Genomic DNA, 115,343 nt, shown 5'->3' with positions numbered 1-115,343 from the left:
TGTAGTATAGAATTCAGTCCCATTCAAGTATAAAGTAACGGTATCTCCTTGCTTAGTAATAGCAAAATGATTCCATGTGCTTAAGGAAACGGAGTTTGCTGGAGCCGTTCCTGTAAAGCTTTTACCGTTTTTACTGGTTAAGTTTACAGCTAACGTACTTTGCCCTCCAGGAATATATGCCCAAATACCATGTGCTGATGCATTTCCGGATACAATGCTCGAAACAATGGTTTGAGAACCAAAGCCGGTATTGTTTGTTGATGGGTTAAACCATGTTTCAATAGTATAGTTTTGTTCATTATAAAGAGCATTTTGATCAACCAAAACAGTAGATTGACTATTTGAAGTGCCTGCAAACTTAAGAGCATTTCCTATCTTCCCTGCAACAATATTTGAGGAAGAAGGTATAGGCGAAATGCTTGCATCAACACCACTAGCAGAATCAACTGCAATATTGTTGGCATCCGATTCCATTGCATACCAACGTATAAGCGCCGGGGAAATAGTTACGGATGAATCACTAGGTGCATTCGTATGAGCTAAGTTTTTTATGCCTGTAACGATAAGTGAATAAGACTCTGTCAGATCAAGCATGTTCACCGTTAGTAATACCGTGCGATTGTCTGACTGCAGACTTGCAGCTATTGTCGTAAGCCCGCTAATCACATAATTGGATGTTAACTCAGCTGAAGTTCTGTCTACTGGCTTATCGAATATTATTTCTACTGAGTTGGCATTGACAGAATGTGCACTGGTTACAATTGGAGAAATAAGATCATCAGATGTTGTTACTGTAATTGGCGCACTCAGATCACTTTCTGTATTGCCTGCATTAACAGCAGATACTGCATAGTTATATGATGTAGTTGGATTTGTATTCGTATCTACATAGGTTGTTGATTTTGTTGACGCAATAAGGACATTATCGCGGTAAATATTATATTGCTTCACAAAGCTATCATCATCGGTTGATTCCGTCCAATTCAACGTCACACTGAAATCAGAATGTTCAGTCCCCTCTAAGTTTGTTGGAACCGTTGGAGGCGTTAGATCATCAGATGTATAAACCATAATATCATCAATTGAACTTCCACCTGTTATTTTAATGACAGCATCCTTATTACTATCTGTCGTAAAACTGTGTGAAGTCGTCCCTGCAGAAAATGGCATTGTTGAAATTATTGTGTTCGGTGTTTTCGCAGAATACACCGTTATCGTACCAGCAGACAATGCACTCAATTCTAAGCTGTAAGTTGTATTTGGTAAAAGCCTTGTAGAAGTAGGCTGAGTCCATACTTGTCGATTCGCTAACTTAAGTGAAAATCTTCCGTTGACTACATCTGTTGTGTATGGATCATGTCTTTCAGAATAATATTGACCATTGTTATGGAAGATAACCCCACTTTGATCGGTTGTACTCTCAAAATCCTCATACAAGACATAACCAACTGGCAAATCCGGCACATCTGTCTGAACTAGTCGGACAGCATAGAAGGTAACACTACCACCTGAGCTTGCATCCGCAGAAAGTTCAATCGTGGCAGTCGAGTCATCAGCATAAAAATCAACATACATCAAATCAGCCACTAAACCAGGAATAATTGTAACCCCACTATTAGTAGTTGTTGCATAGTCACTATAATTACTTATAGAAGCACCTGATGGCTGAGTCACTGTAATACGACCGATTTTCCCACCTTGAGGATCAACCATAACTGACGCACGGTATTTTTCCCCGGGAACAAGTCCTACCATAGTCTGTGTAACTTTTCCATCACTAGTGCCTGAAAACACTAATTTGGCAGAGTTATTATTTGTATTCTGAATTGTAATATTTGATGTATCACCAGAAGTTGAGCTAGGATTCCAGTAATTAAAACTTCGTGAGAAGAAATTATTATCCAATACCGGACTTCCTGTTCCCCATTCCGTTATCTTTGTCATAGGTGGGTTTGCTGTCCCTGGGTATATTACATAAGGAGTATTAGCGGCTACGTCACTCGTACCTATTGTGATCTTTCCATTAGTAACAGCGATATCCTTAATAAATACTTTACCAGTATCCGTGTTCTTATAAATTTTAACAGTTGCTAGATTGCCCATATTTTGAGGAAGTGTCCATGTTCTAGTTGAACCACTTGTGTTCCAGTAGTATATCTTAGCAGCTTCATTCGGATTTTTTGTTGTACTGGAATCTGAAAACCAAGGAATAAATATATCTTGACCAATCATAATCGGATTATTATCAAGATAATAAGTTCTTGTACCCGTATTAGTAGCCTTTACACCTTCCGTCAAATCTGCTTGAGTCGCACTCATACTACGAATATCAAAATGCTCAATATATTTTTTCGGAAGTATTTGTTGATAGAACCATTTTGTAAATTCAGAAATATTATTTTTACCTTGCCAAATCATGAAGGCATCATTGGTATGAACGTTTTCGCCAACAAATATACTACTCTCTCTATATACTTCTTTCTGATTATTGTAAAGAAATCTATGCATACCCTGACCATTTATTGTTGGCCAATGTACCCAAGCAGCATATTTATCTAACGCATTTCCATTCTCAGTACCCACAATAACATTATGAGTTTCAGACAATGTTTGACCAATCTGAGTGGCATCCAGTCGTCTACCAGGGAATGTATCAAGATAAACAAATCCTACGCCATTGTTTAAGCCGTTATTTATTCCAGTATGGTCATCGGTTAATGTAAAAAAGTCATTGAGACGATTTTTCATTCCTGCAGCATCCATATCTCGACGTATTTGATGAGACTGCGTCCCTATATCCCATTGCCAACCTTTATAATCTGCTACATTACCAATATGTGATGTATCTCCATTAACTGGTGAGTTATCATATGAGTCTGCTTGTGGATATATTTCTGTCCAGTTAATGTGTACACCTACAATTGAATTAAATGATTGAGCTATGTCGATAAGTTTGTTGAAATCTGGAGCCCCACCATTTCTAGTTCCTATATCAGCGTAATCAGCATGTTTTGAATCATGACCTTGACTCTGGTAGCCTTTAACTTGCACGATTTGAGGAAAACCGTCTGACAAGTTTTCAAATCGCTTCATATTGTCACCAATGTATAAGAATGGCAATATACCCGGTGAGGCAATGTGGATAGCGCTGTTTGCAACTACATCGGCCCCGTTTATTTGTCCCGCGATCAAAGGTTTTAATGCGTTTAGACCATCTTGCCAATTGACTTTGGCATCACCGTTTGTATCTTCTGTAATCACAACTTTACTATAGAAATCTTGACCCGGCATTATTTGGTCACCACGGAAGTCTTTATAAGCAAATGCATTACTCCAAGCTCCTGTGCTTATATGTCCATCTTCTGTCTCAAAGCTTTTATATATAAATTCGTTTAAGTTATTCATTACATTGTTAGTCATAGTAGCTGAAAGGTTCTCATTCGACACGACAGCAATCGTTGCATCCGCTGGATAAGTCTGCTTATCACCTCTAGTAAGATTCATATGGACTTCATTAATATCACTATTTAATCCATATGTAGAAAGCGCACGCGTAGCGGCATCAAATTGTCCGTTATTACTATTTTGAGCCGAAATAAGTGGCTGTTCCGTAAAGCCAATAGTTTTGACCGTATAATTTTCATCATAAATATTATTAATTTTCATATCAAGTATATTACCATTATCATCTGAAGTAACAGAAAACTCAGTGTCAAAGGTTACTTGAGTGCTCGCTTCTGGTATAGGTACCGTTACGTTATATTTTACAGAAGAAGCATTACTTTCACTAATTACTGCTGTAGCAGCATAATCTGTACCATTGATCGATACATATTTTTTGGGAACAACATTACCATCTAGTGAATTTCCATTAAGTGTATATGAAACAACTTGTGGAAAATCAGGAGCTACCTCAACACTAAAACTACCACTTGTTAATGTCTTGTTATCGCCTTCAATAGCATTAGTTGGTATTGTCGGTTGCACATTTCTATATGTGACTTTTTTAAGTACAACATTTGTCGCTGATACGGCGTTAAAGCCTATTTTTCCAGCAAGTGAAGCTGCTGAACCAGAAGTACCAGTGAACACATATTGTCCATCGATCCACAGTGTAAATGTGTTTCCAATGTATCTAACTTTAAATGTAAAGTCTTTATCACGTATTGCGATTAGTTGTCCATCCATATCTAACTGATTACTAACACCAGCACTATTTTTAAAATAATAGGAAGGTAAGTGATAAGCACTATAACCTGGTTCTCCTAAACTAATAGATTGCCACGCCGATCCACTTGCCCTAAAAATGGCTCCAAAGTGACCCATATCTTTTAGTTGAGTAAATGTATATTCAACTTCACCGTCAGTAAAATCAGGTGCATTGGAATCAACATAAACCCCTTGACCTTTAATATGAAGTCCGCCTTGTTCTATAATAGCTGTTCCATTACCACTACCACTATTTTTCACCCAATTATTAGGTACAGATGATAGCGCACTAAAGTCCTGTTCATAATAAGTCTGAACATTCGGAAACGTTTGATGTATGTTCAACCTTCCACTAAATGATTTTTGAAAATTAATCGTTAATGTTATAGAGTCATCACTTGAATGTGCTGCAAGATAAGAAGCTTTTATTGTTATCTTACTCTTGCTTGAATCAACTACGTAGTCAGTATTGGCAGTAAGTGATGTACTACCAGCCATTATGGATTCAATGGAATCTCCAGTATCCAAAGTAACTGGAATATCAACATCCGTTGTTCCCCAATTAGTACTAACAATAGTTTTATCCGTCACATTGATCTTGGAATTTGCTATTGGAGCTACCTTAATGTTCGAGATAGTCACTTCTTTGTTAGGAGCATTGTCACCCCACATTAAAAAGCCACCAGATCTGTTTGGGGAAAAGCTTGTTGCAGTACGGTTTGTACTTGCAAGTAATGTATCCGTGCTGCCATTAGTGTTGTATAGGCTAATTGTTGTGTCTGTCGTAACTACTTTAAAATGATACACTGTTCCGTCAGATTTTAATGACATATTTGTTAAATTTGTTAAAGCAGGAGCAGATGCTGCGCCATTAATCATTGTATAGTATTGAATTTGATCACTACCACCGAAGCCAATACTTTCAAAGTTATTACCATCTTTAAAATTCACCATAAAAAACATTCTAGCTTGACCAGAAAATTCTCCAGTCTGTGAAAAATCAAAAGTTGTAACGTTATTTTTATATGAAATTGCATCTGTGTTGTAAATTAACGAGTACGTCGTTGCAGTCTTGGCAATTGAATGGTTATATACAAAACCATCCGCCGCTTTTGACACAAATGGATCTGTCGTAAAATTTACATCTGTAGTCGCATTTCTATTTTGCACTTTCCAATTACTTGTATTCCAATCGGCATTTGGAATTGTTAATGCCTCAACTTTAAAACCAAGATTTGAAAACAAAGTAAAGATTAACAAAAATGATAAAAAAACACGCAAATTCTTAAATCTCCTCATCTAATATTACCCTCCAATATATCGATTTTTGTTAACGCTTACATTTATATTTTAATAGATTACCTTAGTGTACTTACATGTATTATTTTTTGAGGTGTATGTAATATTTTTCGAGGTGTATGTAATATTTTTCGAGGTGTATGTAATATTTTTCGAGGTGTTTTTTTGTGATGCTCTTCGCGAATGTGTTGCTCTCGCTTCAAGAGGACATTTTTAATGAATTGTGCTTCTTTTTAAACAATTCACCGCCCACCAGAAGAGGAGGGCGGTGACCGTATTGATGCGAAGAATCACTCTATTTTAGGTTCTTATGCAGCATGCTAATATATTCGTTCTTAAAAGCACTCGGTGTAATTCCATAATATTTCTTAAAGGTCTTGTTAAAATAGAATTGGTTTTCGAAACCAAGCACATTCGATACATCTTTAATGAGCATAGATGATTTTTTGAGAAGCTCTTTTGCCTGCTGCATTTTCATAGTATTAATATAATTCATCAGCGTAATACCAGTTTCGGTTTTGAACAAATGACTTACATAGGTTTCACTCATATTTATTCGTTTCGCAATTATAGGTAATGTGAGCTTCGAAGTAATGTTTACGTTAATGTATTCCATAATTTCACGTATTTCTTGTCGGTAAGTGTTGGATTGAAGCGGTATAACATACTTGAGTAGCTCTTCAATGATTTCAAAGTATTTCGTCTTATAGCTGATTAAGGTTGAGCATGAAGATAGCGCATGAAAGGATTTCAAAAATTGTGAATTATCATTGAGCGGATAGTTGAAAGAATGGAGTAACGTTCTAGCAAAGTCAATTAGATCATTCTTGATTTGATCTGGGCACGGCTTGAAATCTTCAATATGATTAAATAACGTTTCAAACAGATCTCGAGTTAATCCATAATTATAATCTAGTATGCTAAAGCGTATTTGCTTTTGCACACTCTCTATAAATTGTCGATCGAACGGTAAAATAAATAATTCATCGTTTGCATTTGTAATCTTATAAGTTGAGTTATAAAAGTATATTTGGGCTGTATTTACGCATGATTTGAACTGCTCATAAAGACTATCACTATTCTCAAAATGTTTACTTATATTCGCATAGAGCGAGAGATTGGTATAACGTTCTACATTGGTGATCAATTGATTACATTTCTCCATCACTGTTGCTTGATCCATTCCGTGATCGAAAAGAACGAGCAAATAGGATTCTTGTTTTAATTGAATCGAATAGACCTGATCCATTGAGCAAAAGATTTCGCGCGCCATCATCGATAATGAATTATGTAAGAAGGTGAAACTGGGAATCTTTTCTCTGTCAGAGAGAATAAGCACTGAATCAAGCTGAATGTATATTAACTGATTCATTTTACCATTCTGGTTATACTTCTGAAATAGAGCATCATGCTTGGTTTGATTACAGCAGATGTCAAAGATAAGGTCAGTTACTTGCTCAGCAGAGCTATTATAGTCAGGCTCCCTCCTCATATTATTATTTTTTTTAGGTATAGCAAGTGCTGCATTATTCATCATCTCAAGTAATTTGTCAGGAGTAATAGTGACCTTTAATAAAATATCAAAAGCCCCAAGATTCATAGCTTGATGTACGGTCTCGAAATCCCCATGGTTGCTTAGTACAATTATTCGTATATGAGGATGGTGGTCTTTCAATTGCATAATGAAATCGAGACCGTGCATGACAGGCATTTGTAAATCAGTAATGACGATATCAACGTGATTCAACTCTATTTGCTTAAGAGCTTCTACCCCATCCTTGGCAGGAGAAAGGAGATGGTATCCATGTGCTTTCCAATCAATCATAGTACTCAATCCTACTCTTACGATCTGTTCATCATCTACAATGAGTACATTATACATGGTTAATTTCAGCCCCTTCATGGATGATTGGCATAGTTAAGGTGACCTCTGTTCCAACATTAATGTTAGAATTTGTGGTAAGACAATATTTATCTCCAAAGAATAATTGCAGACGTTCATTTACATTGCTTACCCCTATTCCTGAGAATGACCCTGTCTTTTGTTGCAAGTTATCTTTCGGCTCGTATCCTTTACCATTATCACTTATTTTGATAATTAGTGTGCTTCCTTCTATATAAGTACTAACGATAATAGTTAGTTTTCCTCTGTCCGAATCTATTCCGTGCAGGATGCTATTTTCAACAATAGGCTGCAAGAGCAGTTTAAGAACTTTTAATTCAAGAAATTCTTCTTCTACTTTATTAATGATTTCGAAGGTGTCCCCATAGCGAATTTGTTGGATGACCCCGTAATGCTGCAGATTTTCTAGCTCTGATTTTAGATCTACTAGTTCATTTTTGTTGAGAATGCTACTATGCAGCAATGCGCCTAAGCTACCGAGACCTTCACTCAAATGCGGAACATTACTCATCATCGCGACAAATCGCAAAGAATTAAGTGTATTGAACAGAAAGTGTGGGTTAATTTGAGCCTGAAGCATCTTAAGTTGGTATTTATGCTTTTGCTGCTGCTCCTTATTGTTCACATCTATTAGTTGCTGAATTTGATGTAAAGACTTGTTAAAGGTATTCGATAGATAACCAATCTCATCTCTTGAAGAATCAATAATCGTATGTTCATTAGTGATCGTCTTTTGTATACGTGATAAATGTCCCACAAGTTTATTCAGAGGTACTGCGATACTTTTGTAAATCAATAATGAAAAAATGAGCGATAGTAATATTAACAAAATTACAATAAGGAAAATATTTTTGCCTAAAGTGAATAATTCGGAATCAATAACAGCATTTGGCGTCTGGGAGATGAGATAAATTCCTTGTATTAGTGATAAGCGAACGGTAAATAAACTGCCGTTTTTTCCCGATGTTTTATAACTGAATGATTTCTTATCTTTTGGATAGTCCGCCATCTCCATATGCTGAGCAAATGGATGCTCTGCAGAACTAGATGAAAGAATACTTCCGTCCGAGTTAGCAATTATAATATCTGAGCCATTCTGCACAATTGTAGTGTTGTACAGATCCATTAAGAATTGCGCATCTACAGCAACTACAATGAAACCAATAGTTTTTTCTGAAGTTGTGGAGTTAAGATTTCTACCTATCAGTATATAGTCTCGCGACATGGTTTTATAAGGTAAAAATACGGTACTGGTATTGTTCGCAAGTCTGTTATGGATCTTCGTTATGTATGAATCCTTAATCGTTACAAATCCACTACTGTAAACTGAATTCCCACTCTCCGTATAGATTTGAATATCCTTTGTATAGAATAGCCGATAGTATCTGGATGTAAGGAACTTAGACATGTTCTCATGGATCAAGCGCTTTTCGGTTGTTTGATCAGGTTGAGCATTTGCTGCGTCGCTAAGTATAACCTGCTCTATTTGATCAGAGTATACAATTTGATCAATGAGGTTATCATACGTTTGTATTTGGCTGTACAACGCAAGCTCCAATGTTGAGAGATTTTGAGAGGTTGTGACAACCATCGTATTCTTTAATGATTGTGACGAAATTTGATAGCTTAGTCCTCCCACACTCAAGCTACATAAGATACATATGCACATTAAGCTTATGGCGAGACGTTTCTTGATACTAATCATCCTGAGGTAAGTGATAATCTTGGATTGTACTCTTTGGTAATATTTCATAGAGTTTGGTTCTCCATTAGATGTTATAAGATCAATTTCATTATAGCATGGGGATTATTTCGTGATTTAAAGAGATTCGCACAAGAAAGTATATAGATTCGTAAAAATAATACATATCATGACCTGACCGATAGACCGAAGCAAATTGTAAGCAAACAGCCCCAGATGCAAGATGAGATCATTTGTTGCAAATTTGCCGGAGGGAAGGCGTTTCAGGTCCAACTCTGACTTGATTTCACTGTGAAATTGCTCGCTTGCGGCATGATCTTTGTAGAGAGCGATGACCTGTTCTTCCTAACAGTCCAGTGTAGTCCAATAGAGCGAGAGTTCCACGCCTGGAACAAGCAGCAGTTGTCCGTTTGGTTCTGTCGTTCGCTCCGTCACTTGGTACACCATGCGAACAGGCTTAATGGATCGCTCTGGATGAACGAGAATATGACCGATATAAATTTCTTTGCCTTCATTCGATGGGGAAAACGATTGATTTTATGCTGTCTGAAAATCGAGGTATACCGGCAGCTAAGCGTTTATTTATAAAAGCTTTGGCCTCGTCTCATAATCAAATACCACGAGTGATCACTTTGGATAAAAACCCGGCATATCCACCAGCCATACAAGAATTAATAAATGAAAAAGCCCTGCCAAAAGAAACTTGGTTAGACAGACAAAATACCTAAACAACATAGTAGAACAAGACCATCGATTCATAAAGAAAATCACAAAACCGATGCTTGGTTTCAAAATGCTATTTACTATCCATTTGTATTCTTGTACCACGGTCGTTACCCGTCGTATTACGAGGTTAGCCAATTTTTACTGGTTGACATACTTTTATTAAGTAGGTCTAATAAACGGTAGCCGGGGTTAAACGTTCGTTACCCTGGGGAAATATCCCTCCGCTAAAACTGTTCGCCCCCAAATGATATTGAAATACAAACGACATGAACATGTCCTTAAAATCAGAAAAAATCTTGGTTTCCCAAGAGTTTTGGCGTTATTAATATGGTGAAACCTAGGGGGATTTGACTCTCTCTTGCTCGTCTACTCATCATGAGATGAATGAATGAATCCTCATTATAGGCTGACGAAGCTTACTCGATGGGGACTTTTAGCGGTAGATTCAGACGCCGTGCTCCTCCACTTGATGCTTTCCCTCCGAAGCCAATTCACCCATTACGCGGACTGGAACCCCTGACCTCATCGCTGCCAGCGATAAGGTCAAATTAAATATAAGGGCACGAGTCTTTATTACCGCTTCGCCTTATAAAACTCATGATACAGCTTCATCAACGCCCGCTTCTCAATCCTGGACACATAGCTCCGACTAATTCCAAGCTCCTTCGCAATTTCCCTCTGCGTCCTTTCATCCCCGCCATGCTCCAAACCGAATCGGCCGATCACAACTTCCTTTTCTCTATCATCCAATATGTCGAGATTTTTATATATTTTCGATTTTTCAATCTTTAGCTGCACCCGGTCTACAATATCATCGGCCTCTGTGCCGAGGATATCGATCAACGTAATCTCATTGCCTTCCTTATCCGTGCCAATCGGATCATGAAGCGATACGTCTTTGCGTGTCTTCTTCAGAGACCGAAGGTGCATAAGTATTTCGTTCTCAATACAACGTGCTGCGAACGTCGCGAGCTTCGTCCCTTTTCCCGTTTGAAAGCTCTCGATTGCCTTAATCAATCCAATCGTCCCAATCGAGATCAGATCCTCGAGATCCTCACCTGTGTTGTCGAATTTTTTGAAGAAGTAAACTATATGTTCAATGCCATAAGATTGATTTTTACAGAGAAGTCATAGCCAAGTCCCATAAGGAAACCTATGCCTTCCACATTATTTTCCTCTATAAGAGTTTCGACACGAGTTTTGCCTTGTGCAAGGTGATATTCAAAAGCTTTTGCAGCAAGATATTTGCCCAACCCCTTGTTCTGCTTGCCTGGCACTACGAATAGCCGTTCGACAGCCCCCGTTTGCCAAGTCATCACACTGCCCACCAGCTTATCGCCTGCAAATGCCGAAATCGTATAAAGCTAGGGACCGCCCATCATCCACTCAAGCATATGAATACTTCTATATAACACCTCTTGATAGAATTGATTCTCTGCCTGTGTGTACTGAATTCGTTCTTTTATCGTTTCCATAGGCCAATGTCTAACTTCTATTCCTTCAGGCAGCTCGACATGGGGTATTGGATCTTCAAGTGACCGCTGAGCAACATAATAAGATTGATACGAAACAAAACCATGACCCCTGTAAAACTCTCCGTCACCGTCAAAATCATCCCAAGCAACCAGCTTAGTTGGCTTCAACGGGTCCCTAAGCTCTTGGGCCATTGCTAGTAAGGATGGATATAGCGCCTTCCTGATTTCTGAAACAGGCACTGCTACTTTATCGGCTACCACTAGCATCACTTCTAAGGTGTCGTGATCATCACCTATACCGCGCCGCAAATATCCGACAGCGAGCAATTCCCCTTCTTCACTGAACACACAGTTCATCTTTTGATGGTGAAAATCCTTGTTGTATTTATAGGACAACCAGACTTTGTAGCTTACCTGCTTTAAACGGTGCAAATCATCCGAATTAAACTGATGGACGGAGATCGTCATCTTTTTATACACCTCTCTCTATTTATTGCATTCCTTCTCCTCCTCATAGGAAGAGTGCGAAATGATATTCTGCGGCAACCCGACTGCTTCATATTCTTGTCATACGACACTACTATCCTTTACACACATTGTCGGATGATGACTTGGACATCTATCTTTAAAAGACAAGAACATGTCAAGCCTAGTTGCGGATATTGCCGAAATTGGGTAGTCGAACAATAAAAAAATGGACATACCATCATTCAGAGACGGATGTCCACATGTGCTGATAGAGTTATATTTCACTCTATATTGTAGCTTATATACTTCTCAGGTACCTTTAAAGGTATAATCAATTGATTCTCTATACTTCCATCTTTGGCGCTATGAACGAATAGGATCAACATCATGTTCGGCTGTGATGCCTTTTCATAGCTTACATCAAATTTGAAATGTCCCCATTCAGGTGCACCAACTTCGGCCATCTCATGTCCTTCCGCTAATATATTATGTCCATCCTCCAACTGCCAGCTAAATGCTGCTTCGAATACGCGAGCCTCTCCTTCAACTGTAAAGTTAGGATTGGCTTCCGTCCCCGGCGATGGAGAAAATAAGCGGAAAGCATCGTTCTCAGCAACTGGAACTTGAACAATATGTCCGGTACGTGCATCCACATGAACGATGATCGGTTGATCCATAGATTCGTGATAGACAAGTTCTACGTTCCAAATATCCTCCTCCTCATCCAGCAAGACGGATTTAATAGCTTTAACGGAGGATGACTCGGTAAGTGTTTGCAAAGCAGCTTGAATGGCTGCTGCTTGCCCTATTTTGTTATCAGTCACCTCTTCAGACTCATTGAACATGATCAACTTAGCGGCTTTTGTTTGTCCCGGATATGACTCCAGAATAGATCCTGAACTCCAAGCTTCCATTTCTGTTCCGATTGCTACGTCCTCGGGCGATATTGTCTGCCCATCGTTATTTTGAAGTGTCGTTTGCTCGTTAATTGTGAACCAGAATGCATCGATATAGGAGTCTTCATTTTTTTCAACAAATGTCGTAATTAACCAACGATTCCCATCTTTGCTGATGACTTTACCTTTATCTACTAATTTGAAAGCTGTCTCCAGATCTTGACCGGACTCCTGATTCTCGGGTGAATCACCAGAGTCTGAGTTGTCTCCAAAGCCGCATGATGCTAACAGCGTCATTGTGCACAGCAAAGCGAGAATAAGAACTCCCTTCTGTATACGCATGCTCCTCATCTCCTTTGACTATTAGACGGAGCTTTGGTTTCAAATGTTACAAGGACAGCTTTAAGATCTGTTTCGGATGGTGGTAATTGCCGATGTCACCGATCTCCAGCCCCTGCTCCCACAGAAAGCGGACATCATTAAATTATTGAAATAACAAATCCCCCGATCTGCTCCAATCGGGGGATTTGTTTAAATATTTTGATAACCATTAGAATCCGTTAAGGTTTCCCGTTAAACCAAACCACTCAGCGAATGCATCCTGCAATCCGCTAGTGCCTAATTGATCTCGAATATCGGCTGATGTTCCTTCAAGTTCGATATGACCTCCCCTAAGCAAGGCAATTCGGTCTGCAAGCGCCTCTGCAATATGTAGCTGATGGGTGGAGAATATGACGGTTTGCCCGTTTGCTGCAGTTTCTTTCACAATCCGTACAAACGTTTCTATCCAGTATGGATCGAGGCCATTTGTCGGTTCATCCATTAAAATAATCGGTGGTCTAGCTAATAATGCTTGCGCAAACAATACGCGCTGCCGCATTCCTTTGGAGAAGGAGGTTACTGATTTCTTCCCTGTGTCCTCAAGGCCGACTTCCCTCAGCACTTCCTTTGCTCTAAGCTTCGGTATCCCCCGAAGGGCTGCCCAGAAAGCGAGCGTTTCATAAGCGGTTAATCCTTGAGTGAAACGAAAATCGTCGGGCATGTAGCCTATAAGCTCGGCATAACGCTTACGATCATCCTTCCAGCGCACCCCCCCAACGGTTATGCTGCCGCTTTCAGGATGAGAAATACCTGCAATCATTCTCAGAATCGTACTCTTTCCTGCTCCGTTTCCCCCGCACAAAGCCAAAATTTGACCTTGATCAACCTGCAGATCAAGTGAATTAATGACTACCTGCTTCTTCATTGACTTTTTTACGCCTTCAAGCTTCACAATAGGATCAGGCACGTGAACGCCTCCTTTCCCAAATTAGCTGTGCAGTTGCAATGACGCTTGCTATCCATACTATAGCCGTGCCAAGGTATACAAAGCTGCCTGCTGGCTTTCTGATCCATTTTATCCATTCATAATATTCCGGACCTAGAATAGCTCCTCCGCCCAGCTTAACTACAGTAAAAAGCCTTGAGAGCTCTGCCGGATTAAGAAACGTAAGCATAGTAACCGCTGGCTTGATAATTGGATGCGGCATGAAGCCTAATGCTGCAATAAGCAATGGCGGCCAGCCGATAATTGCAAAAAACCATATCGCAACAGCGATCGTTAACGCTTGCCACCGATTTTTGGCCAGTGTGCCTACCAGCAGAGCAATCGCCAGAAAAAATAAGGCAACGCTGAAGGAAAAGGCTAGTAGCTGCAAGTAGGTCTGAAGTCCAAATCCATATCCTGCAACTAAACCTAGCATGCCAGCAACTCCAAAACCTACGGAAACAATAACAAGCAGTACAATAACCAGCCCTATATATTTTCCTATGATGAAGGACCATGTGCTGATGGGATAAACGGACAATAGCTCCCAGCTCCCGTCCTCCTTCTCTGCAGTCAATGAAAACGATCCGAGTAGCAAAGACATCAAGGGCAATAAATACAAGATCAAATTGAGAGTTGTTCCGGTAATGCCTGAGTAGCCTTGAACATAGCCTTGCGCATTAATTAATAACAAGCAAAGCATGAATAATGCAAAAAGTCCCATGAAAGAATAGGCCCACGGATTACGAAACCCTATTCTCACTTCCCTTATTGCAATATGCATCGTCTGAATCACGAGTTTTTACCTTCTGTTCCATGACCCATGTCCATCTCTTCTTTACTATCGTCTGAATGCTTGTTTTCATTGTGCTTTTCCATGTTTTCCATGTCCATCATATCACGGTTAACTTCCCATTTATGTTCAGCAAGCTCTTCAGAACTAAGTAATTTTCCCTTTCCTTGCTCATCGATGTAGACCTGTGCGGAAGCTTTATCCTCGAAGGCGATAACGCCATAAGCCATTGGTGTAATGTATGCAGAATCGTATGCGTAGAATGCCTTCTCATATTTAATCCAATCGCCGCTATTATGATCTCTGACAAACTCAGCTCCTACCGCTTCGGAACCATTTTGGACTTTCCACTTATTCATGCAGCCAATATCGTCAAACTTCAAGGATTGGCCATCTGTCGTAATAATTTGAGTAGCGTAAGGATCATCCTTCACCGCCATGTTGCAAATGACACACTTATCGGTTTCTTCATTAATTGCTTGCGGCTTGTATTCCTTAGCCCCGCATGCGCTTGCCAGCAGTAAAATAACGACCATAAATACCCCTGCACCAAATCGTTTCGTTTTCATCTTCTTCTTACCCCCAAATAAATTAGATAATAGGCCAGACTTAGTAGTCCGGCGCCAACTAAAGCAGAATGCAATAACGTTTGCGTTGGTAAAATAAAACTCATTTCCCCTGTCGGTTTCATCAGAGGCGATGCATCCGTCGACCATGATTGTCTCTCCGACTGATAGAGATCTTCTAGAAAAACCATACCCGGTGACTGGAAAAATAATTGAAAGCCCGGTCTTGCTTTAACTAGACTTTGAAAAAAAGGATTGATCGCATACGCAGTTTCACTTTTTCCATCTCCATCCGTATCAATCCCTTGAAAGGAATCCCAATAGTTTCCGTCCAGTATATTACCGACACTATTTCTTGCTTCAGCATTCGCAACATTGCCAATAAACTGATTATCAGTCATGATGTTTTTTTCGGCATCAAGAAGCTGGATTCCGATAAAATTACCAATAACCGCATTGCCTTCTATGTTGTTTTGCGTAGATTGCTCCACGTAGAGTCCTACACGATTTCCCTCCACGTGGTTGTTGCGAATGTTTGATTGATGCGCATCAAACAATAAAATGCCTTGTGAGTTAACACTTTCACTTTGCTTAGTGAATTGGTTTCCTGAAACCTCAACATCGCGAACTGCCATAATCATTGCACCGGTAATGTTCAGATTTCCGAAGTTATTGCGTATAATCGTCCCCTTTGTATACATGCAATGAACACCGTAACGCAGCAGTTCAAAATGATTATCCTCAATCAAATTGTTGTCGCTGTTCTCCATATAAATCCCATCATGCATAGAAGAAATGGTATTTCCGTTGAAACGATTTCCGCTCGATTCATACAAATCGATTCCGTTTCCTTTGTCGGATAGCTTAACTGGACGATTCTTGATTACACCTGCCCATTCAATACTTGAGCTTCGGACCTCACCATTGTTAGCTTTCCTCATCTTAATTCCAAATGAGCCGGTACGAATTTGCAAATGATCCAACATTACACCATCCGCCAGGACAAGAACGGCAGGTTGCTTCTTGATCGTCTCGTCTAAGATAGTCAATCCAAATAAAGTAACGTCATTAGCCTTAATTTGTACAGCAGGTTTTTGGGTTATATTTTTAACTATAACCACCGCATTCGGACTCGCCTCCAATCGTAGCGTCTTATCAATGATGATCGGACCATCATAATTCCCTGCTGGAATCAGCAGTGTGTCACCTGCCTTCGCCTCATTTATAAGTTTCTGCAAGGGGCTCGTCAACTCATCAGCAATTACGAGACCTGCGCCACTTATCATGAGTATTACTGCCAGCAACAACGCTATCATGAATTTCTGCGATGCCTTCATTGCACCTCCACCTGTTTCTTTTTCGTTAGATGGAAATCGTCAGTATTCAGATGCAAGTACACTTCATATGTACCTGATTTCGGAAATGTGTACGTTCCGTTAAATGCATTTTGTCCCTCTTTAACAGCATCCAACAATTCCGGCTCCCCATTTACTCGAATCTCAAACACCATATCTGTAGATTTGGAAAGCTCGCCTCCAGTAAAATCCGCCTTCAGCTTAATTGGCGAACCTGCTTTTGGAATCTCAGGCACCGTCGTTAAAGTCGCATCGATAGCCGCGGGGTCGATTGTTTCCTGTGGAGAGGTCGAGCAAGCTACTAGACAACCGAGTAACACCCATATCGCAGCTATCTTTATCGCCTTTTCTAGCAATTTTTCACCTACTTTCAAAATTTTATATTTCTATTCTAACAAATACTTACTTTTATCCTAATGACTCGAAAGAGCTATAAACTAAACTTAAAAGTGACAAATTTAAAAATATCCATTTTGAGACATTAATGTCCTTTAGTACTTTCTCTTTTGCTTTAACACATATGTAAAAAAACAGACCTGCAAAGGCAAGCCTGTCATGTTGGGATTTAATAATAAAATATTTAGTTTCAATTAATTCCTACAGCCTTTCTTTATCAAGTTAATACTCTTCCCTCAGATGAGAAGAGAAGTACACCTGACTAGAATACAAATTGGAGTTATAGGCTATTTCATGGAAGGAAAAAAGACGGCGGTGGCAGAAGTCATTGAGATTTTAGGGTTACATTCTAATGCGGAATCAACAATCGATCTAGATTTATAAAATAATAACTTTAGCACAGTTTTGATACTTCACCACTTTAACGCACTACATCTTAAAATCTGTATTTTGTACATATGTATATAAACAGGCGTGACGCCTTGTTAGACCATCCTCCGAAATCTGTCTAAGGACACAAATTCACCTACATTAATGACACAAAATTACCATCATTGTCTCCCACGTTCGCAACATTCTTATTATTAGCAGAACCTATCATTGCCGAGCAATTCCGTTATATATCCAATTAAGAAGATCAAGCTCTCATTCGATTCACAATGTTCAACACTACATCCATTACGAAGCAACTTTCTGTAAGTGAGCTGGCCGTTTTTGCAAGCTTAAACCGATTGACTGGATTCCCATTATGCCGTTAGCAAATTACAAATCGTTGCAGCAGCTATCGATGAACATTTGCCTTAATCGAAAATATTGCGAATCCTCCGTTCAACTACAGATGATCGTCAGCAAACTAAAACATGCAGTATCTCACTTTAAAGTATATAAAGAAAATCAAGGCTTATCGTAAGCCTTGACTTTCTTCACTTTTCACTTAACAGCACAGCTATTATCAATCTACATCGAGTTCATGGAAATCACCAAAATACGGGTAAACATACGGACTAATAGGTACATCCATTTGTGATATTTTTCGAGCTTCCAATTCAATAATTTCGTTGCCATTGAATTCGGTTAGTCCAATAATTCCAGTTATTGTGACCCAAGTATCGTTCTCGAAACTACTGCCACTAGCTGATTTTACAAGAAAGCCATAAGGCAAAGCATCGGCTGAACAACACTGCATCGCCATTCGGGAGACGACAAATTGATTAGTATCCATCCCATCTTCCCGATAGACAAATCCGCTAATGACAATTTCTTTTCCAATAAAGTTATTCCTATACATATCTAGAGCCGTAAGCATTTCTAGAAATCCCTCTTCTTTGATCTGGATTTCTTCTATCTTATATATTCGTTTCCCAAGCTCCGCTATTTCCATGTTGTATTCGTCCGTAGGAAACAATTCGTCCAACAGAGAATCCTCAACGGCTCCATCGGAGCCATTGGTTTCGTTCTTTTCAGTAGGTTCAACACTTGGTGTGGAGGGAATCGGTTCGAAGGTTGGTTTTGGATAAGACAGTTGTTGTACTTGCTGAACATTAGAACCATTTAGATTCATCCCCTTTACAGCCACGACATCGCTACCCATTAATTTGTGTGGAAGCGCGAAACCAACTAATAAGGGGACAGCAAACAAACCATACATCAAGATACTCTTGAAAATCGATTTTGGCGGCTCCTGTCTACAATCACAGTCTTCATCTGTAGGTGTATTCTCATCAGCCTGTTGTATCGCTTTATAAGCAAAATAAGCGGCCAGAATGAATAGTGCTACAGCTGTATATTTGACATAAGGGATCATACGTGGCACAATATAATATTGGATCTTATCAATTTTAACCAAATAAACAATGTAGAAGGAAAAGCCGGCTAAGATACCTGCACGAATGAAGGAATGTAGAGCCAAGCCTCGATGGTCATGCATGAATGCACCTCCTCTTACCATAAAAAAATAGGTCCAATAACAAAAGAGCCAAACAACACAGTGATAGATATGGAAATGGCAAGAAATAGGACGAATTTCACTCTGAAAATAGACAATAGCATTAACGTACCTTTAAAATCAAGCATAGGCCCGAAGACCAAAAATGTCAGTAGCGAGCTCGCTGAAAACATACTTATAAACGATGAGGCAACAAAAGCATCAGAAGTCGAACAAAGTGATAAAATATAAGCAAAACTCAACATAAAAAAGTGTGATGCGAATTCTCCTTGACCAATATTTACAAGTTCCGTACGTGGAACAAACGTTTGAATACAAGCTGTAATAATCGAACCAAGAATGAGATACTTCCCCATATCGAAAAACTCACCGCCAGCGTGCCTGATCACCCCCTCAAACTTATTAACGTGTTGGACAGAATGAGACTTACCCGAATAGGCTACTCCAGTTAACGTCTCCTTCGTGTGTTTCATCGGATTCTTCTTAACAAAAAAGTAAACGATAAGCCCAATAACGGCACTTACTGCAATAGCCATTCCTAAACGTGTATAGACCATCTCCGGTCTATTTCGAAATGCGACATACGTTGCAGAATAAACAACTGGGTTGACAATCGGTCCAGCCAGAATAAATGTGACTCCGGCATACAATGGCATACCTTTGGCAACTAGCCTGCGCACCACTGGGATTAAACCACACTCGCATACTGGAAAAATGATACCAAGCAAGCTAGCTATGACTACACCAAGGAAAGGATTACTAGGAATAATTCGTCGAATCCAGGATTCGGGTATAAAAACCTGCATCACGGAAGAAACAATAATACCTAGAAGAAGAAACGGCATGGCTTCTAATACGATACTTATTAACATCGATTTAAAGACATTCATTTCTTTTACTTGAAGAAACACATTTACATCTAGAAGTCCTGGAGTGAAAGCAATGATCAAAATAGCAGCTGTTAAAGCAATAAAAATCATATTTATCTTCCAAGTAGTTAGAGATGATGTTGGTTTCAAGGATCTATCACGCACCTAACTGTAAATATTACAATGACCATCACGATAAAAGGATTTCCACTTCATCAATCTAACCAAGCAGGGCTGCTCTCCGAAGAGAACAGCCAAATAGTTGTTTATCGTGCTTCTCTATGAATGGTGTACCTCTTAAGACGCGGACTATATTTTCTAAATTCTAGTCTTGCCGGTTGTGTGCGTTTGTTCTTTGTTGTCGTATAATTTCGATCTCCGCATTCCGAACAAGCGAATGTAATGGTGACTCTCATTGTGTCAGCCTCCTTTCTTACTTAAACGAATTCTTCGTCATTGTAATTGCTCCTCTAACTGTATATCAGATTGATTAGGGAATTCATCTTTCAATTCGCACCACTCCATTCCCATTTCTTCATCTGTTAGCAAACAACCGTCAAGTTCATCCGATAATGATTGTCGATCCATGGACAGCCCAATAAATACAATTTTGTTGATCCTGTCGCCATATCTTTCGTCCCAGTAATCCGCAATCTTCGGATCTTCACGCATAGCCGCTGCTCGCTCCTCTTCGGGAAGTGCTGATACCCACAGTCCTGCTGGACCGAATTGAATGGAGGGACCTGCCTGGCTAAAACTTTGCGCCATTTCATTACGTGTTGCGAGCCATACCATCCCTTTGGCACGAACGACTTCAGCCGGCCACTCGCTCATCCATTTCATTAACCTCTCTGGATGAAAAGGACGTATCCTATCATAGACGAAAGATGATATTCCATACTCTTCCGTCTCCGGAATATGATGCTCCTTGGTCATTTCCTGCAACCAGCCAGCCGACTTACTTGCCTCGTCAAAGTCGAACAAACCAGTGTTCAGAATTTCTGAAGTATCGATTTGTCCGTAAACAGAACGAATAATTTTGGCACGCGGCTGAAGACTCGCAAGCACCGTGACTAACTCCTGCAATTCTGTTTCCTCGACTCTATCGCATTTATTAAGTATGAGCACATCGCAAAATTCGATTTGATCGATTAGCAGATCGACCACTTCTCGGGTGTCTGTTTCCCCCACTTCTTGTTTGCGATCCATCAGGGTCTCGCCTGAAGAGAAGTCTTTCCAAAAACGATAAGCGTCAACAACGGTTACCATACAATCCAGCCGGCAAAATTGAGTTAAGTCAATGCCCTGCTCTTCGTCAATATAAGTAAACGTCTGAGCGACTGGAACAGGTTCTCCTACTCCTGTCGATTCAATCAGTATATAATCGAATCGCTGTTCCTTCGCCAACCTCTCTACTTCTCTCAGTAAATCTTCCCTGAGCGTACAGCAAATGCAACCGTTGGACATTTCAACGAGTTTTTCATCCGTTCGGGAAAGTCCGCCGCCCTCATGGATCAAATCCGCATCAATGTTCACTTCACTCAAGTCGTTCACAATAACCGCAACTCTCATCCCTACACGATTATTCAATACATGATTTAAGATTGTTGTTTTACCGGCTCCCAAATATCCGCTCAAAACGGTAACGGGAATTTTCTTATTATCATTCATTTTTTCACTCCTAACGTTTCTCTTCGAAATAATTTGTAAAATTTACGATCCATAATCATAATTCACTAATTAATTGATAACAGCAAGGAGTCGATTAATCGTAAACATTACTATATATAATTGTAATGTTTACGATTAACGACGTCAATGGTAGTCATAAAATGAGAGCGTCTCACTTAATATTTCTGCCTTTGGAACTCCATGTTATACCATTTATTGGACTGACATAAGCTTTTCATACTCTCGATTTATTAGGAATAATTACATGTAATATATAAAATTGTCATAATCCGCCCTGTTCCATCTTCGCAAATAATTTTCGTCGATCAAAGGAAAAAATGATCATCGACACACCTAAGATAGAACAAATCATATACATAAATGAATATGAGGAAAAATCAGCTATCGGCCCCATAATTATGCCACCTAAGGAAACACCTAAATCAGCCATAGCAATAAATAAACCAATTAACACATTGCGATTCAACTGTGGCAAGACAAAGGACAAATACGTGGTTAACGTTGGATAGAGAAGAGCCTGAGCTATCCCCATTAAAAATGCACCTACATAGAAAAAGACAGCGCCCCCTTTAAAAGAAAAGCTTACACATTGCGCCGCTACTGCTAAAAGGAGCATAGTCCCCATGATAAAAGATGAATGCCATTTACCGTCTGAAGGAATTTTTTTTCTTAAAGCAAAACGAGCAAAGACAACGGTACCCGCCTGAAGCATTAGATAAATTCCTGCATTGCCGCTTTTTATTTGCGCAGCGTACAGTGGTAAAAAGGTTGTAATAGCTCCAAATACAATTGAAGCAACTAACATCAATACACTGCATTTAAACAGAAACGGATTTTTTATTAACTGACTAAATGATTGAAACATACTTAATCCCTGCTCAGTCTGATTTGTAGAAGGCTGCTCCTTTCCATTTTCCATTTTAGCACTATAGCCAAACACCCCTGTGAAAATAGCAATTGTTATCATAACAACCGTAAAGGAATCCATACCCCCTGTTTGCCAAATGCCTAACGCCAATATGGGGCCAAAAATGCCTGGTATATATGTAAACAATGAATAAAATGAAATGCCTTGAGAGCGCTCCTTCTCTGGCAGTGCATCAATAATGCCTATCTGTAATGCCATTGAAAAGAAAGCTGTCGACACCCCTTGTAAAATACGGGCAACTAAAAAGCCCCCTAATCCAGTAATCGTATATAGAATTAAAGCAAAACCATTGATAATAAGAATAATGCGTAACACTTTTATCGGCCTATGCTGTTGAATGATATGACCTGCCCATGGTCGAAAGAACATGGTTGTAAACATATACGCCCCCATGATCAAACCAATGGTAGTACTGTTGGCTCCTAATGTTTCCCCCCGTAAAGGGATAATAACATTCAGTATCGAATTGGCACAAAAATAAAGAAGAGCCAACATATACAATCGCAGAAAAGGCCAAGACATAGCTCCACTCACAATCTTTACTCCTCCTAATTGTATAAAAACATCTGTAACTTTGAGTATTTAAAACGTTATTAAAAATTCCAAAAAATTTTTCGCATATTCTGACTGAACGTCCTTTAGTTGTTCCGTTTGGACAATTTCTTCGATTTGACCATCCCTAAAAATAATGACTCTGTCACAAATATAGGCAGCAGCCTGAATATCATGAGTTATAAATACATAACCCATATTGTAGATTTTTTTTAATTCTTTTAATAATTCAAGGACCTGTATTTGAACAGATACATCTAAAGAACTGATTGCTTCATCCAAAATAATGCATTTTGGTTCTGTTGAAATGGCTCTTGCAATACACACCCTCTGAGCCTCTCCTCCTGATAACTCATGAGGATATTTTTTTCTATAGGACGGATCTAATCCAACTTGATTTAATAGATGATCAATCTTGCTTTGATTTTCTTTTTGAAACTTTTTTTTAATTTTTAATGGCTCCAATATTGCTTCTTCAACAGTAAAAAATGGATTTATTGAGGAAGTATAGTCTTGAAATACAACACTGATGTTACCCAATCTCACTATTCTATCCTCTACATTTTTTCCCTCAAATAAAATTGTTCCGCGATCAGGCTTTTCAATTCCTAATATCAAACGCCCTAATGTTGATTTTCCACTTCCACTTTCTCCGATAATACCGAGACACTCGCCATTCCTACATTCAAAGCTAACGTTTTTCAAAATTTTCTGTCTTTCTTTCGAGAACAATCCACCATTTTTATACGATTTCTCAACATTATTAACTTTCAGCAATTATAACTCCTCCCCCATTATTCTCTTGAAATTATTACTCAGTGCTAGTCTAGTGGATACTAAATATTGTGTATATTCATGTTGCGCTTCTGAAAAAATGGTTTGGATATTCCCTCTTTCGATAATTTCTCCATCCTTCATTACCAAAACGTCATCAGCAACTTTTTTGACAACACCTAAATCGTGAGAAATAAAGATCATCGAACAGCCCATTCTCTCTCGTAATTTAATAAATTGTTCAACGACCTCATATTGTGAAATTGTATCTAGCGACGTTGTCGGTTCATCAGCGATAATAATGTCGGGCTCTAATACTAATGCCAATGCAATCATAATTCGCTGCAACATTCCCCCCGATAGCTGGTATGGATACCTATTCATAATCTCTATCGGATTTTTCAGCATTACACTTTTCATAGCATTCTTCATTTTTTCTTCCATTTCACTAGTACTCCAGCCGAAATGTTCAACAAGTGTCTCTTTTAAATAAACACCGATCACACAAGAAGGATCAAATGCACGCATACCATTTTGCAGAATCATGCAAAGATTTCTTCCTCTTTTCTTTCTCATCTCTTTTTCAGTAAGATTGTTTAAGTTTTCTCCTTTAAATAGAATGTCCCCTGATTGGCGAATCCAGGCTTTATTCAATCTCATAATTGACCTGCAAGTGACAGACTTACCGCTTCCACTTTCTCCTACAATCGCCAGACAGCTTCCTTGCTTTAAATTGAATGAACTATTATGGATAATTACTTTATTCGTGTTTATATCCCATATCTTCAAATTTTCAACTTCTAATATATTCATAAGTTGTTTTTTTTACCTCTTTTTCTTGAAGCTTATTTTTAGAGGATATTAATTTAGGATCTAAAGCTACTTGAAGTGCATCAGACAAAAAATTAAATGCTGATACTACAATAATAATGGCTAAACCAGGTGCTAACATTAGCTCAGGTCTTGAAAACATAACTTCCCTCGCCTCATTTAACATCATTCCCCATTCAGCTTTGGGGGCTTGAATTCCTAAACCCAGAAATGATAGCCCTGATATTTGCAAAATCATCGAACAAATAGAACCACTTGAAATAACTGCTATATCAGAAAATGTAACAGGAACAATGTGTTTATATATAATTTTTATATTACTAATACCAGATGCTATCGAAAATTTCACATAGTCCATTTCAGAATACTGCATAACAGACGTTCGGATGACTCTAGCAAACCATGCCCATTTCATCACAATAAACGCAATCAATATATTTTCAAGACCCGCACCTAAAATACCAACAACCGCCAATGTCATAACGTATCCCGGGAAAGAAAGCATAATATCACAAATTCTCATAATAAAGGCATCTGCTTTTCCTTTGAAGTAGCCTGCTATAAAACCTATAATAGCCCCAATAAAAACAGATATTGCTAACGCAACTAAAACCCATAAAAAGCTAGGACGAATTCCATAAATTAATCTGGATAAAATACATCTCCCCAAGTGATCATTGCCTAATAGATATTCCCCCGATGTTGTTGCATACCGAAGCTTCATGTTTACTTCCTCGGGATCATGTGGTGCAAATAAAGGGGCAAATATACCAGCAACAATCGTTATAACAATGACTATTAAAGATGTAATAGCTAACTTATCTTTACTTAAGTTTTTCAATATTCTCATTAGATATCCTTTCTTAATTTAGGATTCAACGCAGCATTTATAATGTCGGATAACGTATTAAACACTACAAAGGCGACTGCTAATATAAGAACATATGCTTGGATAATTGGGAAATCTCTGCTTAGAATTGATTTAACACTTAGTCTTCCTAATCCTGGCCATGCAAAAACATTTTCGATAACTACTGTGCTCCCCAATATAATCGGTATAGCCATACAAAATATCGATATAGCAACTTGCAATGAATTCCTTAAAATATGCATGGTAACCTTTTTCTCTGCTAAGCCACAGGCTCTTCCATACAGAACATAGTCTTCATTTAAATTGCTTAACATCGAACTTCTAACGGTTCTAAAATAAATGCCTGCATAACTTACTGTGATGACAATAACCGGTAGTATATAACTTTTATACGAATCCATCCCGCTTGTCGGCAATAAATCTAATTTAACAGAAAAATACCAAATCATAATAGACGCAAGCCAGTATGAAGGCACAGCTGTTAGGAAAAATAAAATACCTCTTACTGATTTATCAATTATTTTCCCTTCTCTCATCGCACAAGTAACGCCTAATAGTATGGACAAAACAATAATGAAAACAGATGAGAATAAAGTAAGCTTTAATGTATTTAGAAAAGCGGGAGCTATTGATGACCAAACTGTTTCTCCTGTGATGTATGAATCTCCAAAGTCCAACTGGACGCAGGCAATAGCCCAATGCAAATATCGAATGATAAACGGTTTGTCTAACCCCAGCTCTTCTCTCGTTTGAGCAATTAATTTATCTGTTATTTCAGGAATATCTTGCGCTTGTAATACCACTTCCGCTGGATCTAAGGGAGAAAGATTAATTAAAACAAACGTTAAAAACGAAATGATTAAAAGCAGTGGGATTACTATCAATATCCTTTTTAAAATATAACTTCCCATATAGAACTCCTTTTCAACATATAAATCCATTAAAATTCCCATCCATCAGCAAAGGTTCTATTTTATCGAAATATTTACTCAAAATAAAAGGGGGTTATCCCCCTTTATTTGTATTATTATTTAAAATTCATTAGCTCAAATGGCAACTCGTATTGTGTTTGCTTAAATGAAATGCCATTTAAGTTTTTTGGAGCAACTATAGTGACACGGCCATTTGAAATTGGAATAAAAACTGCTTCATCATGAACAATTTTCAAGATACCAGCGTATAATGATTTTCGTGTTTCCTCATCAGTGGATACCATAACCTCATCAATTTTATTGTAAAGCTCATCAGCTTTCGCAATTCCACTTGTAGTATGGAAATAGGCAGACTTAGAAGTAAAAGCAGAGATTGTACTTTGTGGATCATATGCAAGTCCCCATGTTTGATTGAATAATAGATCATAGTCACCGGTTGATCTTCGATTTGAGATTGAGGTTGACTCCTCACTGATAATGTCCAGCTGAATACCTATCCCTTTTAAAGAGCTCTGAATAAATTCAGCCTGTATTTTTTGGGAAGAAGAATTACTGTCATAATACAATTTAATTGCTAATTGCTTACCGTCTTTCGTTCTAACTGAGGCACCATTTGCCAATACCCAGCCTGCTTTTCCCAGAATACCTTCCGCTGTTTCTAAATCATAGTCTCGTTTTTTCAAATCGACATCTGCATAATTGACGTTAGTTGAAAATAGCGTATTGGCTGCTTCTTCAGTCCCATTAAAAATATCCTTACTAATGGTTTCTCTATCGATAGAGTGCCAAATGGCTTCCCGAACAGCTGTTTCACTGACTGGATTATCAAATTTACTACTATTAGCTATGATCATTTTTGTATTCATCGGTTCGCTTCTCACTAGCTGATAATCGCCTGAATCAGCTAAATGATTCATTGCTTCGACATCAATACTGTCTGCGCCTCGATCATCAGTGAAAACAAGATTAATTTCTCCTTTTTGTAAGGCTAAAAATGTCGTTTCCCCTACTGGAAGGACTTTAGAAATAATCCTCTTAATTTTAGGCGAGCCACCCCAATAGTTTTCATTCGCTACAAAAGTTGCATTCTCATCGATTTTATGTGCAGTGAGAATATATGGTCCTGTCCCATTGTAGCCATTTACACCATCTTTTGTCCCCCCGCTAATAAAATCCTTGGGTGATAGGAATACGTAAGGCCTAGTCATGGACAACTCAACCAATGTTGGATAATAGGCCTCAGATAGCACTAATTCGAATGTATACTCATCTACTACATTAGAACTTACTATTTTTGTTGATAGTTTAATCCAAGAATGCTTTTCTGCATTATTTTGAACAGCATCAATATTTTGCTTTACCGCTTCTGCGTTAAATGGTTCCCCATCATGGAACTTCACATCTCTTCTTAAATGAAAGGTATATGTTTTTCCATCTTTTGAAACGCCCCATGATTCAGCAAGTAAGGGCTTGATTCCTTCTTCAGTATTTTCAACTAATGATTCATACACCATACCTTGAGCTGGCATTGAGCCTGTGTAAAAATGGGGATTCATATCATTAATATCTTTAGCAGATGCATAAACTAATTCTGTTTTCTCTTCGTTATTCGTTGAATCAGATTTAGCAACATTTTCTTCGCTGCAGCCTGCCAGTAGTACAATTGAAAACGTAAGCATGAATAAAATAACAAAAACGCTTCTTTTTCTCACAATATTTCCTCCTAAAGAATATAAGATATGCTGAATCGTCTCAGCTCCAACCACTTAATTTAATAGTAATAATTACGATTATGAGCCAAATAATAAAAGTAATTATCATTTTCTTCCAAAACCATCTTCTGTTTGGGGATTTATTCGGTCACCCTTTACATGCTGGAAAGATCCATCGTTTCTAATGCGTTATGTTTGGCTTCCGCATTATGAATTGCAGTCTGGTATTAGGAAAAGTTCAACTGCACCGGAAAATGATCGTAATTGATCTCCCACGTCGTCGGATTGACTTCTTTTGCGCCTTTTTTCTATTCGCATCGTCACTCATTGTTTCGTACCTTGTCTGATTGCTGTCCTTGCTTGCCTGATTCGGTCCACTGCTTGTTGTTCCCTAATTACTGCTGCATAATGTTACTGTAATAATTACGCATATTAAACACACAATAAAAGTTTATTTATAAAAACCACCCCAATGAATTGCAGATTATTTTTTTATCCGTATCAAAACTCAGAATAATTCGAATCCGATCCCTTAAAACGTGATATTTCAAAAAGTAAATTCTTCTTGCGCCTGCATGGTTCTTCATTTGATTTACTTTTACATCACTGTCTCAAAATCGTAAACGTTACTATTACCAACACTAATAGTAATGATTACTATTAGTGTTGTCAACAAGAATAAACAAATAACCGCTTAGCAAATCAATGAGAACGGCGAAACATGCGATTAGGGAACCACTGTCGAGCTCTGGCGGCTTGACTACTCCGGCGAGACGGCCGTCATAATCAAGCTTCCGGCTTAGCACAAGCTTAAAAGTCCCGAAAGTCTGAAATGCAGATAACGCTGCGTTTCAGGCTTTCGGGACTTTCAGTTGCATACAGAGTGTTATTTATCATCTTGAGTGTACTAATAGTTTCGATACACGTAAGGATCCTTGGGTTCGGGAATCGATTCCCACGACGTTACCCGAAGTACGGGAATCTCCTGTTTAAATGGCTGGTACAATTGCGAGCTCAGCTTTCCCGTTACATGAACCCAATCATCATTGTTCAGCTTCGTGTTTTTCGGAAATTCGACCAGCATTCCAAATATACCGGAATCGGCAGCGCAATGAAGGAACCCAAAGCGGAAGATAAAATATTGATCGTCGCCGATTTGTTCGCCCCGGTAAGCAAAACCAGTAAAGGAAATCGCCCTGCTCATAAAATCCCCCGGAAAATTATAAATGACCTCCATGCCCTTCATATAGTTGCTGTCATCCAGCTTGACTTCATCCTGACCTAAAAAATCTACTAATTCTTTGTTTTTTAATGATTCGTAACCTTCTCTTCCATAAAAAACGCTAGAGTCGGGTTTCAGGAATTGATGCTCTCCAGGGCTTTCATCTGTCATTTCTTGTGAGGTAGGAAAGGAAAATCCTTTTGCTTTTACAAAACTGGAGTCCAATGTATGAACAGGCAAAGAAATTCCGGTGACGATAGGGAAAAGCAAGATTAAATATCCGACCCTCCGTTTCCAATTTGAAGTCGGCTCATGCGAATGGCCTAAGACGTCATCCTCATGATCGTGATGATGAGCGTGAACGTGTTGATGATCATGCTCATTCTTGCTGCAGCAATCTTGGCCTAACGCCTCTTGCCGCTGCTTCGCTTTATCACTAAGGTTCACGCGAATCAGCTCAACGACGCACATGATCAGTAACAGAAAGATCGCACTGATAGAAAGGTAGGCATATTTGGTATTAATATATTTGTTCAGTTCGCCTTGCTGGTGAATTAGCCCAAACATTAGCGCAAAGCCAAGCAAAATAACAAACCTAGTCAATTAAATATCCTCCCTACGATTAAGGATCCGGCAAATGTGCTTACACTTACGAGAGCAATCAGTACAATGACAAATTTGGTTCGGAAGGAGCCCAGCAGCATAAGTGTGTTTTTAATGTCGATCATAGGCCCAAAGACAAGAAATGCGGAGATGGAACCGATCGAAAACATGCCTCTGAAGGAAGAAGCGATAAATGCGTCCGCTTCTGAACAAAGAGACATCGTGAAAGCAAGAGCCATCATGGTAAGCGTGGCCGTTACGGGATTGCTGCCGATGTGCAAAAGTGACGAAGTTGGTATAAAGGTTTGCATGCATGCGGCGATAAACGCTCCGAGAATCAAATATTTGCCGACCGAAAAAAACTCGTCGACCGCATGGAGCAGTACTGACCATACACGGCGGTGCAAGGGATGACGTAGTTTTGCCTGAGCGGGTACGTCCTCCGCAGTTGTCGCAATCTGCATTGCAGCTTCTCTAAGCGGGAGTACCGGGAACAGGTATGCAACGGTTAACGACACAAAAAGCGCAACCGCGAAGGCCATTCCCGCGCGAATAGCGACTATTCTCCAGTCGTTTCCAAATGCAATAAATGTGGAAAACAGTACGATCGGATTGACGATCGGCCCGGTAAGCATAAACGCTATTCCGGCGTTTAACGGAACCCCTTTGTTTAGCAAACGGCGTGTTATGGGAACTATGCCGCATTCGCAGGAAGGGAATAAAATGCCCACGCTGCATCCAAATAAGGAGGCAAGGAACCGATTTTGAGGCATAATCCGTGCGATCCAGCGCTCCGTAATAGACGATTGAATCAGACCAGAGATGATAACTCCTAGCAGTACAAAGGGTATTGCCTCCATAATCATACTAAGGAAGATTGTATTTAATTGAAGAATCGACTTCACCATTTCACCGCCACAGCTCTAGTATCTTGTCTTGCAATTTGACTATCATAACACAAGTACGAACGTTTGTGTTCAAACAGAATCATCTGGAATTTTTATCAAGTTATGGGATGGTGCAAGAGGCGCATGAAGAAGGATCATAACGGTAAAGTCAACGTTCTCCAAGGTAAGATAGTTCCCTCATCACTTCAATAATTTTATTAATGACATGTTCTTCTTCGCAAATTACTTGTTCTGATGTCAGTAAAATTAGATCTGGATGATCTCCGACACGGATAGAACGTTTGGCATGCTTGAACATTGGCACATCGTTTGAATCATTGCCAAATGCAACAAATTCACCTGGTTGTATACCCATGGATTGCAGCCCCGTCCATTTATCAACACCTTTCGGACTGATATCGATAATTTCTTCGGATCCGTGTAAATACGTGATAATCGGTAACTTTTGCAATTCCTTTAACATCTGTGCCGTGTTGAGGCTGCGCAAAATAACCACTTTCACAATCTCATTAAGTTCCTCCAGACGAATGTTTCTCGCTCGCTGCTCCGGATCTAAATTTCGCCGAATCGGATGCTCCTGGCTTCCAATATAAGCATAATCCCATGCACTATCAATTAAATAATCAGCTTCAAATGTCTTTATTAATCTAATAATGCCTTCTGCTATTGATGGTTCGAAATGTACAGTTGATATCTTGAGATCAGCTGTTGCAACAAATGCGCCATTCCCTCCAACCATTGAATAATGATGCATATGCGGCGGTAACACTGGTAGCAGATCGCGGATAGGTCTTGCTGAAGCAAAGATAATTTCATGTCCATTTTTTACTAATAGATCTAATGCATATACCATCTTTTCACTTAAGGGCTTGCCTTTAAAACATATGGTACCATCCAAATCAAAAACAAATTTCATCTTATGTTCCTCCTTCTTTTTTAAATCATATCAACTTCTTGTATAATAGAAAGGACAAATGTCCAATAAAAGGAGTACCCATGAAAGTTATTTTAGATGAAAATAGCATACAGCACTACATCTCAGAGTGTAATCTCTATCAAATATTCACTGAAATTGAATCCCTCCCAATTCAACTTCATGTGTATGAACAGGGTGAGTTGGTACTTCAGGAAGGAAATGATCTAACGGGCCTTTATTTCCTAGTAGAAGGCCTTACAAAGGTTTCCACCAGTGTAGGAACCGGCAAATCACTGCTCTTAAGATTTTGCCATCCTTTGTCGATTTTCGGAGATATTGAAATATTACAGAAAGTGGTTATACAATCTCAGGTCGAAGCCATTCAATCCTCGAGTTTTCTATATATCAATAAACGTACTGTTGAAACAAAACTGATGCAAGACTACAAATTTTTAAATGAACTTTTAAAGCATCTTTCTTATAAGCTGCAAACATGTACGACTGCATCAAGAATTAACTTATTAGCGTCTGTTGAAGAACGTCTCGCAAGCTATTTATTAACCACACGTCGCCAAAATGAGTTTGGGAAAGAAATACAAACCGATTATATTTCTGAGATTGCATGTTTGATAGGAACTACCCCGCGTCACCTGAATCGGGTGATCCAGAAACTTTCAGACGTGAAAATACTCAGCAAAGAAAATAAAAGCATCTTTGTTTTAGATTGGGACAGTTTGGATGACTTATCTAATGGATTACGGTATGAATAAACTAAGCTATTAACAAATTGGATTTTACTTTGTGTTTATTCCGCGCCTAAAACTCTTAAGTAATGTACGTAAGGATCTGCTGTTCCTTGAAGTTAACATTTTAGATCTTTTAGGATCTGGATATCTTAGACAAAAAAAGAACCGCGGAAATTTACGTTCCACGGTTCCTTCATACTTTCAAAAAATCACCAGTTGATGCTGTAAGAAACCCTTGTTAAGACACACGCTATAGAGGTATAGTGCTTTATTCAATCGACCTTGCTTTGATATGCTTCTCCTGCACTTTCAAAGGAATAGCAAGCGTATGCTGCTCAGTTCCGTCTTTTGCGCTTCTGACTGAAAGAACTAGCACCATATTGGTCTGTACGGCATAATCAAATTTGACGTTTATCAAAAATTTTCCCCACTCAGGCGCACCTGCTTCAGCAAGAGCTTCGCCCTCTGCTAATATAAAATGGCCGTCCTCTAGACTCCAGCGGAACGCTCCCTCGAATACACGTGCCTCTCCTTCTACGACAAACTCATTTCCAAGCTCCTCGTCAGGTCCTGGAGTATATACACGAAACGCATCATTTTCCATTTTAGGAACTGGTGTGATCTCACCTGATTTCGCATTAATTCGTACACTGACAGGCTGCTCGATATGCTCAAAATGAACAAGCTCTACATACCAATATTCATTTGAAGCATCCTTCTCTGCCTTCTTTACTGCCCATGGAGATAGTTCGGTCTGCGCCTCAAGCGCAAATCGTACCGCTTCTGTTCTGTCGATGCTCATTTGCTCTTGGTCATTCGATAAGAGGATAAACTTCGCTGCATGAGCTCCCATTGGAAAAGATTCCTGTAAAGGACCACTGTACCACGCTTCTACTTGAGCGCCTACGACAAGCTCCGTGCTTGATAAAGCCGAACCTTCACGATCAAGCAGCTCCGTTTTTTCGGTCATACTCAACGAATACGCCTCGACATAAGAGTCATCGCCTTTATCAATATATGCAGTTACTAATACGTTATCGCCGTCAATGGAAACAATTTCTCCCTTCTCTAAGGCCATTATATGCTGTAATTCTTCCTGCTTCGGCGGTTCATCAACTCCAGGCTCAATCCCGCTGTTTACTTCCGTTTCGCGTCCGCATGCAGCCACGAGGAGCAATGTACATAGCATGAGAAGATAAAGTGTCATTTTTCTAATCGTCATGTCTCTCAACTCCTTTAAACAAATTGACGTTGAGAATACATGATTTGTTTCAAGAAGCTGCCGATATTGTCGACAACCCAACCATACTCTCTAACTGAAACTTCCAAAAAAAAGAACCTTCAATCTATAGATAGATCAAAGATTCTATGTTAAAAATTAACTATAGACTAGCTCTTTTTCACTTAGTCCAAGTGTCTCTGCTGTTGAAGTATGAATCTCGCGCAGAAGCTCTGGATTTTCCAGTAGTGACTTGCCATAAGAAGGAATCATTTCTCTAATTTTCGGTTCCCACTCTTTCATATGTTGCGGGAAGCATTTTTTAATTACCTCTATCATAACATGAACAGCAGTAGAAGCACCTGGAGAAGCACCTAGTAATGCTGCAATGGAGCCATCAGCGGCATTAATAACTTCCGTACCAAATTGAAGTGTACCTTTACCTCCAGCTTCAGTATCTTTGATAACTTGTACACGTTGGCCAGCAACTTCCAAATCCCAATCCTCGCTTTTGGCGTTAGGGATGAACTCTCGTAACTCTTCCATTCGTTTTTCTTTGGATAACATAACTTGCTCGATAAGGTATTTTGTCAAAGACATGTTTTTTGCACCTGCGGACAACATCGTTACGAGATTATCCGGTTTTACGGAAGTTACCAAATCAAACATTGAACCGGTTTTTAAAAACTTTGGTGAGAAGCCGGCAAACGGACCAAATAGCAACGATTTTTTATTGTCGATAAATCTTGTGTCAAGATGCGGAACAGACATTGGAGGAGCTCCAACCTTAGCTTTTCCGTACACTTTTGCATGATGCTGAGCTACAACAGCTGGATTATTACACACCATAAATATTCCGCTTACCGGGAATCCTCCAATATGTTTTCCTTCAGGAATTCCGGATTTTTGCAATAAATGCAGACTTCCTCCTCCGCCTCCGATAAAGACGAATTTTGCAGTATGGCGTTCAACATTACCGTTGTTGTTACGTACTTTCAATTCCCACGAGCCGTCGCTAGTACGCTTAATATTATCAACGCTATGTTTGTATTTGGTATTGACGTTTTTACTCTTTAAGTGGTCAAACAAAATGCGCGTTAAAGCACCAAAATTGACATCAGTTCCAGAGTCGATTTTGGTTGCTGCTATAGGTTCATTCGATGGACGATCTTGTATAATAAGCGGAATCCATTCCATCAGTTTTCCAGGGTCATCGGAAAATTCCATCCCTTGAAACAGAGGATTTTTGGACATCGCTTCAAATCGTTTCTTTAAAAACGTTACATTTTGTTCCCCTTGTACCATACTCATATGTGGCAATGGCATAATAAAGTCCTGCGGATTACTTATCAGCTTGCTGTTTACAAGATAAGACCAAAACTGCATGGATAGCTGAAATTGTTCATTAATTTTGATAGCTTTGCTAATATCTATAGATCCGTCTGATTTTTCGTCAGTGTAGTTAAGCTCGCACAGTGCCGCATGCCCTGTTCCTGCATTATTCCATTCGTTAGAGCTTTCCTCTCCTGCACTTTCGAGCTTCTCAAACACTGTAATTTCCCATTCAGGTACTAATTCTTTCAGAAGTGTACCTAAAGTCGCACTCATGATTCCGGCACCAATTAAGATAACGTCTGTTTTAGTTTCACTGTTGCTCATTTTTACCATCCTTATACCCTAAAATTTGCAAAAAGGATGTAGGCGCTCCTGCTTAGGCGTCATACCAAGCCAAGGCGCGACCTTTTCGCACACCTTTTCTATTTCACTTATAACCATATCATAGTGTAACAATTATTTGTAGATTTATATATCTACTAATTATAAGCTATTTATAAGCTGTTGAAAAGTTAGAAGTCAGTCTACAAGGTACTAGGAACATAAAAAACCAAAGCCTTAACCCAGCTTCTTGCAAGGATTAAGACTTTGGTTTGCCGTTACCAGTGAACCGCCACCATCTAATTTTCGCCATTACTTGTGATACGGTTGTCCGCACTGTCTGTAACGGCAAGTTTTAGAGAAAGGACCATCCAGTATTATGTGGATGGCCCTTTCTCTTACCAATTGAATCAAATCTATTTGGAAACCCCGTTATTTTTGATTATTACTTTAGTGGTAACATTTACCTTGGCTTCAGATAGAGCTTTTCCCCAGTCATCCTGGACTTTCTTCCAGTTTTTATAGTCATATGCCCGCACATAAAGCCCAAAACCAAATGGGGCGACTTGATGCTTTTGAGCTTTCTTGATTAAAGCTTCACATTCTTTTTTTAGTTCTTGTGCAATGGCTTGTTCCAACTGCTTGCTCTTCTCTAAGTCTAAAGAAAACATGCGTTCCGACAAGGTGATTTGAACCTTCATTTTCAAATCAATTATAAATTGGTTTTCTACGAATTTTGTCTTGAGGTTATACTTTACCTTGTTGATGTCGAAACTCACATAAGACATTTCTTCATCAGTCTGAAACATTTCAGGAGGTAGATGAAATGTTAAAGGAATCGAATATCTCGTATTGCGCTGCAGCAATAGCAATAAGGCACTTTCTTTATTATTCAATGAAGTAGCAAAGGTGCCATCTTTATGTAACAGAACTGTTCCTGAAATGACGAGATCATTTTTCTCAGCTTTCATTTCCGTTAGATAAGGGGTCGCTCCTTTGTCCATCATTTGCTTATGAAATTGCTGCAGTGTGGTTTGCACTGCAGCACTTCTCTTAAATGAACTTTCTGCCAAATCTTTAACCACGACACCGATTCGGCCTTTATCGCTCATGTTTGTATACATTACCTTTTTCACGGCTCCATTAACCACAATCACGTTCGCGTTAATCTCATTTCGGGGATCGCGAAAGAGAACATCCAAGTAGGGAAACGCATTTCTTTGCAGCAGCAGTTTTTTTCCGATCAGAACATTTTGTATTTTTCCGAAAGCTGGAGTGCCACTCGACTTCGTATTGATTTTTCCACTCGCATCGCGAATTGAAATTGCCTTCGTGGATGTGATTTTATATTTTTTTTTGGCATCTTTGCTGAAGACAGGAGACGCCGTATACATGACCAGCTTATTGTGATCATCAAGATCTATACCTTCTATAAGAACAAAATGTTGATTCTCTATATACACTGACTTGCCGCACCCTACTACAAACAATAAGGCTGCCCATGTTAGAAACAGGAGATGAATTTTTATCATTGTTTCTGTTCCTTTCTAAAGAAATGGAAAAGCCATGCGTAGATCCAAAGAAAAATAGGGAATACATAAGATAAATATAAACCTGTCTCCCCCTGCCATTTGGCCATTTGAGTTATTTGGGAAGAAGAAGGAATAAAAAAGAATGACAATAGGATCCAAAGGAACAACAGTATCCGTAAAGAATTTCGATGATCCTGTTTGCCGAATAATTTACTTGTTCCCAATACAGCCGCGTAGAGGTTAGGAATGATCGTCATAAAAATCATAAACAAATAAAAGCAGAGAAAAATGATCTCCAGCCGTTCCAAAAACGGCAATCGAATGAGTTTCAATAAGTTGAGAGTGGGATAAACGTAATCTGTTACCTCTTCCGGAGCGTACCTAACGTAACTGATGACAGTAATTATTAAAAATATCATCATGGATAAAGAATTTGCAATAACAATTCCCTTGGATGCGGATTTCTTGTCCTTTAGAAACGGATAAAGAATGAAAGCCAGTTCAAATCCGAGGAAAGAAAAGATAGTTGATTTTATGGTAGACAGAAAAGGAAGTAAACCTTCTTCTCCGATGGGGAGAAGGTAAAGCCATTGGATATCCTTCATTGTATATAACAATAAGAAGGGCATCCACAAAGTGACTAGAAAAACAAACTCGGCAAAGCGTCCAATCACCCTCATTCCATGCTTGGTAATCATATAAATGGGAATGACAAACAGGATCATCAAGACGAAGCTCGGCATATCCGGCAAGATCCATATCTTTATGATATGGATCGTTGAAAACATGATAACACCTGCTGCAAATGCCGTGTACAGTATCCATATAATAGATATACTTTTACCCACCACTTTGCCAAAATATTTGGACAAAAGATCGAATAAAGTCGATCCGGGATTTTTTTTCATGATTTTTATGATAATTAAGCTTAGTAGGATAGCCAAAATCCAACCCAAAAAAATGGATATCCATCCATCAGTACCGGCAGTTTTAGCTAAATCGCTGGGAAGGGAGAGGACACCGATTCCCACTTGGGTTTCAAATAAAATAAAGATGTATTGGATCAAGGAGATTTGATTATACGAATATTTCATGGTTGCTCCTCGCCCTTTCTATTAGTCCCCTGTTTTTTTAGTTGAGTCGGTTGTGTTGAGAGCGGGCGGTTTTTCATTTTCCACATGGGCACCCGAATCCACACGTCTTTCCAGTCAGGAAGTCGGATGGGAACAATCGGGCTTCCGTAGGGTATACCAAATGATTCCATGGAGAAAAGGTGAGCCGCAAGAATCATCAGTCCAATTACAATTCCCACCATTCCGAACAAAGAAGCAAGAATCATCATTGGAAAGCGTATTAGACGTAAGGAAGATGACATATCGTAATCAGGTATAATAAAAGAGGAAATGGCCGTAATTGCAACAACAATTACCATAATATTGCTTACGATTCCCGCTTGTACTGCAGCCTGGCCAATAACGATCCCTCCCACAACACCTATTGTTTGTCCTATGGGACCCGGAAGGCGTAAGCCTGCTTCTCTTAACATCTCTAAGGCTAGTTCCATGAGAAGTGCTTCTAGAATAGGTGGGAAAGGTACTCTTGCTCTGGATTCCCCAATGGATATCAACAAACCCAAAGGCAATAATTCATAATGAAACGAAACAATGGAAATATAGATAGCCGATAAAGAGATCGTGGTAATAAAGGCTAGATAGCGCAATAAACGTAGAAAAGAAGCAATGATCCAGCGATTGCTATAATCATCGATGCTTTGAAAGAACGCAGAAAAGTTTACTGGAGCAATGAGCACACTGGGTGAATGATCGACAACAAGCGCTATTCTCCCTTGTAAAATATGGGATGCTGCGGTATCTGGACGTTCCGTTAATGCAAGCTGGGGAAATAGACTCATTGGATGGTCTTCGATAAATTCCGCTAATTCTCCAGTATTTAATACGGCATCCACGTCAATTTGCTGTAGTCGATCCTCCATCTCACTCACGAAATCAGGTTGAACGACATCTTCTAGATACAACATCGATATTCTCGTTTTTGCCCGGGATCCTACTGTAGATTCCTTGATTTTTAGTTCGCGATTAGGAATGTAGCGGCGTATCAGGGCAATGTTCTGTCCGCACGATTCAACAAATCCTTGATGTGACCCCTTCAACGTCGATTCGATTTGAGGTTCTTTAATTGCTCTTTGAGGCCAGCCTTGAGTACATAATGCGAGTGAATGGGATTGTTCATTAATAAACAGGATGCTATTACCATCGAAAATCGATTGTTCAATATCAAGCCATAAGGTTATCGTTTCTATTTTCCCAATCGTAATCGATGACTCTATATTATTAATGGAATTTAATTCATGGATCAATGGGTATAATATATGATTTTCTACAGCTACTTTATCAATCAGTCCATCCAAATAAACAAGTAATGCAGTGTTCCCTGTTTTCAATTGAATATGACGGATAACAAGATCTGGGGTATGACTGAATAATTGCTTTATGATATCTAAATTAATTGCGAGATTTTCTGAGATTGGTTGGTTAAGATTAGGGGCAAATAACTTATTTTTTGAAATATTTTTTTTTCCACGAAACCGTCGTTTGATAAAATTCATGACCTCAACCCATCTTTTCGTATTTTACTATACGTTTCCCACGAATAAGGTAAATTATTCTGGATGGTTGCATTGTGCTCAAACGTAGTTTTCGTGAATGCTATTTACATATTTACTCCTTAAAGTCTTTATGATTTATAAAAAAAGACATCCTTCTTAAGAAAGATGTCTCGGACCTGAATTATGGGATAACTAACGTAAAATAGTAGTTGGATTTACTTACTTTGTGTTGTACTGTATCATCATCACTCGATGAAAACATCAGGAATAATCTATGATTATATCTTATTTTCTTGTTAATTTCTCCTATACTTGGTCTTGTCTTCTTCCGTAATTTCACGGAGTACTCTACAAGGATTACCGACAGCAATTACGTCCGATGGTATACTTTTTGTCACAACGCTCCCTGCACCGATGATCGTATTGTCGCCGATAGTCACACCAGCAATAACGGTCACGCCACCGCCAATCCAAACGTTATTTCCAACAGTAATTGGACCTACAATTTCCAAGCCCTCATTACGTTGTTCCACATCAATCGGATGACCAGCTGTGTAAAACCCGCAATTTGGCGCAACAAATACATTATCACCAAAAACTATTTTGGCCCCATCTAACATGACAACATTATGATTGCTATAAAAGTTTTCACCGATTTCAATATTATACCCATAGTCACACACGAAAGGCTGTTCAATCAAGAAACGATTACTTGTTTTCCCAAACAGCGTTTTTATTATAGCTTCTCTTTCGTTTACGCTCCTCGGATGGAGCTGATTATACTCGTAGCAAAGGCCCTTTGCGAATAAACGTTCCTCAATTAACTCTTTATCATAATTTGCATTATAAAGCAGTCCTAGTTGAGATTTTTCTTTTTCTGTCATATATTCTCATCCCTCCAAATTTTCTACTTTTAACGTATAGGTAATATCAATAAAATCATTGCGAAATATATTGCTGGAGATTAAAGTTCATTGGACTAATCATTTTAGCGGTATTTCCCTCAACAATCAATGAGAGAAAAAAAGAGGAGATTCAGATCTCCTCATCCGGACTGCGATATGCGCTGTTTATCTTATAAACCAAAAAAGCTGAAAGGTGGCAGCACCCATAGGAGCGGAATCAAGCCTTATATTTTTCATCATTTTATATATTAGTAAGAACTTATATAATGCTTTACTTATATAATCAGCTGTGTATAATAAACATTGAAAGTGTGAACCTATATGAAACTGATCAATTAACACAATACGTTAGTTAAAAGGAGTGACTGCATGTTCCATTCGATTGAAAATCTTGCCGAGATATTGAAGCTATTGTCTGACAAGACTCGTCTTACAATTCTTGCACTGCTCAAAGAACGGGAAATGTGCGTATGTGATATCGTAACGATTCTTGAAACAACACAACCTAATATAAGCCAGCATTTAAGAAAACTAAAAGTTGGCGGTTTGGTTAATGAGACAAGGCGCGCACAATGGATCTATTACTCTTTAAATACTGATGATAAACCTTATCTACAAGGCATCTTAAATGTGCTCCCATCCATGAAAGAAGAATTAAAGAAGCTAAGCCCCGATTGCTGCAATTAAGGGCTGTGCTTCTAGAGTAGAGTTATTATGAACAAAGATTTTAGGAGGAAACATGTTAGTTATCGCATCAGTTATTTTTCTTATTACATTGATTTTCGTCATTTGGCAACCTAAAGGTTTAAATATCGGCTATTCGGCTGTTGGCGGAGCTATACTCGCCCTACTATTTGGTGTTGTAGATTTTAATGATGTGTGGGATGTAACCGGTATTGTCTGGAACGCTACTCTAGCTTTTGTCGCTGTCATCCTGATCTCACTCATACTAGATGAAATCGGATTCTTCGAATGGTCGGCACTCCATATGGCACGTTTTGCAAAAGGCAACGGTTATCTCATGTTCACCTTCGTCGTATTACTCGGTGCTGCGGTCGCTGCATTTTTCGCAAATGATGGTGCTGCACTTATTCTTACACCGATTGTTCTTGCCATGGTCCGAGCATTAAAATTCGATGATCGTATGATCCTGCCATTTATAATGGCAAGCGGATTTATTTCCGATACAGCTTCCTTACCTCTTGTGGTCAGTAACTTGGTTAATATCGTTTCTTCAGATTTCTTTGGAATTGGATTTGCCGAGTATGCGAGCCGGATGATTATCCCAAACTTTTTCGCAGTTGGAGCAAGTTTACTTGTATTATTCCTGTTTTTCAGGAGAAGCATTCCAAAGAGCTATGATCTTAACCAGTTAAAACAGCCTCGTGATGCGATAAAAGATATGCGCATGTTTAAGCTATCCTGGATTGTTTTATCCGTATTATTAATTGCTTACTTAGTTAGCGAGTTTGTCCATGTTCCAGTATCGATCGTTGCTGGCTTAGCTTCTGCCGTCTTTATATTTGCGGCTCGCAGGAGCCCTGCTATCCAAACTGGCGCGGTCATTAAAGGAGCACCATGGTCGGTTGTCGTCTTTTCCATCGGCATGTATGTCGTTGTTTACGGACTGCGAAATGTTGGTCTCACGGATCAGCTTGGCAAAGTGTTTCAATGGACAGCGGAACAAGGATTATTTATGGCAACAATCGGTACAGGATTCATTGCTGCCATCCTCTCATCCATTATGAACAATATGCCCACGGTAATGATTGATGCCTTGGCTATCCAGGGAACAAACACTAATGGTGTATTACGAGAGGCTCTTATTTATGCAAATGTTATTGGTTCTGATCTGGGTCCTAAAATTACGCCGATTGGATCGTTAGCTACCTTATTGTGGCTGCATGTACTTTCCAAGAAAGGCGTGAAGATTACATGGGGTTATTACTTTAAAATTGGAATTGTATTAACACTTCCGGTGTTGTTTATTACGCTATTTGGCCTTTACATCTGGCTAAGCATCATCCACTAAATGAATGTCAAAGGAGAAATGAAAAATGGAAAAGAAACTGGTTTATTTCTTGTGCACGGGTAACTCATGTCGGAGTCAAATGGCAGATGGCTTTCTGAATGCAATTGGCAGTGAACATTACGAAGTGAAAAGTGCAGGCCTCGAAGCTCACGGTTTGAACCCAAGAGCAGTTCAAGTTATGAGAGAAGCCGGTGTTGATATTCGCCAAAACTCTTCAAATGTAATCGATCCAGAAATTTTGAATCGCGCACATTTTGTAATCACGCTTTGTGGCCACGCTGATGAGCACTGCCCTGTCATCTCAAATCCAAATGTAGTCAAATGGCATTGGGGCTTCGAAGATCCTGCAAAAGCAACAGGCACAGAACAAGAAATCATGGATCAATTTAGAAATGTTCGCGATGCAATCAAGGTTCGAATCGAGAAGTTTGTGAAAGAAGGACAATAAGATGTCCACCCGATCCACTATGGGTGTTCATATAGAAAAACCGCCAATTGGCGGTTTTTTTGATTAGAAGTCCAACAATTCCACTTAAGCTGCTTCCGACACCTGTTTTTCCTTCTCCTTGTTGCCTGAAAGGATCCAACCGGTTACGGCGATGAGCAGAAGTACCACGTAGAATGTTACTTTCCAGCCTGTCGATTCAGCGAAGTCATGCGGGATTACGTGCAGTGATGGATGTGCAAGTGTATGAACCGCTAGCTTAACGCCAACCCAGCCGACGATACAGAAAGCAGCGACTTCCAGAGCTGGTCTGCTCTCCAACAGCTTAACGAACATATTCGCTGCAAAGCGCATGATAATAAGGCCGATAAAACCACCCAGGAAAATAACGATAAATTGACCGCCGTCCATGCCCCCGATTTTCGGCAAACTCGTTGGTGGCAATGCTACGGCCAGTGCAACAGCTGCCAATATCGAGTCAATTGCAAAAGCGATATCCGCTACTTCAACTTTTAATACGGTCATCCAGAACCCACTTTTCTTTCGTTCTTTCCCCGAACTCTTGGCTGCGGAATCTTCGCCTTTCTTTACGATTACCTTACGTATTATGTGGTTGAGTGCAATAAATAGAAGATAGAGCGCTCCGATGGCTTGTACCTGCCAGACATCCACCAAAAATGAAATTGCGAACAACGATCCAAATCGGAAAACAAATGCGCCTGCCAAGCCATAAAACAACGCCTTCTTACGCTCTGCTTCAGGCAAATGCTTGACCATAATCGCCAGTACAAGCGCGTTGTCGGCTGCCAGCAGCCCCTCAAGCGCAATTAATACTAACAGAACCCAGCCATATTCCATTAACAATCCTAATTCCATTCTATTTCCTCCTAAACTAATGACGACTTTAAAATGCTAGCTAATCCCTTTATCATTTTGGAATCACTATTTAAATGCTATAAAGCGTCTAATAGAATGTGATACGGTAGGCGGGACATCTTGGTTTCATGATAAAGAAAAATTTTTTCAGAAATTGCAACACGATCTGACAGAAATCGAGTTTTATTTTGCTTAAGGATTTATTTTCAACAAGGAATGTAATACATATTTCCCAAATGATATCTATATTCCATTAGAGTTCAATAAACTTTGTTGCAACATTATTGCAAAATTCCCTGTCATGCTCCACAAAAAGAATGGTTGGTGAGTATTCAAGCAGCAGTTCTTCAATTTGCATGCGAGAAATAATATCAATAAAATTAAGCGGTTCATCCCAAATATGCAAATGAACGTTTTCACTTAGACTTTTTGCAAGGAGTACTTTCTTCTTTTGCCCACCGCTAAAGTCTGAAATATCCTTTTCAAATTGAATTCTGGAGAAATCAAGTTTTCTTAAAATGGATTTAAAAAGGCTTTCATCTATTCCATTATTTAAAGCATAGTCAGATAAATTGCCCTGAAGATGGGATGTGTCCTGCGATACATAGGATATTTTAAGTTGACTATCCTTCATGAAGGTACCTGTATAGCTTATATCTTCATCGCAAATCAGTTTGATGATACTTGATTTCCCGGATCCATTTTTACCCGTAAGAGCGATACGATCACCTTGCTTTATTGTAAAGCTGATGTCTGCACAAACGATCTTCTCCTCATAAAAAATGGCAACCTGATCAAGTTCTACAAGTTGATTTTTATCAAATGCAAGCTGCTTTATTTCTAAGCTTTCCGAGCTTTCGATATTTTTAAGAAGTTTAGACTTATTTTCAATGGCTGACTGCTGTCTTTGTTCAATTGATTTAGAGCGTTTCATCATTTTAGCAGCTTTATGTCCAATATAACCTTTATCTACCTTAGATCCTGAATTTCTTGTTCCGTTTTTTGTTTTTTCCACTTCGTTTGACCAGTTGCTTGTCCGTCTGGAAGACTCCGATAAGCGCTTAATGTCTCTTTTAAGCTTTTCGTTTTCTGCGAGTTCAAAGTTATCTTGTCTCTTTTTATTTTCCCACCAACCTGAAAAATTACATTTTTGAATTTCGATACTGGTCTTATTGATTGAAAGGATATGGTCTACGCAATTATCCAGAAATGATCTGTCGTGAGATACCAAAATAAACCCTTTCTTACTATTGAGATACTCACTAACAAGTTTTCTTGCATTCCTATCCAGATGGTTGGTTGGTTCATCAATCAAAAGAAAACTATTTTCCTTAATAAACAAAGTAGCCAGCAATACTTTCGTTTGCTCTCCGTTTGACAAGGTATCAAAGGGTCTATTCAAAACATCTTCCGAAACCTTCAACAGAGAAAGCTCACGCATTAATTTCCAATGAACATAATCTGGAAAAATATCGTTGATTATATCGAGAGTATTGCTTTCCTTGTTATCAACATGGAATGGAAAATAATCAAAGCTGACGATTGCTGAAATATTTCCGCTGTACTCATATTTTCCAAGCAGCAAGTTCAGAAATGTCGTTTTGCCTCTACCGTTTCTTCCTGTAAATCCCAACTTCCAATCCGTATCCATTTGAAAATTTACGTTTTCAAATATGTTATCGTAGCTGCCATCATAGGCAAACGTTAGATTTGAAACATTTATTAATGACATAAAATAACCTCCTGTATCTAAAAAAAATAAAAGCTACAAGAAAAGTTACTTTTCTTGTAGCTCAAATAAATACAGTTAACTAACCCCAAATAGGAGTTAGAAAAGGATATTTTGATTGAGTGAAAAGATAAAGTAACTTTCTTGCATATAAAGAATAAAACATGCGAAATAAACCGATCGCTTTTTCTGTTTTATTGTTTTATAAGGTTTGCAAGAAATATTACATTATCCGCTCCAACTCCAATCAATGAATTTACGAAGTATCATAGCATGACTATTTTAAAATTTCAATAATTATTAGTCACATGTGATGAATAAGTCTCATGATATATTATCCGTTGCCTAAGTGTGTTATACGTTATCGCTCATCCATTGGAAATGGAAGCTGCCTTCTTTATCAAGACGCTGGAAAGTATGTGCTCCAAAATAATCTCGTTGCGCTTGCAGCAAATTAGCTGGCAATCTTGCCGTACGATAGCTATCATAATAAGCTAATGCGGAAGAGAACGCAGGAACCGGAATTCCTCTTGTCACTGCAATGGATATCACTTTTCTCCATGCATCCTGATAGTTCTCAACGATCCCGCTGAAATAGTCATCTAAGAACAAATTATTTAGCGCTGGATTGCGATCATATGCTTCCTTAATATTTTGCAAAAATCTAGCACGGATAATACATCCTCCGCGGAAAATCATCGCGATACTGCCATATTGCAGATCCCAATTGTAGGCGTCAGAAGCTGCTCTCATTTGCGCAAAGCCTTGTGCATAGGATGCAATTTTGCTCGTATACAAAGCTTTACGAACGGCTTCGATGAATTCTTTTGCATCGCCGTTATAGCTGGACGCTGCAGGACCGTTCAATTGTTTGCTCGCAGCGACGCGTTCTTCTTTCATCGCCGAGATAAAGCGTGCGAATACAGATTCCGTAATGATAGATAAAGGAACGCCTAAATCCAACGCGCTTTGGCTAGTCCACTTGCCAGTACCTTTTTGCCCTGCTGAATCAAGAATGACCTCTACCATTGGTTTGCCTGTGTCCGGATCGATTTTCTTGAAAATATCAGCCGTGATCTCGATCAAATAGCTATCCAGCTCACCATTGTTCCATTCTGTGAAAATATCATGCAGCTGGCTTGCGTTTAGGTTGAGTACATCTTTCAGCAGGTGATAAGCTTCGCCGATAAGCTGCATATCACCGTACTCAATACCGTTGTGTACCATTTTGACATAGTGACCAGCACCGTCAGCTCCGATATAGGTGCAGCAAGGATCTCCTTCAACTATGGCAGAGATGGCTGTCAAGATTGGCTCTACGAGCTCGTAGGCGTCTCTTTGACCACCTGGCATAATTGCAGGACCTTTGAGTGCGCCCTCTTCACCGCCTGAAACACCAGCGCCGATGAAGCGGAAGCCTTGCGCTTGAAGATCTTTATTTCTTCGCTGTGTATCAGGGAAATACGCGTTGCCACCGTCAATCAGAATATCTCCTTGATCTAAGTATGGGACAAGCTGATTAATCGTATCGTCAGTAGGTTGCCCCGCTTTGACCATGATGAGGATTCTGCGCGGCTTTTCCAGCGATTGGACGAATTCTTCAACACTGTATGTGCCTACGAAATTTTTCTCTTTCGCTTCCGCCAATAGTTCATTTGTTTTCTCAGCTGAACGGTTATACACTGCAACCGAGAATCCTTTGCTTTCAATATTTAAGGCCAGGTTTTTACCCATGACGGCCAAACCGACCACGCCAATTTGTTGTTTTTTCATTAGAATACCTCTCCTTTAAAAACGGGTATGGTAAAGCGCAACTTAAAGCTGCGCTGTTTTTTTCCAATCGGCAGCGAATTTCTCCATGCCTTGATCAGTTAATGGATGTTTTGAAATTTGTTCAATAACGGAGAAAGGAATGGTTGCGATATGCGCGCCAGCCATCGCTACTCGTGTCACGTGGTCCGGGTGGCGAACAGATGCCGCAATGATTTGCGCATCCAGGTTATGCGTACGGAACAATTCAGCGATTTTTGTGACCAGCAGAACGCCGTCTTCCGAAATATCATCCAAGCGTCCGAGGAACGGAGAGACATAAGTCGCGCCCGCGCGAGCAGCCAAGAGTGCTTGGTTCACAGTGAAGATTAACGTTACATTTGTTTTTACGCCTTTTTTCGTTAGATAACGGCAAGCCTCAAGTCCAGCTAGCGTCATCGGAAGCTTGATTGTGATGTTTTTGTCGTTGTTGTTGATTTTAATCAATTCGTTTGCTTGCGCGATCATTTCTTCAGCTGTTTCTGCATCAGGCGTTACTTCGGCAGAAACGGATTCAACCTCAGGCACTTCACGCAGTATCTCGGCTATGCGGTCTTCGAATTTCACGCCTTCTTTGGCAACTAATGATGGATTCGTCGTAACACCGGACAGTACGCCGATTTTATAAGCCTTTTTGATATCAACTAGATTCGCAGTGTCAATAAAGAATTTCATAGTTATTCCCTCCGATTTTTTATCATTATTTTTAAATGATTTGTATAAACCTACTTAATCTCGAAAGAAAATTTCGCCTAATCTGCTATTCTTGTTTTAACTTCATACATGCACCTATAGTAATGTTACCTATAGTAATTCTTTCGCCAAGCGAACCACATTATCCACGGAGAAACCGAAGTATTCCAATACCTCATTGCCTGGACCAGAAGCGCCGAACGTATCAATGGACAATACATTGCCGCTTGGTCCTGTGTAACTCTCCCAACCAAGTGAAATGCCGGCTTCAATAGCTAAGCGCTTTGTAACGGATGCTGGCAATACAAATTGCTTGTATTCTGCGGATTGACGGTTGAACAATTCTCGGCTCGGCATAGCAACGACGCGTACGGAAATATTTTCCTTCTCGAGTTCAGCTTTGGCATCCACTGCCAGGGAAACTTCGGAACCAGTCCCGATCAGAATAACATCCGGTTGGCCACCCGTTTCCGTCAGGACATAAGCCCCTTTTGCTACCCCTTCAACATTGCCTTTAGTGGCTTCATATATAGGCAGGTTCTGTCTGCTCAGTACGAGGGCAACTGGACCTTCATTTTGCTGCAAAGCATAAGCCCAAGCGTTAGCTGTTTCATTGGCATCAGTAGGACGAATGACCGTAAGGCCCGGAATCGTACGCAGTGCAGTCAAATGCTCAATTGGTTCATGCGTTGGTCCATCTTCGCCTACAGCTATGGAATCATGGGTGAATACGTAAATAACAGGCAGTTTCTGTAGTGCAGCAAGACGAATCGACGGGCGCAAATAGTCGCTGAACACGAAGAACGTACTCACGAAAGGTTTTAAGCCGCCGTGCAGCGCCATACCGTTGCCAGCTGCGCCCATTGCATGCTCGCGGACGCCGAAGTAAATATTGCGTCCTGCATAAGATTCAATGGCAAATACTTGTTCGCCGCTAATATCGGTCATCGTCGAATGTGACAAGTCCGCACTTCCGCCGAAAATCGAAGGAACCGTTTTAACGAAATGATTGATCGCTTGACCGCTAGCAACGCGAGTAGAAACTGTCTTGGATGTGTCGAAAGTTAGGAGGTCTGCGGCATCAATCACGACGGAACCGTCAATCACTTGCTCGAGTTCCGCGCCAAGCTCAGGATGCTTTACTTTATATGAAGCGATTAATTGGTTCCACGCTTCTTCTTTCGCCACACCATTTTGTTTAAGCTGGTCAAAGTGGGCTTTGACTTCTGCCGGGACCGTGAATTCCTCCTCATGGTTCCAGCCGTAAACGGCTTTAGTTGCCTTTGCCTCTTCTTTGCCAAGTGGATTGCCGTGCGCTTTATTCGTACCGGCTACTTTGCTTCCGTAACCGATAATCGTTCGGATTTCGATAATTGTCGGCTGCAATTCATTTTGCTTGGCTGCTTCGATCGCTTTTGTGATTTGCTCGATGTCGTTGCCGTCTTCAACCCGCAAATAGTGCCAGTTTGCGGATTCCGCTCTCTTCTGCATGTTTTCCCCGAAGGAAAGATTGAGCTCTCCATCCAAGGAGATGTCGTTGGAATCGTACAGTACAATTAGTTTGTCAAGCTTCATATGTCCGGCCATGGACATCGCCTCGTAAGAAATCCCTTCCATCAAGCAGCCGTCTCCGACAAGTACATAGGTGTAATGATCGACAACCGGGAACCCGCTTTGATTGAATTTCGAAGCCAAATGCGCTTCAGCCATCGCCATTCCTACAGCCATCGCAAGCCCTTGCCCGAGAGGACCGGTTGTTGCATCTACGCCATCCGTGTGGCCAAATTCAGGATGTCCAGGCGTTCTGCTGTTCAGCTTGCGGAACTGCTTCAAGTCTTCGATCGATACGTTATAGCCGGACAAATGCAGAAGGCTGTAAAGCAAAGCCGAGCCATGGCCAGCGGATAAGACGAACCGATCGCGGTTGAACCATTTTGCATGACCCGGATTGTGATTAAGCTGTTTGCCCCAAAGTGCATACGCCATAGGTGCAGCTCCCATCGGAAGCCCCGGGTGTCCAGAATTAGCAGCATTGATGGCATCGATAGATAGCGTACGGATCGTATCGATAGATAGTTGATCAATTGTTTGTGTGTTAAGCATATTGTTCTCCTTTTACGGTTTCGAATTTTTGTTCCGACTCGTCATCGAACCACCAATGAAAGCCGTCTTGCTCGAGAAGCCTATCAGATTCTGCAGGTCCGTATGTGCCAGCTGCATAGCGGTGAAGCGGAACCAGGTTCTCTTCGTATGCATCCAAAATAGGTTGAACCCATTTCCATGACAATTCGACTTCGTCCCAATGTGCGAAAAATGTTGAATCTCCGTGCAAAGCGTCATGAATCAAATTCTCGTAAGCCTCGGGCACATTGTCTCGACTTTCATGAAAGTCGATATTCAGAGGCTTGAAATCCCCTTTGTGCTGAGGGTCTCTCGTATTTAATTGCAGCCTGATGCATTCGTCAGGACTGATCTCAAATACCAGCAGATTAGGCAATTTATTATCGTCGTTAGCTGCGGACTGCTTTATCGGTTCCTTGAACTCGATCACGATTCGTGTCGATTTGTCCTTCATTCTTTTTCCTGTGCGAATATAAAAAGGAACGCCCCGCCAGAAATAATCGTCGATCTCAAGCTTTGCTGCAATAAAGGTGTCATTCTGGGAGGTTGGGGCAATATTTGGTTCGGATGTATAACCGACCACCGTTTTCCCTTGGATCATTCCTTCACCATACTGCCCGCGGACAACATGGGAGCTTACATCCTCTTTTTGCAGCAGCTCTAGCGAATCCATGACCAGTTTCTTTTTGAAACGAACATTCTCTGAAGTACTGTTGTTCGGGAGATGAATTGTCAGCATCATGAGCAATTGAAGCATATGGTTTTGGAACATGTCTCTTATCGCGCCAACATGATCGTAATAGCCAGCTCGTTCTTCAACACCGACGATTTCATTTGCCGTAATTTGAACGTTGGCAATGTAGCGGTTGTCCCATAATGCTTGAAGAACCGGATTACTTTGCTGTAGAACTTCGAGCTTCTGAACCATCGGCTTGCCCAGATAATGATCGATTCGGAAAACTTCATCTTCCGTAAAAGCTTTGCTCAGATTCTTATTCAACTCCCGAGCAGATTGCAAATCATGACCGAAAGGCTTCTCGATCACAAGACGCTTCCAGCCATTCGCGGAACCAAGCCCGCTTTCATGAATGTTAGCTGCGATCGTTTCGAAAAATTCAGGTCCTACGGATAAGTAAAACATGCGATTGGGTGCTAAACGCAGCTCTTCTTCTCGTTGTTCGATCAACTGAAGCAGCTTCAGGTAATCTTCTTTGCGACCCACATCCAGAACACTATAGCGAAATGCACGCAAGAATTTTTGAATCAATACAGGATCGTTCGCTTCGCGCCTGGAAAATGTACGAAGAGATTGCTCGACATTTGCCTGAAAGGCTTCATCGGATAGTTCTCTTCTTCCAAGGCCGACCACGGAGAAAAACTCAGGCAGCTTCTGATCGACAAACAAATTATATAGGGCAGGATAAATTTTTCTTTTCGCCAAATCCCCTGTTGCTCCAAACAAGATAAAAGTGGTAGCCTCCATGTTGCTTCTCCTTCCAGCAGAGCTTCTTAGTTAGCACTGGTTTCTATTTCTTAAATCCACTATAATACGAATATCACCTATACAAGTAATACATATATTTCACAGGAGCTATAGACCACATCTATGATCAATTATGAATTATACAAAGTTTTCTACTGGACCGCGAAGAAGGGAAGCTTGTCCCAGGCCGCCAAATCGTTGTATATCACTCAGCCTAGCGTGAGCCATGCCATCAAGCAGCTGGAAGACAACTTCGGTATCACTTTGTTTTATCGGAATTCCAAGGGCGTCGCTTTGACGCAAGAAGGCGCCATCCTTTTTTCCTATATTGAGAAGTCTCAGATTCTTATCTCGCTGGCAGAAGAAAAGATGACGGCGCTTAAAAATTTGGACAGCGGGGAGCTGCGGATCGGCGGTAGTGATTCGTTATTCAAGCATTATATGCTGCCGTTTCTGGAAAGCTATCACGAGAAGCATCCCGGCATTAAGCTGCATCTGAATCATGGAACAACACCGGAAACTATTGCATTTCTGAAAGAAGGTAAAATCGATTTGGGCGTCGTGCGTATGCCCATCGTAGATTCACAGCTTGAAGTGATGAAGGGTATTCAACTGCAGGATTGTTTTGTGGCAGGGGCTCGTTATGCCGAGCTTAAAGGCAAGGTACTATCACTGGATCTGCTGCTACAGTACCCTATCATCCTGTTCTCGCGAAATAGCCGTGTACGGATGGCCATCACCGAGCTATTCCAAAGCTACGGCTATCAGATCAAGCCAGAGATTGAGGTGGGAAGCGTCGATCTTCTCATCGAGTTTGCAAGGAAAGGCCTCGGAATCTCTTATGTAACCAAAGAATTCATTTCCAAGGAGCTGGAAGAGGGCTCTCTCTTCGAGATTCAATTAGATATCAAGATGCCTCCTTCCCAAGTAGGCTTCATGATGATGCGCAATATGCCGCTCTCCAATGCGGCAAGTAAGTTTATCGAACTCTTAAAGTGATACGATTAATTAGTTAGAATTAATGAGGAATACCTTCAAAGTTGAAACTGTCACCCCCTATCGCCTCCTCACTTCTGACAGGCGAAAAAAAATCCTCCTCGGTTTCAATTCCGAGGAGGATAATTTCATAGATTTGATCTAACGTTTCTTATGAAATCCCTTTTTGTAATATACAATAATGAGTATGCCGTACCAAATGGGACCGACGATCAAGGAAATTCGCGTCGCCGGGAAGTAGGCCATCAGTCCGATTACACCCATCAGGAAAGCCAACGTAAAGTACGAGCTATAAGGAGCCCATGGCATTTTGTAAGAAAGCTGGCCTATCTCTTCAGCGGGCATGACTTTGCGGAATCTCAATTGAGAAATAAGAATGATCGCCCAAGTCCAAATTGCGCCGAACGTCGCTATGCTTGTCAGCCATGTAAATACTTTTTCCGGCACCAAATAATTGAGTACAACTCCAACCAGCAAAACGGCACCCGATGCTAATGTTGCTATACCAGGCACGCCTCTTTTCGTGACCTTGGTAAAGCGGGTAGGAGCTTCTCCCTGCTGACCGAGATTGAACAGCATACGAGCCGTGCTGAATATCCCACTGTTGCAGGAAGAGAGTGCGGCCGTAATGACGACGAAATTAATGATGGCCCCCGCGTAAGGAATCCCTATTTTTTCAAATGTCATGACAAAAGGGCTTCCCGTTTGGCCAATTTCGTTCCATGGATAAATTGACATTATCACGAACAGTGCGCCAATATAGAAAATTAGAATGCGCCAGAATACGGAATCGATTGCTCTGGAAATCGACTTCTTCGGGTTTTTTACTTCCCCAGCAGTTACACCGATCATTTCAATTCCAAGGTAAGCAAACATAACCATTTGCAATGACATTAACACGCCGCTGAAACCATTAGGTAAAAATCCTCCATGGCTCCACAGATTGCTAATTCCAACCGCCACGCCTTCGTTTCCGAAACCGAACAGGATCATAGCAAGTCCGAGTCCAATCATCAGAATGATCGTTACAATCTTGATAAGCGCAAACCAGAATTCAAGCTCTCCGTATGCCTTGACGGCAATCAGGTTCACCAATGTCATGATCACAAGAGCGGCCAAAGACCAAATCCAGCGGGGAACATCGGGCTCCCAGAATTCCATATAAATCCCGACCGCTGTAATTTCCGCCATACAAGTGATAATCCAGAGAAACCAGTAATTCCACCCTGTTAAATAGCCGAAAATCGGACCAATGTACTCTCTGGCATAACGACTGAACGAACCTGCTACAGGATTATGAATAGCCATCTCACCAAGCGCTCTCATAATGACGTATATGGCTAGTCCACCAAGCGCATATGCGAACAAAATAGCCGGACCTGCAAGTTTGATCGCGGAAGCGGAACCGAGGAATAAACCCACACCTATTGCTGCTCCCAGCGACATTAATGAGATGTGTCTTTGCTCAAGCCCTCGATGCAGCTCTGTTGTTTCTTGTTTCTTCATATTAACTCCTCCTGCTTTAAAATAGATTACCTTGTAAGCGTTAACAAAATACCAGTTAAATTTTTCCTTCTAACTGAGGAGAAATTAGGTATAAATTTACGGTCCGAAGTGAAGTTTAAGAAAACCGTGAAACTTATGAAGTCATCTTATCACAGTTCTCAACTCTTGCTTTTGTGCTCAATCCCAAAAAAGAAGCGCTTTCATTATGAAAAATGACAAACGGGCCCCTATTCGGCCTTCAAGTAGGTGTGCGCCAAATTGAATGAAACCAAAGACGACCCATTTGATCAAAATTTCAAAAGCTTGGAGGCGTTCGTCGATACAATAAGCGAAGTCCTTCATTGTCCCGTCACCATTGAAGATGACAATCATCGTCTCATCGCGTATAGCTCTCACGAATCGGAGTCCGATGTGGCGCGGGTTGCAACCATTATTGGTCGCCGTGTACCCGAGAAGGTAATTCGAGAATTATGGCAGCTCGGATATATGCAGCAAATCGTTGAAAGTGAAGAGCCGATCTCTATTCCTGCAATTTCATCGATCGGATTAGGCAAACGGATGGTCATCGCTATTCGCAAGCAGCGCACGATTATTGGTTATATTTGGGTTTTAGAAACAGAAGGACGACTTGGTGAAGAAGCATCCCGCATGCTGAAGAAATCAGCGCATGCGGCTACAACAAAGCTGCTGCAGCAACAGATTAAAAAACGCAAGGAAGAAAAAGGGCATGAGGATTTTTTCTGGCAGCTGCTTACCGGACACTTGACGACTGATGAGGGAATTCGGGAGAAAGCTACAATGCTAGGAGTTGAACTACCGGCTCTGTACCGAGTCATTGTCCTGGAATTTCAGTCGGAAATTCAAGACAAGCAGCAGCAAATAGAATATATGCTCACGACAACACAGAGAATTCGGATCTCACTCTATACGTTAAAGAATAATCAGCTTATTTTATTATCCGGATTAAAGCCAGGTCAAAGCAAGGAAGACGATTACGATGAGTTTAGTTATATGTTTGAGCAAATGCAGCAGCGATTCGGTTTCTCGCCAACCGAAGGAGGAAGCGGATCTGTCTACGGCGATTACAAACAGGTGGAGCTATGTTATCGGGAGGCACTGACGGTATTGCATATCAAGCAGCGCTTCCCTCATGAGCTTCGGAATGTTTACCTATATTCGGATCTCGGCTATTACCGCCTGCTTCCCTCCATACTAGAAGTAAGCCGCATCCATTGTATCGACAATCCGTGTCTGAAGAAATTGCGACAGTACGATCAGGACCACAAAAGTGATCTGTTGCATACGCTTGAAGTGTTTTTATGTTCTGACAGCAATGTGAAAGTTGCGTCGGAGTTGCTGCATGTTCATATCAATACGCTTAGCTACCGTTTGAAACGAATCGAAGAAATTGGCGGCATCGATCTAGATAGCATAGATCAGAAAGTAACTGTTTTTCTTGATTTGAAAATACAGAAGCTAAATGGGCAGTCGTCACTTCCGCTTTTGTGAATCCGCACAATCATTTTCGTTATTTTTGTTGTTTCCTCATAAAGTAAAAAAACGTTATCCCCCTTATACTTGGCACTGAAGCACAAGCAACAGTACATTCAAAGGGGGAGCAACAAATGATCATAGGTGTTCCGAAAGAAGTTAAAAACAATGAAAACCGGGTAGCGCTTACACCCGCAGGAGTTCTCTCTTTCATCAAAGCTGGCCACACTGTGCATATTGAGCGTCACGCCGGCATCGGCAGCGGATTTACGAATGAGGATTATGTAGCTGCAGGAGCGGTTCTGCTCGACGATGCTGCAGCGGTATGGTACAATTCCGACATGATTATGAAAGTAAAGGAGCCGGTTCAATCGGAATACGGCTATTTCCGCAAAAATCTTATTTTATTCACCTACTTGCATTTGGCGGCAGAGCCTAGTCTTGCCCGCGCACTTACCGAAGCAGGAGTTACTGCTATCGCTTACGAAACCGTCGAAGTGAATCGCACGCTTCCGCTTCTCACTCCAATGAGTGAGGTTGCGGGACGGATGTCCACCCAAATCGGAGCACAGTTCTTAGAGAAAAATCATGGTGGTAAAGGTATTCTGCTCGGCGGTGTGCCAGGCGTAAAACGTGGTAAAGTGACCGTTATCGGCGGCGGTGTGGTAGGCACGAATGCAGCGAAAATCGCCATCGGGCTTGGTGCTGAGGTGACTATCATCGATTTGAGCGCAGACCGGCTGCGTCAGTTGGAAGATATTTTCGGATCGCAGATTAGTACACTTGTCTCGAATCCGCTTAATATCGCCGAAGCGGTTGCAGAATCAGACCTTGTTATTGGCGCCGTGTTGATTCCGGGAGCCAAAGCTCCGAAGCTTGTCACAGAAGCGATGATCAAATCGATGACACCGGGGGGCGTCGTCATTGACGTGGCCGTTGATCAGGGAGGTATTATGGAAACCGTAGATCGCATTACAACGCATGACAATCCGACATACATCAAGCATGGAGTCGTTCACTACGCCGTTGCGAATATGCCTGGCGCCGTGCCGAGAACATCTACCATCGCGCTTACAAACGCGACCGTCCCATATGCTCTGCAATTAGCAAACAAAGGCGTATTGAAAGCTATTCAAGATAATCCTTCTCTGAAGCTAGGCGTGAATACAGCAGCGGGTTCAATAACCTATGAAGCGGTAGCCAAAGATCTAGGCTACGCTTACGTACCCGTTGAGCAAGCGCTCGCTCACGCACTTCCTGCGAATTAACCGTGGCGGAGTCTATGTTTGAATCGAGCTATCGGGATACTTGGGCAGAAATTTCGCTGGATGCTATCTCTCATAATGCCGCACTATTTAAATCCCATATCCGTGAAGGTTGTAGACTTATGGCCGTCGTGAAGGCCGATGGGTACGGTCATGGTGCGTTTGAGGCAGCCAAAGCTGCAATCGGAGCGGGTGCGGATTATTTGAGTGTTGCTTTCTTGGATGAAGCAGCTCGTTTGCGGGAAGCGGGTATACAAGCGCCGATTCTCATTCTTGGGTATACTCCGCCCCGTTCGGTCGAAGCGGCAATTACTCGTGATGTTACGATAACCGTCTATACCCGTGATGTGCTGGAAGCAATCATATCATGCTCGGAGCGTCTGAACCGTCAAGCGCGAATACACATCAAAGTCGATACGGGCATGTCGCGCATCGGTACTCAATCGATCAAGGAAGCGTTGTCGCTTGCCCAATTGGCGCTCGACTCCCATCATGTTGCAATCGAAGGTCTATTCACTCATATGGCTGACGCAGACGGCGATGACGAGGCTTATACACGGAAACAGTTTCAAACCTTTATGGCTTACATTAATGCTTTTGAAAAGCAAAACATCGAAATTCCAATCAAGCACTGCTGCAACAGCGCGGCTGCCATGCGGTATCCGGAAATGCATCTGGATATGGTGCGAATCGGGGTCGCTTTGTACGGGCTGCATCCTCTGAAGCGTCTGCAGCGGGAGGAGTTTCCCATTCAGCAGGCAATGAGCCTGAAAACCCGAGTGTCTTCAGTAAGGCATGTTGCTCTTAATCAATCCGTCAGCTACGGCTGCACATTCATATCGGAACGGGAAAGCTTCATTGCGACAATTCAGATCGGTTACGCGGACGGCTTGTCACGGCAGTTATCGAACAAAGGCAGTGCGCTCTTAAGAGGCCAGCGTGTGCCGATCGTGGGCCGTGTCTGCATGGATCAGACGATGCTTGACGTAACTACGATCACTGATGTAAAGGTTGGGGATGAAGTAACATTGTTCGGCTGGTCGGATGGCATGCTGCTCGCCATCGATGAGGTCGCGGATTGGATGAACACCATTAATTATGAAGTCGTTTGTTTAATTGGAAAAAGGGTGCCGAGAATTTATATTAGCGAGAATTCTGTATCCAATGTATAAAGCTGGAGTTTTACGAGCCTCTTTCGCCAATCGGCGGAAGAGGCTTTTCATTATATAGAACTCCTTTAAAGTCTCATCATCCAGGAGGACGCTCTATTATGAAGATTAATTCGCAAGTGGGACTATCCTTAGAATTGGCTCAAGCTATATCGCCCAATTTCCGTCTCGGAAGATTGGCTCAAGCTTACCATCCTGCGTCACACCATCAATATTCATATGTTCTGAACCAATCATGAAATCCTCATGACTAAGACTTCTGTTTACTCCATGAGATAGTAGCTCTTCAGGAGACATTTGAGTACCTCCATTAATATTAACCGGATACGCCTGACCTAATGCTAAGTGACATGAGGCGTTCTCATCAAACAGAGTATTAAAGAAGATCACATTGGAATTTGAGATCGGAGAATCGTGAGGGACTAGAGCGATTTCACCCAAATGTCTTGATCCATCATCCATGTTCAACAATTTACTTAGCGTTTCGTAGCCATGCTCAGCGGAATAGTCGATTACTTTACCCTCTTTGAAGGTCAAGGAGAATCCGCTAATAACTTGACCATTATAATTTAACGGCTTAGTACTCCTAACAACACCATTCACACCATCCCTATGAGGCATTGTGAACACCTCTTCGGTTGGCATGTTTGGATTGAAGTAGATTCCTCTGCCATTCGCTTTAGAACCACCTAACCAGATATGTCCCTCTGGTAGATCTACGGTTAAGCTTGTACCTGGTGCTTCATATTGAATTTGTTTATAACGTTTACCATTAAGTACATTAACCATTTCCAATAGTTTCGCGTTATGTTCTCTCCACGCTTGAACGGGATCTTCCAGCCCAATGCGAGTTGCATCAATAATTCGCTCCCACAGTTTCTGAACTGCCTCATCAGGCGTCGTATCAGGGAATACTTTGCTTGCCCATTCAGGTGTTGCATAAGAAATTAGAGTCCATGCATTGGTATGATTCATTAGGGCACCGCGGTAATTACTTAGCGCTGTAGATGCAGTCTTAGAAGCTGTAGCTACACGGGATGGATCAACGTCGTTAAGAAGATCTGGATTGGGAGAGTAAATTTGGATAAACGCAGCCCCATCTTCAACAAAATCTTCCCATGCCTTGGCACGCCACATTGGATATTCTGAGAAAGCTTCCTCAGGCGCTTGCTTAAACTTTATACGGGATAATTCCTCGTCGTTATATTCCACATGTACGTTTTTTGCACCGACTTCATAAGCCTTCGATGTTATAAGGCGTACCAGTGGAGCGGCAGTAATTGGTGCCATAACGACAACCGTCTGTCCTCTTTGAACATTAACGCCAACTTTAACAGCCAATGCTGCGTAATTTTCTAATTGCTGTTGTGTAGGAAACATATCGATAATTCCTCCTCTATTATGTAAAAGTAAGTGTTGAATCAGAACAAAGCAATTACGGTCATTCATCATCTCAGTTCCACGACACGTAGCAATTCTTCTTCCTGAACGTTATAGCAAAAAAAGTGAAAAAGGACCGGAAAATTTAACCTTCCTGCACATCCGCCTCTAATTCACCTGCAACCTCAATCATCATGGGGATCACGGCTTCATTGGTGCCGGATACGTATATATCTCCCTGATAATGCCGGAATGGAATCTCCGTTTCACCGTGACTCCACATGAAAAAATCTCCCTCAATGGACATGGTGGTAGAACCTTTCACCGTAAACACAGATGTATAGGAAAAATCAGGTTTGGTCGCAAAATACTGTTTGCACTCTTCTAAAGATATAGCTTGCACGGAATTGCCATTTTCCTTCAATGTTCTAGTAATTCGATAGCGCTGACTCATTAATATGCCTCCAAAATCTATCAGTATTTATTAGTCCAACAAAAGCAACCGACATAGATCGGCTGCTCTATATGTAAATGATTTTACATTAATGACTTAAATAAATCATCATTTAGCTGTAAATAAAAAAGGGCCAAAAAGTATGCCCTTTTCTGCAATATTTTTTTTTGATGGTCCGGACTTTTAATATCAAGTACCGCAATAGGTTTGGTAAGGATACGTTGATTGCGCTGGCAGTGCACAGTAATAAGCCTGTTCTGGGGAGTGTTCGTAAGGACTCGAAAGAACATCAAGAAGCTTCTCCATCACGCTGTTGTCTCCTTCTTTCACCGCGGCTTCTAGTGCTTCTTCTACCCGATGGTTGCGAGGGATTAGCGCGGGATTGCTGCTCCGCATGAACTGATGCGAATCAGCTTCTGTCTCCTGCTGCCTGCCTAGTCTTGTCTGCCACTGCTCATGCCACTTAGTAAATTCTGAGGTGCCAAACAGAACCGTATCCTCAGGCTTATCAAAAGTTAAAGCGCGAAAGGTATTCGTGTAGTCCGCACGATTTTTCTGCATCATACTGAGTAGATCTTTAATAAGGGTTTCATCCTGTTGCTCCTCGTTAAAGATTCCGAGTTTTGCCCTCATACCCTTGAGCCAGTTATGATGATACAACTCGATAAAATCAGAAATCGCATCCTCGGCTAGTTTGACAGCCTGCTCCTCGTTTTCATGCAAAAGCGGCAAAAGGGTTTCAGCAAATCTCGCGAGATTCCACGCGGCAATATTCGGCTGATTGCCATAGGCATAGCGTCCATTAATGTCAATGGAACTGAACACCGTTGCTGGGTCATAGACATCCATGAAGGCGCAAGGACCATAATCAATGGTTTCACCGCTAATAGCCATGTTGTCGGTGTTCATCACCCCGTGAATAAAGCCAACGAGCTGCCACTTGGCTATCAGCATTGCTTGTCTCTTGATAACTTCCTTCAGGAGTAAAAGATAGCGATTCTCACTACCTTCAACTTCTGGATAATGTCTTTGTAAAGTATAATCTGCCAGGGCGCGGAGATCTTCTTCAGTACCCCATTTTGAAACGTATTGAAAGGTGCCGACGCGCAGATGACTGGCAGCCACACGAGTCAAAATTGCACCAGGCTGTTTGGTTTCACGGATTACTGACTCACCGGTAGTTACTACCGCTAAGCTGCGGGTGGTGGCAATGCCAAGCGCATGCATCGCTTCGCTGATGATGTATTCACGCAGCATCGGCCCAAGTGCCGCTCGACCATCGCCTCGCCTTGAATATGGCGTTTGACCTGAACCCTTAAACTGAATATCGACCCGATCACCAAGTGGAGTGATCTGTTCGCCAAGCAGCAAAGCACGACCGTCCCCTAACATGGCAAAGTGTCCAAATTGATGGCCTGCATAAGCTTGAGCAAGAGGCAAAGCTCCTTCGGGAATCTGGTTCCCAGCAAGCACTGCAACGCCATCATTGCTTTGCAGTGTTTGGACGTTCAACCCCAGGGTTGTTGCCAACGAATCATTCAGTATGATCAATTTCGGCGAGTGTACAGGGGGGGGACTCATTCTCGTAAAAAATAAATCCGGCAGTCGAGCATAACTATTATCAAAGTTCCATCCTGTTTCATTGTTTTTCTCAGTCATCGTATCACCTATTTCCTTTTTGTATCATTTTTTAGTTATCTATTCTGATATCAGCAAAAGGATGCCTCTGTTAATGTTTACCTCTTCCAATTTATTATACCTTATATTAGTCTGGTTTACCTTTATCCTGTGGGTTGTTTCGCTCAACATGATATCGCCACAAAGAAACCACACTTCAGTGAAGTGTGGTTAAACAAAATCGGATTAACTTATCCCTTGTTTCTTGCTTGTTTCTCTTTCATAAATTTCCTTGCACCTTTCATACCGCCTACGCCTGCAAACATAGTATTGAATTTCTCGGTTTCAATCTGCTTAGAGCTTAAGCCAGCATACTTTGCTTCTTTCTTCAACTTCTTATAGCTTGCAAGTCTCTCTGCTGATATTTTGCCGTCCTTCATCGCCTGATGCACAGCGCATTTCGGCTCATTATCGTGTGAGCAGTCCGTAAATTTACATTGGGAAGCCAGACTATCAATATCGGAAAAGGATTTCACAAGATCTGCTCTTTCAATTCCAAGCTCACGCATTCCCGGTGTATCAATAATAATCCCGCCATCAGGTAATACGATAAGCTCTCTTCTCGTTGTAGTATGCTTGCCTCTATCATCATTTCTTGTTTCATTGTTGCTCATCGTCTCCGCACCAAGAAGTCGGTTAATCAAAGTTGATTTCCCTACACCAGACGAGCCGATAAAAACAAATGATTTTCCATTCTCCATGAATCTTTTGATAGCTGAAAAACCATCCTCGGACATGCCCGTGGTAACAACCACTTCTACACCAATCGCAACAGTAGATACTTCATCAAGTCTTGCCTGTAGATCCTCACACAAATCTGATTTTGTCAGAACAACGACTGGTATAGCTCCACTTTCCCATGCAATGGACAAATAACGCTCAAGTCTACGCAAGTTATAATCATTATTCAGTGCCATGCAAATAAAAACGGTATCCATATTGGAAGCTACGATTTGCACGTCATTTGAAGTGCCAGCCGCTTTACGTTCAAAAGCACTTTTTCTTGTCAGCACGTGATGAATAATCGCATTACCATTTGAATTATCTGTCCGATCTAGCATAACAAAATCACCAACTGTGGGGTAATCGGATAACGATCTGACCTCAAAGCGGAATTTACCGGAAATCTCCGCGGCGAGCTCTCCATTTTCAGTTATTACTTTAAACAGATCTTTATATTGAGATGAAATTCGTCCTGTTTTTAAATTCATATATAACATGGACTCCTGTATAAACCTTTCAGTGAGTCCTACATTTTTCATATTTATTTTATTCACTGTTATCCTCCTAAAGTTTTAATTGTAACCTTGGGAGGTTTTGTGCTTATTTATTATTTCGCACAACCCTCCCCATTTGCTACAATCTGAGCTACAATCGAAGTTGTATTCTTGTTATTCATATTACAACCGCTCCTTTCAAATTTAAGTTATTAAACAATATAGCTTAGATAGTTAAATTTTGCAATTTAAATTCTGGGGTATATGAATAGACTGAGTTTTGCAATCAGCATTCATTAGATGAAGAAGGATTTATCAGTTCCCTATAAGCTTCTATGAAGAGCTGTGGATTAGCAGAAGTCGTATAGGAAAATACGCCCTGCCTAGTATGTAAATAAAGCAATCCGCCCTCTCCCCCTATCTGTTTGTATGATAAATCGAATACATCTAGGATCGGAAATTCCCGGTGACGGGTCACTATTCTCTCCTTGTATAAATACATCAGCCGATCTTCCACAACTGTTAATTGTTCGATGCCAGTTATTTTTCTTTCCACTTTAAAATAAGGCTGAACAGCAATCCAATTCATAAGTTACCTCCATTATTCAATACGCTAACTATACCAAATTCAAACTCCTCCTGACAAAGAGGATACGAACCGTGTTTTTTAGCAAACAAAAAGAGTGTGTAATATTTACACACTCTCACAAATCGGGCTTTATGCTACAAACCCAGCTTTTGACCTTTCTCTAAACGCACAATCTGCTGTTCTCCGTTATCTGCAAGTTCTCTGAACTGATTAATGGTTTCACGCATTTTAGGGAGTGCCTCCTGCTTGTAAGTGCTAATAGAGTCTAAAGCAGCCAGCACATCAGTGAAAGACTGCTTTAAAGTGTCTACTGAAATACTGGCCTCAAGGGATTGCTTATGAATCGCCGCACCCTGATCTTTCAGCATCTTTGAGGTGCCGCTAATTAGACTATCTGTGGTCTGATTGAGAAGTTCAATCTTTTGCAGCACAATTCTTTGGTTATAGAGTGCGCTGGCTACCGTAACCGAGATTTTCAAAGCTGAAATGGTCACATTTCTGGCTCTATCCACCCCTCTGATCAGCTCTTTGTTATTTCTCATCACAACCTCAATTGCCATAATTCCTTGTTGATTAACGACCATCATTTGTTGCAAATCCATCACTCGCTGACGAAGTGGAAAAAGCACTTCTTCTGTAATGAATCGAACTTTATCTTCAGACTCAATGCGCAATTTGGCTGCTTCAATCTGAGACTCGATCTCAGCATCCATCAACATGCCAAGCTGGATTTCCTTCTGAAGCCTTTTGGTAAGCTCCCTTAACGCTTGTTGTTCAAATTCCAGCGTAGTATTGTCATTTCTCAGCATAGACTTGCCCTTATCCAATGAGGTTATAATATCCGAAATAACAGCATCCGCCCTTTGATACTTAGCAAAGTAAGTCCGCAGCGGGTTAAAGAACTTGCCCAGGAAACCGCTCTTTGCAAAATCTACAGCACTCGGATCCAGATCCTTAAGCTGGAGATGTAGCTCAGTCAAGCCTTTCGCTACTTGGCCGCCTTCATCACCTGTTTTCGATAAATTCCCTACTGATACCTGCAAGAGGGAGTTTTTCTCCGAGGATGATCGCATCGTGCTTATACCGAAGCTATCAATGGATTGTAAAATCTCTTTCCTCTTCTCCAACGACTCTACATCCAGCGCTAAAATCGTCGAGACATTATTTAGCGCCAGCTCTTTAAGCTTCGATACTTCTTCAGGCTCAGGTTTAACCTGCTCTTCAATAACCGACCTAAGCTTCTCCGGGCTTACCACTTCCATAGTAAATGACATTGAAACCCCTCCTAATTTACATTTGAACGTTGAGCAAGTTACCGATCTTATACACGACATCGTCTGTATCTGCGTTGATATTAGCTGCCTCATTAATACTCGAAATGCTTTGGAGTGCCTCAATATTTGCGTTATATCCAATGGTGTAAACCGGAATCTTGAAAGTCTCAATTAATTCCCTGATATCCTTGAGTGAATGCCCTTCATTCGTTTCCCCATCACTTAACACGAAGATCAAAGGTTTAACATCAGGGTTAAGAGCCATCTCATCTTGAAGCATTTTCATTGCCACAACAATACCGTCAAATGTGGCTGTACCTCCGCTAGCCTGAAGGCTGTTTACAGCTCCAACAAACATGGACTGTTGATTCGTGTCGTACTTCCCAATCGGAAGATTGACTGAAACATTGCTGGAGTAGGAAACAAATCCAATGCTATTGTCCCTGCCCAAGTACTTTTGCCCTGTCAGCAACGACTGTTTCAATCGGTTTAGAGGCTCACCGTCCATACTCCCCGATACATCGGCGACAAACACCGCTGCAACCGGTTTATTCCCGTTTTTCTTTTCCTTCCATAACTTCTGTGCAGGGGACAACAAGCTGCCGTCAACTGTATCAAGCTCTGACTTGTAGTCATTCAGCCCATTAAACCCCTTCTCCACAGCCAAGCTCTGATATTTCTCTTGTTCAACAAACTGTGCAAATTCCCTGATGATATCCAGCTTCTCTCGGGGCAAATCACCCAAAGCGTATAGCGGGCTATCATGTCTTACACCAAAGGGAGTAAACACGTAGCCTCCTTTTAGATCCGACACATTGACATAGGTTTGGTACTCTAAGACAAAAGCATCAAGCATCCCTGACTTTGCTGCATCGCGCATTTGAATAGTTGTAGACGCTATAAAAGGGACATTAGCTTGAAATTTCTCAAATCCTTGAACCGCTTTTTCACCAAGTAAATCAGAACTGTCAAAAGTCGCAAGGGAAGTCACCAGAAAGTTTAATCCCGTAGAACTTGCGAAAGGATCCGTGTAGCCCATTGCGAGCTCGTTATCCGCTATAGCGTCCGTAACTGTCTTAATGTTAAGAGAACCGTACTTCTCTACCAGCTCATCATATTTTGTTTTAGTGGATACGATGCCAGTTACATTGCCGACAAGACGCTTGGATACAAGCTGGATGTTGATGCCCTGCGCTTTGACCATTTCTCCCCACAGCTCATTTGAAGGAGTGAAAGCATCAGGCATATATTTGCCAGACCTTATATAATCTGTGGCTGTGCCCGAGGCAATATTGCGAATCTTGACAGAAACAGGTTCTCCATTTACCGAAATATTGGACTTATTAAAGTCTGCTGCTACTTCATTCAACCAGCCATCAATGCCTGTTCCTGATTTCTCCGTTGATGAAAATATTTCAACGAAGCTGTTAGTTGTGTTTTCTACCGAAATAGGGAATTTCGAGATGTCGGGCAATGAGTCGCCAACAGTTACAGGATCAAGATCGATCTGCCCCTTTACTTGTTCCGCTGTTGTGACAGAAATGTTTTTGTATAGTTTTTCAAGTCGTTTAGAAGCATCTTCCGCAGTTATCTCTGTATCTGTTTTGCCTAAATTTGAGGTTACGCTGATTCCATAATAGACAAGACCAAAAACGATCGCTGCAATAGCGATTAGAGCTACAAACGCTTTGCCTTTACTAGCCACATACATCTCCCCTTAATTACTTATAAAATTTGGTCTGCTTGATCAACGCGTCTATTTCCTTCATACAAGGCATTTCTTCGACATCTCGATAATCTGTGCTTCCTAATAATGATATCTCCAGAAGAAGCTTATCCAGCTTCAGAAGAATTTCTTCATTTGCACCTAGATACCCCGTCACGTAGGTTAAGTATTCATTGAAAAGTTTTGTTTTTTCTTGGATCAATTTATTTGAAAATTGCGCAGATTTTTGCTGATTTGCGTAAACGGAGAGTTCTGAAGCATTGAAGACGCTAAGCTTATTCAGGATATCTCTGATATTCAGATAAAAAAGTTTTTCGACCTCGTTTATGACAGATATAAATTTCCTATAGCTTAATTCCGATTGTTCAAATCTCTGATTAAGGACATCCAACAACGTATCCTTCTTCTTTACTATTCGATTCAACTGGTCCTGAGCAAGCAGAATATCCTTCTTTAACACCTTTTCATTTCTGTAGTGATTAAGCGCAACTATGTAATCCTCATGCGTTTTTATGTCTTTGAGTGGCGTCACTCTGGGAGCTTTAAAAAGCAAAGAATAACTCCCGTAAAGCAGTACAAGGAAACTCATTATTAATAACGTTACACCTGAAGCTGTCTCAAGAGCACTTCCACCTCCAATTTCCACCCCTAACAACCCTGGTGACAAAACAAATATATTCAGGAACACGACTCCAGCAATCAGTCCCAGGAGCAACATAGATTTCGAGCTATTCAAAATACGCACCTCCTCCACTACTAAGGTCTATTACTCCAATCATTAATTCCTCATACCTATATATATGGCTTAGCTCTGCTATGAATTCTTTTAGATTTATGCTACCAATAACAAAAAGGAAGATCTTCATCAATGAAGATCTTCCTTTATTAATTCCTATTTCGTGAACTTGTTTACTTTGCCTGAATATATCCTTCAGCTTTAAGCAATTCGGCAATTAGAACAGCACCGCCTGCTGCACCGCGCAATGTATTATGCGACAGTCCTACAAATTTATAATCGTAGATTGAATCCTCGCGCAATCTGCCCGTCGAAACTCCCATACCGCGCTCGATGTCACGATCCAGCTTCGTCTGTGGTCTGTTCTCTTCTTCAAAATACGTAATGAACTGCTTTGGAGCGCTTGGCAGTCCAAGCTCCTGCGGACGACCTTTGAATTGCAGCCAGCGTTCGAGAATTTCATCTTTAGAAGGCTTCTTTTCGAAGGATGCAAATACTGTAGCCAAATGTCCATCCGTTACTGGAACACGAATACATTGCGTTGTAATTAATGGTGAACTTGCTTTTACAATTTCATTATTTACAATGCTGCCCCAAATACGAAGCGGCTCCTGCTCGCTTTTTTCTTCCTCGCCGCCAATATATGGGATGACATTATCCAGCATATCCGGCCAGTCGGTAAAGTTTTTGCCGGCTCCGGAAATCGCTTGATACGTAGATGCAACAACAATTGTCGGCTTGTAATCCAACAGCGCATGAAGTGCAGGCACATAGCTCTGAATGGAGCAGTTGGGCTTAACCGCAATAAATCCGGTAGTGGTTCCCAGTCTTTTTCTTTGTGCGGCAATCACTTCAATATGTCCTGGATTAATTTCCGGAATGACCATCGGGATATCTGGTGTCCAGCGATGAGCCGAGTTATTAGAAATAACGGGAGTGCCCGTTTTTGCATATGCCTCTTCTAAAGCTTGAATTTCATTCTTTTTCATATCAACAGCACAAAAAATAAAATCGACATGTGAGGCAACTTCCTCTACTTTCGCTGCATCCTGTACGACAATATTTTTTACATCATCAGGAATTGTACTGGAAAGCTTCCATCTGCCATTGACCGCTTCTTCATAAGTTTTACCTGCAGAACCGGCACTGGCTGCAATGGCCGTTACCTGAAACCAAGGATGTTGATCTAGTAACTGAACAAAACGCTGGCCTACCATGCCAGTTCCTCCGACAATACCAACTTTAAGTTTTTCTGACATTTGCTTTCAAATCCTTTCAACATACTATGAATAATGGCTCTTTATCATTGTACTGAATTATAAAGGATATGCGTTAGTACATCAATAAGAGAAAGTAAATATTATCCGTGATGATTCCATTTTATGGCTGCACCCACAGCCGGAACACCTTTTTTTTTCAAGTGTTCAAACTATGGGTACTTGAGACAGCGTTACAAGCTCTTCGCTTTTCCTATCCGATTGGCCATTTCCTTCAGATCCAATCCCTTCAATGCTCCTTCAATCAATTCAGGCAGTCGATCGGGGGAACACCCAAAGCAAGGGATGCCAAACGACGCCAGCTTCTTAGCTACAGAATCATCGTAATCCGGTATACCTTGATCTGAAAGAGCAAGCAGACATACCGCCTTCACTCCAGCTTGCTGCATCTCTGCCATTCTGCGGAGCAGCTCAGAACGATTGCCTCCCTCGTATAAGTCCGATACGAGTATAAAAAGTGTTTTCTTCGGTTCAGATATAAATTGTTCACAGTAAGCTACGGATTTGTTAATGTCCGTTCCGCCTCCAAGCTGAACACCGAACAGCATGTCAACAGGGTCCTCTGCGCACTGCTCGCTCAGATCAACGACTTCAGTGTCAAATACGATAACTTTAGTGTCTAGTGAAGGCATACTCGCAAAAATCGAACCTACAATCGATGCATAGATGACTGAGTTAGCCATGGAGCCGCTTTGGTCAATATCCAAAATAACGGTCCACTCCTTACTTCTGCGCGCTCGGTCGAAAAAGTAAACTTTTTCCGGGATGAGCAGCTGCCTATCTTTATCATAATGCTTCAAGTTTTTACGAATCGTTGTATTCCAATCGAGTCCGGATGCAGACGGCAGCGGCGAATGCTGCCTCCGATTTATTGCACCAGTTACAGCTCTTCGTATATCATCGGTGAGTCGTTTAGATATTTCCTCTACGACCGCTTTTACGAGTTGCCGCGCTGTATCTTTTGTTTTTTCGGGAATATGTCCTTTTAATGACATCAGTGTCGCCACCATCTGGATATCAGGCTTTACTTGAGATAACAGTTCAGGTTCAAAAAGTAACTGTTTTAGTCCCTTTCGTTCAATGGCATCTGCCTGAATAATAGACACAACATCTGGCGGGAAAAATGTACGGATATCACCGAGCCATTTGGCGAGCTTGGGAGAAGACGTCCCTAAACCTGCTGATTTCCGGCCCCCTGCGGTGGCTGAAAGGCTAACATCTATACCGCTGTGACCGGATGTTCCATCATAAATAGCTGCCAGCGCTTCATCCATCAGTCTCGATTCCTCATCGAGCAGAAAGCCTGCTGCTGTACCATACGACTGCAGCTTCTGCTCGGCATCCGCACCTAGAATTAGCCTCCATCTTTTTATCTGCTCATCATGATTTAGCGTCATTGCTTACAAATCTCCAAAATCAAATTCATTGAGTTCATCGATTTTCTCCTTTTCTTCCTCACTTAGTGGCTGCTGAAGTACTTCTCCCGTCTCCATCGCTCCAATTCCCCATAGGTCACCCATAAGTTCAGCAATAGATGCTTTTTCCCGAGGCTCAAATGTGCTAAATGCCCTGCGCAAAAACACCAAGGAACGTTGAAATTGCTCGTTCTCCAGTGAATGTATGTATTCATCGAGCTGCTTCCACAGAAATATACGAGAAAGTAACGCATAACGATTTCTCAAGGAAAGTCCTTCAAACCAGCCTGCCCCAAGGTCAGCAGGAATGCCAGGAGATAGACGTCTAGATACCTCAGCGGCACATTGATTTTCGGACACTTCATTTCGTTCGAGTAAAATGCTAAAGGCATAACCCGACATCATCGCGTTCCTATCATCACGTGATGAAAGCTCTTCTAGCTTTTGTCGCCACAGAATGTCGTCAACTCTATCAAAATGCTCTTGGGCAATCGTATGTAACGCATTCATTGCACTGATGTTATTCTTCGCTGCTTCTTCACTGCACAGCGCAGTGTCGACTAGCAGCAGAGCTCCGCGCAAAAACAATTGCTGAAGAAGCGGGATCAATGACTCCGTCTCAATCAAGCGGATCGACCCGTATTTAATGAACACGGATAGCTCATAGGCAGACATAGCTATTTCTACAAAGTTGCCAGCATCGACGGCAAGTCGTTGCAGCGTCCTTCTGGCTTCTTCCATAAGAGTCGGAAGTCCGCAGTCGCATGCGACACGGATAATTTGCGAGGCTTCCACGATACTCGTGCATTCCAACAGCCTTTCATTAAGCACAAAGGCAGCCGCTAACTGGACGGTCTCCCCTTTTAATGTAGATTCCACCGTTTGAATCTCAGCCTCTGGTGACCACTGGAGCACCCAATGCTCTGCCCATGTGGCGGAATCTTGCCGACTACTCTGCTTCTTGGCAAAGCTGATCCCAATAAGCTCAAGCCGATGCAGCAGCACAGAGCGGTTTAAGTCGAGAAAGGCTGCCGATTCTGTCTTTACGCGACGATTTTCACGCAGATCAAGTTCAAGATCGGTGGCAACCAAAGATTTGTACTTCTCTAGCTTGAGCCGTTTCAACTCACGCTTTAAGTCGTCTTGCACAGGTGTTTGACTAACACCTTCCGGAAGGCTGCCGATTGCTATGCCAATATCGGTCCGAACCAAAGCCTCAGCGACTACGGACAGTTCGCCGTTACCGAGACTTATTACCACTGCATCCCGCAGATCCTTCCATGTTGGATATTGGCCGTTGTGCAGCGAAGCAAGCGCCTCAGCTAGCCTGACACCCTCGATTACCGAAGCCGTTGAACGGAATGTGCCATGCTCGCGCATATGCGTAACTACATGCGTAAGATATAGCGAGGCTAATTTGTTAAGCTCCTTACGCTGCAGGCATCTCCAGAACAATTCAAAGTAGGCGGGCGCATGATTTCCCGCACCATAGCCCGATTGCGTTGACAGCTTGTAGTAGGAGTATGGCATGAGTGTAATCTTAGTAGTACTCCGTGGAAGTTTCGCCAGCTGATCGTCGCTCATGAAAGGTAAATCCGTCCGCAAAGCCGATGCATGATGAGCGCCTGTCACAACAACGACTTTATCAGGATCATGACCAGAATCAACGATTTCTTTTATTCTGCGCCGCATATAGGACTCACGGATTTCGTTATAGGCTGCCTCTTCTGGTGCAAGCACCCATTCCTGCTGTTCCGTCATCGCTCTCATTTGAGCAGAATAATTGTGTATACCTTCTCGATAAGTCACCCCTCTCACTTCATGTTCGAAATATCTCTCCCAATAAGACTCGTAATCCGACTCTCCCGAGAGGGTAGCAATTCGCTCATACAGGTCATTTTGGATGCTAATATGGCTTCGACGGTTACTATTAACCTCATTGTTAGAATCATCGATTGTTCGCTCTCTTCGTAATTCATACAAAGATAGCGAAATATTTGAGGGTAAATCGATAAACTCCGCATGAACACCATTTTGTTCTGACCAAAGGAAAGCCTGATACTCAGGGGAATAGATTGCAAAAGGATACAAAAGCGTTCTTATTGGCAATTGATCCGTATAGGCCAAAAGGGCAACTGGAGGTACCACATTACGAGCAACCAGCTGTGAAATATATTCACTCGCATCTCCAGGACCTTCCACAAGAACTGCTGTAGGCTTTTTCTCTTCCAGAAAAGCGCGTAAATGATACGCACCCGATGGAGATAAATGCCGGATTCCGAAAACATGGTAAGGCTGACTTTCGTTCATCCGTTCATCTCCGAACAAGCGTTGTACAGACTGCGCCATGATGATCCTCGCTTCTTCATCACATTATCCAAATATTCTTTCCATACAAGGCGATCTTTCTCTTCATCTTTTACAATGGCTCCCTGCAGTCCTGCTGCAATATCTTCCTCTTGAATCGCCCCGCTGCCGAAGCTTGCAGCCAGCGCCATACTCCCGGTCAATAGTGAAATTGCTTCTGCTGTTGAAATGACACTGCTGGTCGGCTTCACCTTTTCCTTGCCGTCCACTGTCATACCGCTGCGAAGCTCACGGAAAATAGTGACAACCTTGCGAACTACATCATCTTCTGGCGGAGACGCGGTTAACGCATAGTTTGTCGATATTTCAGCCACACGTTTGCGAACAATATCAACTTCCGTTTCAATATCCGCTGGCGCTGGCAGTACGATAATATTAAAACGCCGTTTGAGAGCGGCAGACATTTCATTCACTCCACGATCGCGCGTGTTCGCCGTGGCTATGATCGAAAATCCTCGTGCTGCCGGCATCTCAAGGCCAAGCTCGGGGATAGATACTGTTTTTTCAGATAATATGGAAATTAAAGCATCCTGCACTTCTGAGGCACACCGGGATATTTCTTCAAACCGGGCTATCCCTCCCAATTCCATAGCTCGAAAAATAGGGCTCTTAATTAAAGCCTGATCCGACGGTCCCTGCGCCAGCAACATAGCGTAATTCCAGGAATAGCGAATCTGTTCTTCTGTTGTGCCTGCCGTGCCTTGGATGACCTTGGAAGAATCGCCATGAATGGCAGCTGTTAAGTTCTCAGATAGCCATGATTTGGCAGTCCCCGGCTCACCAATAAGCAATAGAGCTCTATCGGTCAGCAGGGTGGCTATCGCTATCTCTACTAGTCTCTTATTTCCTATATATTTTGGTGTAATTACCGTATCTCCCGCTATGCCCCCGGTTATATATGTAAGAACAGCCTTCGGTGAAAGCTGCCAGCCAGCAGGTCTTGCGTCTTTATCGATATTTTTTAACGCTTCAAGCTCAGTACAGTACAATTTTTCCGAAGGCAGTCTTAACACATTTTGTTCAACATTATTAGTCATTGTCAGGTTTCCTTTTCTGTTCAATTAGGATTGTTTGGCAGCCACACGATCAGCGATATCCATCATTTGTTGTTTGACGCTCTCGTACTTCAATGATTCTGCAAACTGTCGGAGTCTATCCGCGTAGACGGGTGGAAGTAAGGAAAGAAGCATGTCTTGTGATGGAGTTAAATAATAGAAATGACTCTTATTATCTCGCTCCAAAATATCCATCACCATTTCGGGTGCATAATCAACTTTAAGGTGATATAGCGCCAGCAGCATATCGACAGTAACATAATCAAACTTCGGATGAGCAGTACACTGCTTCGTAAGATATGAGACAACTGCAGAATCGGAATGAAATACAAACTTTGTGACAAGCTCTTTCTCATCCAGTTTTATTAACAAATGAACCCATCTTGGGTCCCAGTTTTTTTGTACAGAATGGCCACTTACCAGATCCGAGATATTCTCCGAAATCATATCCATCGTACGTAATAACTCCTTGGCCGCCGAAGTTCGTTTATTGTTCAGCTCAGGAGCATATCGCTCATATACCTCTTCCGGTGACAGACTGTGAACCGCTGCCTGGAAACTGTAGGCAATGAACCTGCGATTATACGCCTGCTGCAGACCAACAGTAAATGCATATGCCTCAGGCTTATCTAGATACAGGAGCATTTGCACGGCTAGCTCTTGTAATCGATCCAGCTTGGCTGTTTTAGCAGCAGGAACGGATAGTATTTTTTGCAGCAGTAAAAAGAGTTCATTCGAAGTCGCGCCTTCCATACTTGATAAATATGAAATGAGATGCTGTTCCTGCTCTTCGTTCTTCTTTCCAGCAACCACTTCAGCAAGCACGTCTTCCGTTTGTCGAATGACGCGATGGATTAATTCTTCCGATCCGCACAGACGGACTGGCTCAATTGCCAGTTCAAAGTCTTTGGATGTCAAAGCTTGAAATAGACGATCCTGTGCTTTAGCTGAACCAAGCTTTGATAAAGCTGACAGGGCTGCTCTTCGAATTTCTTTTTTCTTTTCATCAGCCTGTTCCAGAAGGAATTGCTCTTGTTCTGGAAATTCCCCTAGTAGTTCAATCGCAGTAGCACGTACATCGACAGATCCTTGTGTCGCAGCTTCTAGGTATAGATCCAAAGCAGCCCTTCCCTCTATATGATAAATTAACTGAAGTCTGCGGGCGTGCCCTTTACCCCCTTGCAGTTGTAGCTGCTGCTTCAGTAAAGGGAGAGCATCTGATCCATATTGTGAAATGACTTTGTGAAAAAGAAACTCTGGAATTTCTGCATAGCTGTCATCCAGTGCGGTGATTGCCGCGGGAATCACACGGAAGTCATTGAACAATCCTTCATTGTAAGCATTGTGCAGCTGTTCAAGTCTCCCTTGACCTTTTTGCGTTAATGCTTCGATCAAAGGGGCGATCTTACGGTAAGGGATAGTGGTGACAGACTTGATTTCTGTACCTACTATAGAAGATATTTCTCCTACCCCCTCTGTTTTTCCCTGTGTGTATAGGACGGAATGTAGAAGTGTACCTAATTCAAGCAGCCTTGTTGCTGCTTCTGCTCTGTCCGACGACAGAAGCTCATTAACTCCTTGTGCAAATCTATTAAATATGGGAGCTGTTTCCCCTAATTTCTGCAACTGAGGCAGTATTTTACCAAGTCTCAAATCACCTGCCGCCATTCCACTTCCCGCTATGTAAAGCCGGCGCAATTCATGCTGCAAGTCAAATAAAATAGTTATACTCATTAACATATCTCCTAATCCTGTTCATCAATAAAACAAACGAATAATATGATCAGATGCAACGATGCTTAACGGCTGAGCTGATAATTGATTGTGCTCGAGGTCATGCTCAAACATAACCAGAATTGCGTGATTGCTGACATATTGTCGATTCAGCATCGAGAGTAATGGTGTTGTTGGATGATTCAGCCATAAAATATCTGCAAGTCGCAGCTGTTTACCTTGTCTATCTACCAGCAGGAAGCCATCCTTATCGCTCGCAATATCCACATAATCTAAGAGTACAATCGGATGTTTCTCCGAGAGCGGGTTTTTGATCTGATTTTTGACCTGCTTGAGCGCCTCGGGAATAGACTTACATGCATGCGATCGAATCTTATCATAATCTAGCTGCTCAGGCTGCTGAGTCGCCGCCACTTCCCACCGCACGCGTGGGTTCATATCCCCAGGATAGACGAATAGCTCTTTGACTTTGTGCACTTCATAGGATGAATCTTCTTCCTTGATGTATTTAGATGCACGGAAAGGTCTGTACGTTCGTGTCATTTGTAGGCTGCCGGTATGTAGCTCCATCCAACATCCTTCATCGACATACTCACCACGGGCTTCATCCGTATATGAGCGGAAAAATAGCTGCAGCAGCTCAGCGTCTGCTTGTACCCGGCCATGTTCACGGAGCTCTACCAATTGCCAAGCATGCCCGATCCATTCCTCAAGCGTGGAATCAACATCCATAGTTAGATCCGGATTATCTATTTTGCTCTGTAGATAGTCCTTGCTTTTCTTTACCAATGAATAAAGGATGTTTATTTGCCCTATCGCGAAAGAATAGATGTCTTCTCTTTCATCATCGGATTGAAGCACAAGCAGCAATTCCCGCAGTGCTGTCTGAATTCCAGGGATATAATGGTTGCCTAACTGCTTCGACTGCTCATCCAATGTTTTAAGCGTTTTCTTGTCGATGCTCCCTAACCCAGACTGGATAAGTTGGAGAATGAGTTTCTCTAAAATGCCGATCCCTTCTAATTGAGACGATACTTTTTTCACCAATGCTGCTTTATTAGGCTTACGTTTTTTGACGTTTTCCCCGCTTGCCCCTTCTTTTTTCTTTACTTCACGCTTTTCAGCATTCTCTCTTTTGTCCATAATATCTTGAGGAAGGTCAGTTGTTTCAAACGGATTACCCGATGTATAGGCATACATTAATCCTAAATTGTGTTTGCATGGAAATTGCCGACTAGGACAGGAGCAGCGGAAAATCGGAGCATCAGCTTTAATGAAGTCAACGGAACAGAGGTATGGACTACTTCCACTTCCTTTGCACTCGCCAAAAATAAGGGTCTGATCCGGGGAACAGCAAAGCTTGGAAAATTTGTTCTTCTTGACCAAATCCTTGCCATTCTTAATTGCAGTGCTGTTCAGCGCCAAACTATCTATATAGGATTCTGTTAATTGATTCATCTTCTACCTCTCAAATCTAGTTTTAATATGTATTAATTCCACAATTTATAATTCCACATTTTTTGAAAATTTCCTATTAGAATATGAAAAAATGACCAAAATAGAACACCATTACTTTGAGCATGGGACAAATAAATCAAAAAAAAGAGCTTGATATCTCAAGCATCTCTAAATTTAATGATGTTTATGTTGTTTTGCTGGGCAGCATACTTTATACCGCTATTTTTGTCAGAAAAACCAATCAATCCGCATTACTCTATCATTATCCATTTGTTAACTCTCATACAAATACCACTGCCTGCGCTTTCTTCGTACTACGTATGTATTAGCCCGTAGTAGATCGACTTTTAGTCATTAAGAGCTTAGTTTTTAATACTTCGCTTATTCGAAACTAAAATTATATTTAGGGCAGATTAGAGTGGATTTGTTACATTCAAACAGCTTATAATTCCACTTTCAATGTGTTTGAATGGAAAAGATACAATCAAATAGGAAGCTAGAGACGATTTGTCAGCAAAAAGGTTGATTAGATTGTATGATATACAGCCTAAGTTCAAACACGTCGTTTTAATGTAGGCCTGATTGTACGAAATACAGTCAAATACGACAAATCTAATATATAAATTATCACTTTCGCTAACTAAAGTCGAGTAACTGAAGAGTACTAAGAGCTTTTCCGACCCATAAGCAGCAGTAAAAATGAAATAACTATAATCGCGCAAGTCCAAGCCCATGCCATTGGCGTATTGCCCGAATCTACCGCAACGTAGATGGCAGTTGGTATCGTCTGTGTTTTACCTGGAATATTACCCGCTATCATCAGCGTAGCTCCGAATTCGCCAAGACCTCGTGCAAACCCTAAAATGTATGCGGTAATGAGTGAGCGAAATGCTAACGGAAGCGATATGTACCTGAATACCTCCCACTCACTCGCCCCAATTGAACGACCCGCATCCTCCAAGTCACGGTCTACAGAAGTGAAGCCCACCTTCATTGTTTGATATACAAGAGGAAAAGAAACCACGATAGATGCAACAACTGCTGCCCACCAAGAGAAAATAATGGGCGCGGAAAACAGCCATTCTATCCATTCACCAATCCAGCTTCTCCTTCCTAACATTACAAGTAACAAAAAGCCTACTACAGTTGGCGGAAGAACCAAGGGCAGCATAAACAGTGTTTCTAGAACAATCTTACCTTTAAACGAGCGGCGGGACATCCACCAAGCTATTGCCACGCCAAACAGAACAACCACTAAGCTAGAAAGAAATGCTACTTGTAAGGAAATCCGAATGGGCAGCCAGAAATCATGCCAGTTTATAGTTGCCATAATTAGTTCGGAACAGAAAAGCCATATTTAACAAATACATCAAGAGCTTCTTTCGACTGCAAATACGTGTAAAAATCCTCGGCTTCTTTGTTATGCTTAGTGGCCCTAACAATACCAATCGGATATTGAATCGTCTTATAAGTTGCTGCGTCAACTGAATAAGCAATCTTTACTTTATCGGATGTTAGAGCGTCTGTTTTATATACAAAACCTGCATCCGCATTTCCAGTTTCCACGTATTGCAGCACTTGTCTTACATCTTTTGCTTGTACGGATTTAACCTGCAAAGCATCCCAAACCTTCGCGTTCGTCAACGCTTCCTTAGCATAGTTGCCAGCTGGAACGGTTTCCGGAATGCCAATCGCAACTGTTTTTACTTCCTCTTTCGTTAGATCGGTCATATTTTCAATCCGCATTTTACCGTCAACTGGAACCACAATGACAAGCTCATTTTTCAATAAGTTTATATGTTGGTTCGGATCAATTAGCTGTTTATCTACAAGTGCCGTCATATTCTTAACTGCCGCTGACAGGAACAAATCAGCTGGCGCCCCTTGCTCAATTTGCTGCTGCAGCGCGCCGGACGCGCCGAAGTTGAAGTTTAATTTAATATTTTGGAATTTAGCTTCATAAATTTTCTGTATTTCCGTTAAAGCATCGGTCATGCTGGCTGCTGCCGAGATCGTCAGCTCTACCTCTTTGATTGGTTGTTGGCTAGGCTCGATTGTGCTTTCTGTTGATGTGCCTGTATTCGTATTTATATTCGTATTTTGTGCAGCCCCACAGCCTGCAAAGACTAACGTCATCGTAACTAAAAAAGATAAGACCATATAACCTTTAATCATTTTAAACATTTGTAACCCTCCGATGTTATGTTTAGATATAAATAATAATATCTAATATGAATTATATATATTATTCGTCTAATTTGTAAATGTAATATACAAAACGTACCTATCTAATATGGTACAATAAAAATAAAAGTAAACTAGCTAGTACAGCTAATAAGGAGGAGCATGATGTCCAGCGATTTCTCGTATACGACCGAAGAAATTGCCAAGCTGCTTAAAATATCCAAACTCACCGTATATGACCTTATAAAAAAAGGCGAGCTGCCCTCTTACCGTGTTGGCAAGCAGATGCGAGTAGATCCGGCCGATTTAGAAACCTATAAGCAGCGAGCCAAAGGAATGCAAACCAATGAACTTCTAACTATAATGGACCCACCCACTCGATCACATTCGCAACCTTCCAATACAGGACCTCGTCCTATCGTTATTACAGGTCAGGATCTCAGCCTTGATATTTTAGGGAAGTATATGGAAAAAAACTTGGTTGGTATCCGTCCTCTTCGTTCTTATGTAGGAAGCCTTGACAGCCTAATTTCGATGTACCGCGGGGAATCTGACATCGTCAGCACTCATCTTCTTGATGGAGATACAGGTGAATACAACCTCCCCTATATTAAAATGCTGCTTGTTGGTTCCTCCTATATCGTTGTCAATTTGCTTTCCAGAAATGCAGGATTATATGTCAAGAAAGGCAATCCTTTATCACTGAATGGCTGGTCTGATTTAGGAATCCAGGGCTTGCGAATTGTAAATCGCGAGAAAGGCTCCGGTGCCCGTGTATTACTAGATGAACAGCTTCGTCTTCATGGCATGAAGCCTAATCAAATTATCGGATATGATCAAGAACAGAGCAATCATCTTGGGGTGGCGTCGAAAGTGGCATCAGGCGAAGTGGATGTTGGCGTAGGCATTGAAAAAGCAGCCTCAATTGTCGGTAATATCGATTTTATCCCTTTAATTAAAGAGCGTTATGATCTCGTCATGCTCAAAACCGCCAACAATCAAGCTTGGATTAATTCACTGCTCCATATTCTCAGATCAGAAGATTTTAAGAAAGAGCTTCAGTCCATTACAGGCTATGACCTGTCACAAACAGGCGAAATTTTGCTGGAAACGTAGAGTTAACTAGTAATAGTAGATATATAACCAAAGAACCCTTGCAAGAGCAAAGGTTCTGTTGGTTATTAAGTTTTAAACATTCCCATTATAGGCATAATCGATTGAAGCAAGTTCATACCAATACGAATATTAGGGATCATTCCGTTAATAAATCCGAGCATGCTAGTTCCATTATTCAACGCTGATTCGCTAAAAAAGGAATCTAAAAAGCCTGATATCTGAGCCTTATCTCCACTTTTAATTGTTGAAGCTGGCAGCTTATTCTCAACTTGTAAACCGGATAACATCAGTACATTGTTCTCAATACTACTCATCGTACCTACATATTGTCGACCATCCTTCAGTACAATTATGACTGGTTGACCTACCCACTGCACTGCCGTTTTATTGGTTAATTCTTTTTTTGAAGGCACCTTTTATCACTCACTTTGCATTATTTACTATACATTGTATTCAATATTCAATGATTGTCCTGTGTCTTTTATCTTTTTTATATTATTAGTGAGGGTGGTGCCCTTTGTTGCTGTATGTTTCTTAATCGCTGGCATAATTTCAGTTGCAATCAGCTCTATATTTTTCGCGATATTATCGAATGGAACGCCACCGAAATCTATTTGTGCCATAAAACGCTGTTGGCCGAATAATTCATATTGGTAGAGCATTTTTTCGATTATTTGCTGTGGACTGCCAATCATTAAAGCATCTCGAAAATCTGTTGATTGCGCAAATTGTTGTTTTGGATAACCGCCGCCTCGCAACGCTTGCATACCAGAATTAGCATGTGGATAGTACTCACGAAGCGCGTCCTGTGTCGTTTCAGCTGTGTAAAATAAACTCGTTGTTGCAATTGGTAAAGCTGCTGGATCAAAGCCACTGCGCTCTGCTGCTTCACGATATGCATCAACCGATATTTTAAAGCTGCTTGAAGGACCACCCAGCGTTGTAAGCATCATCGGAACACCCGCATGTCCTGCCTTGATCGCACTTGCAGGCGGACCGCCAACTGCACGCCATATTGGCATATGACCATTTTGAGGTTGCGGCAAAATGGATGCGTTTTGCAGCGGTGCGCGGAATTCGCCTTCCCATGTTACTTTATCCTCATTATTTATTTTCACTAGCAGCTCTAGTTTTTCTTCAAATAACTCTTCATAGTCACGCACATCATAGCCAAGTAAGCTATATGCCCCTACACGAGACCCTCGCCCAGCGACGATTTCTGCTCGACCTTTCGAGATTAAATCAATCGTCGCGAAATCTTCATACACACGAACAGGATCGGAAGTACTTAACACAGTTGCCGAGCTGGCAATTTTAATATTTTTTGTGGCCTGAGCAATTGCCCCTAAAATAACGGTATGAGCTTGCGTTGTGAAATACGTTTGATGACTTTCTCCTACTGCAAATACATCAAGCCCTGCCTCATCAGCCAGCTTGCTTGCCTCGATCAATTCATGAATGCGCTCTTCAGAACTAATCATAGTTCCTGTATGTGGATTAGGTAAATGATCCCCAATCGAATACAATCCGAATTCTAGACCTTTATTTTTATGAATACGATATTTTTCCATCTTTATTGTCTCCTTTTCAATCAAGTGGTATTAGATTTCCTTCAATTTCTGCACGTCGAGCTTCCAGAAATGGTGCTAAATCTAATTTTTTTCCGAGCCCTTCGACCGTTGAATCTTTGGTGAATCCGGGACCATCTGTAGCGATTTCGAATAAGATGCCATTGGATTCGCGGAAATATAAGCTTTGGAAGTAAAAACGATCTATAATACCTGATGAGTGAAAGCCGCGTTCCTTAACAACCTCATCCCAATGGCGAAGCTCATCCTCGTTATTAACGCGGATTGCTAAATGATGAATGCTGCCCTTTCCAGGCTTTTCACTCGGTCCTTCTTTCTGTATAACGACAATCTCTCCAAATGTCTGACCGGCAACAGATTGATAAACCGCTTCGGAATCTGAGCGAAACACTTCTATATAACCAAACATGTCCGTTAAAGTGTTGGCTAATCGATCTAAGTGTCGGACAGTAATCTCGACTGTACCCATACCTAAAATTCGGTGCTCAGGCTCAACGACGGAATCCTCCCATGCTTCCCATTGTTCAGGAACCTCTTCGCCGTTATTGTTGATCAATATCATTCTTAAGCCTTCATGATCTTCAAAATGCAAAGCGTCTCGTCCAGCATATTTTGTAATTTCGTCATGCTTTACATCTAATTGCTCAAAACGTTTTTTCCAATATACGAGACTTTCAAATGCTGGAACAAGTAAACCAATTTGCGTAATTGCATTTGTTCCACGAACTGTACTTCCTGCCATAGGCATCTCAAAAAATGAAAGCTCAGTTCCCGCACTGCCTGTTAAATCACCATAAAACAGATGGTACATGGTAGGATTATCCTGATTTACAGTTTTCTTCACTCTGCGAAGCCCTAATACGTTTTGATAAAATTCATTATTCTTTTGCGCGTTTTTTGTCAGCATCGATATGTGATGATGTCCAGGAATGGTATACATTATATTTCCTCCTCTTTATAACTTGACTAGTCAATTGATAGGGCAAAAAAATTACTCAGGCGGTAATTCTTTTTTCTGGCTATGTTTATGGACACGAGTCATTAATGTGTATAGTGTTCTTTGCTCTTCTTCATTTAATACATCCTCGAAAAATGAGGTTTGGAAAGCTAATTGTTCAGGCATTGCTTGTTCTAAAATAGCTTCTGCTTTCTCTGTAAGGCTTATTGTCTTTGTCTTCCAGTCTTGCTTACGAACAATATAGCCTTCTTTCTCAAGTCGTACGAGCATGCGTGAAATACCACCTTGCGTAACTGTAACTTTCTCAGCTAACTCCATCTGCGTGAGTGGCTGATAGGTACGAATTTGCACGAGTGCATCAAATTGAGCAGTCGTTATTTCAAACCGTTTTAAAAAGTCATTCGACATTTGGTTACTTTGGTTCGTAAAACGCATTAAGCGTAACCAGATGAGCGAGCCTATCGTATTATTACGCATTTCGTTTCCTCCCCTCGTTAGTCTTGCCATCACTTTACTACTCAATTGATAAAAAAGCAAGTAGATAATTTCATATCTAGATCACTACCCAGGAGAAAAAGGATACAAAGTACCATCCAAACTAAAGGATGCTTGTCCCGTTTCCTCCGATACTATAATGACAAGCGCATCGCATAATTCTGATAATCCCAGCCCTGCGCGATGTCTTGTACCAAGTTTCTTCTGTTCCGTCTCCCTTTGGGTTAAAGGTAAAACGTTTGCTGCGGACATGATTTTATCACCTTGAATTAAGACCGCTCCGTCATGAAGCGGGCCGCCGGGAGTGAAGATAGATTCTAGCAGCGAATGTGTCAGCATCGCAGAAACAGGTACTCCGCGCGTAATAAACCTATCAATTTGATCTGATCTTTGTATGACGAAAAGTGCCCCATGACGCCGCTGTGATAAATTGAAAATGGCTTTGGACAGCTCGTCGTATTTAGCGGTATATGGAGCGAGGTAACATTTTAAGTAAAAGGTTGAAGCGAGTGATTCCGTTTCTAAAAATTGTACCTTCATACTATGGAACTCGTTTAACAAACAATTGCCAGCATCGTGTTCTAATCCTTTTATCAAAGCTTCAGTGGATAAGCTTAATTGCTGAAGTCTATTTTCCACAGCTACTTTCAATGGAGAGAAATCACATTTTATTTCATCCATTCTTCCACCCCCACCTCTCTCTAAATCAAACCTAAGATGAATACATCATCTATTTTGCTTAGCCCCCCTTATTTTATACACACTTTGTTAAGCTGCCCATATAAAAAAGCCCGCAGAGTATGCGGACCACAAAGCGATAAGTATTTTACCCAAAATGATTTTTAGCTTGAACAGGTTTGCCATTCAGACTGTTTTCAAACATGTCAATAATGATTAAGAAATGCTCTGCTTCGCGGAATACATGATCAGCCAATAACGGGTGAATAATGCTCTTTATTCGACAGGCTTCAATTAAATCACGAGCTGTTTTCTTGAAATCTCGAAGTGATTTTACCGATACTCTGTTCTGATCAAGGAATTGGTCAAGGAGTGGTTTTGTCTGCGATTGCGGACGCATGGATTCCAAGTCCTTCGCTTGGAATAATAGCTGGTCGAATTCTTGACTGAAGTTATTTGCCTGTTCAACTAGCTTACGTTCTGAAGGATCAAGTAAATGGCTAATAAACTTGGCATGGTCGGCCATTATTTTTAGGAAAAATACATTCTCGTCAATTATGGCATCAGGCAATGGTTCTAACCTGCCCAGATTTAATTCTGTTAACCGGTTTCTAAAGTAATTTGCTTCTCTGCTTACATGGTCAACTAACAAGGGGAAATTGTTGGCACCGGGAAGCTGACACGTCAATATCAGCCCAAGTACTTTTCTTTTGAAAGCCCATATATAAGATACTGCAATATGGACTTCCTCATTGAACCTTTTAATAACGTTAGGATCTGTACCAACCGTAAATGCATTAGCCCTGCTTTCGATTTTTTCAAAGATTGTATAAAAATGATTAGCCTCATTAATCAATTGTGTATCTTCACAGCGGAATCCCAATTTAAGAAATAAGGAATGCTCCTTCATAATCCGTGACCAAAATCTTACTTCTTCTAATGAACGTACGACAAACTCATCCGGCAATTACATCTCCTCCCTTAGTCTTCACTCTCCTCCATACCATATGAGTAATAACTTGGTCATATACCGCGTAATGTAATTTCGATAACCTTGACGGATGATTGAATGTCCTCCTTATTACCTAAATGTACAAGCACTACAATAATACTAACTAATAGTAAGTCACTTGACAAAAGAGATTTAATTAGATATTATTGTCTCAGGTTAAAGATACTCTAATTAAAGGCAGTTGGAGTATGATTTATATTTTAGCTTTAGAAAAATTAGCGGTGTTGTAAGTCGCTCTGTTGGGCAAATTATTTGGTAGAACCAAAACCGAGGAGGAAAAACAATGTCAAAATTAAATATCGGAATTATTCTAGGTAGTACTCGTCAAGGTCGTCTAAGTCCACAAGTAGGCGAATGGGTAAAAAGCGTCGCTGATCAACGCGGAGATGCTAATTATGAAATCGTAGATATCGCAGATTTCAAGCTGCCACTCCTTGGAGAAGCTGATGCTACAGAACAAGCTACAGCATGGAATGTAAAGCTTGCTAGCTTGGACGGTTTTGTGTTTATCGTTCAAGAATATAACCACAGCATAACTGGAGCGTTGAAGAATGCACTGGATTATGCACGTGACGCATGGAACAATAAAGCAGCAGGTATCGTAAGCTATGGTTCTGTTGGCGGAGCTCGTGCTGCTGAGCATTTACGTGGGATCTTGGGAGAATTGTCTGTAGCTGACGTTCGTGTACACCCGGCATTATCACTATTCACTGATTTTGAGAACGGATCTGTTTTCAAACCAGCTGATCTTCATCTTACTAATGTTAACGGAATGCTTGATCAAGTACTCGCTTGGAGCGGTGCGTTGAAAACTTTGCGTTAATATCTAAATCCCCCACCTCTAGTAAGCAAATCAAAAAGGGCTGAACACAATTGTGTTCAGCCCTTTTTGATTTGTATATATCTTTCAGACCGCAACGACTGATCGATGGAAAGAGTTTTCTTGTTATGCTGCCATTCTTATAGTAGAAACTTGCTCAGCATAGCGCCTCGAACGGGACTCAGCTATTCTTTGATTTTGGGCTAATCCAATCGCAACTTCTGGCGCAACCTGTTCATCAAGAGCCAGCTTCACTACCTGAGCAACATCACCCGAGAGATAACAATTCAAGAACGCTTGCAGTACCGACTTCAGAGCTTCTGTCTGAGGCAATGGTTGTGTATCATCCATAATTTCCCGCTTGATGGCACTAAGAGATTGGCGTGCCCGATGATGCGCTGCTTTCACAGCCCCTTCTGTCATTTCGAGAATTTCGCCAGTTTCTTTTATCGAATAACCAAATACATCACGAAGTAAAAAGACAGCTCTTTGCAGAGGAGATTGATGCTTCATAATTGCTTGAAAGATTTTCTCAATCTCAAATGCGTTGCTTTCCGACGATATTTCCCTTAAACGTTCTCGTTCTAAAATACGATTGATTACGTTTTTTCTGCGTGATTGATCAATCCATGTATTTTTAGCGATTCGCAGCAAGAAGGCTTCGTGATTATTATGCGCGAGCAGTTTGGTTGAGCCGATTGCTTTAAGCCACGTATCCTGTGCCAAATCCTCGGCGTCCCAACGAGAACCAGTTATAGACAAGCAATAACGATAAACAACCTGTTGCATCTGCTCCATCCTATTTCCAACAGAATTAATACTGACTTTATCGATAAAATGAGCTGCGTTCATTCAATCTTCCTCCTTCGAACTTTAACTTACTCCAGAGCAAAAGATAATTATCTATAATTATAAACGAATAAGTCACTCAATAGGATACGCAGCAATACGAAAAAGTTTTCACTGCATGTCTTTATTATATGGCTAACTCCACTCACCATAAATGCGTATCTTTTCTGACAGCTGTTTCGTTTACAAGTCGAAACCGAAAAAAAAGAATGATGGAGAGTGATCAAGATGAGTAATTTTGTACCTTATGTTGTGGAGCAATCTAGGAGCGGTGAGCGATCCTACGATATTTATTCAAGATTGTTGAAAGACAGAATCGTATTTCTAGGTTCTGCGATCGATGATCAAGTTGCAAACAGTATAACCGCCCAGCTGCTATTTCTGACTGCCGAGGACCCGGATAAGGAAATCTATATGTATATCAACAGTCCAGGTGGCTCAACTTCTGCTGGCTTCGCCATTTACGATACCATGCAATATATCAAGCCTTCTGTACAAACGATCTGTACCGGCTTCGCCGCATCCTTCGCCGCAATCCTGCTACTGGCAGGCTCCAAAGGAAAGCGGTTCGCCCTGCCGAACAGTGAGATCATGATTCACCAGCCGCATGGCGGAGCTCAGGGGCAAGCCAGCGATATTGCTATTAGCGCTAAAAGAATTTTAAACATTCGCGCGAAGCTAAATCAAATTACGACTGAACGAACCGGTCAACCGTTAGAACGCGTCGAGAAGGACATGGATCGCGACTATTTCATGTCAGCAGAGGAAGCTGTCGAATACGGGATAATAGATAAGGTCATTACTTCATTATAGACCTCTTTTCTACTTTTCATCATTTACAAATGGGATCGTTATTGTATGCGATCCCTTCATAAGAAAATGAATATAAAAAAAGGAGCACGAATGCCCCTCTTCGGTCTTTTCCGCTATGTTGTTACCGGCAATACTTATCTCTCAAAGCCAGCGTATACTTGATGGATTGCTCCACGCCTCTCTCTTGATCGGCTATCATTTGCTCCATAAGCTCTTGCGGCGGATAATAATAATCGAGCGGTTTGATGTCGGACAAGTCATAAGGAGGCTGCTCGACTTTAAACGCTCCTTCACCGACTTCGAATACGCCTCCGGCTCCCGGTTCTCTTTTGAAAGCAGTGGCATAAGGGAAACACATTTCCACATTGATCCGTGTCAGGCTCGATTGCTCGACAAGAATTTTGAAAATTTGCGCCAAGTCGATGCTGCCGGTACCGACAGGAACGCCGCATACCCGGTAATCGTCACCGTCATGAACAATGATGTGGTCTTTAAAATGGGTGGTGAATGCATACGGCGCCAATTTTTTGACGGCTTCGACTGGATCTTCCCATGCCATCATGCCGTTTCCGACATCGCAATGAGCGCGTACCCATGGGCTGCCGACTTCCTCGATGATGCGGATAACCTCGCTAGTCAGCTCTTCCTCGTGATTTTCAACAGCCAACTTAATTCTGTACTTCTGCAGTAACGGCACAATTTTCCGAATGTCACCTGGTGCTGCAAGCAGCCTGCCCTGGTCGTATGTCCCCATACAAGTGTAAGTCCGGATAACATCCGCCCCGATCTGATGGGCTGCTTCGATTACTTGTGACAAGTGTGCAGGGTCGGTACCGTTCGTATCGATTTCGGCAAAAAATCCGTATTTTTGGATTTCGGCCTTTACTCTCCTCAAATATTCGGGTTCGAACGATTCGAGCGTTCCCCATCCGGGCAGTCCCGGCCACTCCACAATATTGATCATGACCCCGTCCAAACCAAGCTCGGCCGTCTTTCTAATAAATTGAAAAATATCCATTCTTCCTGTAATAAACTGCAGGTGATAGCTCTCTGTTTCCAAACCGATTTTCATGTACGCTCTCCTCCATGTATCCGATGTTTATTGAGTACGGCTACAGAACTTGTTCTGCCGCTTGCTCTTTTTTCTTTTTTACGACCCTCACCAAATAACTGCTAACAAGAAAGCCTACTGCCGCAAATCCTATCATGGTCATAAACACATGTTTATATCCATCGATTCCCGGCGTCCGATCCAGCATACTTCCATACAGTGTAAAGGCAAACATTGACGGAAAATAACCAACTAAGCAAGCGATGGAAACCGCTGCGCCACTAATTTCCCGAGGGATGCCGACTTCTTCGATCGGAGCGAAAAACACGGCTCTTTGGGTGAATATGATCGCACCGTAAGCGAGCGTGAACAGCATCCCCACATAGATGTTCATGGTTTCATGCGGAAGGAAAATAAAGATGATCATACCGATAATGGATAATACGAAAGCCATTCTCAAATATTTGGACGGGGATTTGAATGTTTTGTCAGCCAGGAAGCCACCTAGCGGTCCGCCGACCATCTTCAAGCCGTATTGATTGATAATCCCGTACGCACCAACTAACGCAACAGGCATCCCGTAGATTTCTTTCAGGAACGGAATGAAATACGTCAAGCCAATATAAACGGAGTATACAGAGAAAATAGTGAACGACACTACCCATATTTCAGGCATTTTGATGGCTTGAAGAGCTCCTTGAAACGCCAATTTGTTGCGATTGATTTTATTGCCTTGCTCGTCCGTATCCTTGATGACGTCGTCCTCGACAAGAAAATATGAAATGATAGCGATTACAATTGCAATAACGGAAAAGAATATGATGGCACCTCTTAAACCGGCCGCCCCTTCTCCCAGCCATCTGAAGATGCCAAGTGCCGTGAATGCTACGATCGTGTCGACGACCCCTCTTCCTGCTTCCAGAAAACCGAACATTCTGCCTTGCTCGTCTTTCTCACCAAGCAATCTTACCGCTTTGATCAATACAGGCCAGAATGCAATCTCGGCAAATAAAGCGAAAAGTGCCCAAATCACCAAAATCTCGTAATAACCCGGAAACGTTGTCAGATAAAACCCTATAATCCCTACACCGGCCAAAGCGATCGGCAACAATTTTTTCTTGGAGAACCGGTCGGTTACATACATCGAGGTGATGTAACCGAAGGTTTGGATAAAGGCATATACGGACATTGTAATACCGATTTGCGTATGCGTCATATGAAAGTAATCCATCATGGGAATGTAAAATGCGTCTTTCAACCACGGAAGTTTGAAAATCGTCCCCCCGCCCAGAATGAGAACGGCAAGCGTAAACCACTTTTTAGTCTTGATGCCACTCGTATTCATTACACTCATCTCCCTTCCGGATTACTTTTCTTTTACATAAGCAGTTACTTCAATTTCAACCAGTGCATCCTTAGGCAACCGGGCTACTTCGACGGTGCTTCTCGCCGGATAGTTTTCCCTAAAGTAAGTGGCATACACGTTATTTACCATTGTAAACGTATTCATGTCTTTTAAATAAATAACGGTTTTTACGACGTGCTTCAATTCACATCCGGCAGCCAACAAAATGGCTTTTGCATTTTCGAGCGATTGTCTGGTTTGTTCCTCGATGGATTCCGGCATCTCGCCCGTAACAGGATCGATCGGGAGTTGCCCGGAAACGAATAAGAAGCTTCCGATTCTTACGGCTTGTGAATACGGTCCGATTGCACTTGGAGCGTTCTCGGTTGAAACAGGTGTATGCATATAATGGCCCCCTAGTGGAAAAATTATCATAATGAATATTTATTATCATGATGATGAATTTATCTTACTACAGGTTTCTCATCATTTCAATCTATTTTCGAGAAATTTTTATTGAAATAATAATTTATTATTGATAGACTCAGAATAACAAACGGCAAATAAAGGTTGGTGTACATGGAAAATTCGGATAAGCTCAAGAAGTATATACCCGTCGTTCATTTTATCGCTGAAATAATGGGTAAAAATTGTGAAGTTGTTTTGCACGATGTAACCAAGCCAGACAGCTCCATTGTAGAAATTGTAAATGGTCATATTAGTGGAAGAAAAGTTAGCGGACCGATAACGGACCTTGCTTTAAAAATAATGAAAGACAAAAATTATAAAGATAAACATTTCATTTGCAATTATGAAAGCGTCGGCAAAAGCAAGAAAATGTTTCGTTCTTCGAGTTATTTCATTAAGGATGGGCAAAACGAAATCATCGGCATGATCTGCGTGAACGTCGACCTGACCGATCTCATGAATGCCCGAAGCGTCCTAGATGATGCCATTATGCTTTCCACTGTAGCCGATATTGTCAATCAGGAGCATAATCAAGAGGAACAGACCAAATCGGCTTTCGACCTGAACGTTCTGGAGAGCTTCGAGGACAACATCGAGGATCTCCTCTTGTCCCTTATTAAAGGGGTGCTGTCCGATAGCGAAATCGCGCCTGAACGAATGTCTCCGCAAGAAAAAATGGATATCGTCAGAAAGCTTAACGAAAAAGGGGTATTTTTGCTTAAAGGCGGAGTAAGCGAAGTCGCCAAACATTTGGACGCATCGGAAGCGACGATTTACAGATATTTAAACAAAATCAAATAACGAATCGACGCCGTTCAGGCCCTTGCCAGGAATGCTTCTGTCAAGGGCCTTCTTCCGAGAGAAACACTGCATCGCCAATCTTGAAGTCAATAGCTTATTTGTGCCTATTACCGCGACTACCTCCGACGGTTCAAGCCGTTCCCACCCCTGTTCATGAGATTTTCTCCGCCTTTTCCTTTCCCTGCTGCAGGTCTGTCTGCCAGATTAACCGTCCGCCCTCCGCCACGATGTCTCCAACGGAATGTATCACGTGATCGGCATCCTCCAGCTCGGGCCATCCGCTGACGCCGGAAAGAACGCCGATGGCAAGACCTGCCGAGCTGTGTCTGGCAAACTGTATATCCGTCACGGTATCGCCCGCTACGGCCACTTCTTCCGCACTTATATCGCAAGCCTCGCAAAAAGCGCGAAGCATGCTTGGACTCGGTTTCTTTTCGTAGCAGTCCGAAGTGCCGATAAAGTCGAAATAGGATGAGACACCTGCATGCTCCAGAAAAAAATTCGTCGATTCAAGATCGTCCGCCGTTGCAATGCCGATTTTAAGTCCGTGGCTGCGAAGCTGCCCGAGCAAATGGTGTAAATCCGCGGTCGGCTTTAAATTATGCCGATTCAATTTGGTCAGCCGGTAAAGCTCTTCGATCAACCAATCCTGCAAAAGCTCCAGCTTATCCGGATTTGCTTGTCTCTCCCTGAGCACGCGAACGAATGCTTCCGATAAATCCTGCGTGGTGCCGCTGGCGAGTATCCCTTTCGGATCGATTTGATTGCCGTTCAAACCGATGGCGCCGAGCAAGCTTTCTTTGGCCGAAGGATCTTCTTGCAAGCCGAAGTCCGCCAGCAGACGATCAGCCATTTGCGTCGCCACCGGCACCCAGCCGGAATAAAAGTCGATTAAAGTGCCGTCTTTATCAAACAAAATACCTTTGATCGTTTTCAATGTAGGTTCACCCAGTCTATTGTTAGTTGTTTATCCGCATTCCATAGTGTTCTCTTCCGCTATAATCCAATCGATGTTTTCCAAATAAGGCTTCCACGATGGCGGCGCAGCCTGATCGCAAACAATTGCTTGAATTTGATCCAATTGCGAAAATTTGCATAGCGTTTCTACGCCGATTTTGGAATGATCCGCGAGAATGAACGTCTCTTTTGCGACTTGAATCATTTTGGAGGAAATCGAATAATCCTCCAGGCTGTACTCCGTCACGCCCGATAATGATATTCCTCCGGGGGAAATGAATGCCTTGTTCACGCTGAACAGATCCATCATTTTTTCGCAAACTGAACCTCTTGCCGAGTATTGCTCCACATCCAATTCTCCCCCCAGCAGGATCACCCTTCCATGGTACAAGCCTTGGTTCAAGGAATCCATTAAGGCGTGGGCCGCAGGCACCGAATTGGTCAGAATGGTAACTTTATTCACTCCGCGAATGCAATGGGCCATTTCGAGAATTGTGGTTCCTACACCCATCACGATCGTATCTCCATCTTTTATTAACTGAGCAGCTCTTTGGGCCACTTTTTTCTTTTCTTCTAGGCGAACCTGCCTTCGCTGAACAAAAGGCGGCTCTCCCAGCTGAAAATTGATTTTAACGGCTCCTCCGTGTACGCGTCTGAGCAATCCTTCCTTCTCCATCACATCGAGGTCCCGTCGAACGGTTTCCATCGATACGTCAAGCAGGCGGGCCAGATCCGCCGCGTTCACCTTCCCGTAAGCTTGCAGCCGATCAAGAATCGCGGTTTTTCGTTCAACCGACAATACGGACATTGTAATCTCCCTCTATTCCAATAAAGTACAAGCTTCTTCCGGAATCCGCACGCTAATGAACAAACCTTCGTCCAAAGCGCCTTTGTGCGGAACATTCAGTTCGTCGATCGTTACGGTCGCATCCTGAGACTGAACCTGGTAACGGCGCACATTGCCGCGAACCGTCGTACTCAAAATAACCCCTTCCAGCCATAAGCCCCTGTTCCGCGGTTCGGACTGCGCTTCTCCGTCCGGATAAAGCTCCATCACTTCCGGGCGGATCGCATACGTTCCGGGCTTCACCGAATGTCCCGTCAACCGAAAAAGCTCCCCATTTGTCAATACATTATAGTTACCGATAAAACGTGCCACAAATTCGTTCTTCGGAGAGGCGTAAATATGCTCCGGTTTGCCTTGCTGGACGATCTCCCCGCCATTCATGACAAAAATGCGGTCCGAAATCGTCATTGCTTCCTCCTGGTCATGCGTTACGAAAATCATCGTCATCCCCAAATCCCGCTGAATACTCCGAAGGTCGCTCTGCAAGCTTTTTCTGATTTTGGCATCGAGCGCGCTTAACGGTTCGTCCAGAAGAAGGATGTCTGGTTCGGTGACAAGCGCTCTGGCGAGGGCGACGCGCTGCTGCTGGCCGCCGGAAAGCTGGTGCGGATAAGCCGATTCTTTGCCGGACAAGTGTACCAATTCTACCGCTTGCTTCACCTTAGCAGCAATCTGTTCACGCGCCAGCTTTTGCATTTTCAACCCGAAGGCGATGTTATCAAAGACCGTCATATTAGGAAACAGAGCGTAGGATTGAAACACCATGCCCACATTCCGGCGCTGCGGAGGCAGCTGGGAAATATCTTTCCCGTTCACGCGAATCGTCCCGCCATCCAGCGTTTCGAGTCCGGCTATGCAGCGCAGAAGCGTGCTCTTTCCGCAGCCGCTCGGTCCGAGCAGGGTGACGAGCTCCCCTTTTTCTACGCTCAGTGAAACCTGCTGCAGAACTGTAGATTTCGCGTATCGCTTAAACGCCTGATCGATTTGTACATAGCTCATTTCGCATTCTCCTTGATTTCTACTTTCTTCCGGAAACGTGTACCCAGCCTCAGCATCAGCCAGGAAATGATCAACACGATCAGGAAGTATGCTATCACAATAGCACTCGATATATGGCCGTTTTCATTCATCCGTCGCATCAAATAAATTTGGATCGTTTCATAATGTCCGCCAATGAGAAAATTGGCCATGACAAACTCGCCGATCAAGATCGAAAACGATAACAAGGCGGAAATCAAAATTCCATTTATAATATTCGGAGCGATGACAAGTGAAAATGCCTTGATTTTGCTTGCCCCTAATATTTCGGCCGCTTCCATGAGCCTCCTGGCGTCAATGGTACGTAGGCTGTTTCGAATGCCTTGATACATATAAGGAATAACGAGTACATAATACGCTCCGACTAGGATCCAGATCGTTCCGGACAACACGATGGGACCGCTCGAGTACACCTTAATCAATCCAACGGCGGCTACCACGCCCGGTACGGCGAAAGGAATCATCGCAAGTGTTTGCAGCAAACGTTCAAGCTTCGGTAAATACATGAATACGACGAAAACGGTCAGCGACATAGTCGTCACACTCGCGGCAATTGCGATAACCGATACCGTCATCGTTCGCCCGACGGCCGATAGGAAGCGTGAATCTGTAAACAGATCCCTGTACCAGTCAAGCGTATAGGAAACCGGGAGAACCGTATGGCTCCAATCTTTGGCGATCGAGTACATGAACGTAGCCGCCAAAGGCAACATTAGATATAAGATCGTTGCGAAAACGACGAGATACGAAATCCATTTTTTGTTCATGTCAAATCTCTCCTGAACCGCCGCATCAGGCGTTCGTTACACCACATGGCCCCGACCATCAGCAGTGCCAAAATGACGGCGAGCGCGCTTCCGAGCTGCGGCTGAACGGCTACGTCTCCGGCTACAAGGGAACTGATGCGGATCGTCAACAAGTTGTAGTTGCTGCCGACGAGAGCATAAGCAGTTGCGTAAGTTCCCATCGCATTGGCGAACAGGATACTGAATGTCCCGGCCACGCTGGGCAATAGTACGGGCATTCCGACATGCCGCCAAAATTGAAACGGCGACGCCCCGAGCAATGCGGCGGATTCTTGCCAGTTCTTATGAATGCCCGAGTAGGCCGGGTAGAGCAGCAAAATGGCCAAAGGAATTTGGAAGTAAACGTAAACGGTGATAAGACCGCTCCAACTGTACAAATTGAACGACTCAAACAGATTCCATCCCCATTCTTTCAACAGAAGCGTAAAAAGTCCACTGTTTCCTAGCAAAATAATGTAGGCAAACGCAAGCGGTACGCCGGAAAAGTTTGACGTCAGATTGGAAAACGTAATCACGAAGGTTTGAATTTTTTGCGGCATTCGTGTAATGGAATACGACACTATCAGAGCAATGACCATACCGATAACACTGGAATATAACGAAATGAGCAAGCTGTTGACCATGCCTTTGGAGTAATAAGGACTGGTCAAGGCGGTTTTATACTGCTCGAGCGTATAGGTCCTGCCGTCGTCGGCAAGGAAGCTGTCATGGATCATAGCGATCAACGGCAGTATCAAAAATCCGACGACGAGCAGGGCAAACGGCAGCAGTGTAACGATGGCAAACAGCGTTACCTTGCGATTCATTCGGATTTATCCTTTCATAAAGCCAAGATAGCTAGTTGATGTGAATCAACACTTGTTCCTGCCACAGCTTTGGCAATTTTTTTGATGTTTCTCCCCAAGCGTTGTAGTCCTTGATCGGCTTCGCATTTTTGTATTGCTCGGCTGGAATCAGCTTGTTGGCGACATCGTCCGGCAGCTTCACGTTTTCCCGGATCGGACGTGCATAGCCTTTAGCCAGGTTGATCTGTCCTTCATCGCTCAAAATAAATTCGCGCGTAGCTTTGGCTGCATTCGGATGGGGCGCATATTTGTTAATGATGGTGGTATAGCCGCTGACGACGCTGCCTTCCTGCAGAATGCTGACTTCAAAACGGTTCGGATCGATCTGATCGCGGTAGCCCAAAGCATTAAAATCCCAAAGTAAAGCAACGGGAACCTCTCCTTTTTCCAAAACCCCGGTGTTGATTTCGAGTGAAGCTAATCTGCCCTGCTTGGCCAATTTCGCAAAAAAGTCCAAGCCGGGTTGAATATTGTTTTCGTCCCCTCCGTGCGCGATCGCCGACGCCAATACGGCCATTTGTGCCTGCGTCCCTTTGGATACGTCAGTAATCGAAACCTTGTAATCGCCGTTAAGCAGGTCATCCCAAGTTTTAGGTGGATTTTTCACCAGCTTCTTATCGGTAATTACCGCGATTGTGCCTTGATACGCAACCACCCAGTGCCCGTCCTTGTCTTTCGCCCAGTCCGGGATATCATCCCAGCTGGATGGCTTGTAGGGCATCGTTACCCCTTTATCCTTCGCGATCGGTCCGAACGAAATTCCTACATCTCCGATGTCGGCCGTCGGGTTTTTCTTTTCAGCTTCGAATTTGGCGATTTCCTCCGCGCTTGATAAATCGGTATCTGTGTGGGTTAATCCGTATTTCGTTGTGATATCGCTCCAAGTATCCTTCCAGTTGGCCCAATTATCGGGCATTCCAACACTGACGACCTTTCCCTCTTTTGTTGCTTGCGTTTCGATTTCCTCGAGCGACAATTCCACCGCCGGAGCCGGACTATTACTTGCCGCTGGTGACGATTGCTGCCCGGAGCCGCACGCCGAAATTCCTAAAGCCATCACACTGATTGCTAGAGCTGCTTTCCAAGAGAGATTTTTTTTCACGATGTTCTCCTCCATATTTCGGCTATTTGTGCGAATTTGTTGTTTTCATCAACAATCACACTATACATTCGCAACATTAACCACAAATCAACTACACGTAAAGATTATGTAAAGGAAAACCGTTCCCAAAGTCCGTTAGAAGGGAATAAAAAAATCCTCCTGATTGAATTACATCCAAACCATGGAGATAGACATATGCACTAAGTCTCACTAACGCTAATAGAATCTCGCAATAAATACAAAAAGATTACAACTGTAAGCAAATTAAAGACATGCTACAGCTGTAATCCTATCATGTTAATAAATATATCACTCCAAATATTCACATCATTACCAATTTGATTGAAATGAACCAATACGTGCTGTTACTAATGCCGCTTCATTAAAATAGCGAACGCTCTCGAATGCTTGAACAGCAGCATTTGCCACTTCGATGTCTTGAGCGCTTGAACCACCGCTCACTCCAATGCCGCCGACGATTCTGCCTTCACTAACGAGCGGAATGCCACCGCCGAGGATAACTAATTTACCGTGGTTTGTCGTGTTTATGCCGAACGAGGGACCACCTGGAAGAGCTGCTGTCGCCAGGTTGGAAGTCGGCATCTGCATGGCTACGCTCGTCCAAGCCTTGTTCTGTGAAATGTCAATACCGGCAATCCGAGCATTATCCATCCGTGAGAAGGCGATCAAGTTCCCGCCTTCGTCAACAATAGCAATATCACTTGAGAGCCCCATCTGATGGGCTTTCTGTTCTGCGATCGCAAGCAATCGTTTAGCCATCTCCAAAGTTAGTTTGTTCAATTCATCCACTCCTTTTAGCCGTTACACCCTCAGCATATGATCATACGCCTAGAACGGTTAACGATTATTTCATTGATACCTTATATGATCGTAAATAGAAAAAGACTGTTTCTCAAGGTCGTATTAACCTGAAGAAACAGTCCTTTTCATTTATTTAATGTTCATACTCCAGCTTTCCTTCCTTCTCACCCACAGCTTTGCTATCCCGTTGTATGCGCTTGTTGCCAACAAGAAGCGCAAAGACAATCCCAGCAGCGACGAAAACCAATCCAGTAAGTGCTACAGTCGAGAATGCTTGCGACCATGCGGTTTGAATGAAGAGCAATACTTGTTCCTTCAGCTCTGCCGGTAACGGTATCTTATCCGGGTAGACCATTACGCTATATAGATCGACACCGCTGTCTTGTATCCCATTTATAGCATCCACTACCGCCCCATTGCCTTTTAACTGCTCTTCTGCAGCTAAATTGCTCACGTTCGAACGCAGCGTATTGTTCATAACAACGCTAAGTACAGTCACCCCAATAGTCCCTCCGATTGAACGGAAAAACGTGGAAGCAGACGTCACTGTACCAAGCTTATCTTTAGAAAATTCATTCTGTACAGCAATCATGAGCGTCGGCATAACTAATCCCATTCCGAGGCCGAGAATAACCATGTAGACATATGCAATCCATTGAGAAGATTCCAAGCCCATTGTACTAATTAAATAAAATCCAAATGTAGAAATTACCATACCGACCGTAAGTACTGTTCGATACGACACTCGCAGCAATAGTTGGCCGCCAATTACACTTGCTGCAATCAACGCTATCATCATTGGTGTCATTGTTGAACCGGCCTTTGTCGGAGAAACTCCGAGTATGCCTTGCATAAATAATGGTACAAACATAATAGCACCAAACATCCCAAGTCCTAGAAGGAAGCCCAGTCCATTTGTTGTTGTGAACACTCGATTGCGGAATAAGGATAGATCTAGTACAGGTTCCTTCGCTTTTGTTTCAGCATAAAGGAATAGTATTGTACATAAGAGCGCACCGCCAAAAATCAAATAGCTAGTCATGGACGCCCATTCGAATTGATCTCCGCCGAATGTTAATCCGAAGAGCAGCAATACTAAAGCAGGCACTAAGGTGAAAATTCCGAAATAATCGATTTCCACACGACCCTTTTTCAGTACTGTTTCTTTCTTCAGGCCAATAAAAATAAGAATAGCGCACAATATGCCGAATGGCACATTCATAAGGAATATCCAGTGCCAGCTGACCGAATCAACGATAACACCGCCGATGAAAGGTCCGATGACGGAGCTTAATCCGAAGATCGCTCCGAACACGCCCTGCCATTTTGCGCGCTGCTCGGCAGTAAAAATATCTCCAATGATGGTTTGTGATAACGGCATCAGCATACCCCCGCCGATTCCTTGAATAGCACGGTAAACGACGAGCATTTCCATCGAATTTGCCGTAGCACACAAAGCGGAGCCGGTGGCAAAAATAATAGCACCGATCAAATATAATAACCTTCTGCCGTACAAATCAGATAACTTACCGACAATTGGTACGACGATCGTAGAAGTAATCATATAAGCCGATGTTACCCAAGCAAAAATTTCAAACCCTTGCAGCTCTGAGATTATGGTTGGCATAGCCGTTCCTACGATTGTTTGCTCCAACGCACTAAAGAACATACCCATAATGAGTCCGAACAGCACCAATCTTCTATTAATTCCATTACTTTCCTTCAATAATAACCCTCCGCCTCTACTTGACCATGTGGTCAAAATTCGTGCTACAATAAATATTAATACTCTAAAATACACAGTAATTTAGAACAAAAGTTATTATACCTCCATTTGAAACGTTGGTCAATTATCTTTAAAAAGGTGGATTTTACATGGATAAGAAAACACTGATCTTAAAATGTGCATTGGAGCAATTCGTGGAGAAAGGCTATCATCTGGCAACCATTCAAGATATTGCAGATGCAGCGGGCATCGCCAAAAGTGGAATTTATTTTTACTTCAAATCGAAGGATGAATTGTTATATGCGGTATTTGTACAATACTATGAACGATTGATGAAAGGTGTCTTCGATGCAGCTGCCCATTATGCTTCCGACTCGAAAGAGCGACTTACTCAGCAGATTATGGTTCAGTTCCAAGAGTTCACTTCTCACCACAGTCTATTATCGATTTTTTCCCAAAGCCAAGTCAACATAAGTGATGAAATCAAACATCTCTCTATGATGATGCGAACGAAGTTTTTCGTTTTTTTCCGTGATCAGATTATTGAGATGTATGGACCCCAAATTGAGCCGCATGCTTTCGATCTCTCTGTATTGATTACTTCCCTCATAAGAGAGTATATGGGATTATTTTTGTTGAATGGAGTACAGCTGCCGCAAAGAGGAGTGTCGGAGTATATTGTAGCCCGGGTGGATGATTCTGTGCAAGGCATTTTAAGCACTAAGGAAGCTCCATTGTTAACTACTAATATCATAAAGTCGATTTTTCCTGATGCGGATATTAAGGAAGGATCAGATACAACTCGACGATTGATTCATGCGCTTGAAGCACTGGTTACTCGGTTTGACGACATTCTTTTATCCGATGGAGAACGTCTTTCTATACAACAGGCAGTTGATGTAATAAAAGAAGAAGCTATAAAGTCCAAGCCACGCCGCATTATTATAGAAGGTATGGTACGACTGCTGCAGATGAACGCTGAAGGAAACGAATGGCCGCAGATGATCGCACTGAATAAAATCATTTCAGAGCTTCCTAACTATTATTCCAGCTTATAGAAGAAAAGGATGTCTCAAGTTCTTGTGATGACGCTTTGAAATAATCATCAATAATTTATAATTTTGTCTTCACAATTTAAAAGGCATCCCTCCGTTTAGCATTAAGCTTACAAGAGGGAAGCCTTTTGTTTGGTTAAATATAATACGCCGCAAATCACTTGTGGAGCCCAATCATTTTTCCTTCATCGCCAATACTATAATGTAATTTCTAAAGGAAATAGGTGAAGGAGAATGGCTACATTCGCTGCCGCAAATGCTATGAAGGAGCGCCTTGTGCGTTCCTTGCTAAAACATCCTAAAGTCCATGGCATTGGCGTAGGATATTTTAACCCCAAGCATCCAAAAAAAGGAGCAGCCGTCATCATTTACGCTGATGCGCTGTCTACTGCATCACTCTCGATTACTTCAACTCTTTCCAAGCATAGCAAGAAAACGGCCATGAATGTACCTATCCGCTTGGTAAAGACCGGAAAGATTCATGCCTATGCGAATTATCGCAGGAGAATTCGGCCGGTAAAAGCCGGTTACAGTGTTGGAACGAGTGCTGGATCAGGTACATTAGGCTTAATCGTTACGAATTTCCCAGATGCTAATCAGAGATACATTTTTAGTAATAATCACGTGCTTACCAATCCAATCAACTCCAGCAACCCCGTTGAGACGTTACAGCCGGGAGGAGCGGACAATGGAAGGCCTGTAACTGATCGGGTCGGACGGTTATCGCGTTACGTACAGTTAAGACAGAATGGGCCTAACCTCATGGATGCGGCTCTATCAATCCCAGTAAGAAACAACATCTTGAATCCCCGTTATGCAACGGTAGGTGTTGTTCCCGGGCATGTAACCACCTACCGTGTAGGTGAGCGTTTCAAGAAGGTTGGTCGAACAACGGGATTAGTATATGGAACAGTCGACTCGGTGAATACAGACCTGCAGGTCGATTATGGCAGTAATTTGGGTGTGCTTACGTTCCGGAATCAAACCGTTATCCGTGGAAGCAGTCCGATATCACTTCCAGGGGATTCCGGTTCAGTCTGGCTGAGACGATCGGATAATTTCGCTACTGCTGTGAATTATGCCGGAACCGGAGATGGACTGACATCAATTGCATACCCCGTGGATTGGTTTATGAGAAGATTTCGAACACGGGTTGCTCGCCCACAAGGTGCAGGCCAGGTTCGGATCGTGAATACTGGTAAAAAGAAATGTTCCTATGCTCGTCGGCTTACGACGAAAGATCTCTCCTCAATCAGAGTAACTCGGGTGTAAACAATGCCCTTAATCTCTCATCTAGAGAGACTAAGGGCAGCCTTGCAGATTACCGAGTTTTTGTGATCAGGTACGGAGTGACAAATCTTGTCTGGTTCGTCGGGTTCTGAATGATCAATATCCAACGATTATCACTGATCGGGAAGCTGTCCGTTGGCCAGGCGGCTAATAAAGCAGTAATGTTCCATCCTACATTGATGACTGCTCTGCCTCGACCGGCAGTGAACGTAATAGTGAGAAAACTATCAGGATCAATTTGTATAGGATTAAACACGGTACGGCGAAAGCCATCACCTAGGTTCTGATTAGCTCGAACATTTGTTGAGCGAAGCAGAATACTTTTCCCTTTGCTTACGGCTGCTTTCTTACTGAGTTTTGATTTCATTATCTGACACCTCCTTTTCTTTCATAGTTCATCATATGTAAATGATAGTTTAATAGATTGGACGAACCAACTCATCCATTTAACTAAATTTAGCAAACATATTAAGTACTAAAAAAAGCAATAAGCGCAGTCCTTGTGACTGCGCTTATTGCTTTTTATTTATTCGGGATTGCAAATTAGATTGCTAGCGCCTCTTTCGATATATTTTTACTTTAACTGACGAAAACCTGCATCAATTCGCTGACAGGCTTCTTCCGGACTTTCCATATTGGCCCACATCAAATGCATTTCATCCATCACCTGATGTAGATCATCATTTCCTACTCCAAGTCCAAGCAAGGAACGGCTGTCTGCAAGCATTCTAATAAAAGCATTATAATTTTTCGGATGGATTTCCGGGTTAAGCAGCGAATCATCCTCTGCTACAGATCGAAGTGCCGGAATCGTACAGCCGTTTCGCTTAATCAACGTTTGCGCTTCAATTCCCATCATAAAAGCAACGAATTGCTGTGCAATAGTCAAATTCTCGCTTCCACCGTTAATTGCCAATCCGCCGCCTAGCAGCAAGGTAGATTGGTTTTTCTTCCCAGGTGCTGGGACAACATTCCACTGAATAGAATGATCGCGAAATTCATTCATGAAATAATAGGTCGATAAAATCATGGCAACCCGCTCTTTAACAAACAATCGTTCCGCTATATCAGAGCTGCCATGAGAGTAAATCGGAGACACCTTATCTTTATACATCAGATCCACGCAAAACTTTAATGCCTCAACAGTATTCGGATCTGACAAATTCCATTTTCCGCTCTCATTTACGAGCTGCCCGCCATTTTGCAGAACGAACACAGGCCAACGGTTCGGAGATGACGAGAAGCAAAAGCCGTAGCTCTCTATTACTCCTGAATTATCTCCATCCTCGACAGCACTAACTGTACAACGTTTAGCTATGTCTACTAGCTCCGACCAATCCTTGATCTCGCCTTCATTGTGAAGGCCAGCTTCGTTAAACAACTTTTCGTTATAACAAACAACTACAGGAGAGAAAATAAAAGGAGTAGCATACAGCTTACCTTCTATCGTAAATAAGTCGAATACCTCCGCATAACTATCTGACAGGAGCTGTTCCGAATTAAATGGAGTCAAGAGCTCTGTCTTTTGCTTCGCATGCAGTTCTCTAATATGATAATCGGAAACCATGAATACATCGGGCCCTTCCCCATGCTCCATGCCGCTAATCAAGCTGTTCGTATAGTCTTCCTCCGGAAGAACCATTAATTGAATTCCCACATAAGGTTGACTTTTCTCATACTGATCGATTATTTTCCGAACGATGTCTATTTCATAGGAAGAAGAAAACCAGGCTAATTTCAACATCTGTCGTTGCTTGCTGCCATCTGGAAAGGCCACACGGTTTCCTTTGCCCGCTATTTTCTCAATAAAACCTTCCTGAACAAGCTCAGCCAGCACTTTTCGCACTGAGACTCTGCTTAATTGATATTTTTCACTCAATGTATTTTCAGGTAAAATAAAATCTCCCGATTGTATGTCACCTGTAATAATTCCATCTAATAATTCAGTTTTTAACCTATGGAGTTTCTCCTGAAAATCATCTTTTTTTCTTAACAAAGCAAACGCTCCCAAGTGATAGAATATCTTTATTATATCGCATCAGATGACAACCTTCCATCAATTGAAATGATGATATTTACTAAATCATCCATTTATCCAAAAATTGATAAGCTAAATAACGTATTTCTTCTGGAAAATCATGACCGCTATTACCCATTAAACCGATATATTTCTCCTCAGCATCTAGCCATCGATATAACATGTCCAATTCCATTGAACAATCTGCAATTTCTCTCCAATGAGGAAATATTTTATCATTCTGGCCACACCAATTAAATATAGGAGTTGGCGCACATAATGCGAATATTTCATGCCACTCAAATGGGATACCGCCGTTCTGAATGTCCTCGCTTAGTCGAGGAATATGAGAAAACCAATCTCGTTGTCCCCATCTATTCGGATCTAAATCTCCAGTAAAAGGACTTAAACCGCAGCTAGAAACTACGGCTTTAACACGATCATCACAGCCTGCTAAAAATATGGCGTTGTAGGCACCAAGTGAATGCCCAATTGCACCTAATCGATTCGAATTTACGTATGGCAGCTGTTGAAGCACATCAAGGGCTTGCCTATGATCATGCACCATTTTTCCTATCGCAGTTGAAGCTGGAAAACGCTCATAGAACGGGGCTGTTCGAAAAGCTTCCATCCCTCTGTCTATTCGCTCACCCGCTGTAATAACGTCCGGTGCCAGGACGACAAACCCTCGTCTAACGAGCTCTAATCCGTAAGCACGGTCTACTCTTCCTTCGGCTGAAGCTACATCCGCCTTTCCAGACTCATGTGTCGGATGTAGGGCTAAAATCGCTGGCAGATCATCTTGGATCATATTTGCTGATTTAGGGATCAACAGTAATGCAGTCACTCGATCACCGAAGCCTGTTGCATAGGTGAGATGGATGCAAGTATGATCCGATTGTTCAGTTTTGTATTGCATCTCAACATTCGTCGGCACACGATCCGGAATAAATCCAAGATATTCATGCCATATATCCGCAATCTCTCTCTTCTTTCGATCCCAATCAGTCAGTGAATCAATCTCATGCAATAAGGATGGCAGGCCGTCCTTTTCTAGCTTGGAAAATAAATATCTAATCATTAAAAACCCCCGCCTCCTTGCACTCAAGCGATAAATCATAGCTCCATAATCTGCTCTCAATGCCCATGTAAAGCTTTCCATCTTGTAAAGCTAAACCCGCTGTAAGAGTACCAGGCGAACTGCTTATATATTCCGCTTGCAAAGTAATAGGATGAATATGATACACACTTTCGCTCAGTATTCCTACTCTTCTCCCGTCATTTCCTTTAACCATTCCACTTCGTACTGGTTTACCCCATGCGGATAAATCCTGTGTATGAAGCAATTGGCCCGTATTAAGATCAAAAATGAAGTAGAGCGATTCGGAAGTAAGACCGACCAATCTATCTTCATTAGCTATGTCAATCCAAATATATTCCTTTGTTTGCTCTACAGGAGTCCATGACTGTATGATACACTTACTTTGCCAATTGAATAAATACACAGTTGCAGCTGTCTCGAGGGGCTTTGCTCCCCCAGGTGTTTCCACGCTTGTTCCACCCAGCAGGTCCCCTTGCTCTGTCTCTACCAGACAAACAGTGCTTCTATTAAGAGAAATCAGCTCATGTGAATAAAGCAAGTCTTTTCCCGTTTTTATATTATAAATACATAACCCGCCCCCAACCAATCCATAACCCGGAAATCCACCATAAATCATATGCTCTCCGTCCGAATGAGCTAGTGCGGTCCTTGGACGATGAATGATTTCATGACTGGTGACAAGCTTAGGGTTTCGTAATGCTCCATTGTTATTAATAGGTTTTGAGGTATCAAATAAATGAAAATGTCCTCCGGCATATGCAGCGCCACCGATCAAATTGCCTGATACCGCATATGCGCATATATTGCCGCCGCCCCCATACTCTATTACTTCTCCGCCATAATCCTCTAACCGGCCTTCGTTGATATGATACGAATAGAAGTGCAGCGGATGATTCGATGTCCCGTATAGTATTCCGTTCTGGCCATTAGCAATCGGAGATAATTGTGCTCCTTCACTTTTATATTGCAGGGATATTCGTCTGGTAGCGGATGTTTCCCTGTTCGCAAGAACGAGTTCACGCTCAGACAAATCGAAGCTTTGCACGATCCAATCACCCGGCAGCTGGCGATGCAGCCTGCTGAATCCACTGCCTTGATAGTAGGAGTCAGCAGCCTCATCTATGGATATGTACGCTGCGGCACCTTCTTCTAAACGTACCCTGCGGGTACTCTCAGACTTACTTTGTCCCAGTTCCCCTGTAAACTCCCATTGTCCGTACACATTGCCGTCTTTGCCTTGATATACAATACCCGATCCGCGTGTACGTTCGGCTTCAGGAATGAGCTGCTTAAGCTGTCCGCTAATCGGATGGAAGGCGATAATTGCCTTCCTTACAGTTCCTAAGCCAGCATAGATCCAACCTTTGCGATCAGCAGCTAGATAACCTGGATATTTCTGATCCTTATCAAGGCTGACCCAATTCGTCACTTTTTGTGATTCCGTGGAGTATGCATATAATTTTGAGTTTGGGTAGGAAGTGCAATAGATCGTTCCATTCATATCCTCCGCAAATCCGAAACCCATTAATTCATCAGTGTCGCCTATCTGCTTCGAGAAGATGAATCGTTCCTGAAAAGGGTCCAGCACAAGAAGATATTTGCCGGCTCCTGTATAGAACATCCCCTTGCTGTCACTGAATGACGCATACGGATACTCCTTATTGCTTTCTGGATAAAGAAGCTGCTGACATATTCCTGTTTGCGGATCCACAATTATAACAAACCCGCGGGCTGCCAGAACGACTCGCGTCTCCCCATCCGGAGCTATACATACCGCTCCCGTGCGGGATTCTACTGCATCAACTGGGATACCAAGATCTACGAATCGTTCCATAGTAATCACCCTTTGCGATAATAGTTCGATACCTTGCTTATAGCTGCGATAATCTCTTCAACATCCTGCGGCACATAAAATTCACTCAAAGGTATTTGAACAGCCGTCTCTAATATTTCTTCCGCCGTCGTGCAATCACCTTGTTCATAGATTCTATCCGTTAAATTAAATGGATAGCCGCTATTTAAATAGGCTTCGCGCTTCTGAAAGATAGGCTGCATATAGATAACCTTAGGAATGTAACCCTCCCTGTTTGGAATCCCTTCCGCCGCTAGAGCGTCGCAAAACTCTTTACGCGTACAGCTTAGTTTATTCGGAAGAAGTCGCATCATATAGAACCAATAGGTGCTTGTTGCTCCTGTTGTAATCTCGGGTATACTCAGTATATCGATACCTTTAAGACCCTCGCTTATTCGATTTCCAATGGTCTCTCGCCGTTCACATATCCATTCCAGCTTCTTCAGTTGAGCTACACCCACAGCGCCTTGCAGCTCAGTCATACGATAATTAGGAGCGAGAAACTGCGGATCCCTCTGTACCTGAGTGCCTAACCGTTGATAGTTTTTATCAGCAAAGCTGTGTGTTCGGTGATAATCTGATTCATCACCTGAATTGATCGTTACGATTCCTCCATCACCAGTCGAAATATGCTTAAAGTCGTTCGTGCTAAAGCAGCCATAATGACCAATAGTACCTGTATATCTGCCGTTATACTTAGCCAAATACGATTGAGCGCAATCTTCAATTACGATCAGTCCATGTTTATTGGCAATCTCCATAATCGGATCCATATCACATGGATTTCCTGCTAAATGTACGACGATGATTGCTTTAGTTCGAGGGGTAATGCTTGCTTCTATCGATGCTGGATCCAGATTATACGTGTGTGGATTCAAGTCAGCAAACACCGGAATCGCATTCTGATAAAGAATCCCGACTATCGTCCCTTGATCCGTTATCGGACTTGTAATGACTTCATCCCCCGCACTTACCCCAGCAGCCCCTAATGCCACATGTATGGCAGCCGTTCCGGAAGAAGCAGCTACACTGTATTTCACCCCGTACATCGTATTAAAATCGTTCAGAAACTGTTTAACCTTGCCGCCAAAATGATAAAAGAGTGTATTCTGCTCCAGCGCTTCCAGCAATTCCTTTGCTTCCTCTAAGCCGAAGCGTTTGCCTGTACCAAAGGGAGTTTCCTTCGTTATAGGTCCTCCATGCAAAGCTAGCTTGATGTCCATTATTCAATCCTCCCTGAGGCAACTGGGCTATAAGAACGAACACTCTGGAGTACGCAAGGAACTCCGAATCGCACTTCAACCATCATATCTCCAGCAGACTCCCCCTGTATCAAAGGCTTCCAGATCTGAGCATTAGGCAATTCACCGTTTACGATAAGTGCTTTGTTTTCATCAAACCCCATAAAAGTTAAGGAACGTTTACTGCGAACCCATTCATTAATCTGCTCAGCTGTCCAGAACACGAAGCCTTGTGCTCTTGCATCCTTAACAACCTTTACAAGCGCATCCCGCACAGCTGGCTGGTTGTGAATATGCGTTTGATGAAACAAGAAGTGGGCAACGCCTCGCACCCTTTTCACTTCATTTAGGAATGGCGCAATAACGGTAGTGTCTGACAGGCTTGGATGATTCAAATCCTGAGTAAGGAATCCGATCTCCAATACATTATATATGCGGTTCTTCTCGTCTGCCCAAGAAATCGGAAAATAAGGATGGCAGGTTCCGAATGGAAAACCAACATTCCCTTTTTTGCTAGGACCTCTGGTCTGATCTGACTCAATGCCGTTCTCTTCACACCAGCGGTAAAGCGTATCCCAGCCCTCGAACAGCGTATAGTGGTTTTTATTTGAAATGATCTTCTTAAGACCTGTTGCGGATTTCAACCAAGCAAGCTGACGGTCGAATTCTGCTCTGGACCAGATGCCGTTATCCAACGGTAGAGCGTTATAATGAAAGGCTAATTCATGGCCGGCATCTATTATACGTGGGTACAACGATTGGTCATAACCGGGTTCGATCATGCACCACGTAGATTGAACGCCGCATTGCTCCAATACTTCAAGCGTCGTCAGTGCCGCTTCATTAATGTTAAGGTCACTGTCATGAGAAATCATAGCTATCTGCTGTACGCCCTCGGGCCAATAATCGACAAATGGCAGATGCAAACTTTGCTCAGCCGCGAGCATTAGCAGATGACCAATCAACAATTCTCGCCAATCATCAGCGTAGGGATAAGCAAAATAAGGCATTCCTGTATCAGTTGCCTTCCGATCCCATTCCCAATCCTGCTCACACTTATCATCTGCTTTTAGCAAGCCTTCATCGATCGATCCTGTGCCGTCGTCCGCAGGAATACCGTCTTCAACTACAGGCCCGCCTCCTTGCTGCAGCCTTACAATCGTCGAAGGGATATCTACCGACCAGCGCTCAATTCTCCCATTCCCTACGCCGAAGGAAAGTAAGAGTGGACCAACTTCCGTGCCGTTAGGCTCATAAGCTAGTAGAGTACCTTGTTCCTTTATCGAATCTACTTTTTCTTCTACAGTCCATGGTTTGCCATCAAAAAAACGAAGAAAAGCATCTCTACCCATAGCTGCATCTTTTAAACCAACAGCCGCATATCCAACGGGTACACTTCTCAATTGCTTGCATCCTAATCGAGATGCCAAATAAGGTAATCCGCCATAAGAAATGACTGTCCCACCTGCAGCTGCGTACTTCCATAATTCATCTTCCACTGCCATATTACCTGTCGCGCCGGCTATAATAATATCGTATAACTGCGAACCAATCTTCACAGAATCATCGAACTCGGAGTATGGAATACCTGCATAAGTTAAAATTTCACCAATATAGCGCTGAAATACATTCATTTGCGCTTCGTGTTTCCGATTAAGGATCTGTCCATCAATATACAGACCTACTTTAGCCATTTTCATAGATGAACACACCTTTTTTCTGTAGTTTACCGATGTCATAACAGGTTTGAAGCAAGCATAATCAGCTGCCGAAGTTCTTTACGGCAAAAGCCTACGTTTCGCAGAGAAATATAAGCTGAGTATAGGGTGAAACTGATACTTTCTTATATTTTTAAAAAATCGGGCTATCGAATAGCCCGATTTTCTAATTGATTCATTATTGCTTCCAAACATGATCCGTATAGCCGCGCTCCTTGATGCTAGCATTATATTCTTCTATAATTTTGGAGCCTCCGCGTTTCAAGTACTCCTGCACCATAGCATCCCAATCCGTAATAGGACGTTGTCCTACAATCATCTTCGTCTGCTCAGCCATCAGATATTGACTTAATTCTGCACCGCTTTTGCTTTCGGTTTCAGATACGATACCAATATGTGGCGAATAATAGAGCGGGAATTTCTTATTAATATCCATTAGATCTAAAGTCGCTTGAACCAATTTAGGCTCCGTATACGCTTTCTCGAACTCCGGATCAACGCCTTTCGCGATCCAGGAAGTGCTGTCTTGGAAGTAAAGGAAAGGCTGTCTTCCCTCTTCATTTCCGATAAGTGTTTTAACGCCGTCAACCATCTCGTAGCCTGTTCCTTCTTTGCCGTTGAACCAATCAAAGTCTGCATTTGCAGAAGTTTGTTCTGCAAGTGTGTAGTTTTGACGTGAGAAATCATGCATTTCTAATATTTTCTTTAATTTATCCGGATCTTTAGCCAGCTCTTTATTCAATACATGATAACGGCTAAACCCTTTGCCAGCGACGAAGCCTTGTGTACCGTCAGGCGCTTTGAAAGGAGGCAATACCGCGAATTCCGCTTTTGGATCAATAGCCAATAGGCTCGTCATATAATCCTGTGACATACCGCGCGGAGCCATTAAAAACACGCCTGCTTTACCGGAATAGAATTCGGTATTTGTGTCCGCCCATTTCATTACTCCAAAATCAGGAGTCAATGCTTTTTCTTTGTACAGCTTGTTAAACAGTTCAATTAATTGCTTGCGTCCTTCAGAAATCATACCTGGGATGTAATTATTGTTCGCATCCTTGTGGTACCAAGCATCGAACTGCCAGTATGGCCCTTGCGCATAGTTAGGGTTAATGTTCTCACCCATCGCTAGGCCGTAAGTGTCATTTTTCTTATTGCCATCTGGATCATCCTTGGTGAAAGCAAGCAGCACATTAGCGAATTCCTCATACGTTGTCGGCACGGAAAGTCCTAGATTATTCAGCCAATCCTTCCGAATAATGTAGGAGCTCGACTCCGTTGGCGACCAAGTAGGAATCGCGTAGATTTTACCATCAATAGTAAAAGGCAAGAAAAGCTCTTCTGGAATTGCCGCAAGAGAAGGATACTCTGCAATGTAATCGTTTAATGGAAGGAAAGCACCCTGCTTAGCCCATCGATGAAAGTTCTGATCATCTGCCTTAAAACCTACCATATCCGGCATAGAACCTGAGGTTATAACGGCTGTCAGTTTCTCTGTATAGCTTTCTTGTGGAACCTTCTCTACGAAGTAATCCACATTAAAGCGCTCGTTAATTGCTTTCAGACCTTCACCTGTATTTGGCGGTGGATTTCCGAACAGAAAAGTAATCCCGCTAATTTTATGTTTTTTTTCAGGTTCTGGTGACGCGGCGTTAGTAGCTTCAGGTGATGTCGAGGGGCTATTCGTCGGATCGACTTTATTGTTATTTCCACCGGAGCAAGCTGAAACAAACACCATTGTAAAAGCCGCGAGTGAGACAAGCACTGATCGTAATTTCAAAATAAATCCTCCCTTTTTTACATAGTCATACATGCAATGCGAGTTTGGCCAACCCATTCAAGCGGCTGTCGCTGTTTCTGTGAGCATGGGGCGCTCTACCCCTTCACTGAACCGATCATCACCCCCTTGGCAAAATGCTTTTGCAGAAATGGATAGACGAGCAGAATGGGAAGCGTAGCGAGCAGAATGGCCGCCATCTGAAGCGTTATCGGCGGAGGCGCATTTTCAAGCATGTTCATCGCTTCAGCGCCAAGCGCGGCTGACGGCTCATTCACAATAACAATTTGCCTCAAAATAACTTGAATCGGCCATTTTGCTGAATCATTCAAATAGAGAATACCTTCAAAATATTTGTTCCAATGAACGACGGCATAGAACAAACCAAATGCCGCTAGCGATGGCTTTGATAAAGGCAAAATAACCTTTATGAAGGTCGTGATTTCATTCGCCCCATCAATTAACGCCGCTTCATTCAATTCTTTAGGTATCCCTAGAAAAAACTGTCGAATAACGATTAAATTAAAAGAACTAATCGCGCTAGGAATAATTAAAGCCCAAATCGAGTTCATTAGCCCTGTTTCTTTGACAACGAGATAGACCGGTATCATTCCAGCGTTGAACATAATGGTGAACACGATTAGCAATAGAATAGTTCTCTGTCCCATTGCATTTCTTGTCAAGCCATAAGCCATTGTAGTCGTAAAAAACAGATTAACCGCCGTGCCCAGTATGGTAATCCATATAGTAACTCCGATGGACCTAATGAAATTTTTGGAAGCCAATATCGTATCATAAGCAGCCATTGTCCAATGTGTTGGCCAGATAATGAACGCTTTTTCCAATACATCCTGCAAGGAGGAGAAGGAAACTGCAAAGATATGTACGAATGGGAACAGCATCAACAAGCCGATAAATATCAATAAAATAACGTTGATGGCATCCATTATTTTGTCTAACCAAGTGCGATTGTACAGCATTGTCTCTTCTCACCTGCCTGTAAACTAATATAATCCGTCCTCACCGAACTTTTTGGCCATTCGGTTTGCCAAGATGACTAATATAAGTCCTACCATACCCTTAAACATACCAACAGCAGTAGCAAAACCGATATCACCCTGTTGAATCCCTTTAAAATAAACATAAGTATCTAAGACATTTCCCGATTCCATATTGAATGGATTTAACATGAGGAAAATTTGTTCAAATCCGCTATCCATTACCGTACCTAGACGGAGTATGAAGAGAATAATGATGACGCTCTTGATCGCTGGCAGAGTAATATGCCAAATCTGTCTCAAGCGGGATGCCCCGTCCATTGCGGCTGCTTCATATAGACTAGGATTAACGCCAGCAAGTGCAGCTAGAAAAATAATGGTACCCCAACCGGATTCTTTCCAAATGACCTGTATGGTTACAATTGGCTTGAACAGTGCAGGGTCTGTTAAAAAAGGAATCGCTTGCAATCCGAAATAATTGACTAATATTGTGTTGACTAATCCTTCGCCTCTTAGAAACACAATGAAAATTCCTACAACTACAACCCATGAAAGAAAATGTGGTAAGTATACGAATGATTGAATCAAACCTTTAAAATAGCGGCTTCTAACTTCATTGATCATTAATGCAAGAAATATGGAAGCGGGAAAAGCTACAAATATTTGCAGCAATGACATTTGTACGGTATTCCATAAAACACGAATGACCTCGGCGTCCTCAAACATTCTGGAGAAATGCTGCAGCCCCACCCATTCACTATCCCAGAACCCGTTAAAGGGATTAAAATCTTTAAAGGCAATGATCAGACCGCCCATTGGGATGTAACGATATACAATGAAGTAGAGTACCCCTGGCAGCAGGAGTAAATAAATATATCTCTCTCGCCAAAATCTCTTTTTGATTCGACTCCATTTATCTCGACCGCTGGTCTTGCTTCGTATCGACATTGTAGGATGATTCATCTAATTTCGCAGTACTCCTTCCGTCTAACATACCTGTATTTTACCTGTATTTATACAAGTATGTTAGACCACAATTTTTCACTTGTCAATGATTTATTTTTTATCATGTCAGTATAGATGACTTGTATGTAAGCGTCAAACATTTACTGTCATCACACCAAAAAAATAAAACCACCGCTTGTATGACGATGGTTTCAATGACATGTAAAATTTTGTTGTATTAATTCAAACCAAACAGATGAATAAGAGCGAAACCTAACACTGCCAGCAGAACTGAACCAATTAATCCAGCGAGAAATGATCTCATGCCATAACGACGGAATGTCACGATATCTACATTAAGACCTAGACCAGCCATCGCCATGGCAAGCAGCAAATAAGCAAGTACAATCATTTGATTCGTTAGTGCAATCGGTATAAATCCGAGTGTATTCACACCGCTCATTACTAGAAAGCCAATGATAAACCACGGAATCGGGATCGACTTCCAGTTTACTTTACTTGCATGTCCATTAATCTTACGCTCTGCTCGATTTACCATAATTCCAATAACAATGGCAACTGGTACAAGCAATGCAACTCGGGTGAGTTTAACAATGACCGCCAAATCAACAGCTTCTTTACCTCCTGGCGCTGCGGCAGCTACAACATGTGCTACCTCATGAAGAGTTGCTCCGGCGAAAATTCCGTAGCCCTTATCTGATAGGCCAAGTACAGGGAATAATAAGGTATATGCAAGAGTGAAAATAGTGCCAAGGATGGCTACATTAGCAGCGCTGATTGCTGTCTCTTCATCGTTTGCTTTAAGCTGCGGTGAAATGGCTATGACGGCGGCTGCTCCACATATCGCAGTTCCACATGCCGTGAGTACACCGACCCTCTTTTCCACCTTGAATAGTTTTGAAATACCATACACCGCAAAGATAGTAAATATGATGTTAATAATTGCAATTGCCAGAACCTTCGGTCCGGCATTTACTATATCTATTAGATTAAGCTTCATTCCTAGCAGAATTATGCCATAGCGAAGCAGTTTTTTGCTCGAGAAAGAGATTCCTGCCATCGCTTGTGAAGGAACCCCGATTACCGCTCTCCAAATAATTCCTAGTAATATTGCGATGACGAGCTGCCCCATAATCGTTAAGAACGGAAGCTCTGCCAAATATTTAGCCGCTATCGCAATAACTAGTGTCATTCCTACACCTTGACAGAAACCCCAACCTATTTTCTTTTTCAATGGAAGAGCGTGTGCCTGTGCCATTGTTCTCACTCTCCTTTTCGTTATCCAATCATTCCAGTTGTTATATTGTCACTATACGACTTCCCCGCTTGGTTGTGAAATACCAATCTGCTATCTTAATGATTAGTAAAACTTATGATTGGATTGAACACTTGGGGACATGCGTTTAGAATGGAAATAATAAGGGGGTCATCAAATGATCGTAGAAACGCTTCATGTATTTATAACTGTGTCGGAGCTCAAAAATTTCTCGCGAGCGGCTGAGGTATTAAATCTTTCCCAGCCAGGTGTCAGCTTGCAAATACGCAATCTTGAAAATGAACTCGGGGCGAAGCTCATGCATCGATCACCGAAGCAGGTCAAGCTGACCGAGGCCGGTGAAATTCTTTATAAGCGGGCGAAAGTTATACTCGCTTTATATAACGAAGCAAAGCAGGACATTTTCAGGCTTCAAGATACAGTAAGCGGTTCACTTCAAGTCGGAGCTAGCTTTACCATTGGAGAATATATTTTACCACGGCTAATCGCAGAGTTTGTTGATCAATATCCACAAGTGGAAATCGGAGTTATTATCGGCAACACAGAAGAAATCATACAAGCTGTAAAGTTAAACACATTAGATCTCGGTCTTGTTGAAGGAAATGTGTCAGCAACAGAGTTGAACGTTACCCCCTATTTGAAGGATGAAATGATCTTAATTGCAGCTGCTGATCATCCGCTCTCCTCCCTCCGTATGGCTGAAACAAGCTTGCTGCAAAACCAAATATGGGTGCTTCGCGAAAACGGCTCTGGTACTCGGGTGTTTTGTGAACAGTTCATTCAACATGCCGGTCTTAATATGAAACGCTCCTATGTATTTAACAGCAGCCAGGGAGTTAAAGAAGCGGTTGCCGCTGGGTTGGGCATTGCGATGATTTCCCGATTAGTCGTGCGTAAAGAGCTGGAGTCAGGCGAAATTTCTGAAATCTTGATACAAGGAAATAGCTTGGACAGAGATTTTTCAATAATTCGAAATAAAGATCATTCAGCCACGATGGCAGTAGACGTCTTTATCCAAAAATTGCTCACAAAAAACTAATTTGCTGAAGAATTTCAGGTAACTTCTCAAAATGAATACATATCTGATGGAATGCGAATAATGAGATGAAATACCGAATATGAAAAATGCTACGTTCTCGGTAAGAGGAGCGATTACCTGTGGAAAAGACCAAATCACGAAAGCTGAATATTATGTTTGAGAGCGATATGGACTTACCAGAAT

The 115,343-nt window shown here is 41.9% G+C and carries 98 protein-coding genes and 3 pseudogenes (2 of these 101 running past the window's edge); 17 read left to right on the top strand and 84 right to left on the bottom strand.

Annotation, left to right across the window (positions count from 1 at the left end; genetic code table 11):
- The 4 genes and pseudogenes from AC0YN7_RS04965 to AC0YN7_RS04950 all read right to left on the bottom strand — a co-directional run.
- Positions 1-5,508: the 5' portion of an endo-alpha-N-acetylgalactosaminidase family protein gene (locus AC0YN7_RS04965; protein WP_475808840.1), read on the bottom strand. The gene continues 1,416 nt to the left of window position 1, outside the view; 5,508 of the gene's 6,924 nt are visible here — the first part of the coding sequence; it begins with the start codon at positions 5,506-5,508; its stop codon lies off the left edge, out of view.
- 295 nt (positions 5,509-5,803) lie between these two features.
- Positions 5,804-7,390 carry a response regulator gene (locus AC0YN7_RS04960; protein ID WP_475808839.1) on the bottom strand — a complete coding sequence of 529 codons (1,587 nt, stop codon included), beginning with the start codon at positions 7,388-7,390 and terminating at the stop codon, positions 5,804-5,806.
- Positions 7,383-9,164, bottom strand: coding sequence for a sensor histidine kinase (locus AC0YN7_RS04955; RefSeq protein ID WP_475808838.1), 1,782 nt, complete (start codon positions 9,162-9,164; stop codon positions 7,383-7,385). Before AC0YN7_RS04955 ends, AC0YN7_RS04960 begins: the two co-directional genes overlap by 8 nt.
- Positions 9,165-9,290: 126 nt before the next feature.
- Positions 9,291-9,563: pseudogene (locus AC0YN7_RS04950) on the bottom strand (IS1380 family transposase); the annotation flags it as partial.
- Between the two features lie 65 nt (positions 9,564-9,628).
- Between AC0YN7_RS04950 and AC0YN7_RS04945 the strand changes: the two are divergent.
- Positions 9,629-9,906: pseudogene (locus tag AC0YN7_RS04945) on the top strand (DDE-type integrase/transposase/recombinase); the annotation flags it as partial.
- Positions 9,907-10,412: 506 nt separating this feature from the next.
- On the opposite strand, the gene sigK reads toward AC0YN7_RS04945, so the two are convergent.
- The 23 genes from sigK to AC0YN7_RS04830 all read right to left on the bottom strand — a co-directional run bounded on the left by sigK (position 10,413) and on the right by AC0YN7_RS04830 (position 31,849).
- A complete protein-coding gene (sigK, locus tag AC0YN7_RS04940; RefSeq protein WP_475809113.1) occupies positions 10,413-10,940 on the bottom strand; it encodes an RNA polymerase sporulation sigma factor SigK in 528 nt (175 codons plus the stop codon).
- The gene (locus tag AC0YN7_RS04935; RefSeq protein ID WP_475809112.1) at positions 10,928-11,194 is read right to left on the bottom strand and encodes a GNAT family N-acetyltransferase; all 267 of its coding nucleotides are present in this window, start codon (positions 11,192-11,194) and stop codon (positions 10,928-10,930) included. Before AC0YN7_RS04935 ends, sigK begins: the two co-directional genes overlap by 13 nt.
- 9 nt (positions 11,195-11,203) lie before the next feature.
- Positions 11,204-11,782 (bottom strand): hypothetical protein, encoded by a 579-nt coding sequence (locus AC0YN7_RS04930; RefSeq protein ID WP_475808837.1) that lies wholly within the window; start codon positions 11,780-11,782, stop codon positions 11,204-11,206.
- Positions 11,783-12,063: 281 nt separating this feature from the next.
- Positions 12,064-13,020: a Gmad2 immunoglobulin-like domain-containing protein gene (locus tag AC0YN7_RS04925; protein ID WP_475808836.1), complete on the bottom strand. Its 957-nt coding sequence runs from the start codon at positions 13,018-13,020 to the stop codon at positions 12,064-12,066.
- 208 nt (positions 13,021-13,228) lie between these two features.
- Positions 13,229-13,966: an ABC transporter ATP-binding protein gene (locus tag AC0YN7_RS04920; protein WP_475808835.1), complete on the bottom strand. Its 738-nt coding sequence runs from the start codon at positions 13,964-13,966 to the stop codon at positions 13,229-13,231.
- A complete protein-coding gene (locus AC0YN7_RS04915; RefSeq protein WP_475809111.1) occupies positions 13,959-14,768 on the bottom strand; it encodes an ABC transporter permease in 810 nt (269 codons plus the stop codon). Before AC0YN7_RS04915 ends, AC0YN7_RS04920 begins: the two co-directional genes overlap by 8 nt.
- Before the next feature lie 8 nt (positions 14,769-14,776).
- The gene (locus AC0YN7_RS04910; RefSeq protein WP_475808834.1) at positions 14,777-15,346 is read right to left on the bottom strand and encodes a nitrous oxide reductase accessory protein NosL; all 570 of its coding nucleotides are present in this window, start codon (positions 15,344-15,346) and stop codon (positions 14,777-14,779) included.
- Positions 15,343-16,680 carry a right-handed parallel beta-helix repeat-containing protein gene (locus tag AC0YN7_RS04905; protein WP_475808833.1) on the bottom strand — a complete coding sequence of 446 codons (1,338 nt, stop codon included), beginning with the start codon at positions 16,678-16,680 and terminating at the stop codon, positions 15,343-15,345. Before AC0YN7_RS04905 ends, AC0YN7_RS04910 begins: the two co-directional genes overlap by 4 nt.
- Positions 16,677-17,054, bottom strand: a complete 378-nt coding sequence (locus tag AC0YN7_RS04900; RefSeq protein WP_475808832.1) for a hypothetical protein — start codon at positions 17,052-17,054, stop codon at positions 16,677-16,679. The genes AC0YN7_RS04905 and AC0YN7_RS04900 overlap by 4 nt, the downstream gene beginning before the upstream one ends.
- Positions 17,055-18,046: 992 nt before the next feature.
- A complete protein-coding gene (locus AC0YN7_RS04895) occupies positions 18,047-19,021 on the bottom strand; it encodes a TIGR03943 family putative permease subunit (RefSeq protein ID WP_475808831.1) in 975 nt (324 codons plus the stop codon).
- Positions 19,022-19,035: 14 nt separating this feature from the next.
- Positions 19,036-20,019 (bottom strand): permease, encoded by a 984-nt coding sequence (locus AC0YN7_RS04890; protein WP_475808830.1) that lies wholly within the window; start codon positions 20,017-20,019, stop codon positions 19,036-19,038.
- A gap of 155 nt (positions 20,020-20,174) precedes the next feature.
- The gene (gene rpmG, locus AC0YN7_RS04885; protein ID WP_475808829.1) at positions 20,175-20,324 is read right to left on the bottom strand and encodes a 50S ribosomal protein L33; all 150 of its coding nucleotides are present in this window, start codon (positions 20,322-20,324) and stop codon (positions 20,175-20,177) included.
- 37 nt (positions 20,325-20,361) lie between these two features.
- Complete coding sequence (locus AC0YN7_RS04880) at positions 20,362-21,579, bottom strand: GTP-binding protein (RefSeq protein ID WP_475808828.1); 1,218 nt, start codon at positions 21,577-21,579, stop codon at positions 20,362-20,364.
- A gap of 283 nt (positions 21,580-21,862) precedes the next feature.
- A complete protein-coding gene (gene cntE, locus AC0YN7_RS04875) occupies positions 21,863-23,062 on the bottom strand; it encodes a staphylopine family metallophore export MFS transporter CntE (protein ID WP_475808827.1) in 1,200 nt (399 codons plus the stop codon).
- A 48-nt stretch (positions 23,063-23,110) separates the two neighbouring features.
- Positions 23,111-23,857 carry an ABC transporter ATP-binding protein gene (locus AC0YN7_RS04870; protein WP_475808826.1) on the bottom strand — a complete coding sequence of 249 codons (747 nt, stop codon included), beginning with the start codon at positions 23,855-23,857 and terminating at the stop codon, positions 23,111-23,113.
- Positions 23,858-24,667 carry a staphylopine uptake ABC transporter ATP-binding protein CntD gene (gene cntD, locus AC0YN7_RS04865; protein WP_475808825.1) on the bottom strand — a complete coding sequence of 270 codons (810 nt, stop codon included), beginning with the start codon at positions 24,665-24,667 and terminating at the stop codon, positions 23,858-23,860.
- Positions 24,648-25,535: a staphylopine uptake ABC transporter permease subunit CntC gene (gene cntC / locus AC0YN7_RS04860; RefSeq protein ID WP_475808824.1), complete on the bottom strand. Its 888-nt coding sequence runs from the start codon at positions 25,533-25,535 to the stop codon at positions 24,648-24,650. Before cntC ends, cntD begins: the two co-directional genes overlap by 20 nt.
- On the bottom strand, positions 25,535-26,467 hold the full coding sequence (gene opp1B / locus AC0YN7_RS04855) for a nickel/cobalt ABC transporter permease (RefSeq protein ID WP_475809110.1): 933 nt from the start codon (positions 26,465-26,467) through the stop codon (positions 25,535-25,537). The genes cntC and opp1B overlap by 1 nt, the downstream gene beginning before the upstream one ends.
- A 116-nt stretch (positions 26,468-26,583) precedes the next feature.
- Entirely contained in the window at positions 26,584-28,200 is a 1,617-nt protein-coding gene (gene cntA / locus AC0YN7_RS04850; RefSeq protein ID WP_475808823.1) for a staphylopine-dependent metal ABC transporter substrate-binding lipoprotein, read from the bottom strand.
- A 641-nt stretch (positions 28,201-28,841) separates the two neighbouring features.
- Positions 28,842-29,006 (bottom strand): hypothetical protein, encoded by a 165-nt coding sequence (locus AC0YN7_RS04845; RefSeq protein WP_475808822.1) that lies wholly within the window; start codon positions 29,004-29,006, stop codon positions 28,842-28,844.
- 101 nt (positions 29,007-29,107) lie between these two features.
- Positions 29,108-30,025 carry a TIGR03943 family putative permease subunit gene (locus AC0YN7_RS04840; RefSeq protein ID WP_475808821.1) on the bottom strand — a complete coding sequence of 306 codons (918 nt, stop codon included), beginning with the start codon at positions 30,023-30,025 and terminating at the stop codon, positions 29,108-29,110.
- Entirely contained in the window at positions 30,022-30,933 is a 912-nt protein-coding gene (locus AC0YN7_RS04835; protein WP_475808820.1) for a permease, read from the bottom strand. Before AC0YN7_RS04835 ends, AC0YN7_RS04840 begins: the two co-directional genes overlap by 4 nt.
- Positions 30,934-31,081: 148 nt before the next feature.
- Positions 31,082-31,849, bottom strand: coding sequence for an HAD-IIB family hydrolase (locus AC0YN7_RS04830; RefSeq protein ID WP_475808819.1), 768 nt, complete (start codon positions 31,847-31,849; stop codon positions 31,082-31,084).
- 80 nt (positions 31,850-31,929) lie between these two features.
- Between AC0YN7_RS04830 and AC0YN7_RS04825 the strand changes: the two genes are divergently transcribed.
- On the top strand, positions 31,930-32,619 hold the full coding sequence (locus AC0YN7_RS04825; RefSeq protein WP_475808818.1) for a Crp/Fnr family transcriptional regulator: 690 nt from the start codon (positions 31,930-31,932) through the stop codon (positions 32,617-32,619).
- Between the two features lie 244 nt (positions 32,620-32,863).
- On the opposite strand, the gene AC0YN7_RS04820 is transcribed toward AC0YN7_RS04825, so the two are convergent.
- The 6 genes from AC0YN7_RS04820 to AC0YN7_RS04795 form a co-directional block, all read right to left on the bottom strand.
- Entirely contained in the window at positions 32,864-33,817 is a 954-nt protein-coding gene (locus AC0YN7_RS04820) for a Gmad2 immunoglobulin-like domain-containing protein (RefSeq protein ID WP_475808817.1), read from the bottom strand.
- A 156-nt stretch (positions 33,818-33,973) separates the two neighbouring features.
- Positions 33,974-35,473, bottom strand: a complete 1,500-nt coding sequence (locus tag AC0YN7_RS04815; RefSeq protein ID WP_475808816.1) for a malate:quinone oxidoreductase — start codon at positions 35,471-35,473, stop codon at positions 33,974-33,976.
- Positions 35,474-35,886: 413 nt separating this feature from the next.
- Positions 35,887-37,002 carry a Ger(x)C family spore germination protein gene (locus tag AC0YN7_RS04810; protein WP_475808815.1) on the bottom strand — a complete coding sequence of 372 codons (1,116 nt, stop codon included), beginning with the start codon at positions 37,000-37,002 and terminating at the stop codon, positions 35,887-35,889.
- Positions 36,999-38,096: a GerAB/ArcD/ProY family transporter gene (locus AC0YN7_RS04805; protein WP_475808814.1), complete on the bottom strand. Its 1,098-nt coding sequence runs from the start codon at positions 38,094-38,096 to the stop codon at positions 36,999-37,001. The genes AC0YN7_RS04810 and AC0YN7_RS04805 overlap by 4 nt, the downstream gene beginning before the upstream one ends.
- Positions 38,093-39,628, bottom strand: a complete 1,536-nt coding sequence (locus tag AC0YN7_RS04800) for a spore germination protein (RefSeq protein ID WP_475808813.1) — start codon at positions 39,626-39,628, stop codon at positions 38,093-38,095. Before AC0YN7_RS04800 ends, AC0YN7_RS04805 begins: the two co-directional genes overlap by 4 nt.
- A gap of 296 nt (positions 39,629-39,924) precedes the next feature.
- Entirely contained in the window at positions 39,925-40,512 is a 588-nt protein-coding gene (locus tag AC0YN7_RS04795; protein ID WP_475808812.1) for a sugar O-acetyltransferase, read from the bottom strand.
- A gap of 390 nt (positions 40,513-40,902) precedes the next feature.
- Between AC0YN7_RS04795 and AC0YN7_RS04790 the strand changes: the two genes are divergently transcribed.
- The 3 genes from AC0YN7_RS04790 to arsC are packed head-to-tail and all read left to right on the top strand — an operon-like array spanning position 40,903 to position 43,013.
- Positions 40,903-41,220, top strand: coding sequence for an ArsR/SmtB family transcription factor (locus AC0YN7_RS04790; RefSeq protein ID WP_475808811.1), 318 nt, complete (start codon positions 40,903-40,905; stop codon positions 41,218-41,220).
- 52 nt (positions 41,221-41,272) lie between these two features.
- The gene (locus AC0YN7_RS04785) at positions 41,273-42,565 is read left to right on the top strand and encodes an arsenic transporter (protein WP_475808810.1); all 1,293 of its coding nucleotides are present in this window, start codon (positions 41,273-41,275) and stop codon (positions 42,563-42,565) included.
- A gap of 25 nt (positions 42,566-42,590) precedes the next feature.
- Positions 42,591-43,013, top strand: coding sequence for an arsenate reductase (thioredoxin) (arsC, locus tag AC0YN7_RS04780; protein ID WP_475808809.1), 423 nt, complete (start codon positions 42,591-42,593; stop codon positions 43,011-43,013).
- A gap of 84 nt (positions 43,014-43,097) precedes the next feature.
- Here the strand turns inward: arsC and AC0YN7_RS04775 are convergent, their stop codons facing one another.
- The 6 genes from AC0YN7_RS04775 to zwf all read right to left on the bottom strand — a co-directional run bounded on the left by AC0YN7_RS04775 (position 43,098) and on the right by zwf (position 51,721).
- On the bottom strand, positions 43,098-43,886 hold the full coding sequence (locus AC0YN7_RS04775; RefSeq protein ID WP_475808808.1) for a TerC family protein: 789 nt from the start codon (positions 43,884-43,886) through the stop codon (positions 43,098-43,100).
- A 253-nt stretch (positions 43,887-44,139) separates the two neighbouring features.
- Positions 44,140-45,618, bottom strand: a complete 1,479-nt coding sequence (locus AC0YN7_RS04770; protein ID WP_475808807.1) for an Lsa family ABC-F type ribosomal protection protein — start codon at positions 45,616-45,618, stop codon at positions 44,140-44,142.
- A gap of 351 nt (positions 45,619-45,969) precedes the next feature.
- On the bottom strand, positions 45,970-47,388 hold the full coding sequence (gndA, locus tag AC0YN7_RS04765) for an NADP-dependent phosphogluconate dehydrogenase (protein WP_475808806.1): 1,419 nt from the start codon (positions 47,386-47,388) through the stop codon (positions 45,970-45,972).
- Positions 47,389-47,430: 42 nt separating this feature from the next.
- Positions 47,431-48,099, bottom strand: coding sequence for a fructose-6-phosphate aldolase (fsa, locus tag AC0YN7_RS04760; RefSeq protein WP_102711365.1), 669 nt, complete (start codon positions 48,097-48,099; stop codon positions 47,431-47,433).
- Positions 48,100-48,228: 129 nt separating this feature from the next.
- Positions 48,229-50,220, bottom strand: a complete 1,992-nt coding sequence (tkt, locus tag AC0YN7_RS04755) for a transketolase (RefSeq protein ID WP_475808805.1) — start codon at positions 50,218-50,220, stop codon at positions 48,229-48,231.
- The gene (gene zwf / locus AC0YN7_RS04750; protein WP_475808804.1) at positions 50,213-51,721 is read right to left on the bottom strand and encodes a glucose-6-phosphate dehydrogenase; all 1,509 of its coding nucleotides are present in this window, start codon (positions 51,719-51,721) and stop codon (positions 50,213-50,215) included. The genes tkt and zwf overlap by 8 nt, the downstream gene beginning before the upstream one ends.
- Positions 51,722-51,844: 123 nt before the next feature.
- On the opposite strand from zwf, the gene AC0YN7_RS04745 reads away from it, so the two are divergent.
- Entirely contained in the window at positions 51,845-52,720 is an 876-nt protein-coding gene (locus AC0YN7_RS04745) for a LysR family transcriptional regulator (RefSeq protein WP_475808803.1), read from the top strand.
- A 138-nt stretch (positions 52,721-52,858) separates the two neighbouring features.
- On the opposite strand, the gene AC0YN7_RS04740 is transcribed toward AC0YN7_RS04745, so the two are convergent.
- Positions 52,859-54,223 (bottom strand): amino acid permease, encoded by a 1,365-nt coding sequence (locus tag AC0YN7_RS04740; RefSeq protein ID WP_475808802.1) that lies wholly within the window; start codon positions 54,221-54,223, stop codon positions 52,859-52,861.
- Positions 54,224-54,481: 258 nt separating this feature from the next.
- Here AC0YN7_RS04740 and AC0YN7_RS04735 point away from each other — a divergent pair, with 258 nt between their 5' ends.
- The 3 genes from AC0YN7_RS04735 to alr all read left to right on the top strand — a co-directional run bounded on the left by AC0YN7_RS04735 (position 54,482) and on the right by alr (position 58,151).
- Positions 54,482-55,732, top strand: a complete 1,251-nt coding sequence (locus AC0YN7_RS04735; RefSeq protein WP_475808801.1) for a PucR family transcriptional regulator — start codon at positions 54,482-54,484, stop codon at positions 55,730-55,732.
- A gap of 116 nt (positions 55,733-55,848) precedes the next feature.
- Complete coding sequence (ald, locus tag AC0YN7_RS04730; RefSeq protein ID WP_475808800.1) at positions 55,849-56,982, top strand: alanine dehydrogenase; 1,134 nt, start codon at positions 55,849-55,851, stop codon at positions 56,980-56,982.
- Between the two features lie 14 nt (positions 56,983-56,996).
- Entirely contained in the window at positions 56,997-58,151 is a 1,155-nt protein-coding gene (gene alr / locus AC0YN7_RS04725) for an alanine racemase (RefSeq protein ID WP_475808799.1), read from the top strand.
- A 144-nt stretch (positions 58,152-58,295) separates the two neighbouring features.
- On the opposite strand, the gene AC0YN7_RS04720 is transcribed toward alr, so the two are convergent.
- From AC0YN7_RS04720 to modA, 16 genes are all read right to left on the bottom strand, one after another.
- On the bottom strand, positions 58,296-59,528 hold the full coding sequence (locus AC0YN7_RS04720) for an aminopeptidase (protein ID WP_475808798.1): 1,233 nt from the start codon (positions 59,526-59,528) through the stop codon (positions 58,296-58,298).
- 145 nt (positions 59,529-59,673) lie between these two features.
- On the bottom strand, positions 59,674-59,982 hold the full coding sequence (locus AC0YN7_RS04715) for a hypothetical protein (RefSeq protein WP_475808797.1): 309 nt from the start codon (positions 59,980-59,982) through the stop codon (positions 59,674-59,676).
- A 189-nt stretch (positions 59,983-60,171) separates the two neighbouring features.
- A complete protein-coding gene (locus tag AC0YN7_RS04710; RefSeq protein WP_475808796.1) occupies positions 60,172-61,641 on the bottom strand; it encodes a protein adenylyltransferase SelO in 1,470 nt (489 codons plus the stop codon).
- Positions 61,642-61,850: 209 nt separating this feature from the next.
- Positions 61,851-62,936: a ribosome small subunit-dependent GTPase A gene (gene rsgA / locus AC0YN7_RS04705; protein ID WP_475808795.1), complete on the bottom strand. Its 1,086-nt coding sequence runs from the start codon at positions 62,934-62,936 to the stop codon at positions 61,851-61,853.
- A 226-nt stretch (positions 62,937-63,162) separates the two neighbouring features.
- Positions 63,163-63,465: a hypothetical protein gene (locus AC0YN7_RS04700; RefSeq protein ID WP_475808794.1), complete on the bottom strand. Its 303-nt coding sequence runs from the start codon at positions 63,463-63,465 to the stop codon at positions 63,163-63,165.
- Positions 63,466-63,599: 134 nt separating this feature from the next.
- Positions 63,600-64,739 carry a toxic anion resistance protein gene (locus AC0YN7_RS04695; RefSeq protein ID WP_475808793.1) on the bottom strand — a complete coding sequence of 380 codons (1,140 nt, stop codon included), beginning with the start codon at positions 64,737-64,739 and terminating at the stop codon, positions 63,600-63,602.
- Between the two features lie 16 nt (positions 64,740-64,755).
- Complete coding sequence (locus AC0YN7_RS04690) at positions 64,756-66,444, bottom strand: vWA domain-containing protein (RefSeq protein ID WP_475808792.1); 1,689 nt, start codon at positions 66,442-66,444, stop codon at positions 64,756-64,758.
- Positions 66,445-66,460: 16 nt separating this feature from the next.
- Positions 66,461-67,210, bottom strand: coding sequence for a hypothetical protein (locus tag AC0YN7_RS04685; protein WP_475808791.1), 750 nt, complete (start codon positions 67,208-67,210; stop codon positions 66,461-66,463).
- A gap of 164 nt (positions 67,211-67,374) precedes the next feature.
- On the bottom strand, positions 67,375-68,460 hold the full coding sequence (gene asd, locus AC0YN7_RS04680) for an aspartate-semialdehyde dehydrogenase (RefSeq protein WP_475808790.1): 1,086 nt from the start codon (positions 68,458-68,460) through the stop codon (positions 67,375-67,377).
- A 191-nt stretch (positions 68,461-68,651) separates the two neighbouring features.
- The gene (locus AC0YN7_RS04675; protein WP_475808789.1) at positions 68,652-69,875 is read right to left on the bottom strand and encodes a VWA domain-containing protein; all 1,224 of its coding nucleotides are present in this window, start codon (positions 69,873-69,875) and stop codon (positions 68,652-68,654) included.
- 3 nt (positions 69,876-69,878) lie between these two features.
- Positions 69,879-72,242 (bottom strand): DUF5682 family protein, encoded by a 2,364-nt coding sequence (locus AC0YN7_RS04670; RefSeq protein WP_475808788.1) that lies wholly within the window; start codon positions 72,240-72,242, stop codon positions 69,879-69,881.
- Complete coding sequence (locus AC0YN7_RS04665) at positions 72,200-73,297, bottom strand: ATP-binding protein (protein WP_475808787.1); 1,098 nt, start codon at positions 73,295-73,297, stop codon at positions 72,200-72,202. Before AC0YN7_RS04665 ends, AC0YN7_RS04670 begins: the two co-directional genes overlap by 43 nt.
- Before the next feature lie 24 nt (positions 73,298-73,321).
- The gene (locus AC0YN7_RS04660; protein WP_475808786.1) at positions 73,322-75,049 is read right to left on the bottom strand and encodes a HEAT repeat domain-containing protein; all 1,728 of its coding nucleotides are present in this window, start codon (positions 75,047-75,049) and stop codon (positions 73,322-73,324) included.
- Between the two features lie 24 nt (positions 75,050-75,073).
- Positions 75,074-76,507, bottom strand: coding sequence for an SWIM zinc finger family protein (locus tag AC0YN7_RS04655; protein ID WP_475808785.1), 1,434 nt, complete (start codon positions 76,505-76,507; stop codon positions 75,074-75,076).
- A gap of 664 nt (positions 76,508-77,171) precedes the next feature.
- Positions 77,172-77,837 carry a molybdate ABC transporter permease subunit gene (modB, locus tag AC0YN7_RS04650; protein WP_475808784.1) on the bottom strand — a complete coding sequence of 222 codons (666 nt, stop codon included), beginning with the start codon at positions 77,835-77,837 and terminating at the stop codon, positions 77,172-77,174.
- Between the two features lie 2 nt (positions 77,838-77,839).
- Complete coding sequence (gene modA, locus AC0YN7_RS04645) at positions 77,840-78,691, bottom strand: molybdate ABC transporter substrate-binding protein (RefSeq protein ID WP_475808783.1); 852 nt, start codon at positions 78,689-78,691, stop codon at positions 77,840-77,842.
- A 165-nt stretch (positions 78,692-78,856) separates the two neighbouring features.
- Between modA and AC0YN7_RS04640 the strand changes: the two genes are divergently transcribed.
- Complete coding sequence (locus AC0YN7_RS04640) at positions 78,857-79,807, top strand: substrate-binding domain-containing protein (RefSeq protein ID WP_475809109.1); 951 nt, start codon at positions 78,857-78,859, stop codon at positions 79,805-79,807.
- A gap of 65 nt (positions 79,808-79,872) precedes the next feature.
- Here the strand turns inward: AC0YN7_RS04640 and AC0YN7_RS04635 are convergent, their stop codons facing one another.
- The 6 genes and pseudogenes from AC0YN7_RS04635 to AC0YN7_RS04610 form a co-directional block, all read right to left on the bottom strand.
- Positions 79,873-80,220, bottom strand: coding sequence for a hypothetical protein (locus tag AC0YN7_RS04635; protein WP_475808782.1), 348 nt, complete (start codon positions 80,218-80,220; stop codon positions 79,873-79,875).
- A 111-nt stretch (positions 80,221-80,331) separates the two neighbouring features.
- Positions 80,332-81,378, bottom strand: a pseudogene (locus AC0YN7_RS04630) (LLM class flavin-dependent oxidoreductase); the annotation flags it as partial.
- A gap of 16 nt (positions 81,379-81,394) precedes the next feature.
- A complete protein-coding gene (locus AC0YN7_RS04625; protein WP_475808781.1) occupies positions 81,395-82,336 on the bottom strand; it encodes a ring-cleaving dioxygenase in 942 nt (313 codons plus the stop codon).
- A gap of 51 nt (positions 82,337-82,387) precedes the next feature.
- On the bottom strand, positions 82,388-82,831 hold the full coding sequence (locus AC0YN7_RS04620) for a MarR family winged helix-turn-helix transcriptional regulator (RefSeq protein ID WP_475808780.1): 444 nt from the start codon (positions 82,829-82,831) through the stop codon (positions 82,388-82,390).
- Between the two features lie 84 nt (positions 82,832-82,915).
- Complete coding sequence (gene cdaS, locus AC0YN7_RS04615) at positions 82,916-83,530, bottom strand: sporulation-specific diadenylate cyclase CdaS (RefSeq protein WP_475808779.1); 615 nt, start codon at positions 83,528-83,530, stop codon at positions 82,916-82,918.
- A gap of 145 nt (positions 83,531-83,675) precedes the next feature.
- Positions 83,676-84,494, bottom strand: a complete 819-nt coding sequence (locus AC0YN7_RS04610) for a DUF2935 domain-containing protein (RefSeq protein ID WP_475808778.1) — start codon at positions 84,492-84,494, stop codon at positions 83,676-83,678.
- A gap of 328 nt (positions 84,495-84,822) precedes the next feature.
- Here AC0YN7_RS04610 and AC0YN7_RS04605 point away from each other — a divergent pair, with 328 nt between their 5' ends.
- A complete protein-coding gene (locus AC0YN7_RS04605) occupies positions 84,823-85,362 on the top strand; it encodes an NADPH-dependent FMN reductase (RefSeq protein ID WP_475808777.1) in 540 nt (179 codons plus the stop codon).
- 123 nt (positions 85,363-85,485) lie between these two features.
- On the opposite strand, the gene AC0YN7_RS04600 is transcribed toward AC0YN7_RS04605, so the two are convergent.
- Positions 85,486-86,211, bottom strand: coding sequence for an RNA polymerase sigma factor (locus AC0YN7_RS04600; protein ID WP_475808776.1), 726 nt, complete (start codon positions 86,209-86,211; stop codon positions 85,486-85,488).
- 225 nt (positions 86,212-86,436) lie between these two features.
- On the opposite strand from AC0YN7_RS04600, the gene clpP reads away from it, so the two are divergent.
- A complete protein-coding gene (gene clpP / locus AC0YN7_RS04595) occupies positions 86,437-87,021 on the top strand; it encodes an ATP-dependent Clp endopeptidase proteolytic subunit ClpP (protein WP_475808775.1) in 585 nt (194 codons plus the stop codon).
- 121 nt (positions 87,022-87,142) lie between these two features.
- On the opposite strand, the gene AC0YN7_RS04590 is transcribed toward clpP, so the two are convergent.
- Genes AC0YN7_RS04590 through AC0YN7_RS04580 form a run of 3 tightly spaced genes read right to left on the bottom strand, consistent with a single transcriptional unit; the run spans position 87,143 to position 89,822 of the window.
- Complete coding sequence (locus tag AC0YN7_RS04590; protein WP_475808774.1) at positions 87,143-88,093, bottom strand: sugar phosphate isomerase/epimerase family protein; 951 nt, start codon at positions 88,091-88,093, stop codon at positions 87,143-87,145.
- Between the two features lie 40 nt (positions 88,094-88,133).
- Entirely contained in the window at positions 88,134-89,417 is a 1,284-nt protein-coding gene (locus AC0YN7_RS04585) for an MFS transporter (RefSeq protein WP_475808773.1), read from the bottom strand.
- A 21-nt stretch (positions 89,418-89,438) separates the two neighbouring features.
- Positions 89,439-89,822 carry a RidA family protein gene (locus AC0YN7_RS04580; protein WP_475808772.1) on the bottom strand — a complete coding sequence of 128 codons (384 nt, stop codon included), beginning with the start codon at positions 89,820-89,822 and terminating at the stop codon, positions 89,439-89,441.
- Between the two features lie 174 nt (positions 89,823-89,996).
- Here AC0YN7_RS04580 and AC0YN7_RS04575 point away from each other — a divergent pair, with 174 nt between their 5' ends.
- Complete coding sequence (locus tag AC0YN7_RS04575; RefSeq protein ID WP_475808771.1) at positions 89,997-90,686, top strand: helix-turn-helix transcriptional regulator; 690 nt, start codon at positions 89,997-89,999, stop codon at positions 90,684-90,686.
- Between the two features lie 151 nt (positions 90,687-90,837).
- Here the strand turns inward: AC0YN7_RS04575 and AC0YN7_RS04570 are convergent, their stop codons facing one another.
- From AC0YN7_RS04570 to AC0YN7_RS04535, 8 genes are all read right to left on the bottom strand, one after another.
- Positions 90,838-91,623, bottom strand: a complete 786-nt coding sequence (locus AC0YN7_RS04570; protein ID WP_475808770.1) for an HAD family hydrolase — start codon at positions 91,621-91,623, stop codon at positions 90,838-90,840.
- 30 nt (positions 91,624-91,653) lie between these two features.
- A complete protein-coding gene (locus AC0YN7_RS04565; RefSeq protein WP_475808769.1) occupies positions 91,654-92,451 on the bottom strand; it encodes a DeoR/GlpR family DNA-binding transcription regulator in 798 nt (265 codons plus the stop codon).
- Positions 92,452-92,463: 12 nt separating this feature from the next.
- Positions 92,464-93,489: an ABC transporter ATP-binding protein gene (locus AC0YN7_RS04560; protein ID WP_475808768.1), complete on the bottom strand. Its 1,026-nt coding sequence runs from the start codon at positions 93,487-93,489 to the stop codon at positions 92,464-92,466.
- Positions 93,486-94,295 carry an ABC transporter permease gene (locus AC0YN7_RS04555; RefSeq protein WP_475808767.1) on the bottom strand — a complete coding sequence of 270 codons (810 nt, stop codon included), beginning with the start codon at positions 94,293-94,295 and terminating at the stop codon, positions 93,486-93,488. Before AC0YN7_RS04555 ends, AC0YN7_RS04560 begins: the two co-directional genes overlap by 4 nt.
- A complete protein-coding gene (locus AC0YN7_RS04550) occupies positions 94,292-95,140 on the bottom strand; it encodes an ABC transporter permease (RefSeq protein ID WP_475808766.1) in 849 nt (282 codons plus the stop codon). The genes AC0YN7_RS04555 and AC0YN7_RS04550 overlap by 4 nt, the downstream gene beginning before the upstream one ends.
- Before the next feature lie 31 nt (positions 95,141-95,171).
- A complete protein-coding gene (locus tag AC0YN7_RS04545; RefSeq protein ID WP_475808765.1) occupies positions 95,172-96,296 on the bottom strand; it encodes an ABC transporter substrate-binding protein in 1,125 nt (374 codons plus the stop codon).
- A gap of 315 nt (positions 96,297-96,611) precedes the next feature.
- On the bottom strand, positions 96,612-97,082 hold the full coding sequence (locus AC0YN7_RS04540) for a GlcG/HbpS family heme-binding protein (RefSeq protein ID WP_475808764.1): 471 nt from the start codon (positions 97,080-97,082) through the stop codon (positions 96,612-96,614).
- 154 nt (positions 97,083-97,236) lie between these two features.
- Positions 97,237-98,829 carry an MDR family MFS transporter gene (locus tag AC0YN7_RS04535; RefSeq protein WP_475808763.1) on the bottom strand — a complete coding sequence of 531 codons (1,593 nt, stop codon included), beginning with the start codon at positions 98,827-98,829 and terminating at the stop codon, positions 97,237-97,239.
- Positions 98,830-98,978: 149 nt separating this feature from the next.
- On the opposite strand from AC0YN7_RS04535, the gene AC0YN7_RS04530 reads away from it, so the two are divergent.
- A complete protein-coding gene (locus AC0YN7_RS04530) occupies positions 98,979-99,887 on the top strand; it encodes a TetR/AcrR family transcriptional regulator (RefSeq protein ID WP_475808762.1) in 909 nt (302 codons plus the stop codon).
- Positions 99,888-100,118: 231 nt separating this feature from the next.
- Positions 100,119-101,156: a chymotrypsin family serine protease gene (locus tag AC0YN7_RS04525; protein WP_475808761.1), complete on the top strand. Its 1,038-nt coding sequence runs from the start codon at positions 100,119-100,121 to the stop codon at positions 101,154-101,156.
- A gap of 49 nt (positions 101,157-101,205) precedes the next feature.
- Here the strand turns inward: AC0YN7_RS04525 and AC0YN7_RS04520 are convergent, their stop codons facing one another.
- From AC0YN7_RS04520 to AC0YN7_RS04475, 10 genes are all read right to left on the bottom strand, one after another.
- A complete protein-coding gene (locus AC0YN7_RS04520; RefSeq protein WP_475808760.1) occupies positions 101,206-101,541 on the bottom strand; it encodes a hypothetical protein in 336 nt (111 codons plus the stop codon).
- Between the two features lie 207 nt (positions 101,542-101,748).
- The gene (locus AC0YN7_RS04515) at positions 101,749-103,170 is read right to left on the bottom strand and encodes an ABC transporter substrate-binding protein (protein WP_475808759.1); all 1,422 of its coding nucleotides are present in this window, start codon (positions 103,168-103,170) and stop codon (positions 101,749-101,751) included.
- An 82-nt stretch (positions 103,171-103,252) separates the two neighbouring features.
- Entirely contained in the window at positions 103,253-104,272 is a 1,020-nt protein-coding gene (locus AC0YN7_RS04510; protein ID WP_475808758.1) for a dienelactone hydrolase family protein, read from the bottom strand.
- A complete protein-coding gene (locus AC0YN7_RS04505) occupies positions 104,265-106,127 on the bottom strand; it encodes an NHL repeat-containing protein (protein WP_475808757.1) in 1,863 nt (620 codons plus the stop codon). Before AC0YN7_RS04505 ends, AC0YN7_RS04510 begins: the two co-directional genes overlap by 8 nt.
- Positions 106,128-106,132: 5 nt before the next feature.
- Entirely contained in the window at positions 106,133-107,368 is a 1,236-nt protein-coding gene (locus AC0YN7_RS04500) for a DegT/DnrJ/EryC1/StrS family aminotransferase (protein ID WP_475808756.1), read from the bottom strand.
- Positions 107,368-109,086 carry a polysaccharide deacetylase family protein gene (locus AC0YN7_RS04495; protein WP_475808755.1) on the bottom strand — a complete coding sequence of 573 codons (1,719 nt, stop codon included), beginning with the start codon at positions 109,084-109,086 and terminating at the stop codon, positions 107,368-107,370. Before AC0YN7_RS04495 ends, AC0YN7_RS04500 begins: the two co-directional genes overlap by 1 nt.
- A gap of 196 nt (positions 109,087-109,282) precedes the next feature.
- Entirely contained in the window at positions 109,283-110,884 is a 1,602-nt protein-coding gene (locus AC0YN7_RS04490) for an extracellular solute-binding protein (RefSeq protein WP_475808754.1), read from the bottom strand.
- Positions 110,885-110,979: 95 nt separating this feature from the next.
- The gene (locus tag AC0YN7_RS04485) at positions 110,980-111,858 is read right to left on the bottom strand and encodes a carbohydrate ABC transporter permease (protein WP_475809108.1); all 879 of its coding nucleotides are present in this window, start codon (positions 111,856-111,858) and stop codon (positions 110,980-110,982) included.
- A gap of 27 nt (positions 111,859-111,885) precedes the next feature.
- Complete coding sequence (locus AC0YN7_RS04480) at positions 111,886-112,842, bottom strand: ABC transporter permease (RefSeq protein WP_475808753.1); 957 nt, start codon at positions 112,840-112,842, stop codon at positions 111,886-111,888.
- Positions 112,843-113,062: 220 nt separating this feature from the next.
- The gene (locus AC0YN7_RS04475; protein ID WP_475808752.1) at positions 113,063-114,103 is read right to left on the bottom strand and encodes a YeiH family protein; all 1,041 of its coding nucleotides are present in this window, start codon (positions 114,101-114,103) and stop codon (positions 113,063-113,065) included.
- Positions 114,104-114,278: 175 nt separating this feature from the next.
- Between AC0YN7_RS04475 and AC0YN7_RS04470 the strand changes: the two genes are divergently transcribed.
- Both AC0YN7_RS04470 and AC0YN7_RS04465 read left to right on the top strand, forming a co-directional pair.
- A complete protein-coding gene (locus AC0YN7_RS04470) occupies positions 114,279-115,160 on the top strand; it encodes a LysR family transcriptional regulator (RefSeq protein ID WP_475808751.1) in 882 nt (293 codons plus the stop codon).
- Positions 115,161-115,279: 119 nt separating this feature from the next.
- Positions 115,280-115,343: the start of an MFS transporter gene (locus tag AC0YN7_RS04465; protein WP_475808750.1), read on the top strand. 1,232 nt of this gene lie beyond the right edge of the window; 64 of the gene's 1,296 nt are visible here — the first part of the coding sequence; it begins with the start codon at positions 115,280-115,282; its stop codon lies beyond the right edge, outside the window.

The sequence above is a fragment of the Paenibacillus sp. J31R122 genome (genome assembly GCF_056269185.1).
Note: the sequence above shows the minus strand (reverse complement) of the source record. Positions and strands in the feature narration are given on the sequence as shown.

What these genes read in the sequence shown, in the direction of transcription:
- AC0YN7_RS04795 (WP_475808812.1), bottom strand. Translation starts at nt 40,512, where the DNA reads ATGACAGAAAAAGAAAAATCTCAACTAGGACTGCTTTATAATGCAAAT.
- AC0YN7_RS04915 (WP_475809111.1), bottom strand. Translation starts at nt 14,768, where the DNA reads ATGCATATTGCAATAAGGGAAGTGAGAATAGGGTTTCGTAATCCGTGG.
- AC0YN7_RS04785 (WP_475808810.1), top strand. Translation starts at nt 41,273, where the DNA reads ATGTTAGTTATCGCATCAGTTATTTTTCTTATTACATTGATTTTCGTC.
- AC0YN7_RS04745 (WP_475808803.1), top strand. Translation starts at nt 51,845, where the DNA reads ATGATCAATTATGAATTATACAAAGTTTTCTACTGGACCGCGAAGAAG.
- clpP (WP_475808775.1), top strand. Translation starts at nt 86,437, where the DNA reads ATGAGTAATTTTGTACCTTATGTTGTGGAGCAATCTAGGAGCGGTGAG.
- AC0YN7_RS04665 (WP_475808787.1), bottom strand. Translation starts at nt 73,297, where the DNA reads ATGACTAATAATGTTGAACAAAATGTGTTAAGACTGCCTTCGGAAAAA.
- AC0YN7_RS04930 (WP_475808837.1), bottom strand. Translation starts at nt 11,782, where the DNA reads ATGACGATCTCCGTCCATCAGTTTAATTCGGATGATTTGCACCGTTTA.
- AC0YN7_RS04580 (WP_475808772.1), bottom strand. Translation starts at nt 89,822, where the DNA reads ATGCATACACCTGTTTCAACCGAGAACGCTCCAAGTGCAATCGGACCG.
- AC0YN7_RS04545 (WP_475808765.1), bottom strand. Translation starts at nt 96,296, where the DNA reads ATGGAGGAGAACATCGTGAAAAAAAATCTCTCTTGGAAAGCAGCTCTA.
- AC0YN7_RS04670 (WP_475808788.1), bottom strand. Translation starts at nt 72,242, where the DNA reads ATGGCGCAGTCTGTACAACGCTTGTTCGGAGATGAACGGATGAACGAA.
- tkt (WP_475808805.1), bottom strand. Translation starts at nt 50,220, where the DNA reads ATGCTTAACACACAAACAATTGATCAACTATCTATCGATACGATCCGT.
- cntC (WP_475808824.1), bottom strand. Translation starts at nt 25,535, where the DNA reads ATGAGAATATTGAAAAACTTAAGTAAAGATAAGTTAGCTATTACATCT.
- AC0YN7_RS04605 (WP_475808777.1), top strand. Translation starts at nt 84,823, where the DNA reads ATGTCAAAATTAAATATCGGAATTATTCTAGGTAGTACTCGTCAAGGT.
- AC0YN7_RS04675 (WP_475808789.1), bottom strand. Translation starts at nt 69,875, where the DNA reads ATGACGCTAAATCATGATGAGCAGATAAAAAGATGGAGGCTAATTCTA.
- AC0YN7_RS04880 (WP_475808828.1), bottom strand. Translation starts at nt 21,579, where the DNA reads ATGAATGATAATAAGAAAATTCCCGTTACCGTTTTGAGCGGATATTTG.
- AC0YN7_RS04960 (WP_475808839.1), bottom strand. Translation starts at nt 7,390, where the DNA reads ATGTATAATGTACTCATTGTAGATGATGAACAGATCGTAAGAGTAGGA.
- AC0YN7_RS04625 (WP_475808781.1), bottom strand. Translation starts at nt 82,336, where the DNA reads ATGTATACCATTCCTGGACATCATCACATATCGATGCTGACAAAAAAC.
- AC0YN7_RS04525 (WP_475808761.1), top strand. Translation starts at nt 100,119, where the DNA reads ATGGCTACATTCGCTGCCGCAAATGCTATGAAGGAGCGCCTTGTGCGT.
- modB (WP_475808784.1), bottom strand. Translation starts at nt 77,837, where the DNA reads ATGGCAACTATAAACTGGCATGATTTCTGGCTGCCCATTCGGATTTCC.
- AC0YN7_RS04800 (WP_475808813.1), bottom strand. Translation starts at nt 39,628, where the DNA reads ATGAATTTTATCAAACGACGGTTTCGTGGAAAAAAAAATATTTCAAAA.
- AC0YN7_RS04480 (WP_475808753.1), bottom strand. Translation starts at nt 112,842, where the DNA reads ATGAATCATCCTACAATGTCGATACGAAGCAAGACCAGCGGTCGAGAT.
- AC0YN7_RS04740 (WP_475808802.1), bottom strand. Translation starts at nt 54,223, where the DNA reads ATGAAGAAACAAGAAACAACAGAGCTGCATCGAGGGCTTGAGCAAAGA.
- AC0YN7_RS04575 (WP_475808771.1), top strand. Translation starts at nt 89,997, where the DNA reads ATGGAAAATTCGGATAAGCTCAAGAAGTATATACCCGTCGTTCATTTT.
- AC0YN7_RS04805 (WP_475808814.1), bottom strand. Translation starts at nt 38,096, where the DNA reads ATGAAATATTCGTATAATCAAATCTCCTTGATCCAATACATCTTTATT.
- AC0YN7_RS04790 (WP_475808811.1), top strand. Translation starts at nt 40,903, where the DNA reads ATGTTCCATTCGATTGAAAATCTTGCCGAGATATTGAAGCTATTGTCT.
- AC0YN7_RS04530 (WP_475808762.1), top strand. Translation starts at nt 98,979, where the DNA reads ATGGATAAGAAAACACTGATCTTAAAATGTGCATTGGAGCAATTCGTG.
- cdaS (WP_475808779.1), bottom strand. Translation starts at nt 83,530, where the DNA reads ATGGATGAAATAAAATGTGATTTCTCTCCATTGAAAGTAGCTGTGGAA.
- ald (WP_475808800.1), top strand. Translation starts at nt 55,849, where the DNA reads ATGATCATAGGTGTTCCGAAAGAAGTTAAAAACAATGAAAACCGGGTA.
- alr (WP_475808799.1), top strand. Translation starts at nt 56,997, where the DNA reads ATGTTTGAATCGAGCTATCGGGATACTTGGGCAGAAATTTCGCTGGAT.
- AC0YN7_RS04500 (WP_475808756.1), bottom strand. Translation starts at nt 107,368, where the DNA reads ATGGACATCAAGCTAGCTTTGCATGGAGGACCTATAACGAAGGAAACT.
- AC0YN7_RS04830 (WP_475808819.1), bottom strand. Translation starts at nt 31,849, where the DNA reads ATGAAATTTGTTTTTGATTTGGATGGTACCATATGTTTTAAAGGCAAG.
- AC0YN7_RS04640 (WP_475809109.1), top strand. Translation starts at nt 78,857, where the DNA reads ATGTCCAGCGATTTCTCGTATACGACCGAAGAAATTGCCAAGCTGCTT.
- AC0YN7_RS04660 (WP_475808786.1), bottom strand. Translation starts at nt 75,049, where the DNA reads ATGAGTATAACTATTTTATTTGACTTGCAGCATGAATTGCGCCGGCTT.
- arsC (WP_475808809.1), top strand. Translation starts at nt 42,591, where the DNA reads ATGGAAAAGAAACTGGTTTATTTCTTGTGCACGGGTAACTCATGTCGG.
- AC0YN7_RS04715 (WP_475808797.1), bottom strand. Translation starts at nt 59,982, where the DNA reads ATGAGTCAGCGCTATCGAATTACTAGAACATTGAAGGAAAATGGCAAT.
- AC0YN7_RS04890 (WP_475808830.1), bottom strand. Translation starts at nt 20,019, where the DNA reads ATGATTTTTATTGCTTTAACAGCTGCTATTTTGATCATTGCTTTCACT.
- AC0YN7_RS04655 (WP_475808785.1), bottom strand. Translation starts at nt 76,507, where the DNA reads ATGAATCAATTAACAGAATCCTATATAGATAGTTTGGCGCTGAACAGC.
- AC0YN7_RS04910 (WP_475808834.1), bottom strand. Translation starts at nt 15,346, where the DNA reads ATGAAAACGAAACGATTTGGTGCAGGGGTATTTATGGTCGTTATTTTA.
- AC0YN7_RS04810 (WP_475808815.1), bottom strand. Translation starts at nt 37,002, where the DNA reads ATGATAAAAATTCATCTCCTGTTTCTAACATGGGCAGCCTTATTGTTT.
- AC0YN7_RS04820 (WP_475808817.1), bottom strand. Translation starts at nt 33,817, where the DNA reads ATGACGATTAGAAAAATGACACTTTATCTTCTCATGCTATGTACATTG.
- rpmG (WP_475808829.1), bottom strand. Translation starts at nt 20,324, where the DNA reads ATGAGAGTCACCATTACATTCGCTTGTTCGGAATGCGGAGATCGAAAT.
- AC0YN7_RS04520 (WP_475808760.1), bottom strand. Translation starts at nt 101,541, where the DNA reads ATGAAATCAAAACTCAGTAAGAAAGCAGCCGTAAGCAAAGGGAAAAGT.
- AC0YN7_RS04620 (WP_475808780.1), bottom strand. Translation starts at nt 82,831, where the DNA reads ATGCGTAATAATACGATAGGCTCGCTCATCTGGTTACGCTTAATGCGT.
- AC0YN7_RS04905 (WP_475808833.1), bottom strand. Translation starts at nt 16,680, where the DNA reads ATGAAGGCATCGCAGAAATTCATGATAGCGTTGTTGCTGGCAGTAATA.
- AC0YN7_RS04815 (WP_475808816.1), bottom strand. Translation starts at nt 35,473, where the DNA reads ATGAGCAACAGTGAAACTAAAACAGACGTTATCTTAATTGGTGCCGGA.
- modA (WP_475808783.1), bottom strand. Translation starts at nt 78,691, where the DNA reads ATGTTTAAAATGATTAAAGGTTATATGGTCTTATCTTTTTTAGTTACG.
- AC0YN7_RS04695 (WP_475808793.1), bottom strand. Translation starts at nt 64,739, where the DNA reads ATGTCATTTACTATGGAAGTGGTAAGCCCGGAGAAGCTTAGGTCGGTT.
- AC0YN7_RS04590 (WP_475808774.1), bottom strand. Translation starts at nt 88,093, where the DNA reads ATGAAAATCGGTTTGGAAACAGAGAGCTATCACCTGCAGTTTATTACA.
- cntD (WP_475808825.1), bottom strand. Translation starts at nt 24,667, where the DNA reads ATGAATATATTAGAAGTTGAAAATTTGAAGATATGGGATATAAACACG.
- AC0YN7_RS04955 (WP_475808838.1), bottom strand. Translation starts at nt 9,164, where the DNA reads ATGAAATATTACCAAAGAGTACAATCCAAGATTATCACTTACCTCAGG.
- AC0YN7_RS04505 (WP_475808757.1), bottom strand. Translation starts at nt 106,127, where the DNA reads ATGGAACGATTCGTAGATCTTGGTATCCCAGTTGATGCAGTAGAATCC.
- AC0YN7_RS04565 (WP_475808769.1), bottom strand. Translation starts at nt 92,451, where the DNA reads ATGTCCGTATTGTCGGTTGAACGAAAAACCGCGATTCTTGATCGGCTG.
- AC0YN7_RS04710 (WP_475808796.1), bottom strand. Translation starts at nt 61,641, where the DNA reads ATGACTGAGAAAAACAATGAAACAGGATGGAACTTTGATAATAGTTAT.
- AC0YN7_RS04835 (WP_475808820.1), bottom strand. Translation starts at nt 30,933, where the DNA reads ATGGTGAAGTCGATTCTTCAATTAAATACAATCTTCCTTAGTATGATT.
- AC0YN7_RS04775 (WP_475808808.1), bottom strand. Translation starts at nt 43,886, where the DNA reads ATGGAATTAGGATTGTTAATGGAATATGGCTGGGTTCTGTTAGTATTA.
- AC0YN7_RS04475 (WP_475808752.1), bottom strand. Translation starts at nt 114,103, where the DNA reads ATGGCACAGGCACACGCTCTTCCATTGAAAAAGAAAATAGGTTGGGGT.
- opp1B (WP_475809110.1), bottom strand. Translation starts at nt 26,467, where the DNA reads ATGGGAAGTTATATTTTAAAAAGGATATTGATAGTAATCCCACTGCTT.
- fsa (WP_102711365.1), bottom strand. Translation starts at nt 48,099, where the DNA reads ATGAAATTCTTTATTGACACTGCGAATCTAGTTGATATCAAAAAGGCT.
- AC0YN7_RS04825 (WP_475808818.1), top strand. Translation starts at nt 31,930, where the DNA reads ATGAAAGTTATTTTAGATGAAAATAGCATACAGCACTACATCTCAGAG.
- AC0YN7_RS04600 (WP_475808776.1), bottom strand. Translation starts at nt 86,211, where the DNA reads ATGAACGCAGCTCATTTTATCGATAAAGTCAGTATTAATTCTGTTGGA.
- zwf (WP_475808804.1), bottom strand. Translation starts at nt 51,721, where the DNA reads ATGGAGGCTACCACTTTTATCTTGTTTGGAGCAACAGGGGATTTGGCG.
- AC0YN7_RS04720 (WP_475808798.1), bottom strand. Translation starts at nt 59,528, where the DNA reads ATGTTTCCTACACAACAGCAATTAGAAAATTACGCAGCATTGGCTGTT.
- AC0YN7_RS04560 (WP_475808768.1), bottom strand. Translation starts at nt 93,489, where the DNA reads ATGAGCTATGTACAAATCGATCAGGCGTTTAAGCGATACGCGAAATCT.
- AC0YN7_RS04510 (WP_475808758.1), bottom strand. Translation starts at nt 104,272, where the DNA reads ATGATTAGATATTTATTTTCCAAGCTAGAAAAGGACGGCCTGCCATCC.
- AC0YN7_RS04585 (WP_475808773.1), bottom strand. Translation starts at nt 89,417, where the DNA reads ATGAATACGAGTGGCATCAAGACTAAAAAGTGGTTTACGCTTGCCGTT.
- AC0YN7_RS04470 (WP_475808751.1), top strand. Translation starts at nt 114,279, where the DNA reads ATGATCGTAGAAACGCTTCATGTATTTATAACTGTGTCGGAGCTCAAA.
- AC0YN7_RS04770 (WP_475808807.1), bottom strand. Translation starts at nt 45,618, where the DNA reads ATGTCATTAATAAATGTTTCAAATCTAACGTTTGCCTATGATGGCAGC.
- AC0YN7_RS04925 (WP_475808836.1), bottom strand. Translation starts at nt 13,020, where the DNA reads ATGCGTATACAGAAGGGAGTTCTTATTCTCGCTTTGCTGTGCACAATG.
- AC0YN7_RS04495 (WP_475808755.1), bottom strand. Translation starts at nt 109,086, where the DNA reads ATGAAAATGGCTAAAGTAGGTCTGTATATTGATGGACAGATCCTTAAT.
- AC0YN7_RS04550 (WP_475808766.1), bottom strand. Translation starts at nt 95,140, where the DNA reads ATGAATCGCAAGGTAACGCTGTTTGCCATCGTTACACTGCTGCCGTTT.
- AC0YN7_RS04555 (WP_475808767.1), bottom strand. Translation starts at nt 94,295, where the DNA reads ATGAACAAAAAATGGATTTCGTATCTCGTCGTTTTCGCAACGATCTTA.
- AC0YN7_RS04895 (WP_475808831.1), bottom strand. Translation starts at nt 19,021, where the DNA reads ATGCATGACCATCGAGGCTTGGCTCTACATTCCTTCATTCGTGCAGGT.
- asd (WP_475808790.1), bottom strand. Translation starts at nt 68,460, where the DNA reads ATGTCAGAAAAACTTAAAGTTGGTATTGTCGGAGGAACTGGCATGGTA.
- gndA (WP_475808806.1), bottom strand. Translation starts at nt 47,388, where the DNA reads ATGAAAAAACAACAAATTGGCGTGGTCGGTTTGGCCGTCATGGGTAAA.
- AC0YN7_RS04700 (WP_475808794.1), bottom strand. Translation starts at nt 63,465, where the DNA reads ATGAATTGGATTGCTGTTCAGCCTTATTTTAAAGTGGAAAGAAAAATA.